This window comes from Citrobacter sp. RHBSTW-01044, from assembly GCF_013781945.1.
Lineage (GTDB): Bacteria > Pseudomonadota > Gammaproteobacteria > Enterobacterales > Enterobacteriaceae > Citrobacter > Citrobacter braakii.
Genome location: NZ_CP056180.1, coordinates 4825118 through 4940460 on the forward strand (window position 1 = coordinate 4825118; position 115343 = coordinate 4940460).

Below are 115343 nucleotides of genomic sequence, written 5' to 3' on the forward strand. Positions count from 1 at the left end.
TCGGCTCGCACACGGTACGAATGGCAAATTCAAACTCTTCTACGTTAGTATCCGGCGGAACCCAGCCAGAATCCACATGCAGTTCAGCAACTTTGCGGTAGTCGCGGTTAAAAAACGCGATGAAGTTTTCAGCAAGATAACGCTTATCTTCTTTGTTTAAAGAACCCACAATCCCACAATCAATACCAATGTATTTCGGGTTTTCGGGATGCTCATAACTCACGAAAATGTTCCCAGGGTGCATATCCGCATGGAAAAAGCTGTCGCGGAATACCTGAGTAAAGAAGACCTGAACACCGCGTTCAGCCAGCAGCTTCATATTGGTGCCGTTCTTCTCAAGCGAGGTGACATCTGAAACGGGAATACCGTAAATGCGCTCCATCACCATCATGTTCTGACTGCAATAGTCAGAGTACACTTCCGGGATGTACAGCATTGGGCTGTCTTCAAAATTACGTCGCAGCTGAATCGCGTTCGCCGACTCGCGCAGCAGATTCAGCTCATCAATCAACGTTTTTTCATATTCACGGACCACTTCTGTCGGTCGCAGGCGGCGGCCGTCTGGCATCAGGCGAGGTACCCAGCGAGCAAGGCGGTAGATCAGTTTCAAATCCGCTTTAATTACCGGCAGTATGTCCGGGCGGATAACTTTGATCACCACCTCTTTCCCATTCGATTTCAGTCGCGCGGTGTGAACCTGAGCAATAGACGCGGATGCCAGCGGTGTGATCTCAAAATCATCAAACCATTCCTCGACGGGCAGCCCACCCATCGCCTCTTCGATTTGTTCTTTCGCTCTTTGCCCATCGAATGGGGCTACCCGATCCTGCAATAACGCTAGCTGATCGGCGATGTGTGGCGGGAAAAGATCACGGCGGGTAGAGAGCATTTGCCCGAACTTAATCCACACCGGGCCGAGCTCCTGTAAAGCCAGTCTCAGCCGTTCTCCCAGCGGTTTGTCTTTATGTCGGTTGGGCATCCAGAACAGCGTGTAACGCCACAACCGGAGCGGCAGCGTGATACGCATTTTGGGGATGAGTTCATCAAGACCGTAGCTTAAAAAAGTGCGAATGATGAAATAAAGGCGCCGTACTTCACCTGGCGTCATTTGGCCTCCAGTTTTTCCAGCCGTTTGGCCAGAGATTCGACCGCACGCTCAACGGCTGCCGTTTCTTCTGCAAACCATGCAACCTCAAGCGGACCAGGAGCCATACGCCACTCTTCGGTGATCGCTTCGGCAACATAGCGCTGCTGGCGTTGAATGTTTTGGCACAGGAACTTCGCTCCACCACGCAAAACTTTGCTGACCCCTTCAGCGACGATATCGCCGGTATAGGGTGCTAACAGTTCTGCGGGATCAAACTCCGCCAGATCGGCCAACGCGACAAAATTCTGTACCACCTGGATATCGCCCTGAACCTCCAGCTCACCACTGCGGATAAGCGTGGTGAGTTGCTGCCGGTCGCGTAATTTCGGTAACACGCTGGCATGTGTGATTACGGTGCAATCGGCTTCGCCTTCCCATGCCCCCAGCACATCGACCTGGCGCTCACTAAACACCAGCACTAACGGTGTTGAAAATCCTTTTAGCTCAACACGCAGCACTTTGCCCTGTAAACGCGTTCTGGCTGACTTGAGCGCAGGAGAACGATACAGAAAGGTGTTAAGCAAATTTTCAACGCCGGCGGTCACTAAGGGTTTTAAAGGCATCCCCAATCTCCTGTCAGAACTTGTAACCACGATGCAGCGCCACGACACCTGCCGTCAGGTTGTAGTAATCAACGCTTTCGAACCCGGCATCTTGCATCATTGCTTTTAAGGTGTCCTGATCGGGATGCATGCGGATGGACTCCGCCAAATAGCGATAACTGTCTGCATCGCTTGCCACCATAGAACCAATGCGCGGCAAAACGTGGAAAGAGTATGCGTCGTAGGCTTTGCTCAGCGGTTCGATAATCGGCTTGGAGAACTCCAGCACCAGTAGACGTCCGCCCGGCTTCAACACGCGATACATAGATCGTAATGCTTTATCTTTATCCGTTACGTTGCGCAGACCGAAAGAGATGGTGATGCAGTCAAACGTGTTGTCTGGGAAAGGTAATGCTTCCGCATTCGCCTGAACGTACTCAACGTTACCCACGACGCCGATATTACGCAGCTTTTCGCGACCCATTTTGAGCATTGAGTCGTTGATATCCGCCAGCACAACTTTGCCAGTTTCGCCTACCATGCGAGAGAATTTCGCCGTTAGATCGCCCGTACCGCCCGCCAAATCGAGAACGGTTTGCCCGCGACGCACGCCACTGCAGTCAATGGTGAAGCGCTTCCACAAACGATGAATGCCAAATGACATTAAGTCATTCATAACGTCATATTTAGACGCCACAGAATGAAAAACGTGGGCCACCATGTCAGCTTTCTGCTCTTTAGCGACGGTCTGAAAGCCAAAGTGCGTCGTTTCTTGTGAATTATCCACCATCTCAGTGCCTGCTCATCCAAAAAATGTTCAAGAAGTGTAACAGATTGGGCCAATTTGCCCTACCCTTCTGCCCGGTTCAACTACCCCAAACGGACTAGTTTGATTGCTGGTTTACTGCTTCATCATCAGGGTAAGGTTCATCCTGCTGCGTTTCAGGGACCGAACGCAAGCGGTACTCTTCATCCTGCGTAGTGGCTTGTTCAGCCAGTTCAGGATTAATCTCGCGCTTAATTTCCACGCCTAAACTGCGAAACGCTTCTGCCTGCGACAGGACGTTTCCACGACCTGAAGAGAGTTTTTTCATCGCCTGTCGGTAGTTATCCTGGGCTTTATCCAGGCTTTGGCCAATTGCCGACATATCATCCACAAACAACCGCATCTTGTCATAAAGTTTGCTGGCCCGATCGGCAATCTGTTGCGCATTACGACTCTGATGCTCGTAGCGCCACAAGTTGGCAATCGTGCGCAATGCCACCAACAACGTGGTAGGGCTAACCAGCATAATGTTATTTTTAAGTGCTTCGGTAATCAGTTCAGGCTGTCTATCGAGCGCCAGTAAAAAAGCAGGCTCAACGGGGATAAACATCAGCACATAGTCAAGTGTGCGTAGCCCAGGAAGCTGCTGATAGTCTTTGCGCCCCAGCAGACGGATATGGTTTCGTACCGAGGCGATGTGCTCCTGCAACGCGCTCTCGCGGGTGTATTCATCTTCAGCATTAAAATAGCGTTCATAGGCGACCAGCGTCATTTTCGCGTCGATCACCACATCTTTGCCCTGCGGTAACCGGACGATGACATCTGGCTGCATCCGCGAACGGGCATCGTTCTCAATGCTGACCTGGGTTTCGTATTCATAGCCTTCGCGCAGACCGGAAGCCTCAAGCACCCGCGTGAGTACGACCTCGCCCCAGTTGCCCTGCGTTTTGTTATCGCCTTTTAATGCCCGCGTCAGGTTTACCGCTTCCTGCGCCATCTGCGCGTTCAGTTGCTGCAGATTACGAATTTCGTGCGCCAGAGTATGGCGTTCTTGCGCCTCTTTACCAAAGCTATCCTGAACCTGGCGTCGAAAACCGTCCAGTTGTTCGCGAAGCGGTGTAAGCAGACTGTTCAGGCTTTGGCGATTTTGCTCATCTACACGACGGTTGCTGTGCTCGAAAATACGGTTCGCCAGATTTTCAAACTGTTCGCTCAGACGCTGTTCGCTGTTGATCATCTGGCGGATTTTATCTTCCGCATGCTGCTGCGTCGCTTCCAGTCGGGTAGTGACTTCACGAAGATCGGCTTCCAGAGAGGTGTTGATGCTGTGCAGACTGCGCAATTCGTTATTGAGTAGTTCGCACTCATCGCGCCAGTGGGCTTCCTGTGAGAGCTGCTGGCGGGCGGCGCTTAGCGCAATATCCAGTTCGCGTCGTTCTTCGATGAGGTCGGCACGGATCCGATCGGCATGCGCTTTTGTTGCCAGCCATCCCACCAGCAGCCCTGCGGCTAACGCCAGCACGGCACTCATCATAATTGAAATATCCACAACGCCCCCTTACAGCAACGACTTACCCGCACAAAATAGGATTGTGCTGTATAAACGTCCAGTTTAAAAGGAATTTCCTGCGAGGCACTACGCAAAATAAAAAGGCCGAACGCGTCGGCCTTTTTGAATAGACGGGAGAATTACAGTAAACGACGCGCAGCTTCCACCACGATTTTCACCGCGTGGCTTTCTGTTTGTTTCATCGTTTCCGCATTAGGGATCTCTTGCTGAGTACGGTTCACGATAACACCCGCGACCATACCGGCACGCAGACCCTGGCTTGCGCACATGGTGAGCAGCGTAGCAGATTCCATTTCGTAGTTCATGACGCCCATAGACTGCCACTCTTCCATTGAGCCTTTGAAACGGCTCACTACGCGACCAGAGAAGGTGTCATAACGCTCCTGGCCCGGATAGAAGGTATCAGAAGACGCGGTAACGCCTACGTGGGTGGTGGCGCCGATAGATTTCGCCGCTTCCACCAGCGCGGTGGTGCACTCGAAGTCCGCGACAGCCGGGAATTCCATTGGCGCGAAGTGCAGGCTTGCACCGTCCAGACGGACAGATGCTGTGGTGACCAGTACATCACCTACGTTGATATGTGGCTGGATGGCGCCAGTCGTACCGATACGCAGGAAGGTACGAATGCCCAGCTGTGCCAGTTCTTCTACGGCAATAGAGGTTGACGGACCGCCGATACCGGTAGAGCACACGATCACGGCTTTACCATCCAGCTCAGCACGCCAGGTAGTGAACTCGCGATGAGATGCCAGCTTAACCGGCTTATCCATCAGCGCGGCGATCTTTTCCACACGCTCCGGGTCGCCAGGGACGATAGCGAGCTGAGCCCCTTGTAAATCGTTCTTAGTGAGGCCGAGATGAAAAACATCAGACTTAGACATAAAAACTCCTCTGTGAATCGGTTTTGTCAGAAGAAGCAAAAACACACTTTACCGAAGGCATGAACATATTTTCGTGACAGTCATCACTATGATGTAAATCAATTGCATTCCATTACCATAAAATAGTGACTTGAATCACATAAATGATGCGATGTAAGGAAGCCCTGCACAAAAGATAGACCGTTTAAGGCAATGTGGTTCGTTGCATGTGTCTATAGTTAACAATGCGCTTTTTGGCTGAATATTTAAGGGTACGGAGAATACCATGACAACACGACAATCTGGCTTTGCACCTGCTGTATCTCCACCGACGTCTACCACGGTTCACACTCCGGATAACGCCATTATCGCCGGTGTAACGTCCATACCTTCACAAGGCGATGATATGCCAGCGTATCACGCACGACCAAAACAGTCCGATGGCCCGCTGCCTGTGGTCATTGTCGTGCAGGAGATTTTTGGCATTCATGAACACATTCGTGACGTTTGCCGCCGTCTGGCTCTGGAAGGGTATCTGGCTATCGCACCAGAGCTCTATTTTCGTGAAGGCGATCCCAATGACTTTGCCGATATCCCTACGTTGCTCAGCAGCCTTGTCGCCAAAGTGCCTGACTCTCAGGTATTGGCCGATCTGGATCATGTCGCCAGTTGGGCTTCTCGTAACGGAGGAGATGCCCACCAGTTGATGATCACCGGATTTTGCTGGGGTGGACGCATCACCTGGCTGTATGCAGCTCATAATCCGCAGTTAAAAGCGGCGGTAGCGTGGTATGGCAAACTGGTGGGCGATAAAACCCTCAACTCGCCGAAACATCCTGTTGATATCGCGACCGATCTTAACGCCCCCGTTCTGGGACTTTATGGCGGCCAGGACACCAGTATTCCGCAAGATACCGTTGAAACAATGCGTCAGGCGCTGCGTGCCGCCAATGCAAAAGCGGAAATCGTGGTCTATCCCGATGCCGGACATGCGTTTAACGCCGATTATCGTCCGAGCTATCACGAAGAGTCCGCAAAAGATGGCTGGCTGAGAATGCTGGAGTGGTTCACACAATACGGCGGGAAGAAATAAACGGTAATTGCCCGGCGGCGACTACACCTTACCGGGCCTACAACTCTTGCTATTTCCTGTAAGCCGGGTAAGCGCTTGCGCTTCCCGGCCACCGGCACTGAATTACGCCTGACGCAGGTTCTGCGCGGCTTTGACCATGTTCGCCAGCGCGGCGCGGGTTTCCGGCCAGCCGCGCGTTTTCAGGCCGCAGTCCGGGTTCACCCACAGACGCTCGGCCGGAATACGCTGCTCGGCTTTCTTCAGCAGGGCTTCAATCCACTCCACGCTCGGGACGTTCGGCGAGTGAATATCGTATACGCCCGGCCCGATTTCGTTCGGATAGTCGAACTCTTCAAACGATTCCAGCAGCTCCATATCAGAGCGTGAAGTCTCAATGGTGATCACGTCCGCGTCCAGCGCCGCAATGGAGTCCATGATGTCGTTGAACTCGCAGTAACACATGTGGGTGTGGATCTGGGTTTCATCCTTCGCCACCGCCGCGTTAATGCGGAAGGCTTCCACGCCCCACTCCAGATACGCCGCCCAGTCGCTGCGGCGCAGTGGCAGACCTTCGCGCAGTGCCGGTTCGTCAATCTGGATGATGCCAATACCCGCCGCTTCCAGATCCGCTACCTCATCACGCAGCGCCAGCGCAATCTGCTTAGCGATGGTTTCACGCGTCACGTCTTCACGCGGGAATGACCAGCAGAGAATGGTCACCGGACCGGTCAACATGCCTTTTACCGGTTTGTCGGTCAGCGACTGGGCATACTTCGCCCACTCCACGGTGATCGCTTCCGGGCGGCTGACATCGCCAATAACCACCGGCGGCTTCACGCAGCGAGAGCCGTAGCTCTGCACCCAACCATTCTGGGTAAAGACGAATCCGTCCAGGTGCTCGCCAAAATATTCCACCATGTCGTTACGTTCGGCTTCACCGTGCACCAGCACGTCGAGCCCCAGACGTTCCTGTTCAACAATCGCCTGTTTGATATGTTCCGCGATACCGGTGCGGTAGTTACTTGCATCCAGGTTGCCCTTTTTGAAGTCCAGACGCAGGCCGCGAATTTCCGTGGTTTGCGGGAATGAACCGATAGTGGTAGTCGGCCATGCCGGCAGATTAAAGCGGGCACGCTGCGCTTCGGCGCGAACCGGGTAAGCGTTGGCACGTTGGCTGTCCTGGGCGGTGATCGCCGCCAGACGTTTTTCCACTGCGGCGTTGTGTACGCGGGTAGAGTGACGACGAGCCTGGATCGGTGCGCTCCACGCCACAATTGCCGCCGTATCACCGCTGTTCAACGCATCACGCAGCAGCGCCAGCTCGCCGCATTTTTGTAGGGCGAAGGCAAACCAGCTCTTCACTTCTGCATCAAGGCGGGTTTCCACGCTGAGATCGATTGGGCTGTGCAGCAAGGAGCAGGAAGAAGCTACCCACAGGTCACGTTTACCGACGATATCTTTAATTTGCGCGTATTTTTCGCTGAGATCGGCACGCCAGACGTTGCGACCGTTCACCAGCCCCGCTGACAGCAACCAGTCGGCAGGCAGACGCTTGTGCAGCTCGGCCACATCATCTTTACCGTGCACGAAGTCAACGTGCAGCCCCTGCACCGGCAGCGCGGTAATGGTATCCAGGTTTGGCGTTACGCCTTCGAAGTAGGTGGTCAGCAGCAGCTTCACCTGACCAGTCAGCGCGTCATAAGCCGGTTTGAAGGCGTTCAGCCAAACCTGAGGCAGCTCCAGCACCAGAGCCGGTTCATCAATCTGCACCCACTCAATACCGCGTTTCGCCAGCTCAGCCAGCACCTGCTGGTAAACCGGCAGAATATCGTTCAACAGGCTCAGGCGGTCAAACTGTTCGCCCTTCACTTTCCCCAGCCACAGGTAAGTTACCGGTCCCAGCAGCACAGGTTTCACCTTGTGACCGAGCGCCAACGCTTCATCCACTTCATCCAACAGTTGGGTCCAGGTCAGTTTGAACTGCTGACCTTTGGTGAACTCTGGCACCATGTAGTGATAGTTGGTGTTAAACCATTTGGTCATTTCTGCCGCCGCCGCGGGCTCTCCGGTTGGTGCGCGGCCACGGCCAATGCGGAATAAGGTATCGATATCGACCGAGCCGTCTTTATTTTGATGACGAGCCGGAACGTTGCCGAGCAGCAGGCTGGTGGTCAGCACGTGATCGTACCAGGCAAAATCGCCCACCGGCAGCAGGTCAACGCCCGCCTGCTTCTGCTGATCCCAGTGACGGGCACGCAGCTCGCGGCCAACGGTTAGCAAATCTTCACAGGAAGAATTTCCCGCCCAGTAGCTTTCTTGCGCTTTTTTCAGCTCGCGACGCAGGCCAACGCGAGGGAAACCGAGGGTGTGATTAAGTATTGTCATTTTTCTTCCTCTAATTATATGTAAATCCTATTGATTTTTAATTTAGGGAGGGTGGCAAGTTTATTCATCCCAGGAGCTTACTGAAGTAAGTGACCGGGGTGGAAAAACACAGCCAACGCACCATAAATTTAAAAGACGAAGGATTTTAGCCATCCAGATGTTTACACATCCATAATTGACAGTTACTGTATATTCCTCAAGCGCAATTTGTTCATGCCGAAGTGAAGGACTTTCATGATCGAGATTAAACACCTGAAAACGCTCCAGGCGTTGCGGAATAGTGGTTCGCTGGCGGCCGCAGCGGCGACGTTGCATCAGACCCAATCCGCCCTCTCTCACCAGTTCAGCGATCTGGAACAGCGCCTTGGCTTTCGACTTTTTATCCGTAAAAGCCAGCCTCTGCGCTTTACGCCGCAAGGCGAAATTTTGCTGCAGTTAGCAAATCAGGTGTTGCCGCAAATTGGTCGTGCGCTGCAGGCCTGCAACGAACCGCAGCAAACCCGGCTGCGGATCGCTATTGAATGCCATAGCTGTATTCAATGGCTGACGCCCGCGCTGGAGAATTTTCGTGCCAACTGGCCGCAGGTGGAGATGGACTTTAAATCCGGCGTGACGTTCGATCCGCAACCAGCGCTACAACAGGATGAGCTGGATCTGGTGCTGACATCCGACATTCTGCCGCGTAGCGGACTGCACTACTCGCCGATGTTCGATTTTGAAGTCCGCCTGGTACTGGCGCCGGACCATCCGCTGGCCAGCAAGACGCAGATCACGCCGGAGGATTTAGCCAGTGAGACGCTGCTTATTTACCCGGTGCAACGGAGTCGACTGGATGTCTGGCGGCATTTCTTGCAGCCTGCGGGCGTTAGTCCGTCGCTGAAGAGCGTGGATAACACCCTGCTGCTGATTCAGATGGTTGCAGCCAGAATGGGTATTGCAGCTTTACCGCACTGGGTGGTGGAGAGTTTTGAACGCCAGGGCCTGGTGGTGACCAAAACCCTGGGTGATGGATTGTGGAGCCGGCTGTACGCCGCCGTGCGCGATGGCGAGCAGCGACAGCCGGTCACGGAAGCGTTTATTCGCTCAGCGCGGAATCACGCCTGCGATCACCTGCCGTTTGTACGGAGTGCGGAACGACCCACTTTCGATGTACCCACAGTGAAGCCACTATCACAGCCGCACCAATGATGAAGCTTGGCCAGTGAGGCTGTTGATGCCAGATAGCCAGGTTAACCAGCAGCCCGGCCGGCACATGCATATTGTTCATGATGCCCAGCGTCCCCGCATCCACCTGGGTCGCGCCGTAGTTCCACATAAAGTAACCAATGCCAGACGCTGCCACGCCAAGAAAGACCAGAATTCCCCACTGTAGCGTGGTTGCAGGCATTTTCTGCGCATTCCCCAGCATGAACCAGGCCACGACCGCCACCATAAAGGCCCCCATGTAAAACCAGGCAAAGGCGTTGTGCTGCGGCATTGGCCGCGTTTCCATCAGACGCTTGTAGCCCACCATGCCAATAGCAAAGCTGATATTGGACAACTGCACCAGCAGCAGGCCGGTCCAGAAGTGGCTGGTCACCTGATCGTAACGAATGATCCCCGCACCAATCACCGCCAGCAACGCACTGAAGGCGTAGCTCCAGCGCAGACGACGTCCGCTCATCAGGTCATAAATCAGCGTAATGTAGAGCGGCGTCAGCACGGTAAAGAGCAGCAGTTCTGAAACCGTCAGGTACAGATAGGCGTGAAAACTCAGCATATACATAATGCCAAGCTGCATGGCGCCCACCAGCATATACAGCGCGATGGTTTTTACGCTATGCCCACGGGTACGTAAAAACGGCAGGAACACCAGCGCCGCCAGCCCAACGCGCACCAGCACCGCAAAATAGCTATCGACATGACCGGCAAGGTACTCGCCAAACAGGCTAAAGGAAAAGGCCCACAGAATTGTGGTAATGATGAGTAACGCCACAATGGATGTCTCTTAACAAAAGGTACGCCCATTGTAGCGAAGTTTTAAGTTGACATCTGGTCAACTAACGAACAAAAACATTACTGCAAAAACAGCTCACGCAGATAATGCGGCACGGCATCGTCGGCATTAAGACCAATGACTTCCAGTTCCGGATGCAGATCCTTCAGGCGCTGGTGAGCGTTGCCCATAATGCAGCCTTTACCTGCCATGGAGAGCATTTCCGCATCGTTCATTCCGTCGCCAAAAGCGATGCAATCTTTCAGGCTGTAGCCCATCGCTTTCGCCACCGCTTCAAGCGCATGACCTTTCGATACGCCGCCAGCCATGACTTCCAGGCAGGTAAGCGTAGAGAAACTGACGTTGACGCGGTCGCCCCAGCGGGCGTTAATCGCCTGTTCCAGCGGCAGCAGCCTTTCGTGAGAATCGGTGGTGAAAAACACCTTACTCACGCCTTCCGGCTCCAGTAGCGCAGGTTCAAACAGTGAATAGTTAAACACTGCTTCTTTGAAGAAGCGCATTTCGTCCGGGCGATGGCGGTTCATAAACCACTCATCATCACGATAAACGTTGGTCACGATGTCCGGGTTTGCATTCACTACGCCAAACAGGTCGCTGGCAATGTCGCGATCCAGGTTATGCGAAAACACCAGATTTCCGTCAGAATCATGCACCCGCGCACCGTTGGACGTGATCATGTAGGTTTTAATGCCGAGGTTATCGCGAATTTGCCCCACATCAACATGATGACGGCCAGTCGCAAACACGAAGTTAACGCCACGAGCGGTCAATAACTTCAGCGTCTCTTTGGCATAAGGGGACAGAGTATGGTCGGGAGAAAGCAGCGTACCGTCTAAATCAGACGCAACAACCTGATACATAAGAAAATTCAACCTCTAGGCAAAGCGGGTTCCGCTGGATGAGTTATGCTTGTCGAAAAATTCGACAATAGCGTTAAGCGCGACTGAGCGCATTGCGTCCTTTTCAAAAAGGATCTCATGGTACGCGCCTTTGATGACCAGCGGCTGCCCCCCTTCTACGGGATGGCCCGCTGCGGCGCGGAGTTCACAAAAACGATCGTGCATGCGGTTATCTACCACACGCTCTTCTTCGGCCTGAATCAGCAGCGTCGGCGTCGCGTCGTCTCCTGCTCCAGCCAGAACCTGTTCGCCTGCCAGAATACCTTCACGTACCCAGTGGTAGGTGGGGCCGCCAACGCGCAGCCGTGGCTCATCCGCATAGAAGCGTAGATTGCGCCGATAGCGCTGTCGACTATGGGTTAACGCATTCATACCGAATGGCAGCGCCCGCCAGCGCCCTGTACCCATCGCATAACCTTCGCGGATCCGCGGATGCCCTTCAGCCCAGTCCAGAATGTGGCGTACCATCCAGTCGGGAAAGCGCATCACAATACCAAACATCGGCGCGCAAAGCGCGATGGCATCACACTGATTCGGGTGGCGCTGCAAGAATAACGTGGCTATCGCTCCGCCCATTGAATGCGCCAGTATATAGCGCTTTCTCCACGGACCGGGTAGCACTTCCTGCTGCCAGAAGGCGGTTAAATCGTCGACATAGTCATTAAAGTTATCGACATGACCGCGATGCGGGTCCGAAAGCATACGCCCGGAACGCCCCTGGCCACGGTGATCGATAATGAGGACGTCAAAACCAGAATGAAACAGGTCATACGCCAGTTCAGCGTATTTCACATAGCTTTCAATGCGTCCAGGACAGACGACGATGACGCGATCGTTTTTTTCTGCGTGAAAACGCACAAAATGGACGGGGATATCATCCACGCCCGTAAATTCCGCTTCTTCCCGCTGACGCCAGAAATCTGTCAGTGGCCCCATGGAAAAAGCAGCAAACGCGTTTTCTCTTGTTTCCCAGTCTTTTTGCTGCTGAAACATCGGGTATCCAGCCTCGCTGACCAAGTAAAATCGTTTTTTTCGCCGTCGCTGACACAACCTAACGGCAGTAGCGTATTGTGGCATAAAAATAGACAATCCGGGAGTTTCTCATGACCTTTGAATGGTGGTTCGCCTACCTGTTGACCTCTATTATTTTGAGCTTGTCTCCAGGCTCTGGCGCAATCAACACCATGACCACCGCCATCAGTCACGGTTATCGCGGCGCCAGCGCGTCGATTGCTGGTTTACAGACCGGACTTGGCATTCATATCGTTCTGGTTGGCGTAGGACTGGGAACGCTATTTTCACGTTCGGTGATCGCATTTGAGGTGCTGAAGTGGGCGGGGGCGGCCTATCTGATTTGGCTGGGTATTCAGCAATGGCGGGCAGCGGGTGCTATCGATCTGAACACCATGGCGAATACGCAATCGCGCAGCCACCTGTTCAAACGCGCAGTCTTTGTTAATCTGACCAACCCCAAGAGCATCGTTTTCCTTGCAGCCCTGTTCCCGCAGTTTATCCTGCCGCAGGAACCGCAGTTAATGCAGTACGTGGTGCTTGGCGTCACGACCATCGTGGTCGATATCATTGTGATGATCGGTTACGCGACGCTGGCCACGCGCATTGCTGGCTGGATTAAAGGGCCAAAGCAAATGAAAGCGTTAAACAAAGTGTTTGGCTCGCTGTTTATGCTGATAGGCGCCTTGTTAGCCTCGGCACGGCATGCCTGATGAAGGTGCCGGAGGCGCTTGCGCTTATCCGGCCCGGAAGAAACTTAACGCGAAATAATCAGGTGGATACCGAAGCCCGCAAACAGCGCACCGGCAAAACCATCAATCCACTTCGCCAGACGCTGATAGCCACGACGCATTTTCGGCAGTGCAAATAGGCTGGCGACTACGGTAAACCACGCCAACGTTTCCACGATGATCAGGGCAAAGATCCCCCAGCGTGCGCCCGTTCCCACGTTATCGCCAACGAACAATGAGAACACGGAGCCAAAATAGATAATGGCTTTAGGGTTCGCCAGGTTGGTCAGCAGCCCCTTCAAAAAGCTGCGTCCGCTCTGCGCCAGCTCAACCTGCGGAGTGGGAGTCGCAACATCCTGTTTTTTAAACGCGCCGCGTAGCATCTGATAACCCATCCAGCACAGATACAGCCCCCCGCCCACCATAATAATGGTGTGCAGCCAGGCCATTTTTTCGATAATCAGATGTAGGCCGAGCAGCGCTACGCCAGCCCAGACCATGACGCCACAGGTAATACCCAGCACGCCCATCATGGCTTCTTTGCGCGAACGGCTAACCGCTGTTTGAGAAACAAAGAAAAAGTCGGGACCAGGGCTCATCAGCGCAACGATATGCACCAACGCAACGGTGAAAAATAGCGTTAACATAAAAATGACTCGCGGGGGAAATAGTTCAGTGAGTCACCATCCTGGCACTTTTTTGCCTGGCTGACTACTCTTCGTCGTCACCATCAACGTGCGCGCGAATAAGCGCCATAAACTCTTTGCCAAAACGCTCAAGTTTACGCATCCCCACGCCATTAACGCTCAGCATTTCGCTCGGTGAAACTGGCATCTGCTCAGCCATTTCAATCAGCGTGGCATCGTTGAACACTACATACGGCGGGATATTTTCTTCATCAGCAATGGCTTTACGCAGCTTCCGCAATTTGGCGAACAGTTTGCGATCGTAGTTGCCACCGAAGGATTTCTGCATCGCTCGCGGTTTCAGCGCCACAATACGCGGTACCGCAAGCTGTAGCGCAACATCACCACGCAGTACCGGACGCGCGGCTTCGGTTAGCTGTAACGCGGAGTGATGAGCAATATTCTGCGTCACCAGCCCAAGATGAATAAGCTGGCGGATAACGCTTACCCAATGTTCGTGGCTTTGCTCACGACCAATGCCATAGACAGGCAGCTTGTCATGGGCCAGCTCGCGAATTCGCTGGTTATTCGCTCCGCGCAGAACCTCCACGACATAACCCATACCAAAGCGTTGATTAACACGGTAGATAGTCGACAGCGCTTTGCGCGCATCCATGAGTCCGTCGTACTGTTTTGGCGGGTCGAGACAGATGTCGCAGTTACCACACGGCTCCTGACGCCCCTCGCCAAAATAGTTCAACAGCACCAGACGACGACAGGTTTGCGCCTCGGCAAACGCCCCCATCGCATTGAGCTTATGCCGTTCGATATCCAGCAGTTGCCCGGCGGGTTTCTCTTCGAGGCAACGGCGCAGCCATGCCATATCAGCCGGATCGTAAAACAGCATTGCTTCCGCAGGCAGGCCGTCACGCCCGGCGCGGCCGGTTTCCTGGTAATAGGACTCGATGTTGCGCGGAATATCGAAATGCACCACGAAGCGTACGTTAGGTTTGTTGATTCCCATGCCAAACGCCACGGTCGCCACAACGATTTGCAGGTCATCACGCTGGAATTTCTCCTGCACTTCCGCACGTACGGCGTTTTCCAGCCCGGCATGATAAGCCCCGGCGCTAATGCCTCGGCTTTGCAGACGCGCGGCGGTGTCTTCTACTTTAGCGCGACTGTTACAGTAGATAATACCGGACTTACCGCGCTGCTCTTGCACGTAGCGCATCAGTTGATCGAGCGGCTTAAACTTCTCCATCAACATGTAGCGAATATTCGGGCGATCAAAGCTGCTGATCTGAATTAACGGGTCGTTGAGCCCCAGCAGACGCACAATATCCAGCCGGGTTGTCTCGTCCGCGGTCGCGGTCAGCGCGACAAACGGCAGAGTTGGGAAACGCTGACGCAACTGCCCCAGCGCGGCGTATTCCGGGCGGAAATCATGCCCCCACTGCGAAATACAGTGCGCTTCATCAACCGCCAGCAGCACCGGGTTCCAGTGCGCCAGATTTTCAAGGAAGTTATCCAGCATCAGGCGTTCGGGCGCAATGTACAGTAAGCGAATCTGCCCGCTACGACAGCCTGCCATCACCTCAAGCTGCTGCTCACGACTTTGGGTGGAGTTCAGACACGCGGCCGCCACGCCGTTGGCAAGCAGTTGATCGACCTGATCTTTCATCAGAGAAATCAGCGGAGAAACAACAACGGTGAGGCCGTTAAGCAATAATGCGGGAATTTGATAGCACAGGGATTTTCCGCCACCGGTCGGCATAACGACCAGGCAGTCGCGACCAGCGATCACGGTATCAATGATTTCTTCCTGACCAGGGCGAAACTGTTGGTAGCCAAAGGTTTCCTGCAAAACCTGTTTAGCGCCCATTTCCAGATTCAACACTTCCGCCTGCGCCACATTAACCCCATTAGCCTGAAATAAAAACAGGCGCTATTTTCAGCGCCTGAGAGAGAAACTGCAATGATTAAAATACTCTCAATACCTGTCAGAAGATATCGTTAAGCATTACACCCACGCCAACACGGGTCTGATTGAAGTTGTAGTCAATCAGTGATTCGCCGTAGCCGCTGTAGACCTGGGTATAAAGACGCACATGCTTGGTAATGGGATAACTGGCCCCCAGCTCTGCGCCGCCGTAGCCGGTATTCCAGTTGTACTGACCTTTCACACTGATCACCGCGTCACCCAGGTGATAACCCATTTTCAACTGATAGTAACCCATATATTTGGTGATATCAGGGTTATCGTCAGTGCTGCCGATAACGTACCACGGCTTAACTTCCACCAGCCAGTTACCGTTTTCAGCCATCAGCCGGGTGTAAAGGCGGTTCCAGCTACGTGAGGTGGGGTCGGATCGACCATTGGAGTCATGGTTATAGCCCATTTCGACATCGCGGAGCGTCCAACCGGCAAAGCGATAGTCGGTGGCGAAACCGAGGAACAATTGCGGTTCATAGTTGGTTTCGCGAAACGGCGCAGACTCTTCACTGTTCGAAAGCTGCCACCAGGACTTCTGGGTATAGGAACCGCCGAGTACCGAGTTCGGGCCTAATATTCCGCGCCAGAGCGGAAACGCCAGGCTTAGCTGAAACTTAACCTCATCTTTGCGCGCATTTTCGGACCAGCTATAGCTGCTGATCGCCTCTTTGTTCATGTCGCTGGTATTGGTGTAGATGAGATAGTTGGTCTCATAAGGATAAAGCGTGAAAGGGTTGTCATGCTCCTGCAGCATGTTGGCGATGATACTGCCGCGAACCGCCGGTGCATCATGAATCTCTTTCACTGTCGCTTCCTGCGCATACGCGGTCAACGGCAGCATGACTGCTGGTAGTAACCATCCCAGAATCGCCCGCATCGGTAATGTTCTCCTGAACCAAAATATTGATGAATTGTATAATTATCTGGCAAGTATTCTACATACTTAGCGAGTTCCTCGTTAGTTATCCCGTCCTAAAGTAGAAAACAACAAATAATAAGCATAATATCAACATTTCATTAACCATTGAGATGTAGGGATCGTATGTCTGCCGTACTTACTGCTGAGGAAGCGCTGAAGTTAGTGGGTGAAATGTTTGTCTATCATATGCCGTTTAACCGGGCGCTGGGTCTGGAGCTTGAACGCTATGAGAAAGAATTTGCTCAATTAGCCTTTAATAATCAACCGATGATGGTCGGCAACTGGGCGCAAAGCATTCTGCATGGCGGCGTGATCGCGTCGGCGCTGGACGTTGCCGCCGGGCTGGTGTGCGTTGGCAGTACGCTGACCCGCCATGAGACGATCAGCGAGGACGAACTGCGTCAGCGAATGTCACGTATGGGGACAATAGATTTGCGCGTTGATTACCTGCGCCCGGGGAGAGGAAATCGCTTTACCGCCACCAGTAGCCTGCTGCGGGCGGGGAATAAAGTCGCCGTTGCGCGCGTGGAACTGCATAACGAAGAACAGCTTTATATTGCCAGCGCAACCGCCACTTATATGGTGGGGTAAGTGCCCAAAAAAAGGTAAACTGCTGTTACATTTCTGAAATGAGTTTTCCCGATGGATGCTAAACAAACGCGGCAGGGCGTGTTACTCGCTCTTGCTGCTTATTTTATTTGGGGTATCGCTCCTGCCTACTTCAAGCTGATTTACTATGTCCCGGCGGATGAGATCCTGACGCACCGCGTCATCTGGTCATTTTTCTTTATGGTGGTACTGATGAGCATCAGTCGCCAGTGGTCGGGCATCAAAACGCTGCTACAAACGCCAAAGAAGATCTTCCTGCTGGCGCTCTCTGCAGTGCTCATCGGTGGAAACTGGCTGCTGTTCATTTGGGCGGTCAATAATCATCATATGCTGGAAGCCAGCCTGGGCTATTTTATTAACCCGCTGGTGAATATTGTGCTGGGAATGCTTTTCCTCGGCGAGCGCTTTCGTCGCATGCAGTGGCTGGCGGTACTGTTAGCCGCCTGCGGCGTACTGGTACAGCTGTGGACCTTCGGATCGCTGCCAATCATCGCGTTGGGCCTGGCGTTCAGCTTTGCTTTCTATGGTCTGGTACGCAAGAAGATTGCCGTCGAAGCACAAACCGGCATGCTGATCGAAACCCTGTGGCTTTTACCCGTTGCGGCTATCTATCTGTTTGGCATCGCGGACAGCCCAACCAGCCATATGGGTCAAAACCCCATGTCACTCAATCTGCTGCTGATTGCTGCAGGTGTCGTGACCACCATTCCGCTGCTGTGCTTTACCGGCGCGGCGACCCGCCTGCGTCTGTCCACGCTGGGTTTCTTCCAGTATATCGGACCCACGCTAATGTTCCTGCTGGCCGTCACTTTCTACGGTGAAGTTCCGGGAGCGGATAAAATGGTCACGTTTGCGTTTATCTGGGTGGCGCTGGCAGTTTTCGTGATGGATGCGATTTATACGCAACGACGGGTACGTCGGAGCTGAAGAAGTGCCGGATAAGGCGTAACCGCCATCCGGCACAGCCATTACAGCCAGTTCTTGCGCTTAAAGTACAGATACGGTGCCAGACCCGCGAGCATCATAAAGACAATCGCCCCTGGGTAACCGAAGCTCCAGTGCAATTCCGGCATGAACTCAAAGTTCATCCCGTAGCTGGAAGCCACCAGCGTCGGCGGCAGGAACACCACAGAGACCACCGAGAAGATCTTGATGATGCGGTTCTGCTCGATATTGATAAAGCCCATCGCCGCCTGCATCAGGAAGTTAACCTTCTGGAACAGTGATTCGTTGTGCGGCAGCAGGGATTCGATATCGCGCAGAATCTCGCGCGCCTGTTCCAGCTGACTCCCCGGCAAACGCGCTTTACGCACCAGGAAGTTCAGTGCGCGCTGGGTATCCATCAGACACAGGCGGACCTTCCAGCCAATATCTTCCAGTTCCGCCAGCGTCGAAAGCGCTTCGTCATATTCATCGCCCTGACGCCCTTCCATGATCACACGGCTGAGTTTTTCCAGGTCGCTGTAGATGTTTTCGATCTCATCCGCCAACTGTTCAATTTTAGTTTCAAACAGGTCGAGCAGCAGCTCGTAAGCGTTGCCATCCACCATCGCCTGATTACGCGCACGCATGCGGTACAGGCGAAATGCCGGCAGCTCGCGCTCGCGCAGAGTAAACAGGCGACCTTCGCGAATGGTAAATGCGACGGTTGAGTTACCCGCGTGATCGTCGGCATCTTCATAGAAGAAGAAGGAGTGAATGTGCAGACCGTCTTCGTCTTCAAAAAAACGCGCAGATGCTTCGATGTCTTCCAGTTCAGGGCGCGTAGCCAGATTCTGGCCCAAGTCCTTTTGCACACGGTTTCGTTCTTCGTCATCCGGCTCGACTAAATCGACCCAAACCGAACTGGCCAGGTGCTCGATCTCGTCTGCCTCAAGGCGAGTTAAACGATTGTTTTCCAGTTGAAATGCGCTCAGCATGACCGGGACTCCCAATGCAAAAAATTATCGGACAGTTCGGAGGGCACACAGAAACAAATTGGGTTTCAGACCATTAAACAGCCTGACTCAGCGCGACGGGAAAAAACAGAAGGTCGCTGACAACCGCGAAGGCTATCAGCAAAAAGGGATAGCCTTAGGAGTTGATCCTGGATGACAGGATAATGAGCCAGTATCTACTGGGTGTGTCCAAGGCGAATGTCCTCTTAGCGTAATCGTGCGCGCATGTTACGCCAGCAAAATTTTGACGTCAACACGCAACAGATGGCGAAAAAGTAATAATTTCCCCTTATACAAAAAGGTTAGCAGAGGGGAATTATTTATCTATGATTTCAGAATATTAACCGACAGATAGCGGGATGGCGGCTTCGCCTTGTCCGGCCTGGAAATCAAAATGTTACCCGGTCTGTAGGCCGGATAAGACGCGCCAGCGTCGCCATCCGGCAAAGCCAAACCGATCAAACCGTTTCCAGTCTGGCGTAGGCCGCCACCAGCCATTTGATCCCTTGCCCCTGGAACGCGACCTGCAAACGACTGTGCTCGCCGCTTCCTTCCAGATTAACGATGGTGCCCTCACCAAACTTAGCGTGGCGCACGCGCTGGCCGAGCTTGTAGCCGGTATCATTTTCCGCCATTGGCGTGCCCATCCGCTGATGGCTCACCGGGCGGCTAACCGTGGCGCGCAGGCGAACCTCTTCAACGCACGCTTCCGGCAGTTCGCCGATAAAGCGCGACGGACGGTGGTAAACCTCTTTGCCGTACAGACGACGCGTTTCGGCGTAGGTCAGCGTCAGCTTTTGCATCGCGCGAGTCACGCCTACGTAAGCCAGGCGGCGCTCTTCTTCGAGGCGCCCACCTTCGTCCAGCGACATCTGGCTGGGGAACATGCCTTCTTCCATACCCACGATAAATACCTGGGGGAATTCCAGACCTTTCGCCGAGTGCAGCGTCATCAGTTGTACCGCATCCTGCCAGGTATCCGCCTGCCCTTCGCCTGCTTCCAGCGCGGCGTGTGACAGGAACGCCTGTAGCGGCATTAAGTCTTCGTCTTCTTCGTTGTAGCTGAACTGGCGCGTTGCCGTCACCAGTTCGTCTAAGTTTTCGATACGCGTCTGACCCTTCTCGCCTTTTTCCTGCTCGTACATCATGCGCAGGCCGGAGTCTTTAATCACCCGGTCAGTCTGCACGTGCAGCGGCATATCGGCGGTCTCCTGCGCCAGCGCATCGATCAGCTCCATAAAACGCTGTAAGGCGCTGGCGGCGCGACCCGCGAGGGCTTTTTCCTGCAACAGCTCACGACAGGCCTGCCACAACGTAAGCTGGCGGTCACGGGAGGTCTGACGCACGACATCTAATGTACGATCGCCAATCCCGCGGGTTGGCGTATTCACCACGCGTTCAAATGCGGCGTCGTCATTACGGTTAGCGATCAGGCGCAGGTAGGAGAGCGCATCTTTGATTTCCTGGCGTTCAAAGAAGCGCATCCCACCATAGATACGGTACGGCATGCTGGCTTGTAACAACGCCTCTTCCAGCACGCGCGACTGGGCGTTGCTGCGATACAGAATGGCGCACTGTTCCAGCGCACCGCCGTTGTCCTGCCAGGTTTTGATACGATTGACCACAAAACGCGCTTCATCGAGTTCGTTGAACGCGCAGTACAGTGAGATTGGTTCGCCGTCGATGCCATCGGTCCACAGCTTTTTACCCAAACGCCCGTTGTTGTTTTCAATCAGGGCGTTGGCCGCGCTGAGGATGTTGTTGGTAGAGCGGTAGTTCTGCTCCAGGCGAATAGTTTCTGCGCCCGGGAAATCCGTGAGGAAGCGCTGGATGTTTTCCACCTGCGCCCCGCGCCAGCCGTAGATCGACTGGTCATCATCGCCAACGATCATCACTTTGCCGGTATCGCCCGCCAACAGGCGGATCCAGGCGTACTGAATGTTGTTGGTATCCTGGAATTCGTCTACCAGGATATTGGTAAAGCGTTCGCGGTAGTGCTGCAGGATATGCGGCTTGTTGAGCCACAGTTCATGGGCGCGCAGCAACAGCTCGGCGAAATCCACCAGCCCCGCGCGGTCACACGCTTCCTGATAGGCCTGATACACCTTTTGCCAGGTTTGCTCAACCGGGTTACCATAGCTCTGCAGATGGTGCGGGCGCAGCCCTTCGTCTTTCTGGCTATTGATAAACCACATCGCCTGACGCGGCGGCCACTGCTTCTCATCAAGATTCATCGCCTTGATCAAACGCTTGAGCAAACGCAATTGGTCTTCGCTGTCGAGGATCTGGAAATCCTGCGGCAGGTTCGCATCCATATGGTGCGCGCGCAGCAGACGGTGCGCCAGACCGTGGAATGTACCCACCCACATACCGCCCTGGCTGGTTCCCATGATCTGGCCAATACGGTGGCGCATTTCCGCCGCCGCTTTGTTGGTAAAGGTCACCGCCATAATGGAGTATGGCGAGTTGTTCTCTACCGTCAGTAACCAGGCGATACGGTGCACCAGCACGCGAGTTTTACCACTCCCCGCGCCGGCCAAAACCAGCATGTTGCTGCGTGGCGCGGCCACCGCTTCACGCTGTTTATCATTAAGGCTGTCGAGCAGGTAAGAAACGTCCATTGGCACCGCCGCGTAAAAGTAGGTAAGGCGGATAAGCGTAGCGCCATCCGCCAAAAAGCTGGGTATATATACAGAGTTCTGCTGGTGATTATATCAGCGAGGTCAGAGATGCCAACTGTGAAATTTCGATATGCGGCAGCAAACGGCTGTCTGCGGTTTGCATCAGGTCGGCATTTTCCGGTTTGATCCAGCAGGCCTGCATACCGCAACGGATGGCCCCCGCCACGTCTGTCGTCAGGTCATCGCCCACATGCAGAATCTCAGCCACGGGCATTTTCAGTTTATCCGCCGCCAGCGCATACATGTCGCTGAACGGTTTTGATCGCCCGTCGGGACCGGCGCGCAGCACAAACTCAAAGTAATCTCCCAGGCCGAACAGTTCTGGCTGTGCGTTACCGTTGGTGATCGCCACCAGCGGCCATTTGCGGGCCAGCGCCTTCAGCGTGTCATGCGTCGCCTGCGGGACGTCAATGCGGCTACGCCATTTGGCGAAATTCATCATCGCCGCATTCGCCCCCATTCTGGCTTCTGCTTCTGACAATCCCGCCTCCAGCATAGCGCGCTCTACGGCGCGGTGACGCCATTGGGTAACGTCGTGGTAGATTTCCGGCTCGGCGTCGCGAACGGCCTGACGTAAGCGCTGTAGGTCGCTATTTTGCAGCGAATTCAGCGCCGGATGGTAATTCTGTACAAACGCGAGCGCTTCCTGCTCGGTGCGTGTGATAACGGGACGGTTATCGTAAAGGGTGTCATCAAGGTCAAAGGTGAGCGCAGAAATGCGCCCCAAAGGCCGGTAAAAACGCATTATTTCCCCCGTTTGGCGCGTGGATGCGCCGCATCGTACACTGAAGCCAGGTGTTGAAAATCAAGATGGGTATAGATTTGGGTAGTGGAGAGATTAGCATGCCCCAATAACTCCTGTACCCCGCGCAGATCGCCGCTCGACTCCAGCATATGCGTCGCAAAAGAGTGGCGCAATTTGTGGGGATGTACGTGGCTGTTCAGCCCCTGTTTGATCCCCCATTCCGCAAAGCGTTTTTGTACATTACGCGCAGAAATGCGTTTGCCCAGTTTTGACAGGAATAACGCATCGTCATCGCAGCCAAATAGCCCCCGCAGGTCCAGCCAGTGCTCAATCCACGCCACTGCATTGCGGCCAATTGGCAGGCGACGTTCTTTACTGCCCTTCCCCATCACCCATACTTCGCCGGTGTCGAGATCGAGATGTTTAATATCCAGCCCAACCAGTTCAGACAAACGCAGCCCTGCGCCGTACATCACTTCTAACATTGCCCGGTCGCGCACGGCGAGGGGATCGTTGAGGTCGATATCCAGCAGACGATTAACGTCGTCGACATCGATATTTTTAGGTAGATGACGCGGTGCTTTCGGCGCGGAAACACTTTTTGCGGGATTGGCTTTCAGCTCGCCCTGATTAACCAGCCAGTCAAAGAAACTGCGCAATGCGGAGAGACGCAGCGCCAGGCTCGCCGGCCCTAGCCCTTTACGACGGCTGCGCACGGCAAAACTGCGTACCATCGAAGCGTCACATTGTTGCCAGCTTTGCAGACCGGTCTCTCCGGCTAACGCAATGATGGCATCAAGCTGACGCTGATAATTCAGCAATGTGATCGGGCTAAGCTGCCGCTCAACGCCCAGATAGCGTAAAAAGCGTGCCACATCCTGAGAAAGGGGTGAGTCGGTCATACGCGTTCAATCCAGCGCTCCAGCAGTTCCGGCATCATCAGCGAGATTTCCTGTAGTAATTGCGTACCTTGCCCCTGCTGGTAATGATTAACGTCGCGACTGCTGAACAGCATCACGCCCAGGGATCCATCTTGCCCCAACATCGACATCGCCACCGAGCCTATTGCTTTCGCTTCGGGCATCATGACCAGAAGTTCCGGGCCATTGAGCGGTCCAAGATAGTGCAGTGACTGGCCCAGACGCTGAATACGCAGCGGTTCAAAAGCCTGACGGCTTAATGCCAGATGAGTGAATTTTGATGGCGCACCAAGTCGCCAGCGATCCGGGAACAGACGAACCGTCGCCCCAGCCAGCCCTAACTCACGCGCCCAGCGATGAAATCGCATCAGCATGTCGTCAAGACTGCTGGCCGATACCAGCCGGGCTTGCAGATTTAACAGACGATAGAACAGGCTTTCATTGGCGTTGGCTTGTTCCATCAACAACGCCATATTCTCTTCCAGCACGTTAATATGATTACGTGCCCGCGCCATATGCCATTCCACTAAAGAGACCGTGCCCCGCACCGGGTGTGGAACACGCATCGCTTCAACTACCTGGGCATTACGGATAAAAAACTCAGGATTACGTTGCAGGTAATCGACGACCGCCCGGTCGTCCAGCTCCATGAGCGTTTCCTGTAGTTCTTCCCCTGGTTGCTTCATAAGTGAATAAATCCGTCGTAGACATGTGCCGCCGGGCCAGTCATATACAGCGGATGACCCGGACCTTTCCAGGCGATATCAAGTCGACCGCCCGGTAATTCCACCCTCACTTCTTCTGCCAGCAGGCCCTGCTGGATACCAACCGCAACAGCGGCGCACGCACCGCTGCCGCAGGCCTGCGTTTCACCCGCGCCGCGCTCATAGACGCGCAGCCGGATGTGCTCGCGCTTTACCACCTGCATAAATCCGATATTGGCGCGTTCAGGAAAGCGTTCGTGACTTTCCAGAACCGGCCCCAACGTTTCTACCGTGGCCGTATCAACATCATCAACCTGAATTACGCAGTGCGGGTTCCCCATTGAAACCACGCCGCACAATACTGTCTGTTCAGCCACGCGCATAATATAGGTCTTCTCTGCTTTGTTGGCGCGAAACGGAACCTGCGCGGGTTCAAAATTGGGTTCACCCATATTCACCCGTACCAGCTCGTCGTCGGTTACGGTTAATACCATACGACCATTAGCGGTACTGACGCGAATATCACGCTTATTGGTCAGCCCTTTCAGGCGAACAAAGCGGGCAAAACAGCGGGCGCCATTGCCACACTGTGACACTTCACTACCGTCGGCATTAAAAATACGGTAGTGGAAATCCAGCTCCGGATCATACGGAGGTTCAACCACCAGCAGTTGATCAAATCCAACGCCGAGATGCCTGTCGGACAAGCGGCGGATCAGCTCTGGTGAGAAAAAGACATTCTGCGTTACCGCGTCGACGACCATAAAATCGTTGCCAAGGCCATGCATTTTAGAGAATTGCATCATTCACTCCGTTCACGCGGGTACAGAAATATACATCTATTCCTGCCGTCAGTAATTCACCTGAGAAGGCCCGTCACTAATCCCACGATCGTTTTTCTCTGGCGTGGTGGATTGCGATTGCGGCTGAACGCTCTTGGTCGGAGGCGGCGCGGTTTTATCTGCTGGCGGGAAATAGAGCGGGCCTTTTAGCCCACAGCCCGTCAGGCTGAACAGAGTAAAAATGACAGCGAGTGGCTTTAACACGTTTTTCATTATCGATTGCCTGTAAAGTTCATGCTTTCTGTTTTCTATCATCGCAGGAGAAGGCGTAAAAGCAAGAGTTAGCCTGTAATCTGCAACGCGTTTTGTTTCAGGTTATACTGCCGTCATCACGAAAAACAGGATAAGAAAATGAACGACAGTGAATTTCATCGCCTTGCTGACACCCTGTGGATGACCATTGAAGAGCGTCTGGACGACTGGGACGGCGACAGCGATATCGATTGTGAGATCAACGGCGGCGTGCTGACCATCAGCTTCGAAAATGGCAGCAAAATTATTATTAACCGTCAGGAGCCGCTGCATCAGGTGTGGCTGGCAACCAAACAGGGCGGCTACCACTTTGACCTGAAAGGCGACGAGTGGATCTGCGATCGTAGCGGCGAAACGTTCTGGGATCTGCTAGAACAGGCGGCAACACAGCAGGCGGGTGAAGAGGTGAGCTTCCGTTAAGTTTTATTGCCGGATACGCTTCGCTTATCCGGCATCATGCTCACGAGAAATACTGCTGCAACAGCGGTGTGTCGTTTTCCTGACTGACAGGCGGCACGGCGCTAATCGGCTGGGTACGGAACGGGATCACCTGCGCGCGCCCGTCGGTTTTCACAATCTGATAGAACTGCGGCAGGTTAAAGTTGATGAAGCTGGAGCCGTAGGTAAAGCGATCGTGCGACGACGAGTAGAAACGGCTGACATCGCGTACCAGCTCCTCTTTGCTACCTTCGCAGTGGTGATACACCTCAGCCCGATTACTCTCATCCAGAATGTAGATATTAAAGCCCTGCTCATCACCCGTTTCTTCGAAAAAGAACTGAATGATCCCTTCGCTGGCAAAACCGTCAACCACTGACGGAAGTTTCACATGATTGGTCTCAACCTGAACGGAAAGCCCGTGCAGTTTGTTATGTGAAATCGCGCCATAAAATTCAATCGCGTTTTCCAGCTTCTGTACCGAGACGTTCAGGCGCTCGAAGAACAGACCCCACGTCTGACCAGAAACGCGCAGCGCTTTGAAGCGTCCGGTTTCCTGACGGGTGCTGGAGAGGCGCAACTCGATGCACTCAGACACCAGTTGCTGCACGCGGGTGCGAATTAAACCGCGCAGATGCTGGCTATAGCAGAAGACCTCGACGCTATCCGGCGGCGCGGCATCCTGGTGCATTTTGCCCAGAATCGTTTTTAACGCTTCAATCATCGCCTGCTCACCATTGAAGTGCAGCGTACGCACTTCATTCCACGAGTTGCGGTACAACAGGTCGACGCTACCCACCAGGCAATTTTGTTCTTCACCAAAGCTGAAGACGTCCAGCTTACGGAAATCAAAATGTACCACCTGATTGCGAAATGCTGCCGTCGGGTCATATTCAAGGTTAACGATAATCGCCAGGTGGCGAATCTCGCACGGGCTATAGAGCGCTTTCGGCGTTGGCGCTGGCAGTCGCAGCGGGAAGTGATGCGACACGTCGGCGACCATTTCTTGCAGCTTCGGCAAATCAACAATGCCGTTGCCCTTAATAAATAAATGCGTACGCGAGGTCAGCAGGCCGTTGAACCAGGCCCACGCCACCAGTTTATTGAGGTAGCGGTTATATTCCAGCGGCTGATGGCTGATGATCGAGTCCATGTTAGGCGCGCGGTTATAGAGATACCAACCCGAACGGTTGGCACGGCCCGGCGGCACATGGATAAAGGTCAGATTCGGTTCCGAGAGATCCGGAGATATCTGCGGGTTCACCAGCGTTACTTTACCTGGCAATGCTTCAAACGCGGCATACAGCTTACGGGTCAGCACGCCGATATCCTGCGGGCTGGCGCTCACGCTGAGGTTATTTCGGCGGGCAAAACGGATCAGGTTACGATAGCTCTGCATCATCGCATCGAGCAGTTCGTTATGCGCTTCGCGTACCTGGTCAATCTTCCAGTTAGCGCGGTTATCCAGCATGGTCAGACGGGCGTCATCCCAGCCCCACTCTTTCACTAACTGACTTAATACTTCACGACGCCAGCCCACACAGGCGCGCTCGCGGCTCAGTTTCTCACACACTTTTAAGTAGAAACATCGACGCACTAAATCCAGACGAGTCGGGTCTTCGATCGCCGTGAGGTACTCGGTAACGCGCTCCAGCATCATGCAGTAAGGGTCGAGACCAAAAGAGACGATCTCGCCATCGTGCAGGCGCTGTTTAATATCTTTCGCCAACAGGCGTGGATTGGGGTATTCCCAGGAATAAGCTTCCAGCAGCAGCGTTTTCAATACCGCTTTGTACGGGGAGTCGATACTCTTGTACAGCTGCCAGAGGCTGGCGCCAAAGTACTCTTCGGCGGAGAGCGAACTGAGTCCGCCGAGATCCAGCCATTCGTTTGGCGTTAACACCCCCTGTGCGTAAAGCGTCATGACGTAATCGTCGTAATGCTCTTCTTCGTCGCCCGGCACCATATTCCACAGAATACGTTTACCCGCGAGACGCACAGCGGTGCGATAGAATTCATCAAGCAACAGGATATGCTGCGTCGAGCCACAGTCTTCACCACCCAAACTGCCGCTTTCATTGTGGCGGAAACGGTTTTCATCAATCAGGAAGAAGCTGACTTCCACGCCCAGCGAGGCGGCCCAGCTTTCCAGCAGGCTACATTTACGCTGCAGCAGCTGGCGCTCTTCGCTATCCAGCCAGGATTGATGGCAGACCCAAATATCAAGGTCAGAGGAACAGCTTTGCCCTACCGAAGAGGTGCTGCCCATTGAGTAAACGCCGGTGATAGGCAGTTCGCCCTTGGGAGGATCCTGCGGTGACATACCGCGGTACAGTTCCAGTTCGTTCAGGTAGTGGCGTTGGGTTTCATCAGGCGTGTAAAGGCATATGCCTTTGGGAACGTTACCATCAAGGTAACCCGGCATCAGCGGATGGTGGTAGTGCAATAATGTCGGCAGCAGACTGTATACCTGCTGGAAGGCAGGTCCCATGGCAGCAAGCGCGCGATCCACACGCAGTTGATTTATGGCATCCAGTCTCTGTTTCAGAGTCTCAATATAGAGGTACAAGACGTATCGCCTGATGTTGCTATCCGTCATGTTGTCGATTGCTGCGGCACAAGCGCTCACAATAATCGTCATCAATTCGGATAAACCGTATGTCAAAAATAACCGTTACCTGTTTTTTCGCCCATATTTTTTTATGCTGTACAGCCGAAAAAATGGTCTAAAACGTGATCAATTTAACACCTTGCTCATTGACCGTAAAGAAAGATGCGCTACATACAAGTGTAGCACCGTTCGTTACGTGTAAATTCCTTCATACGGTCGGGAGGTTTCTCGTCATTATTCACTGCCAGTGATGATGCAGCGCCTTTTCCTCTCACTCACGTTTGAGCGTAACGCTGACATCCCTTTGATAAGGATGTTAGGATGGTCAATGATTGATAATGACGGTAACAAGCATGTTAGACAATGTTTTGAGAATTGCCACACGCCAAAGCCCCCTTGCGCTCTGGCAGGCACATTATGTCAAAGACGCCTTAATGGCAAACCACCCCGGTCTGATCGTGGAACTGGTTCCGATGGTAACCCGTGGCGATGTGATCCTTGATACCCCGCTGGCGAAAGTCGGGGGGAAAGGGTTGTTTGTTAAAGAGCTGGAAGTCGCGCTGCTGGAAAAACGCGCCGATATCGCCGTGCATTCCATGAAGGATGTGCCGGTTGAGTTCCCTGACGGTCTTGGACTGGTCACCATTTGCGAGCGAGAGGATCCGCGTGATGCTTTCGTCTCAAATAAGTACAACACGCTGGATGAACTCCCGGCAGGCAGTATCGTCGGGACATCCAGTTTGCGTCGCCAGTGCCAGTTGGCAAAGCGTCGCCCGGATCTCGTCATCCGTTCACTGCGCGGTAACGTAGGTACGCGTCTGAGCAAACTGGATAACGGCGATTATGACGCCATTATTCTGGCGGTCGCCGGATTAAAACGTTTAGGCCTTGAGTCGCGAGTCCGCACCGCTCTGCCGCCGGAAGTCTCCCTACCCGCTGTCGGGCAAGGCGCAGTTGGCATAGAATGTCGACTGGATGATATGCGCACTCAGGCGCTGTTAGCGCCGCTCAACCATGAAGAGACGGCGCTGCGCGTCAAAGCCGAACGCGCCATGAATACCCGCCTGGAAGGGGGATGTCAGGTCCCTATCGGCAGTTATGCAGAACTCATTAACGGTGAGATTTGGCTGCGGGCGCTGGTCGGCGCGCCTGACGGTTCGCAGATGGTATGCGGAGAACGTCGCGGCGCCGCGCAGGAAGCTGAACAGATGGGCATCTCTCTGGCTGAAGAGCTGCTGGAGAACGGTGCGCGCACCATTCTGGCTGAAGTTTACAACGGAGAAGCCCCCGCATGAGTATTCTGGTCACCCGCCCGTCTCCCGCAGGGGAAGAGTTAGTGAGCCGTCTGCGCACACTGGGGCAGGTGGCCTGGAGCTTTCCGCTCATCGAGTTTTCGCCCGGTCGGGAACTGGCAACGCTTGCTTCCCGACTGTCGGCGCTGACGGAAAACGATCTGGTCTTCGCCCTCTCGCAGCACGCCGTCACCTTTGCAGATGCCGAGCTTCAGCAACAAGGGAAAAGCTGGCCCTCCCTTCCGCGTTATTTTGCCATTGGTCGCACAACGGCGCTGGCGCTGCATACCGTTAGCGGTTTCAATATTCACTACCCTCTGGATCGGGAAATTAGCGAAGTCTTGCTACAATTACCTGAATTACAAAATATTGCGGGAAAACGCGCGCTTATATTACGCGGCAATGGTGGCCGTGAGCTGATAGGTGAAACCCTGACAGCACGCGGAGCTGATGTCGATTTTTGTGAATGTTATCAACGCAGTGCAAAATATTACGATGGTGCAGAAGAAGCGATGCGCTGGCAATCTCGTGGTGTGACCACGGTGGTTGTCACCAGCGGAGAGATGCTACAACAGCTCTGGTCGCTCATTCCGCAGTGGTATCGTGAGCACTGGTTACTACGCTGTCGGCTGCTGGTCGTCAGTGAGCGTCTGGCGCACCTCGCCCGGGAACTGGGCTGGCAAGATATTAAGGTCGCTGATAACGCCGACAACGATGCGCTACTACGCGCATTACAATAACTCTCATAATGGGATGCCATAATGACGGAACAAGAAAAATCCTCCGCCGTGGTTGAAGAGACCAGGGAGGCCGTGGAAACCACGTCACAGCCAGTCAATACTGAAAAAAAGAGTAAGAACAGCACTGCGCTGATTCTGAGCGCTGTGGCGATTGCTATTGCGCTGGCTGCAGGCGTTGGGCTGTACGGTTGGGGGAAACAGCAGGCAACAACGCAGACAGCAACCAGCGATGCGCTGGCGAACCAGCTTACAGCGTTGCAAAAAGCGCAAGAAAGCCAAAAAGCTGAGCTGGAAGACATTATTAAACAGCAGGCAACGCAGCTGGATGAAGCCGCTCGCCAGCAAGCCGCGCTGGTCAAACAGCTTGACGAAGTCCAGCAAAAAGTCGCCACTATCTCCGGCAGCGATGCCGGGACGTGGCTGCTGGCGCAGGCTGATTTCTTGGTGAAACTGGCCGGTCGCAAATTATGGAGCGATCAGGACGTTACTACCGCCGCGGCGCTGCTGAAAAGCGCTGACGCCAGTCTGGCGGATATGAATGACCCAAGCCTGATTACCGCCCGTCGCGCGATTACCGACGATATCGCGAGCCTCTCTGCGGTGACTCAGGTCGACTATGACGGCATTATCCTGAAAGTGAATCAGCTCTCTAACCAGATTGATAACCTGCGTCTGGCCGACAACGATACCGACGATTCGCCGATGGATTCCGACAGCAGCGAGCTTTCCAGCTCGATCAGCGAATGGCGCGTCAATCTGCAAAAAAGCTGGCAGAACTTTATGGACAGCTTTATCACCGTTCGCCGTCGTGATGAAACCGCCGTCCCGCTGCTGGCACCGAACCAGGACGTTTACTTACGTGAAAATATCCGTTCTCGCCTGTTAGTGGCCGCCCAGGCCGTGCCGCGTCATCAGGAGGAAACATATCGCCAGGCGCTGGAAAACGTCTCCACCTGGGTGCGCGCCTACTACGACACCGACGATGCAGCCACCAAAGCTTTCCTTGAAGAGGTAGACCAACTGAGCCAACAAAGCATCAGCATGGACGTACCGGAAACGCTGCAGAGCCAGGCGCTTCTCGACAAGCTCATGCAGACCCGCGTACGTAATTTACTGGCACAGCCTGCCACAGCGCCGGTTGCAGCAGCTCCTGCGCCTTCAGCTGAAACTCCGGCAACTGCGCCGCAAGGAGAATAATGATGCTAAAAGTATTATTGCTCTTTGTGCTATTGATCGCCGGGATCGTTGTCGGTCCAATGATTGCCGGTCATCAGGGCTACGTACTGATCCAGACGGATAATTACAATATCGAAACCAGCGTGACGGGGCTGGTGATCATTCTGATCGTCGCAATGGTCGTCCTGTTTGCGATTGAATGGCTGCTGCGCCGAATTTTCCGCACTGGCGCGCATACCCGCGGATGGTTTGTCGGTCGGAAGCGTCGTCGCGCCCGTAAGCAGACGGAGCAGGCGCTGCTCAAGCTGGCAGAAGGCGATTATCAGCAGGTTGAAAAGCTGATGTCGAAAAACGCCGATCATGCAGAACAGCCGGTAGTGAATTACCTGCTGGCGGCAGAAGCTGCTCAACAGCGCGGTGACGAAGCACGTGCCAACCAACACCTTGAGCGTGCTACCGAACTGGCCGGAAATGATACGATCCCGGTAGAAATCACTCGTGTTCGCCTGCAGCTGGCACGTAATGAAAATCACGCCGCACGCCACAGCGTAGATAAACTGCTGGAAGTGACGCCACGTCATCCGGAAGTGCTGCGTCTGGCTGAACAGGCCTACATTCGTACCGGTGCATGGAGTTCGTTACTGGATATCATTCCATCCATGGCAAAAGCGCACGTGGGTGATGACGAGCACCGCGCGATGCTGGAACAGCAGGCATGGGTTGGTCTGATGGATCAGGTTCGCGCCGATCAGGGCAGCGAGGGGCTACGTGCATGGTGGAAAAACCAGAACCGTAAAACCCGTCACCAGGTTGCCCTGCAGGTGGCAATGGCTGAACATCTGATTGAGTGTGACGATCACGATACGGCGCAGCAGGTCATCATTGATGGTCTTAAACGCCAGTATGACGACCGCCTGGTGCTGCCGATCCCGCGTCTGAAAACCAACAACCCGGAACAGATAGAAAAAGTGTTGCGCCAGCAGATTAAAGCCGTCGGCGATCGCCCATTACTGTGGAGCACGCTGGGCCAATCGCTAATGAAGCACGGCGAATGGCAGGAAGCCACGTTCGCCTTCCGTGCCGCTCTCAAACAGCGTCCAGATGCCTATGACTACGCCTGGCTTGCTGACGCGCTGGACAGACTGCATCAGCCGGAAGAAGCCGCCACCATGCGTCGTGATGGCCTGATGTTGACGCTGCAGAACAACAATCCCCCACAGTAATTCCTTCTTGCCCGGTGACGCTTCGCTTACCGGGCCTACCGTTATTTCATATACACCAAATCATTCGAGATGCTTCGAGGCGACTTGAAGGATGAGGTGTATATGCATAAAAAAACGCCCGCTCTTTTGGAGCAGGCGTTAAACAGGTCTGTATGACAACATAAATGGGTGCTTCACTCAACGTTATGTCCATGGTGTTTGATGAGGCCAGAGCGACATCTGTCTGTGGACGATAAGCACCGTAAACGGCTCTGCATCATTCCTGAGTTTATGAGGCCAGATGGCGAACATAAGAGATGGAATGAGCATCTACCCGTATATTATTGCACAAGGCATGCCACGATTGCACTGCAAAAACAATGGAACCGGACTTTTTAAGACATCAGGAAATTCGGGGAAATAAAGGCTGAGAAGGGAAAATCAGAAAACAAAAAACCCCGCCGAAGCGGGGTTCAAAATTGGTCGGCGAGAGAGGATTCGAACCTCCGACCCACTGGTCCCAAACCAGTTGCGCTACCAAGCTGCGCTACTCGCCGTTTTACTGCTTTTTGAATTTTTAGTTCAATTCTTTAAGTCGTGGTGCGAGGGGGGGGACTCGAACCCCCACATCCTAAGGACACTAACACCTGAAGCTAGCGCGTCTACCAATTCCGCCACCTTCGCATTTCACAACTTTAAATTAATGGGGTGGCTAATGGGATTCGAACCCACGACAACTGGAATCACAATCCAGGGCTCTACCAACTGAGCTATAGCCACCACTGCAAATCTTTTACGCGGTATTAAAACCACCGCAGCTCCGGCACCTTACTAAATGGTGCGCCCGACAGGATTCGAACCTGAGACCTCTGCCTCCGGAGGGCAGCGCTCTATCCAGCTGAGCTACGGGCGCTTAGCGCCGTTGCGGGGCTGGATATTACGGAGGTCTCGGTCTGCTGTCTAGTGCTTTTTTAAAATAAATTATCGTTTGGTCATGGTTTGTGCGTTTTGTCGCTTATTCCTGCAATTTTTGGGCTGTGCCATGACGATTCAGGCCAAAAACCTTATAAATGAGCGTCACGGCCAGTAAGAAGAGAATGCCAACAAACAGCGACATTCGGGTATCTTCATTAAAGTACATGCCGATTAATACGCAAATCAGGAACGCCATCGTCAAATAGTTCGCCCACGGGAACAGAATCGAGCGGAAGGGATGACTGGCGATCGCCGCTTTATGCGCCTGACGGAAACGTATCTGGCTTATCAGGATCACAAACCACGGCACCATCCCCGGCAGCACGCTGGCGCTATAGACATAAACGAACACACGCTGCGGGTTGGGAATGATGTAGTTCAGGCACGAACCAACCAGCAGGATCGCGATAGAAATAGCCACGCCGGCAACCGGCACGCCCTGGCGCGAAACTTTTCCAACAGCGGCAGGTAGCTGGCGATTCTTTGCCAGCGCGTAAAGCATACGCCCACAGCTGTACATCCCACTGTTACAGCCCGACAGCGCCGCCGTCAGGACCACAAAGTTAATAATCCCTGCCGCTGCGGTAATACCAATCTTGGCAAAGGTGAGAACAAACGGGCTACCGTTACTGCCAATCTCATTCCACGGGAAAATAGTGACGATAACAAAAATCGCACCGACGTAGAAAATCAGAATACGCCACAGCACTTTCCCTACTGCACTACGCAGCGTGACCTGCGGATTCTTCGCTTCACCCGCAGTAATGCCGATCAGCTCCACGCCCTGGTAAGAAGCCACGACAATACACAATGCCGTCAGGAAGCCCTTCCAACCACCAGCAAAGAAGCCGCCGTGCTCAGTCAGGTTGCCAAAGCCGATCGCCTGACCGCCATTGCCAAAACCGAAGAAAATCACCCCTAATCCAATGACGATCATCACAATGATGGTGGTCACTTTAATCATGGCAAACCAGAACTCAATTTCACCATACAGGCGAACCGCGGCGAGATTTGCCAACGCAACCAGTCCGACAGCTATCAGTGCGGGTATCCATTGTGCCATTTCCGGGAACCAGAACTGGACGTACACCCCGATGGCGGTAATCTCTGATATCCCCACCGCCATCCACATAAACCAGTATGACCAGGCGGTGAGATAACCAAAGAAGGGGCTCATATAACGATGGGCGTAAACAGCAAATGAACCGGCAACCGGCTCGAGGAATAACATCTCCCCCATAGAACGCATAATGAAAAAGACGAACAGCCCGGCGACAATGTATGCCAGCAGAACCGAAGGTCCCGCCCATTTCAGGGTACTGGCGGCCCCCATAAATAGCCCGACGCCAATAGTCCCCCCAAGGGCAATTAATTCGATGTGACGAGCCTCCAGCCCACGCTGTAGCTCAGGTTTGTTCTCGGCCATAAATCCTCTTGTTGTGTTTGCATACTGTCCGGTATTACCGGTTCTCGTTATGGGTACATCTTGTTATGCCATAACAGGCCATACGGCACCGACCGCTTAACGGTTGGCGTCAAAAACACCACGGCACTGCAATGATTGTTGCGAATGGTTTCCTAAAATCGCTTAAATGGCAATTAAAGCATTCAAAAAATAAATAGATTGTGTGAGAAAGCAGCGATTATGTTGTGAATAAGTAGCGTAATTAGCAGATCACGCTACTTATCAAAGGAGGGAGGGCGTCAGAGGTTGCCGGTATAGTGCCAGCGGAGATAGCGTAATAAGCGAAGTTGACGAGTGATACGGCTTGGCTGCGACAATAAGCGATACAGCCACTCCAGCCCCAGACTCTGCCAGATTCGCGGCGCACGCTTAACGTGACCGGTAAAGACGTCGTAGGTACCACCCACGCCCATATAAAGCGCTTCAGGGTGAGTCTTCCGGCAGTCACGCATAAAGATCTCTTGTTTCGGCGAGCCCATCGCCACCGTCACAATCTGCGCACCGCTGGCGTGGATACGTTCAAACAATGCCTGCCGCTGGTCCGGGGTAAAATAACCGTCCTGACTGCCTACAATGTTCACGCGCCACTGGGCACGCAGTTTGGCTTCCGTTTGCGCAAGAACTTCAGGCTTGCCACCAATCAGGAAGACAGGCGTTCCTTCCTGCCCGGCTCGCGCCATAAGCGCTTCCCAAAGATCAGCCCCTGCCACGCGTGAAACCTGCGCCTGCGGGAATTTTTTGCGCACTGAGCGCACCACGCTAATCCCATCCGCATATTTGAAGTCAGCGGCGTTGATCAGATCCCGCACTTCAGGGTTATCTTCTGCCGTCAGCATCTTCTCAGCGTTGATTGCCACCAGCGTTCCTGACCTGAGATGTCCCTCGGCAAACAGGTAATTTAGCGCATGCTGCATATCGCGCCAGCCAATCAATTGTAGCCCGCGCAGCGAGTAGAGTGGCGCAGTTGTGTTATCTGTCATTACGATCCTTCAATCTGTGTCCGGGGCAGCGATTTGATTCGTTTATGGATGAGTCCCGCACTATCGAATAGCCAAAACAGCAGTTTTGCCACCAGCAGACACACGCCGAAAATCACGAGGAAAAAGACCACTCGCGAGACAAACGAATCCAGCCCTTCACGTGCCAACACGATCATATTGAAAATAGCGCCAAAACAGAAACTGTGCAGAATCGCCGCCTTGTAGCGATTGGTTTCGCGGTTGCCTAACTCATACAGCCAGTCAAACCATTTGATGATAAGTCCAACGACAATCGCGCCTAACGGGATAAACAGCGCCCCGCCCATCACCACCAGTGAACCAATTAACGTCGGCGAAATCGCCAGACCTGAGTGGTTGTTCAACACTTCCCAGGTAAAGTAGTTCGCTGAGTTGAGGACAATACTCGGCCGCCCAGGCCACAGCCAGGAAGGGATAAAGACGTAGAAGTCACGGACAATCGGCGCCAGCCCCTGAAACTCAATATTGTGGTAATTTTGCAGCAACAGCGCCAGATTCTCCCACGGCGAGAAGGTGTCCCGCGTGAGGTACAGGAAAGTATAAAACGCCTCGTCGCCGCTAACGTTCATCCCATAACGCTTCAGCGCCAGCCAGAACATCCCGACGATACCCAGCACGCCCGCGGCGGCCAGCATCCACAGCGAAATCCAGCCGCGAATGATGCCGATAAACAAGAAGATGGCAAACGCAATGATGATATTGGCGCGCGTCCCGCCAACAATCATATAGGTCAGCAAACCAAACGCGACGGTACTCACCAGGAAGAATAACCACGCTTTGCTGTCCTGACGCAGGAAATAGACCACCAGCATTGCCGGAATGAAGAAGTAGAAGAAACGCTTCAGAGCGACGCCAGAGACTTCACTGGAAAAAATTTGGCTGTAGGATTGCAGTCTGAACAGCAGGAATCCGTTGTGCATAAAGAAGACGCCCACGCTCACCAATGCAATCGCCATCAGGATAACCCAGGTCAAATGCGCTTCAACGCGATTGATGGTAAATAGCGGCCTGCGTGGCTTATCCTCGACTCGCTTGCGAAGGCGGGTTTTATACGTCACGTAGTAGACGGCATAGAAACAGGCTGCTGACAGCAAGGCCTGCAGTAGGATCTCCGGCGGAGCCACTGCCACATCAAAACGGAACACCAGTATGCTGGTCAACGGGAACCCGAAGAAGAACGTCAGCAAAAACAGCAGTGAGAAGAAAACATTGAAGTTAAAACGCACGCGGCGGAATTCAAACCAGGTCAGCGTGGCGATAAACAAGGTGGAGAGCAGCCATACCACCAGCAGACCGCTAAATTGCATCAGGCTCATATGGTTTCTCCTGAAGCAATGCGCAGCGCGTTGTGCCACGGCTGCAGATAATTCGGGCTAAAGAAGGTGATTGAATTTTTATCTACCGATGCCAACTGGCGCTGCGCTTCGCGTACGACGCCTTCATTGAGCTCATCAGTGGTAAATAACACCGGGAGATTCTGTTCCACCATATCCTGCCAGAAGGGATTTTCACGGTTGAGCACGCACGGGATACCGGCCTGAATCAGTAAACACAGGGTACCGATCCCCTGCTGACGGGCAAAAATAAAGTAACCCAAATCACACTGACGTAATAATGTCAGATAGGCATCAAATTCCAGCTTTTCACTTAAAATTTGCAGATTCTCAGCGCTAAACAATGCCAGGCCGGCCTGACGAACCTCGTCGATATAAGCCACATTATTGGCGGGGTACCCCATCGGTACAATCACATTCACCGTGTCGCCGAACTGCTGATGGACGGCGCGGAGCGCGGCAATATGCTCATTGCTGCGATCGCCAGAGTTGCCAACCAGCACCGTCATCTTGCCGCTGCGCTGACACGCGTTGCTCATATTATTGAGCGAGGGATCCATCCGCGTTGGGAAATAGAGCAACTCGCCACGCACGCGCGGATGCTGTTCGGCGAAATAGCTCAAATCACCCCGCGTGGCAAATACGCAGCCCACGCGATTCTGCGCCATACGGCGAATGGGGTAAAACAGGCGAAATTTCAGTCCACTAGAGACTTCATATAAATCCGCGCCCCAGATATGCCAATAAAACTGCTCCGGTTTAATTCCCCCGCTCAGCAGCGCTAACCACAGGCTGGTGTTGAACTGACCGTGGAAGAAAAAACGCTGTTGGCGATCCGCTTTTGCTTTCGCGATAACCGCTTCAGCCAGCGCCTTTTTCCCACCATAGAAGCTTAGCGATAACGCCGGGCAGTTCTCTCTGAATCCGGCATCCTGACCTGCAACCATAAACGTGCGCGCGTGCTCGCTCATCGCGGCCAGCGAGTCGTTGAAAAACCGCAGCACGGTTTGGTTATGGTGAGGGATATCCGATCCCAGAACGTGAATCAGTACAGTCATACCCGCCTACGCCAGAGTAAAAACACGCCACAACAAAGAGAGAAATAGACAATGTACGTTGCCATGTAAGCCTGTGCCGCGCCCAGCGCACCATGTGCAGGGATCAGCCAATGTGCAAACGCCGTCAATAACATGAACTGGCTAATTTCTGCCAAGATATAAAACCGCAGCGACGCTTTCGCGATCACCAGATAACCGAAAACATAGGCGCCGACTTTCAGCACATCACCGACCAGTTGCCAGGCGAACAGGTCGCGCATGGCGGTGAATTTAGCGGAGAAAAGCAGCCAGATAGCAAAATCGCGCAGTAGCCAGACGGTAAAGCTTGCGGCAGCAACCGCCGGCAGCACGAATTTCAACGACTTGATCACTTCGCGTGTAATGTCGCGCTTTTCAGTCAAACGCGACAACGTCGGCAGCAAGTAAACGCTGAATGAGGCGGTGATAAATTGCAGATAAGCATCGGAGATACTGCTCACCCCCTGCCAGATCCCCACATCATCCCAGCTGTACTGCGCCGCCAACAGGTTTCGCATCATCACGTATGCCACTGGCAGCGTTACGGAGGTAATCAGCGCCATCAGCGTAAACTTGCTTAACTGCCCTGCCAGACCGTTATCCCACGAGGGTTTCAGGTAATGCAGGGGGATAGTCCCACGCTTAATCAGCATTATAGCGGCAGGGATTACGACCAGCGCAGGTACCAGCGCCAGGCCCAGCAAGGCGCCTTCATACCCTCCCAGGCGATAACAGCCATAATAAGCCGCTACGCCCACCAGGCTCCCCACAATCAACGACAGCGCGTTACCCGCCGCATCGCGGAAGCCCTTCATCAGCGCCAGCAGCAGGTTCGCCCAGGCAATGCCCATCTGCACCAGCGCAACCAGTCGAACCAGCCCCTGATAATGAGTATGACCAAATAATCCCTGACTGATAGGTGCGGCCGCCAGCAAAAAAATCACCGCCATCAGCGTAGAGAATCCCAGCACCATCGCGGAAGAGGTACCGACCACCTTACGGAGCCGGGCCGGATCGTCATGATGCTGCGCAACGTATTTCGTGACGCCATTGAAAATGCCGGCCCCCGCCAACACGCCAAGCACGGTGACCATCTGGCGGAAGTTACCCGCCTGCCCCACGCCTGCCGGTCCAAACGACACCGCCAGCAACTTCACAACCAGCAAACCTGCACCAATTTTTACCAGCGTACTGGCCGCCGTCCATAAGGACGCTTTTGCAAGCGACATATCAGGCGAAGTAGTTGAGTAAGGTCGTAATGACTGTTCGCTGGTTCACCGGCGACAGATTGTAGAACAGCGGTAAACGCAGCAGGCGTTCGCTCTCTTTGGTGGTGTAACGATCAACACCGGCAAACACGCCGAATTTATCGCCAGCCGGGCAATCATGCAGCGGGATATAGTGGAACACCGCCATAATTTCAGCTTCTTTCAGGAAGTTAATCAACGCCGTGCGATCGTCGATATCACGCAGTTTGATGTAAAACATATGGGCATTCTGTACGCAACCCTCCGGTATCGAAGGCAGCTCAATACGCCCGGCACGCGCCAGCGGTTCCAGGGCATCGTAATACTTTTGCCACAGCGCCAGACGCTGCTGGTTAATACGATCAGCCGCTTCCAACTGCGCCCACAGATAAGCCGCCTGCAGATCGGACATCAAATAACTGGAACCGATATCACGCCAGGTATACTTATCTACCTGGCCGCGGAAAAACTGACTACGGTTAGTCCCTTTTTCACGGATGATTTCTGCACGCTCGACTAATTTTTTATCATTAATCAGCGTCGCTCCACCTTCCCCGCCTGCGGTATAGTTTTTGGTCTCATGGAAGCTAAAGCAGCCGATGTGACCAATCGTACCCAGTGCACTCCCCTTGTAGGTCGACATGACGCCCTGGGCGGCATCTTCCACCACATACAGGTTATGTTTAGTGGCCAGCCCCATGATGGTATCCATTTCGCAGGCCACGCCCGCGTAATGTACCGGCACAATAGCGCGGGTTTTATCGGTGATCGCCGCTTCAATCAGCGTTTCGTCAATGTTCATGGTATCCGGGCGAATATCAACAAAGACGATTTTCGCGCCGCGCAACACGAAGGCATTGGCCGTAGAGACAAACGTGTAGCTCGGCATAATGACTTCATCGCCAGGCTGGATGTCCAGCAGCAATGCCGCCATCTCAAGCGATGCGGTGCAGGAGGGCGTCAGCAGCACTTTCTCACTGCCAAAATGCTGCTCCAGCCACTGCTGACAGCGACGGGTAAAGCCACCGTCACCACACAGTTTGCCGCTATTCATCGCAGACTGCATGTAATCGAGTTCAGTTCCCACCACCGGCGGTGCATTAAATGGAATCATCGTGTCACCTGTATAACCAATACGCGGTGCTTTCCACATTCGCACCACTGTGTATATAACGTTTAAGCGCGGCGGTGTTGCCCATTTGGGTCGCCACGCGCAATGTTGTTTTACCGCGGGCCTGTGCCCAACAAAGCGCGGCCTGCATCAGTTCTGCACCCGCACCACGCCCGGCCAGCAGGCCAATTCTCGCTTCGGTCGCATTCAGTTCACGCAGCGAGACATAGCCACGAATCTCACCAGTCGGTTTACGAAAAACGAGGCACTGATGATCAAACGTCCCCAGCACCGCGTTTTCAATCCACTGTGCGTAGAAACGCGCGCTGGCATCTTCGGCATACCACGGGGCGCGAAAACGACTTTGCGCAAATGCCTTTCCTGCCAGATGGCGTAATACCGGGATATCCGTAGGTTGCGCGACCTGCGCACCGGGGTCGCCGCTGGCACACGTCACCGGCAGTACAAAATCGACTTCACCTTCTACCAGTGAGAAACCCAAATGCTGCAGAGCATCTAATTCATGGCTATTTGCGGCAAGTATTTTTGCTTGTACACGCGACCAGGGCAGCAACGCATCCGCAGTTAGAACCGGCGCGCGTTGGTCAAAACGGACAATGGCGCTATTCACGCCAAAGAACGTATTTTCCCAGCTAAGCGGCTCAATACTGGCGCGGACGAGCACGGAGCAGCTCCAGCAGGTATTGACCATAACCCGTTTTGGCCAGTGAACTGGCGGCACGCTTCACGCCTTCGTCATCCAGCCAACCGTTACGCCAGGCGATTTCTTCCAGACAGGCTATTTTAAAGCCCTGGCGTTTCTCCACCGTCTGCACAAAAGTGCTCGCTTCGATCAAACTGTCATGCGTACCGGTATCCAGCCAGGCAAAGCCACGCCCAAGCAATTCAACCGTCAGATGTCCGTCATCAAGATACATCTGGTTGATAGACGTAATCTCCAGCTCCCCACGCTCAGAAGGTTTCACGCGTTTCGCGTATTCCACCACTTTGCTGTCATAAAAATAGAGCCCTGTCACCGCCCAATTAGATTTCGGCGCTTTCGGCTTCTCTTCCAGAGAGACTGCGCGAAAATTGTCATCAAACTCAACAACACCAAAACGTTCAGGGTCCATGACCTGATAGCCAAACACCGTCGCGCCTTGCGTTCTGGCGGCCACATGACGCAGTTTTGGACTGAATCCTTGACCAAAGAAGATGTTGTCCCCTAACACCAGGCACGATGGTTCACCGTTAAGAAACGTTTCACCGATAATAAAAGCCTGCGCTAATCCATCCGGGCTCGGTTGCTCAGCATAGTGCAGTTCAATGCCGAACTCAGATCCATCGCCCAGCAAACGCTGGAAATAGCCTTTATCTTCCGGAGTGGTGATAATCAGGATTTCGCGAATTCCCGCCAGCATCAGTACCGATAGCGGGTAGTAAATCATTGGCTTATCGTAAATGGGCAATAGTTGCTTCGATACGCCCCGCGTAATGGGATACAGGCGAGTACCTGAGCCACCCGCCAGAATGATACCTTTCATGCGTTGTCTCCTCCGCAAAACCAGGCTGTTAGCCCTTCAGACCTAAACGTTCGCCCTGGTAACTGCCGTCCTGTACGGGTTTCCACCATGCCTGATTATCCAGATACCACTGCACGGTTTTGCGCATTCCACTTTCAAACGTTTCCTGCGGCATCCACCCGAGTTCACGCGCAATTTTTGAAGCGTCAATGGCGTAACGCAAATCATGGCCTGGGCGATCGTCCACAAAAGCGATCAAGTCGCGGTACTGCGCGATGCCCTGCGGTTTATGCGGAGCCAGCTCTTCCAACAGGCTGCAAACCGTTTCGACAACATCCAGGTTTTTACGCTCGTTATGGCCACCAATATTATAGGTTTCCCCAACCGCGCCCGTCGTCGCCACGCAATAGAGCGCCCTGGCGTGATCTTCTACATACAACCAGTCACGGATCTGTTGACCATTGCCATATACCGGCAACGGTTTGCCCGCCAGTGCGTTGAGGATCATCAGCGGAATCAGTTTTTCCGGGAAATGGTACGGACCATAGTTATTCGAACAGTTGGTAATCAGCGTTGGCAGACCGTAGGTACGCAGCCAGGCGCGAACCAGATGATCGCTGCTGGCTTTAGACGCGGAATAAGGGCTGCTCGGCGCATACGGCGTGGTTTCGGTGAAGAAATCATCTGTGGAATGGAGATCGCCATACACCTCGTCAGTCGAGATATGGTGGAAACGAAACGCCAATTTTTCCTCGCTGGCTAATGTACTCCAGTAAGCGCGCGCTGCTTCCAACAGCGTGTAGGTTCCCACAATGTTGGTTTCGATAAAGGCGGCCGGACCATCAATTGAACGATCGACATGGCTTTCTGCAGCCAGATGCATCACGCAGTCCGGCTGATATTGTTCAAACACCTTGTCGAGCGATGCCCGATCGCAAATATCCACTTTCTCAAAGGCAAAACGGGAATTCTGCGCAACCGGCTCCAGCGACATCAGGTTTCCTGCGTAGGTCAGCTTATCGACCACAACCACCGCATCCTCGGTATCATGAATGATATGTCGCACAACCGCCGAGCCGATAAATCCCGCTCCACCGGTAACCAGAATTCGTTTCATTAGCGCCAGACCCCTTTGGTATCAACGATGTACTGCTGTTGAACCGCATCGCCTTTGATGGCTTTAAATTCATTATGGTCAACCAGCATGACCAACACATCAGCACGTGCCAGAGCATCGTCCAGCGTCGCCAGTTGGCAAAGACCATCCAGTTTTTTCGGCAGTTGATGGATGTTCGGTTCCACCACCAGCACTTCGCCTTTGTGCCATTGCGCAATATTCTGCGCAATTCCCATCGCCGGGCTTTCACGCAAATCGTCAATATTGGGTTTGAATGCCAGACCAAAACAGGCAATTTTTACTTCGCTAGCCCGTTTGTTGGTATCCGCCAGACAGTCGGCTACGGCAGCCTTCACCCGATCGACCACCCAATGCGGTTTACCATCGTTTACCTCACGTGCAGTACGGAGCAATTTCGCCTGCTGTGGGTTCTGCGCCACGATAAACCACGGATCGACCGCGATACAGTGTCCACCTACGCCAGGGCCGGGCTGCAAAATATTCACGCGTGGATGGCGGTTTGCCAGCCGAATCAGTTCCCAGACGTTGATCCCCTGATCGGCGCAAATCAGCGACAGTTCGTTGGCGAAGGCGATATTGACATCGCGAAAGCTATTTTCCGTCAGCTTACACATTTCTGCGGTGCGGGCGTTGGTTACCACACATTCGCCTTCGAGAAAGATGTTGTACAGCTCGCTGGCGCGCGCGGAACAGACGGAGGTCATTCCTCCAATCACCCGATCGTTTTTAATCAGTTCGACCATTACCTGACCCGGCAGTACGCGCTCTGGGCAATAAGCAATGTTAACGTCCGCCTGTTCACCGACCTGCTGCGGGAAAGTCAGGTCAGCCCGCATTTCTGCAAGCCATGCGGCCATCTGTTCAGTTGCCCCGACAGGTGAGGTGGATTCCAGAATCACCAATGCGCCTTTTTTCAAAACTGGCGCAATAGATTTCGCCGCGGCTTCTACGTAGACCATATCGGGTTCATGATCTCCCTTGAATGGGGTAGGCACCGCAATCAGATACGCATCAGCATCTACGGGTGTCGCGCTCGCACGTAAAAACCCATTTTCGACCGCCGTTTTCACCACCGCCCCCAGATCGGGCTCAACGATGTGAATTTCACCGCGATTAATGGTATCCACCGCATGTTGATTTATATCTACGCCAATTACGTGTTTTTGACGGGAAGCAAAGGCAGCCGCCGTTGGCAGTCCGATATAACCCAGCCCAATGACAGAAATGGTCGTAAAACTCATAGCGATATCCGATTATTTTTTAATGCATCTAAAATGCGGTCACATGCCAGCCCGTCTCCATACGGATTATGGGCGCGGCTCATGATCTGATATTCATTGTCGTCATGCAGTAAACGCGTGACTTCTTCAACAATCCGCTGTGGGTCTGTACCTACCAGACGTACAGTCCCTGCGGTAATAGCTTCCGGGCGCTCCGTTGTTTCACGCATCACCAGCACAGGTTTCCCCAGAGACGGCGCTTCTTCCTGAATCCCGCCGGAATCAGTAAGGATCAGCCAGGCGTGATTCATCAGCCATACGAATGGCAGGTAGTCCTGCGGTTCAATCAACACCACGTTTTCAACGTGACCCAGGATGCGATTGACCGGCTCACTGACGTTAGGGTTCAGGTGTACCGGATAGACAATCTGCACATTTTGGTTAGACGCGGCTATTTCCGCCAGGGCATGACAGATTTGCTCAAAACCGCGACCGAAGCTTTCCCGACGATGACCGGTCACCAGGATCATCTTTTTATCAGCATCCAGGAAAGGATAACGTTCGGCTAGATCCGCACGCAGCGTCTCATTTCCCAGTACGCGATCCCGAACCCAGATCAACGCGTCAATAACCGTATTACCCGTGACGAAAATACGATCATCAGGGATAGCTTCTCGTAACAGATTTTGCCGCGAGTTTTCTGTTGGGGCAAAATGATACATTGCCAGACGCCCGGTCAGCGTACGATTAGCCTCTTCCGGCCATGGTGAATAGAGATCGCCTGTACGTAAACCAGCCTCTACATGCCCCACCGGGATGCGCTGATAGAATGCGGCCAGACTGGTAGCAATCGTGGTTGTGGTATCACCATGAACCAACACCACATCAGGCTTGAATTCAGCCAAAATAGGCTTTAACCCTTCCAGGATGCGGCAGGTTATTTCTGTTAGTCCCTGACCTGGCTGCATAATATTGAGATCGTAGTCAGGTACAATGGAAAAAAGATTCAACACCTGATCGAGCATCTCCCGATGCTGCGCCGTAACGCAAACTTTCGCCTCAAAATCAGGATCTTTTTCCAGCGCATGAACCAGAGGAGCCATCTTAATGGCCTCCGGTCGCGTACCAAATACAGTCAGTACTTTCACATCGATTCTCTTCGGATTGGCAGTGAGAGCCCAGCCCCTCACTGCAACGGCATTGCTAAATCGTACGGCGACGGGTTAACGCGACACCAGCACCGATCAGAGCCCCAACGATACCCCACATAATCATCAGGAAGGCGCGACGAGGGCTGTCACGTTTTACCGGCTCTTCCGGCGTTCTCAAATAACGATAGGTCTGAAAACGCGGATCTAAAGTTGGTCCAACGTTCAGGGTGTTCAGCATTGCCCTGTTCTGGAAATAGTCCAGATCGAAATCCGGACCAATTGACTGCAGATTCTCGAGTCGCGCCTGCAACATAGGACGTCCGAGTAAGAACAATTCTGAATCCGGTAATTCATCAGCTGGAACATCTGTGGAAGTACGCGAAATATTATGCTGCTCAGCAATTTTAAGCGCTTGTTCAATGCTGTGGACGCGGCGAGAGAAAATGGATTTTGCCACTTCTTCCTGACGTTTGACCTGCGCTTTCATCTGCACAGTGCGTGCGGCCCATGCGCCTTTTAACTCATCATTCAGATGACGTGCCGCGCGTTGGCTGGCAAACGCGACGTACTGGCGCAGCAAATTGTTGGCATCAGGAGCCGTCTCGGCAATCAGCTTCACGCTGTCATTGGTATTACGTAGCGCATCGCCAGGTAAAAACTGAATGTTATTGATCAGTTCATCCAGCATCGCCGCATCGGCTTTACTATTACCGACCATACGCTGCTTATAGTAATCAGTCTGCTGCCAGAATTCTCGGCGTGTATCCCAGGAGGCAAGCTGCATAATGAATTCTTTATAGGCCTCATCCATTACTGACGGTTGGTCCGTGGACGCAAGACTGGCCTTAATATCCAGGTTGCGTAAAAACTGTTGTTGAGAGTAAAAGCCACCCAACATATTGACCGTTGGCCTGTCAGTAATCGCCGTGGCGCTCCACTCCTGACGCGCAAAAAACGTATAGGCGAGGGCCGCTATCGCGAAGGCGAGAGCCATACCGACGATCCACACCTTCCCTGCCCACAAGGTACGAAACAACCCACGGATATCCAGTTCATTTTCAGCGCTCACGGCGTCTTCCCCCGGTAATGGTTGTCTCATCGCATCCTCAATTTACTTGGTTAAGTTTGGTTTGCCTTCACGAATTCTTCGCAATCTGCGCTTCACTCGCTTGATAAATCTCGCTACCTTCCAGGCACGCTTGATACAGTAACCGTAGAGGCCAAAGGCCAGTAAAAAAAGCAACAACATGGCCCATTCAGGGACTAAGCGAAAATATTCAGCCAACACGCCGATAGACGCCAGTACCGCCGCAGCCAGCGTAATCAGAACAAATGCTTGTCGGGAAGTAAACCCTGCCCGCATCACCAAATGATGTATGTGTTGACGATCCGCGGAGAAAGGGCTCATGCCTTTTCGCAAACGTCGGTACATGATTGCCACCATATCCATCAATGGAATGGCAATAATCCACAGTGCAGTTACCGGGCTAATGGGGTGAGTTTTGCCCTGCGTAGTCTCCAGCAGGATCCAAATAATGGTGAAGCCAATCAGTGTACTGCCCGCGTCACCCATAAAAACTTTATAGCGACGTCCAAGGATGCCCAGATTTAGCAGGATATAAGGCAGAATGGCGGCGATCATGGCAAAACACCAGATAGCCAGACTCGTCTGACCATCAAACCACAAAATGAATCCCATCGCCGCAAATGAAACGCTGGACAACCCACCTAGCAGACCATCAATCCCATCCACCATATTGAAGGCGTTTATTGCCGCCCAGACGGCAAACAGTGTGAGTAAATAGCCGAACGGACCGAGCACCATCTCCCAGGGGCCAAAAATATACCCAAGGCTAAGAAGATAGAGTTTGCCAACCGACATCATAATAATGCCGATCGCGGCCTGGATAATCGCACGGATTTTTACACTGATATCAAAGCGATCGTCTAACGCGCCGACCAAAACTAATACACCAGCACAGGCCAGAAAGAGAGAAGCATGCGGGATGTAGTAGTCAGCAATGGCAAACGTAAAACATACACCTGCGTAAGCCGAAATCCCTCCAACCAACGGAATCAATCCCTGATGCCGTTTACGGAAGTTGGGTTTATCCACTAAACCAATCTTTTTTGCGACCTTGCGGGCAAAGAAAAGAAACAGTGTTGTGAATAAGAAAATACTGATGAGATCAGTGCTTACTGTCAGTAAATTCACAATGCATGCTCTCAGAGAATATTAATAGCAGAAGTATAACCACGAAGACCTATATTCAGAAGGGAAACCCGACTTCATACCCAATGGTTTTGTATAATTATCAACCACAAGAAACAGATTACGAATCTTTTTCTACTTGTTGGTACTTCATACCGTATTATCGTTATTGTGTCGTTAAGATTACAGCCACAAAAGCAAAACGCCACGTAAAAACGTGGCGTTTTCGGATGAGACCTGAATTACGAACGCTTCATCATGTCGAAGAAGTCGTCATTAGTCTTGGTCATCGCCAGCTTGTTAATGAGGAATTCCATGGCATCAATTTCACCCATCGGATGGATGATTTTGCGCAGGATCCACATTTTCTGCAGCTCTTCCTGGGTGGTGAGCAGCTCTTCTTTACGGGTACCGGAACGGTTGTAGTCGATAGCCGGGAAGACGCGTTTTTCAGCAATCTTACGAGAGAGATGCAGTTCCATGTTGCCGGTACCTTTAAACTCTTCGTAGATAACTTCATCCATTTTAGAGCCAGTATCGATCAGCGCAGTCGCGATGATGGTCAGGCTACCGCCCTCTTCCACGTTACGCGCCGCACCGAAGAAACGCTTCGGACGATGCAAGGCGTTGGCATCAACACCACCGGTCAAAACTTTACCGGAAGCCGGAACCACGGTGTTGTAAGCACGCGCCAGACGGGTGATGGAATCGAGCAGAATGATAACGTCTTTCTTGTGTTCAACCAGACGTTTCGCCTTCTCGATAACCATTTCCGCAACCTGAACGTGGCGGGAGGCTGGTTCGTCAAAGGTAGACGCAACCACTTCACCTTTCACCAGACGCTGCATCTCGGTAACTTCTTCCGGACGTTCGTCAATCAGCAGCACCATCAGCACGCAGTCCGGATGGTTATAAGCAATGCTCTGCGCGATGTTCTGCAGCAGCATGGTTTTACCTGCTTTCGGCGGAGCAACAATCAGACCACGTTGGCCACGACCGATCGGTGATGCCAGATCCAGTACACGCGCCGTTAAGTCTTCAGTAGAACCGTTACCACGTTCCATACGCAGACGAGAGTTTGCGTGCAGCGGTGTTAAGTTCTCAAAGAGGATTTTGTTACGGGCGTTTTCTGGTTTGTCGTAGTTAACTTCGTTAACTTTCAACAGCGCAAAGTAGCGTTCACCTTCTTTCGGCGGGCGAATCTTACCAGAGATGGTATCACCAGTGCGGAGGTTGAAACGGCGGATTTGGCTGGGAGAAACGTAGATGTCATCAGGACCGGCGAGGTAGGAGCTGTCTGCAGAGCGGAGGAAACCAAATCCATCCTGCAATATCTCCAGCACACCGTCACCAAAGATATCTTCGCCACTCTTTGCGTGCTGCTTCAGGATGGCAAAAATAATGTCCTGCTTGCGCATACGAGCCAGGTTTTCAAGGCCCATATTTTCGCCGAGAGTGATCAGCTCAGAAACCGGCGTATTCTTTAATTCGGTAAGATTCATAATGGTGTGAGTTCTTAAACTTGGGGTAAATCTCGAACTTAATGTTGTGAATGGTATGGCAGGGTCATCCATGCCTGTTTACGGCCATCAACTCATGTCTGTTCGCTGTCTGGTCACAGGAAAGTACGCAGAACTGAAACGACAAGACGGATTGAGTGACAAGCCAGGAATCTGTCCACTTCTCGCGCGAGAAACAACGGGAAGTATTGGATATAACTAGATTCAAACTTAATAAGGTATGTTTAATACGAAGTCAACACTAACTTAGCACGACTCAAGTCGGGCGTCCAGTCATCCGAATCATTTCGAAGTATGGTCGCCCGATCATGAGACTTCCTTACGCTAAATTAGCGTCGAGGAATTCTTTCAACTGACCTTTGGATAGTGCGCCGACTTTAGTCGCCGCAACTTCGCCGTTTTTAAACAGCAGCAGGGTCGGGATGCCACGGATACCATACTTCGGCGCGGTGCCTGGGTTTTGGTCAATGTTCAGTTTAGCAACCGTCAATTTGCCCTGATATTCGTCAGCGATTTCATCCAGAATTGGAGCGATCATTTTGCACGGACCGCACCACTCTGCCCAGAAATCAACGAGGATAGCTCCGTCCGCTTTGAGTACATCCGTGTCAAAACTGTCGTCAGTCAGGTGAATAATTTTATCGCTCATATTAACTCCACAGGAATAAGCCTGGTGCGTTGGTGTACTCTTAATCAACGACGTGTTGATGTAGCATTAACCAACTAAAGGTTGACTTTATTTCACCGGATACGCTTTCGTAAAGCAATAGTAAGCTGATATTCTACCACACTATGAGCAAAACACATTTAACAGAACAGAAGTTTTCCGACTTCGCCCTGCACCCAAAGGTGATAGAAGCCCTTGAAAATAAAGGCTTTCATAACTGCACGCCCATTCAGGCCCTCGCGCTGCCGCTAACGCTGGCAGGTCGTGATGTTGCAGGGCAGGCGCAAACCGGTACCGGAAAAACGATGGCGTTCCTGACGTCAACGTTTCATTATCTTCTCTCTCATCCCGCGATTGCCGATCGCAAGGTGAACCAACCGCGTGCGTTAATTATGGCGCCAACGCGTGAGTTAGCCGTGCAGATCCACGCTGACGCCGAGCCGCTGGCACAGACCACCGGTTTGAAATTAGGCCTGGCTTATGGCGGCGACGGTTATGACAAACAGCTGAAAGTGCTGGAAAGCGGCGTCGATATTCTTATCGGCACGACCGGTCGTCTCATCGACTATGCAAAACAGAACCACATTAACCTGGGCGCGATTCAGGTCGTGGTGCTGGATGAAGCCGATCGTATGTACGATCTGGGCTTTATCAAAGATATCCGTTGGCTGTTCCGTCGTATGCCGCCAACCACCCAACGTCTGAACATGCTGTTTTCTGCAACCCTCTCTTACCGCGTTCGCGAACTGGCGTTCGAACAGATGAATAACGCCGAGTACGTTGAAGTCGAACCGGAACAGAAGACAGGTCACCGTATTAAAGAAGAGCTCTTCTATCCTTCCAACGAAGAGAAAATGCGTTTACTGCAAACGCTGATTGAAGAAGAGTGGCCAGATCGCGCCATCGTCTTTGCTAACACTAAGCATCGTTGTGAAGATATCTGGGGTAGCCTTGCCGCTGACGGTCATCGCGTCGGTCTGCTGACCGGTGACGTGGCGCAGAAAAAACGTCTGCGTATCCTTGATGAGTTCACCCGTGGCGATCTCGACATTCTCGTTGCGACGGATGTCGCCGCGCGTGGTCTGCATATCCCAGCCGTAACGCACGTATTTAACTATGACCTGCCGGATGACTGTGAAGATTACGTTCACCGTATCGGTCGTACCGGTCGCGCCGGTGCAAGCGGTCACTCTATCAGCCTGGCCTGTGAAGAATATGCGCTGAATTTACCAGCAATCGAGACCTATATCGGTCACTCGATCCCGGTCAGCAAGTACAACCCGGATGCGCTGATGACCGATCTGCCGAAGCCATTACGCTTAACGCGTCCGCGCACAGGCAATGGCCCACGCCGTACCGGTGGTGCTCCGCGTAATCGTCGTCGTTCAGGTTAACGTTAGATATGCTCACAACCACTTCGCTGTACGCCGCAATTGATTTAGGCTCGAATAGTTTTCATATGCTGGTTGTACGCGAGGTGGCGGGAAGCATTCAGACGCTCACGCGTATTAAACGCAAGGTGCGTCTGGCCGCTGGCCTCAACAGCGACAACGTTCTTTCCGCTGAAGCTATGGAGCGCGGCTGGCAATGCCTGCGCCTGTTTGCTGAACGTCTGCAGGATATCCCTCAGCCGCAAATCCGCGTGGTCGCCACGGCAACATTACGCATCGCGGTAAACGCCGATGAGTTTATCGCCAAAGCGCAAGAGATCCTCGGCTGCCCTGTCCAGGTCATCAGCGGTGAAGAAGAAGCGCGGCTGATTTATCAAGGTGTTGCCCACACCACCGGCGGCGCCGATCAGCGTCTGGTCGTTGATATTGGCGGAGCCAGCACTGAACTGGTTACCGGCTCCGGCGCGCAAACCACCTCTCTGTTCAGCCTGTCAATGGGCTGCGTCACCTGGCTCGAAAGGTATTTCACCAATCGTAATCTGGCACAGGAAAACTTTGACGAAGCAGAGAAAGCGGCTCGTGAAGTTCTGCGCCCGGTCGCCGACAAACTGCGTTTTCATGGCTGGAAAGTTTGCGTTGGCGCCTCTGGCACCGTCCAGGCGTTACAGGAAATCATGATGGCGCAGGGCATGGATGAGCGCATTACGTTGGCCAAGCTTCAGCAGCTTAAACAGCGCGCCATTCATTGTGGTCGTCTGGAAGAACTGGAAATAGAAGGGTTAACGCTCGAGCGCGCACTGGTTTTTCCCAGCGGACTGGCCATTCTGATCGCCATTTTCACCGAACTGAATATTCAATGCATGACACTGGCCGGCGGCGCACTACGCGAAGGTCTGGTCTACGGCATGCTGCACTTACCGGTTGATCAGGACATTCGCAGCCGTACGCTGCGTAATATTCAGCGTCGATTTATGGTCGACACCGATCAGGCGAATCGTGTCACGCAATTGGCTGTACATTTACTCGAACAGGTGAAAGATGAGTGGCATCTTGAAGCCATTAGTCGTGAACTGCTGCAAAGTGCCTGTCAGTTGCATGAAATAGGACTGAGCGTAGAGTATAAGCAGGCGCCACTGCATGCCGCCTGGCTGGTACGTAATCTCGATCTCCCGGGCTTTACTCCCGCGCAGAAGAAACTGTTAGCCACGCTGTTGCTCAACCAAACTAATCCGGTCGATCTCTCTTCACTCCACCAGCAAAACGCTGTGCCACCACGCATCGCAGAGCACCTTTGCCGTTTGCTACGCCTGGCGATCATCTTCGCCGCTCGCCGTCGCGACGATTTAGTGCCACATATCACCCTGCAAGCTCAGGATGAGAATCTGACGTTAACGCTACCGGAAGGCTGGCTGGAACATCATCCATTAGGTACAGAGTTAATCGATCAGGAAATACAGTGGCAAAGCTATGTCCACTGGCCGCTGGAAGTGCATTAGATGCTGGCTGCCGGATAGCGCTTACGCTTATCCGGCCTACAAAATACCTATTTCTCTTTGGCTTTCGCCATCATTGCCCGAATGTTAGCAATGCTGGCCTGCCCTTTTTGCATCCGCTCCTCGGCACTCACCACTTTACGCTCCTGTTCCCAGATAACGTCATCTTGTGGTAGTTCCAACAGGAAACGGCTCGGTTCAGGTCGTACCAGTTCACCGTACTGACGGCGCTCTTTACACAACGTGAAGATAAGTTCTTTCTGCGCACGTGTAATTCCGACGTAAGCCAGACGACGCTCTTCGTCGATGTTATCTTCATCGATGCTGCTCTGGTGCGGCAAAAATCCTTCTTCCATTCCCACCATAAATACGTACGGGAACTCCAGTCCTTTTGAAGCATGCAGCGTCATCAACTGCACCTGATCCAACTCTTCTTCGCTCTCTCCGCGCTCCATCATGTCGCGCAGGGTAAAGCGGGTAACGACCTGAGTCAGGGTCATTGGCTCTTCCAGCTCACTACCTTCCAGCATCTCCGTCATCCAGCTGAACAGCGTGTTGACGTTTTTCATGCGCATTTCGGCCGCTTTCGGGCTCGGCGAGGTTTCATACAGCCAGGATTCGTAATCAATGCCGTGGATCAGATCGCGTACGGCGGCAACCGGCTCGCGCTCCGCCAGACGTTGAATTTCACCCAGCCAGTGCGTAAAGCGGGTCAGAGAATCATATCCACGCCCGGTTAGCGTCTGGCTAAGTCCCATATCAAAGCTGGCGGTAAACAGGCTTTTATTACGCGTCATCGCCCATTCCCCCAACTTTTGCAGCGTGGCCGGACCGATTTCACGCTTTGGCGTATTTACGATGCGCAAAAATGCACTGTCATCATCCGGGTTGCTGAGCACGCGCAGATAGGCCAGCAAATCTTTAATCTCCGGACGCGAGAAGAACGACGTCCCGCCGGAAATTTTGTACGGGATGCGGTTTTGCATCAGAAACTTTTCGAACACTCGCGACTGATGATTACCGCGATACAGGATGGCGTAGTCTTTATACTGCGTCTTGTTCACAAAGTGATGGGCAATCAGTTCCCCGGTCACGCGTTCTGCTTCGTGCTCTTCATTATTCGCACTCAAAACCTTCAGCTCAGCGCCGTAGCCCAGCTCAGAAAAGAGCCGTTTTTCAAAGACGTGTGGGTTGTTAGCAATAAGGATGTTCGCCGCCTTCAGGATACGCCCTGATGAGCGATAGTTTTGCTCCAGCTTCACCACCTGCAGCGCCGGAAAATCTTTGCTTAACAGTACCAGGTTCTGCGGACGTGCACCGCGCCAGGAGTAGATCGACTGATCGTCATCACCCACGACGGTAAAGCGCGCGCGTTTCCCCACCAGCAACTTCACCAACTCGTACTGGCTGGTGTTGGTATCCTGATATTCATCCACCAGCAGGTAGCGGATTCGATTTTGCCAACGCTCACGTACTTCTTCATTGCGCTGCAACAGCAGCGTGGGGAGCAGGATCAGATCGTCAAAATCAAGGACGTTACACGCCTTCATATGCGCGTCATACAGACCATAGCAGTGGGCAAAAATACGATCGCGTTCACCCTTTGCACTGGCTGCCGCCTGCGCTGGGGTCATCAGATCGTTTTTCCAGTTGGAGATCGTTGAAATCAATTGTTGAAGGATAAGCTTATCGTCTTCAATTAGCCCTTCTGTCAATTCCTTAAGCAGGGCCACCTGGTCAGTATCATCAAACAACGAGAAGTTCGACTTCATCCCCAGCGCGGCGTATTCACGCTTAATGACATCCAGTCCCAGAGTGTGGAAAGTAGAGATCATCAACCCGCGCGCTTCTTTACGACCCAACGTTTGCGCCACACGCTCTTTCATCTCGCGCGCAGCCTTATTGGTAAAGGTTACTGCCGCAATATGTCGTGCCTGATAGCCACATTCACGGATCAGATGTGCGATTTTGTTAGTGATAACACGCGTCTTACCGGAACCCGCTCCCGCCAGCACCAGGCAAGGTCCGGTGACGAATTCGACGGCTTGTTGTTGTCCGGGGTTCAAACGCATAGAGGATTGCTCAATCTGTAAACACGGGGATGTGGATTGTAGCAGAAAGTGACGCCAGGGGGATCGGTCATAGCCCATCGCCGAAGACCACGGATTACATGCTACTATTGCGCCCTGATTTATCACTCAACTCAGAGCACAAACCATGGCAAAAACAGCATCAGCAGTGCATATCCTTGTTAAAGAAGAGAAACTGGCTCTCGATCTTCTGGAACAAATCAAAAATGGCGCCGATTTTGGTAAACTGGCGAAGAAACACTCTATCTGCCCGTCGGGCAAACGCGGCGGCGATTTAGGCGAATTCCGTCAGGGCCAGATGGTTCCGGCGTTTGATAAAGTGGTGTTCTCCTGCCCGGTGCTGGAGCCAACCGGCCCACTGCACACTCAGTTCGGTTATCACATCATTAAAGTGCTGTACCGTAACTAATAAAAAGCCCGGTGTGTTCAACCACCGGGCTTTTTTTGCCGAATTGCAGCCTCTTAGCCAGCTACAGCAATACGTTTCATATCAGTCATATAGCCACGCAGTTTCTGGCCCACTTTCTCGATAGCATGGCTGCGAATAGCATCGTTTACGTCGCGCAGCTGCGCGTTGTCTACCGCACCTTCGGCAATCGCTTTGCCCAGATCCCCGGTTTGCAGGGTAGTCATGAACTCTTTCAGCAGCGGTACGCACGCGTAAGAGAACAGGTAGTTACCGTATTCTGCGGTATCGGAAATGACAACGTTCATTTCGTACAGGCGCTTACGGGCGATGGTGTTCGCGATCAGCGGCAGTTCGTGCAGTGATTCGTAGTAAGCAGACTCTTCGATGATGCCGGAATCCACCATGGTTTCAAACGCCAGCTCAACGCCAGCCTTCACCATCGCGATCATCAGCACGCCTTTATCGAAGTACTCCTGCTCGCCAATTTTACCTTCAAACTGCGGCGCGGTTTCGAACGCGGTTTTGCCGGTCTCTTCACGCCAGGTCAGCAGTTTCTTATCGTCGTTGGCCCAGTCAGCCATCATGCCTGAAGAGAATTCGCCGGAGATGATGTCATCCATGTGTTTCTGGAACAGCGGCGCCATGATCTCTTTCAGCTGTTCGGACAGCGCATAAGCACGCAGTTTCGCTGGGTTAGACAGACGATCCATCATCAGGGTGATACCGCCCTGCTTCAGCGCTTCGGTGATGGTTTCCCAGCCGAACTGAATCAGTTTTTCGGCGTAAGCCGGGTCAGTACCCTCTTCCACCAGCTTGTCGAAGCACAGCAGAGAGCCAGCCTGCAGCATACCGCACAGGATTGTCTGCTCGCCCATCAGGTCAGATTTCACTTCCGCAACGAAGGACGATTCCAGCACGCCTGCACGGTGACCGCCAGTGGCCGCAGCCCATGCTTTGGCAATCGCCATTCCTTCGCCTTTCGGATCGTTTTCCGGGTGAACGGCGATCAGGGTTGGAACACCAAAACCACGTTTGTACTCTTCACGCACTTCGGTACCCGGACACTTCGGCGCAACCATCACCACAGTGATATCTTTACGGATCTGCTCGCCCACTTCGACGATGTTGAAACCGTGGGAGTAGCCCAGCGCCGCGCCATCTTTCATCAGCGGCTGTACGGAACGTACAACGTCGGAGTGCTGTTTGTCCGGGGTCAGGTTAACCACCAGATCTGCCTGCGGGATCAGCTCTTCATAGGTACCTACTTTGAAGCCATTTTCGGTCGCTTTGCGCCACGAAGCGCGCTTCTCAGCAATCGCTTCTTTACGCAGGGCGTAGGAGATATCCAAACCGGAGTCGCGCATGTTCAGGCCTTGGTTAAGCCCCTGAGCACCGCACCCGACGATGACCACTTTTTTACCCTGAAGGTAGCTTGCGCCATCGGCGAATTCGTCGCGCCCCATAAAGCGACATTTGCCCAGCTGCGCCAGCTGCTGACGAAGGTTCAGTGTATTAAAGTAGTTAGCCATGGTGATACCTCGTGATGTTGTACTGTCTTATTGTTCGGTTCGCGTTTCAGCGAGAATGAACCCACATTACAACAGGAAATTTATTGCGGAAATTGATATATTCACAACATCACATTGCAATATCTGCAACGTAGAAAATCGGAGGCTCGTCCGTGGATTTACGCGATCTGAAAATGTTCCTGCATCTGGCGGAAAGCCGCCACTTTGGCCGCAGTGCGCGGGCGATGCACGTCAGCCCCTCCACACTCTCACGCCAGATCCAACGGCTGGAAGAAGATCTCGGCCAGGCGCTGTTTGTGCGCGATAACCGTACGGTCACGCTGACCGAAGCAGGCGAAGAGCTGCGAGTGTTTGCCCAGCAGACGCTGTTGCAGTATCAACAATTGCGCCACACCCTCGATCAGCAGGGACCGTCGTTGTCGGGCGAGCTGCATATCTTCTGCTCGGTTACCGCCGCCTACAGCCACCTGCCACCAATTCTCGACCGCTTTCGCGCCGAGCACCCCTCGGTTGAAATTAAGCTCACCACCGGCGATGCCGCTGATGCGATGGACAAAGTGGTCACCGGAGAGGCCGATCTGGCAATAGCGGGTAAGCCAGAGACGCTGCCCGGTGCTGTGGCATTCTCGATGCTGGAGAATTTAACGGTAGTGTTGATCGCACCAGCATTGCCTTGCCCGGTACGGAATCAGGTTTCGGTCGATAAGCCGGACTGGTCGACGGTGCCGTTTATCATGGCCGACCAGGGGCCGGTACGCCGCCGCATCGAACTGTGGTTCCGCCGTCACAAAATCAGCAACCCATCGATTTACGCCACGGTCGGGGGGCACGAAGCGATGGTCTCGATGGTGGCGCTGGGCTGCGGCGTGGCTCTGCTGCCGGAAGTGGTGCTGGAAAACAGCCCGGAGCCGGTACGGAATCGCGTGATGATTTTAGAACGCAGCGACGAAAAAACACCGTTCGAGCTGGGCGTCTGCGCGCCGAAAAAACGGCTGCATGAGCCGCTCATAGACGCGTTCTGGAAGATTGTTCTGGAGCGCAAATCCGCCGAGTAGCACCAGCGTCAGGCCTAAAATCAGTGGTAGATTCAGTATTGGCACTCCTTTTCTGTATAATGTCCCGTGCCATAATAGATGTGGGGGGCTTGTTAACCATCACGTTTAGCAAGCCAGAACAGACGGTGTCATTGCGCACTTGACAGCGAAAATACAAACTTAATTAGCCATCATTATGATAATCAAACCAAAAATTCGTGGATTCATCTGTACAACGACCCATCCGACTGGCTGCAAAGTCAATGTGGAAAAACAGATCGATTATGTGAAGAAAAACGGGAAAATCGCTAACGGTCCTTCCCGCGTGCTGGTCATCGGTGCTTCCACCGGTTACGGCCTTGCTTCCAGAATTTCCGCCGCGTTTGGCAGCGGAGCCGCCACTATCGGCGTATTTTTCGAAAAACCGGGCACGGAAACCAAGCCAGGTTCCGCGGGCTGGTATAACTCTGCAGCCTTCGATGAGGCCGCAAAACGTGAAGGTCTGTATTCCAAAAGCATCAACGGCGACGCGTTCTCCGACGAGTGTCGCGACGAAGTTATCAAACTGATCAAAGAAGACCTGGGTCAGATTGACCTGGTGGTTTACTCACTGGCATCTCCGGTACGTAAAATGCCGAAAACCGGTGAAATCGTCCGTTCTGCGCTGAAGCCAATCGGTGAGGTTTATACCTCTAAAGCGATCGATACCAACAAAGATCAGATCATAACCGCCAGCATTGAGCCGGCAACCGAAGAAGAAGTTCAGAACACCGTCACCGTTATGGGCGGCGAAGACTGGGAACTGTGGATGGGCGCGCTGAGCGAAGCAGGCGTGCTGGCTGACGGCGTGAAAACCGTTGCCTACTCCTACATCGGTACCGACCTGACCTGGCCAATCTACTGGCACGGCGCGCTGGGCAAAGCAAAAGAAGATCTCGACCGCGCGGCAGGCGCGCTGCGTAATCAACTGGCTCCGCTGAACGGTTCCGCTAACGTTGCTGTACTGAAATCCGTTATCACGCAGGCTTCTTCTGCTATTCCGGTGATGCCGCTGTACATCTCCATGGTCTTCAAGCTGATGAAAGAACAAGGCATTCATGAAGGCTGCATCGAGCAGATCAACCGTCTGATGACCACCAGCCTGTACGGCGATAAAGTGGTGCTTGATGACAACCAGCGTATCCGTATGGATGACTGGGAACTGCGTGAAGACATTCAGCAGGCATGCCGCGATCTGTGGCCGCTGATCACCACCGAAAACCTGGCGCAAAAAACGGACTATGCAGGATATAAGCAGGAATTCCTGAATCTGTTCGGTTTTGGTCTCGACGAAGTGGATTACGATGCGGATGTAAACACCGAAGTCGAATTCGAAGTCATCACGCTGTAATCTGCTGATACAGTTGCAAAAAGGGTTCATGTTTTTACATGAACCCTTTTTTAATGGCTACCGCTAACCCGCCAGGAAGAACCTGAACGCCGGGTTATGCGTTTCATCATGACAGTCATAACCCAGTTCGTTCAGTCGCGTTTCGAAATCAGGTTCGTGCTCACCCAACTCAAACGCCGCCAGTACGCGACCATAATCGGTTCCGTGACTACGATAGTGGAACAACGAAATATTCCAGTGCGTCCCCAGGGTATGCAGGAATTTGAGCAACGCCCCCGGAGATTCCGGGAATTCGAAGCTGTACAGCCGCTCCTGCAAGGGTTTCGACGGGCGCCCACCGACCATGTAGCGCACGTGCAGCTTCGCCATTTCGTCGTCGGACAAATCCACTACGCTGTAGCCGCCCTCGTTAAGCAACTGGAGGATTTCCTTACGCTCTTCCAGCCCACGGCTCAGACGGACGCCAACAAAAATACAGGCGTCTTTCGCATCAGCAAATCGGTAGTTAAACTCGGTAACCGAGCGTCCTCCCAATAGCTGGCAAAACTTCAGGAAGCTGCCCTTTTCTTCCGGAATAGTTACTGCCAGCAACGCTTCGCGCTGTTCGCCCAGCTCGCAACGTTCGGAAACATAACGTAGGCCATGGAAGTTAACGTTAGCGCCGGAAAGGATATGCGCCAGACGTTCGCCACGAATGTTGTGCTGGGCAATGTACTTTTTCATCCCCGCCAGCGCCAGCGCACCGGATGGTTCCGCCACCGCGCGCACATCCTCGAACAGATCTTTCATTGCCGCACAGATAGCGTCGCTATCGACAGTGATGATGTCGTCGAGATACTCCTGGCACAAACGGAAGGTTTCGTCGCCGATACGTTTCACCGCCACGCCTTCAGCAAAGAGGCCAACACGCGGAAGATCGACCGGTTGACCGGCATCCAGCGCCGCTTTCAGGCAAGCAGAGTCTTCAGCTTCAACGGCAATCACTTTGATCTGCGGCATCAACTGCTTGATCAGCACCGCCACGCCTGCCGCTAATCCGCCACCGCCCACCGGCACGAATACACGATCAAGGTGGGCATCCTGCTGCAATAACTCCAGTGCCAGCGTGCCCTGCCCGGCAATCACCATCGGATGGTCGAACGGAGGAACCCAGGTAAAACCCTGCTGCTGCGACAGCTCAATCGCTTTGGCTTTGGCTTCATCAAAATTCGCGCCGTGTAGCAGTACTTCACCACCGAAACCGCGAACGGCATCGACTTTGATATCGGCGGTAGCCGTAGGCATGACAATCAGCGCCTTCACGCCTAATCGCGCAGAAGAGAAAGCTACACCCTGAGCATGATTACCCGCCGATGCGGTGATTACGCCATGCGCTTTTTGCTCTTCGGTCAGACCGGCCATCATGGCATAGGCACCGCGCAGCTTGAAGCTGTGAACGGGTTGACGGTCTTCGCGCTTCACCAGAATCACGTTATCGAGGCGCGAAGAGAGTTTTTCCATTTTTTGTAGCGGTGTGACCTGCGCCGCTTCGTATACCGGCGCACGCAGCACTGCTCTGAGATACTCGGCGCCTTCTGGAGCGCCGGAGAGGGGTTGAGAATCCGCCATGGTCATTATCCCCCTAGTTTCGACTTATCGCGCACCGCACCTTTGTCGGCGCTGGTTGCCAGGCTGGCGTAAGCGCGCAGCGCAAAGGAGACCTGACGCTGACGATCTTTTGGCGTCCAGGCTTTGTCACCACGAGCTTCTTGCGCTTCACGGCGCGCAGCGATTTCCGCATCGCTCAGTTGCAGTTGAATGCCTCGATTCGGGATATCGATAGCAATCATGTCGCCATCTTCGATAATTGCGATATTACCGCCGCTGGCCGCTTCAGGAGAAACGTGACCAATGGAAAGCCCCGAAGTACCGCCAGAGAAACGACCGTCGGTAATCAGCGCGCAGGCCTTACCGAGACCCATCGATTTCAGGAAGGTGGTTGGGTAGAGCATTTCCTGCATGCCTGGCCCGCCCTTCGGCCCTTCGTAGCGAATCACCACCACGTCGCCGGCAACCACTTTACCGCCGAGGATAGCTTCAACCGCATCGTCCTGGCTTTCATACACTTTTGCCGGGCCGGTGAATTTCAGGATGCTGTCATCCACACCAGCGGTTTTTACGATACAGCCGTTTTCCGCGAAGTTACCGTACAGGACTGCCAGGCCGCCGTCTTTGCTGTAAGCATGTTCCAACGAGCGAATGCAACCTTCTGCGCGGTCATCATCCAGGGTGTCCCAACGACAATCCTGCGAGAACGCCTGGGTGGTACGGATGCCAGCCGGACCTGCGCGGAACATTTTTTTCACCGCGTCGTCTTTGGTCAGCATAACGTCATAACTATCGAGCGTTTGAGGCAGAGTCAGCCCCAGCACGTTTTTCACGTCGCGGTTCAGAAGCCCGGCGCGATCCAGCTCGCCTAAAATGCCCAGTACGCCGCCCGCTCGGTGCACGTCTTCCATATGGTATTTCTGCGTACTCGGCGCAACTTTACACAGCTGCGGGACTTTGCGGGACAACTTATCAATATCACTCATGGTGAAGTCGATTTCCGCTTCCTGCGCGGCCGCCAGCAGGTGCAGAACGGTGTTGGTGGAGCCGCCCATCGCGATATCCAGCGTCATGGCGTTCTCAAACGCCGCCTTGCTGGCAATGTTGCGCGGCAGGGCTGAAGCGTCATCCTGCTCGTAGTAGCGTTTGGTCAGCTCAACGATGCGTTTACCTGCGTTGAGGAACAGCTCTTTACGGTCGGCATGAGTCGCCAACAGCGAACCGTTACCCGGCTGCGACAGACCCAGCGCTTCGGTCAGACAGTTCATCGAGTTGGCGGTGAACATCCCGGAGCACGAGCCGCAGGTCGGACAGGCCGAACGTTCAACCTGCTCGCTCTGCGAGTCGGAGACTTTCGGGTCTGCACCCTGAATCATCGCATCAACCAGATCAAGCTTGATGATTTGGTCAGAGAGCTTGGTTTTCCCGGCTTCCATTGGGCCGCCGGAAACAAAGATCACCGGAATATTCAGCCGCAGAGAGGCCATTAACATCCCGGGGGTGATTTTATCGCAGTTAGAGATGCAGACCATCGCATCGGCGCAGTGGGCGTTAACCATATATTCCACTGAATCGGCGATCAGCTCACGCGACGGCAGTGAATAAAGCATGCCGCCATGACCCATGGCGATACCATCATCCACGGCGATGGTGTTGAACTCTTTCGCCACGCCGCCTGAGGCTTCGATTTGTTCGGCAACCAGCTTACCGAGATCGCGCAGGTGGACGTGGCCCGGCACAAACTGGGTAAAGGAGTTCACCACAGCGATAATCGGTTTACCGAAGTCATCATCGGTCATCCCGGTGGCGCGCCACAGTGCGCGGGCACCCGCCATATTGCGGCCGTGGGTGGTGGTAGCAGAACGATACTTAGGCATGCTTGATTAACTCCCGTCTGTCTTTCCCCTGCATATTTCACGCCGCAGCTGAGGGCTGCCTCGCTCCCCCCAGTCACCTACTAAAGTAAGCTCCTGGGGCTCGCTGCGTTGCCGTCTTCCTGCAACGTGAACTATTTTGGGGAAATATTAATTTTGTTATTGGTTTACTGAATCCAACCAGCCGTATTTATCTTCCGTTTCACCGGTGAAGAGGCCAAAGAAGGCCTGCTGGATGCGTTTGGTGACCGGACCGCAGCGGCCTTCGCCCACCTGAATACCATCGACGCTGCGTACTGGGGTGATTTCGGCCGCGGTACCGGACATGAACACTTCGTCGGCCAGGTACAGCGATTCACGAGACAGCACCTGCTCACGCACTTCGATATCGAGATCTTTCGCCAACTTAATGATCGCGTCACGGGTGATACCCGGCAGCGCGGAAGAGGTAAACGGCGGGGTAAACAGAATGCCGTCTTTTACTTCAAACAGGTTTTCGCCCGCGCCTTCGGAGATGTAGCCATTCACATCCAGCGCAATGCCTTCCTGGTAGCCATGACGACGCGCTTCACTACCCACCAGCAGCGAAGACAGATAGTTACCACCTGCTTTAGCAGCGGTAGGAATCGTGTTCGGCGCAACGCGGTTCCAGGAAGAAACCATCGCGTCGATCCCCTGCTCCAGCGCTTCAGCACCGAGGTAAGCCCCCCATGGGAACGCGGCGATTATCACATCAGTGGTGTATCCCGCAGGCGGGTTAACGCCCATCCCTACGTCGCCAACAAACACCAGCGGACGGATATAGGCGCTGGTCAGGTTGTTTTTACGAATCACCTCACGGCAAGCTTCCATCAGCTCATCAACGCTCTGAGAAACGGGAAAACGATAGATCTTGGCTGAATCACGCAGACGCTGCATATGTTCGCGATGACGGAACACTACCGGCCCTTTGTGAGAATCGTAGCAACGGATCCCTTCAAATACAGAAGTACCGTAGTGCAGCGCGTGGGACATCACGTGGACCTTCGCGTCTTCCCAACGAATCATCTCGCCATTAGACCAAATGTAATCAGCTTTTTTCGTCGTCATTTTTCTTCCTTTTGCGCTCAGGCGCGGATTTGTTGTGATGTGGTTGTGCTCTGGCAGATAGCAACATGTGCAACATCTACCAGTTTACTTAACTGACTAAACAGTAAGTCGACCGACCGGGGGCTGGCAACGGTCAATTCGATATTTATATTCTGCGCATCGCTGGCGGCTTCCATATTCATGGAGCACACCTGAAAACCACGATGGCGTACCACGCGTAAAACACGTTCTAACGTTTCCGGATTGAAACGAGCCTCAACGGCGACCTGATGTTGCATCATGATAATTTCTCCAGCATTTCTGAGTTACTGGCGCCAGGTGGCACCAGAGGCCAGACATTCTCAAGTTCGTCGATTGAGACATGAAGCAAGTATGGCCCCTCGCTGTTCAGCATGGTGTCGAGTGCCGCTTCAACCTGGTCTTTACGGGTGATGTGTTGACCAGGAATGCCGAAGGCTCTGGCCAACATGAGGAAATCGGGGTTATCGGTAAGGGTGGTTTCGCTATAACGTTCCTGGAAAAACAGCTGCTGCCATTGTCGCACCATGCCTAACCGCTGGTTGTCGAGTAAAACTATCTTCAGCGGCAACTGCTTGCGTTTTACGGTGCCCAATTCCTGTACATTCATCATGAAGGAACCGTCACCGGAGATACAGATTACCGTATCATTCGGGCGAGCAACCTGCGCGCCAACCGCTGCTGGCAGGCCAAAGCCCATCGTCCCCAGACCGCTCGACGTGATGAAGTTTTCAGGGCGAGTGTAGGTCATATGCTGTGCCGACCACATCTGATGCTGGCCAACATCCGTTGTCACTACGCTATCCGCAGGTTTGCGATCGGATAACTGCTTTAACAACAGTGGCGCATAGATAGCTTCCCCCGGATGGTCGTAGCGCCAGGTATGTTCTGCGCGCAGTTCAGCGCTGTGCTGACGCCATTCGTCAATCTTCATCAATTGCTGTAATGCTGGCAGAAGAGAATTTAAATCCCCCTGCAGCGCCACGTGTGCCTGGCGCAGTTTGTTCATTTCCGCTGGGTCGATATCCATGTGGATTACGCTGGCGTTCGGTGCAAAGGTATTCAGCTTGCCAGTCACCCGGTCATCAAAACGTGCGCCAACCGCAATCAGTAAATCGCACTCTTGCACCGCGAAATTCGCGGCTTTAGTACCGTGCATTCCCAACATGCCCAAATAGTACGGGTAGTCAGCATCTACTGCGCCCAGACCTTTCAGCGTGCAGGCGACCGGCATTTGGGTTACCGCGATAAATTCACGCAGGGCCGGGACCGCCTGCGCCATACCTACGCCACCACCTACGTACAGGATGGGTTTTTGTGCCTGCGCCAGCATATTACGTGCCTGCTCAACGTCAGCGTGCGGAAACGTCTCTACGTTTTCGACGGTCGTAAAATATGGCTCCAGCGTACCGCTGGCTAATTGAATGTCTTTCGGGATATCAACCAGAACTGGACCCGGACGACCGGAATTCGCCACGGCGAAAGCCTCAGCCATGATACGCGGCAGTTCTTCGAGTGACTGTACCAGGAAGCTGTGTTTGGTGCAGGACAGAGACATCCCCAGCACGTCCACTTCCTGGAACGCATCCGTTCCGATGAAAGGTGATGCCACCTGACCGGTGATCGCCACCACTGGAACAGAATCTAACAGCGCATCGGCAAGGCCCGTGATCAGGTTGGTTGCGCCAGGGCCGGAGGTAGCGATACAAACGCCGGTTTTACCGGTCGCACGGGCATAGCCAATCGCCGCCATTGCCGCACCCTGCTCGTGTCGGCACAACAGGTGCTCTACGCCGCCGTCATACAACGCATCGTAAACCGGCATAATTGCGCCACCAGGATAACCAAAGACGGTTTGAACCCCTTGTGCACGCAACGCATGTACCACCCACTGTGCCCCATTCATAGTTACATCCCCGCCGTAAATCTTGAGAAACAGAATTTTATGCTACCGTTCACTTTCTGCTCCTCGTGTATGTTTTTAAGGTCAAAAAAAACCCCCGGACCTTTCGGTGCGGGGGTCTTAGTTCGTTAAGGCTTGTTTTCTAAGCCTTTCCTCGTCCAAGTGCAGCCCCGCACGGTGGGATAATAATCACCACCACGCTAATCACGACCAGGCTAATCACTCGTAGAAGGGCTGTCATTTTTGTATTTTCTTGCATCTTGTTCGAAGGAATACCTAAAGAGTTACCATAGAATTTGCAAATGACACAAGATATTTTTTTATTCGTTTTTCTGACGTCGTTAACGGTTTAGATAAATACCGTTGTTTTTTATACAAAAAAATCAAAAATGAAAATATTTCACGCTTCAGGCGATCATCGGTAACCCGATCCCCAATACAAACACCATTCAAAAGCATTTGCGGGCGTCATTCCAGGCTTAATGCAAGCAATTATACGTTGCGCAAAAATACGAGAATCAGCATCTAAAAACCGTAATTATGTGAAATCTTGCCGCGATGTATTACGACATAATACTTTTATCAGGAGGAATTATGTCACTATCGATTGTTCACACACGCGCCGCGCTAGGCGTGAATGCGCCAGCCATTACCATCGAGGTACATATCAGCAACGGCCTGCCTGGTTTAACCATGGTGGGGCTGCCCGAAACGACGGTGAAAGAGGCTCGCGATCGGGTACGCAGTGCGATTATTAATAGCGGTTATGAATTCCCGGCAAAGAAGATAACTATAAACCTCGCTCCGGCCGATCTCCCGAAAGAAGGGGGGCGATATGATTTACCTATCGCTGTTGCGCTTCTGGCCGCTTCTGAGCAGCTTACACCCCACAATCTCGACACCTACGAGCTGGTTGGTGAATTAGCGCTTACAGGCGCGCTACGCGGCGTTCCCGGCGCGATATCAAGCGCAACCGAGGCCATTCGTGCAGGCAGGCGAATTATTGTCGCAAAAGAGAATGCCGCTGAAGTTGGACTGATACACGGCGAAGGGTGCCTGATCGCCGATCACCTGCAGACCGTATGCGCATTTCTCGAAGGTAAGCATGATTTAGACAGGCCATCATCCGCAGATTTTACGCCTAACGCATTAGCTGATGATCTGAGTGATGTTATCGGCCAGGAACAGGGTAAACGCGGGCTGGAGCTTACCGCAGCAGGCGGCCACAACCTCTTGCTCATCGGCCCGCCGGGTACGGGAAAGACTATGCTAGCCAGTCGACTCAGAGGGCTACTCCCTCCACTTAGCAACGATGAAGCGCTGGAAAGTGCCGCGATACTCAGTCTGATCCATTCCGACACGATACAAAAACAGTGGAAGCAGCGCCCTTTTCGCTCGCCACATCACAGTGCTTCATTAACCGCCATGGTCGGTGGAGGCTCTATTCCTGCGCCAGGAGAGATCTCTTTAGCGCACAACGGCATACTGTTTCTGGATGAACTACCCGAGTTTGAGCGGCGCACGCTGGATGCACTGCGCGAACCCATCGAGTCCGGGCAGATCCATCTATCCCGCACCAGAGCAAAAATAACCTATCCCGCACGCTTTCAACTCATAGCTGCGATGAATCCAAGCCCGACGGGCCATTATCAGGGGAACCATAACCGCTGTACCCCAGAACAGACGCTGCGCTACCTAAATCGATTGTCAGGTCCATTTCTTGACCGCTTCGACCTCTCCCTCGAAATTCCCTTACCGCCGCCCGGTATACTCAGCCAGAACGCGATGAAAGGGGAAAATAGCGCAACGGTGAAGCAACGTGTTATGGCAGCGCGAGAGCGTCAGTATCAGCGGCAAAATAAGTTAAACGCACATCTGGACAGTCAGGATATCCATAAATACTGCCTACTGCGTAGCGACGATGCACAGTGGCTTGAAGAAACGCTCGCGCATCTCGGATTGTCTATCCGCGCCTGGCTACGCCTGATTAAGGTCGCTCGAACGATTGCGGATATCGAACAATGTGATCACATCTCTCGCCAGCATTTACAGGAGGCCGTTGGGTACCGAGCGATAGACAGGTTACTCATTCATCTGCAGAAATTACTGACATAAAAAAAGGGCTTTCGCCCTTTTTTTATTAATCATCAGATTCGGTGTAGTCTTCTGCGCCTTCCACCTGAGGTTTCCCACCCGATAAGGTGTGGAAACGTTTTGGACGCTTAATACGCGTCATGTATTTAGACCACACACGTTCAGCTTCGGTAACCGGCTCACGTTCACCACGGCATACCGCAACAAACAGTTTTTCTTCTTCAGTTACCGGCTCACGCTTGCCCAGATCCAGCTCGTTGAAAGCATAACCGTGACGCTCAAGCAGTTGTGCTTCTTTAATGGTGAAATCACCATGACGGGAGAATCCGCGGGGATAATATTTATTATCGAAATATCGATTAGTCGTCGTAAAGCTTTCCGCCATCCTGCACGCTCCTAATTCTTTGGCCGAGCTATTTATGGCGCGGAGTATTAGTTACGCTTGACAGAGCGTCAAACAAAAGATTTAAATCATAACGACAAATAATTTTATGGAGCGAGTTGTGGATACGGAATTGTTAAAAACTTTCCTGGAAGTTAGCCGGACACGCCACTTTGGCAGGGCTGCTGAAGCGCTCTACCTGACCCAATCAGCGGTTAGTTTCCGGATCAGACAACTGGAAAATCAATTGGGTGTAAACCTGTTCACCCGACACAGAAACAATATCCGTTTAACCGCTGCAGGTGAAAAATTATTGCCTTACGCCGAAACGTTGATGAATACGTGGCAGGCAGCACGTAAGGAAGTCGCGAATACCTCGCGGCATAACGAGTTTTCTATCGGTGCCAGCGCATCTCTCTGGGAGTGCATGCTTAATGACTGGTTGAAGCGTTTGTATCAATCTCAGGAGCCACAATCCAGCCTGCAGTTTGAAGCGAGGATCGCTCAACGCCAATCGTTAGTAAAACAGCTTCATGAACGACAGCTTGATCTACTGATTACTACCGAAACACCCAAAATGGACGAATTTAGCAGCCAACTGTTGGGATATTTCACGCTGGCGCTCTATTGCAGCTCTCCTTCGCAAACCAAAGATGAGCTGAATTATTTACGCCTGGAATGGGGACCCGATTTTCAACAACACGAAGCGGGACTAATAGCGGGAGATGAAGTGCCGGTACTCACCACCAGTTCGGCAGAATTGGCCAGGCAGCAACTTTCAGTGATTAAGGGCTTTAGCTGGCTTCCCGTCAACTGGGCCAAAACCAAAAGCGATCTCCATACTGTTACCGACAGTACAACGCTTTCACGTCCTTTATATGCAGTTTGGCTGCAAAACAGCGATAAAAATGGACTAATTTGCGATCTGCTGAGAACAGATATTCTGGAAAATTAAAGAAAATATAGGCAAGGATGCCGGGAGTAAAACAGCAGGAAGGCATAATTCAAATTGCAGGTAAAAAAAAATCCTTAGCAAAAATGCTAAGGATTATTTCTGGCAGGGGCGGAGAGACTCGAACTCGCGACACCCGGTTTTGGAGACCGGTGCTCTACCAACTGAGCTACGCCCCTAAATTTTCTTATCATTAAGCCTGCTTGGTAGCAGGCTTAATTTTCTAATAAGTGGCGGAACGGACGGGACTCGAACCCGCGACCCCCTGCGTGACAGGCAGGTATTCTAACCAACTGAACTACCGCTCCACCGAATTTCTTTGTCACTACCCGGATTATTCATCCCGGTTTACTGCAATTTGATGCCTGGCAGTTCCCTACTCTCGCATGGGGAGACCCCACACTACCATCGGCGCTACGGCGTTTCACTTCTGAGTTCGGCATGGGGTCAGGTGGGACCACCGCGCTACAGCCGCCAGGCAAATTCTGTCTATCAACACACCTCTCGGGCCTGTCGATGTAATCTGTCATCAAGCTGAATTTCGATGTCTCATCCGCCAAAACATCTTCGGCGTTGTAAGGTTAAGCCTCACGGTTCATTAGTATCGGTTAGCTCAACGTATCGCTACGCTTACACACCCGACCTATCAACGTCGTCGTCTTCAACGTTCCTTCAGGACCCTTAAAGGGTCAGGGAGAACTCATCTCGGGGCAAGTTTCGTGCTTAGATGCTTTCAGCACTTATCTCTTCCGCATTTAGCTACCGGGCAATGCCATTGGCATGACAACCCGAACACCAGTGATGCGTCCACTCCGGTCCTCTCGTACTAGGAGCAGCCCCCCTCAATTCTCCAGCGCCCACGGCAGATAGGGACCGAACTGTCTCACGACGTTCTAAACCCAGCTCGCGTACCACTTTAAATGGCGAACAGCCATACCCTTGGGACCTACTTCAGCCCCAGGATGTGATGAGCCGACATCGAGGTGCCAAACACCGCCGTCGATATGAACTCTTGGGCGGTATCAGCCTGTTATCCCCGGAGTACCTTTTATCCGTTGAGCGATGGCCCTTCCATTCAGAACCACCGGATCACTAAGACCTGCTTTCGCACCTGCTCGAGCCGTCACTCTCGCAGTCAAGCTAGCTTATGCCTTTGCACTAACCTCCTGATGTCCGACCAGGATTAGCTAACCTTCGTGCTCCTCCGTTACTCTTTAGGAGGAGACCGCCCCAGTCAAACTACCCACCAGACACTGTCCGCAACCCGGATCACGGGTCTACGTTAGAACACCAGCCATTAAAGGGTGGTATTTCAAGGTTGGCTCCATGCAGACTGGCGTCCACACTTCAAAGCCTCCCACCTATCCTACACATCAAGGACCAGTGTTCAGTGTCAAGCTATAGTAAAGGTTCACGGGGTCTTTCCGTCTTGCCGCGGGTACACTGCATCTTCACAGCGAGTTCAATTTCACTGAGTCTCGGGTGGAGACAGCCTGGCCATCATTACGCCATTCGTGCAGGTCGGAACTTACCCGACAAGGAATTTCGCTACCTTAGGACCGTTATAGTTACGGCCGCCGTTTACCGGGGCTTCGATCAAGAGCTTCTCCTTACGGATAACCCCATCAATTAACCTTCCGGCACCGGGCAGGCGTCACACCGTATACGTCCACTTTCGTGTTTGCACAGTGCTGTGTTTTTAATAAACAGTTGCAGCCAGCTGGTATCTTCGACTGATTTCAGCTCCATGAGTAAATCACTTCACCTACATATCAGCGTGCCTTCTCCCGAAGTTACGGCACCATTTTGCCTAGTTCCTTCACCCGAGTTCTCTCAAGCGCCTTGGTATTCTCTACCTGACCACCTGTGTCGGTTTGGGGTACGATTTCGTGTTACCTGATGCTTAGAGGCTTTTCCTGGAAGCAGGGCATTTGTTACTTCAGCACCGTAGTGCCTCGTCATCACACCTCAGCGTTAACAAGACTCCGGATTTACCTGGAATCTCCGCCTACATGCTTAAACCGGGACAACCGTCGCCCGGCTAACATAGCCTTCTCCGTCCCCCCTTCGCAGTAACACCAAGTACAGGAATATTAACCTGTTTCCCATCGACTACGCCTTTCGGCCTCGCCTTAGGGGTCGACTCACCCTGCCCCGATTAACGTTGGACAGGAACCCTTGGTCTTCCGGCGTGCGGGTTTTTCACCCGCATTATCGTTACTTATGTCAGCATTCGCACTTCTGATACCTCCAGCATGCCTCACAGCACACCTTCAACGGCTTACAGAACGCTCCCCTACCCAACAACACATAGTGTCGCTGCCGCAGCTTCGGTGCATGGTTTAGCCCCGTTACATCTTCCGCGCAGGCCGACTCGACCAGTGAGCTATTACGCTTTCTTTAAATGATGGCTGCTTCTAAGCCAACATCCTGGCTGTCTGTGCCTTCCCACATCGTTTCCCACTTAACCATGACTTTGGGACCTTAGCTGGCGGTCTGGGTTGTTTCCCTCTTCACGACGGACGTTAGCACCCGCCGTGTGTCTCCCGTGATAACATTCTTCGGTATTCGCAGTTTGCATCGGGTTGGTAAGTCGGGATGACCCCCTAGCCGAAACAGTGCTCTACCCCCGAAGATGAATTCACGAGGCGCTACCTAAATAGCTTTCGGGGAGAACCAGCTATCTCCCGGTTTGATTGGCCTTTCACCCCCAGCCACAAGTCATCCGCTAATTTTTCAACATTAGTCGGTTCGGTCCTCCAGTTAGTGTTACCCAACCTTCAACCTGCCCATGGCTAGATCACCGGGTTTCGGGTCTATACCCTGCAACTTAACGCCCAGTTAAGACTCGGTTTCCCTTCGGCTCCCCTATTCGGTTAACCTTGCTACAGAATATAAGTCGCTGACCCATTATACAAAAGGTACGCAGTCACCCCATAAAGAGGCTCCCACTGCTTGTACGTACACGGTTTCAGGTTCTTTTTCACTCCCCTCGCCGGGGTTCTTTTCGCCTTTCCCTCACGGTACTGGTTCACTATCGGTCAGTCAGGAGTATTTAGCCTTGGAGGATGGTCCCCCCATATTCAGACAGGATACCACGTGTCCCGCCCTACTCTTCGAGTTCACAACACATGCACTTTTGTGTACGGGACTATCACCCTGTACCGTCGGACTTTCCAGACCGTTCCACTACCACACATGCTGATTCAGACTCTGGGCTGCTCCCCGTTCGCTCGCCGCTACTGGGGGAATCTCGGTTGATTTCTTTTCCTCGGGGTACTTAGATGTTTCAGTTCCCCCGGTTCGCTTCATTACGCTATGTATTCACGTAATGATAGTGTGACGAATCACACTGGGTTTCCCCATTCGGAAATCGCCGGTTATAACGGTTCATATCACCTTACCGACGCTTATCGCAGATTAGCACGTCCTTCATCGCCTCTGACTGCCAGGGCATCCACCGTGTACGCTTAGTCGCTTAACCTCACAACCCGAAGATGTTTCGTAAAACACTTCAGTGTTGCGAAAATTTGAGAGACTCGAACACACCGCTTTTCATTTCTTGTTTACGGAGAAATGAAACAGTGTGTCGTTTCAATTTTCAGCTTGATCCAGATTTTTAAAGAGCAAATATCTCAAACAAGACTCGAAAGTCTGTTTTGAGATACTTCGGTCGGCGACTTTCACTCACACATACCAGCAAGTGGCGTCCCCTAGGGGATTCGAACCCCTGTTACCGCCGTGAAAGGGCGGTGTCCTGGGCCTCTAGACGAAGGGGACACTGAAGTCTCAATCGCAAGACGCCTTGCTATTTACTTTTCATCAGACAATCTGTGTGAGCACTACAAAGGTCGGTTCTTTAAGGTAAGGAGGTGATCCAACCGCAGGTTCCCCTACGGTTACCTTGTTACGACTTCACCCCAGTCATGAATCACAAAGTGGTAAGCGCCCTCCCGAAGGTTAAGCTACCTACTTCTTTTGCAACCCACTCCCATGGTGTGACGGGCGGTGTGTACAAGGCCCGGGAACGTATTCACCGTGGCATTCTGATCCACGATTACTAGCGATTCCGACTTCATGGAGTCGAGTTGCAGACTCCAATCCGGACTACGACATACTTTATGAGGTCCGCTTGCTCTCGCGAGGTCGCTTCTCTTTGTATATGCCATTGTAGCACGTGTGTAGCCCTACTCGTAAGGGCCATGATGACTTGACGTCATCCCCACCTTCCTCCAGTTTATCACTGGCAGTCTCCTTTGAGTTCCCGGCCGAACCGCTGGCAACAAAGGATAAGGGTTGCGCTCGTTGCGGGACTTAACCCAACATTTCACAACACGAGCTGACGACAGCCATGCAGCACCTGTCTCAGAGTTCCCGAAGGCACCAAAGCATCTCTGCTAAGTTCTCTGGATGTCAAGAGTAGGTAAGGTTCTTCGCGTTGCATCGAATTAAACCACATGCTCCACCGCTTGTGCGGGCCCCCGTCAATTCATTTGAGTTTTAACCTTGCGGCCGTACTCCCCAGGCGGTCGACTTAACGCGTTAGCTCCGGAAGCCACGCCTCAAGGGCACAACCTCCAAGTCGACATCGTTTACGGCGTGGACTACCAGGGTATCTAATCCTGTTTGCTCCCCACGCTTTCGCACCTGAGCGTCAGTCTTTGTCCAGGGGGCCGCCTTCGCCACCGGTATTCCTCCAGATCTCTACGCATTTCACCGCTACACCTGGAATTCTACCCCCCTCTACAAGACTCTAGCCTGCCAGTTTCGGATGCAGTTCCCAGGTTGAGCCCGGGGATTTCACATCCGACTTGACAGACCGCCTGCGTGCGCTTTACGCCCAGTAATTCCGATTAACGCTTGCACCCTCCGTATTACCGCGGCTGCTGGCACGGAGTTAGCCGGTGCTTCTTCTGCGAGTAACGTCAATTGCTGCGGTTATTAACCACAACACCTTCCTCCTCGCTGAAAGTACTTTACAACCCGAAGGCCTTCTTCATACACGCGGCATGGCTGCATCAGGCTTGCGCCCATTGTGCAATATTCCCCACTGCTGCCTCCCGTAGGAGTCTGGACCGTGTCTCAGTTCCAGTGTGGCTGGTCATCCTCTCAGACCAGCTAGGGATCGTCGCCTAGGTGAGCCGTTACCCCACCTACTAGCTAATCCCATCTGGGCACATCCGATGGCAAGAGGCCCGAAGGTCCCCCTCTTTGGTCTTGCGACGTTATGCGGTATTAGCTACCGTTTCCAGTAGTTATCCCCCTCCATCGGGCAGTTTCCCAGACATTACTCACCCGTCCGCCACTCGTCACCCAAGGAGCAAGCTCCTCTGTGCTACCGTTCGACTTGCATGTGTTAGGCCTGCCGCCAGCGTTCAATCTGAGCCATGATCAAACTCTTCAATTTAAGTTTGATGCTCGTGAATTAAACTTCGTAATGAATTACGTGTTCACTCAGAGACTTGGTATTCATTTTTCGTCTTGCGACGTTAAGAATCCGTATCTTCGAGTGCCCACACAGATTGTCTGATAAATTGTTAAAGAGCAGTGCCGCTTCGCTTTTTCTCAGCGGCGCGGGGTGTGCATATTACGCCATCCCGCTGGAGAGTCAAGCGTTTATTTTCGCTTTTCTCCGCTGACCCGGCGGTTTGTAATCCGTTGTTCCGTGTCAGTGGAGGCGCATTATAGGGAGTTATTTCAGGCTGACAAGGGGAAATTTAAAATAACTTTCCGAGTGCGTGTTTTTTCAGCAAAACCACCATTAACATGCCATAAAATAAGCAAATTGCCGCTTTTGCAGCCGCAATAACGCTTCCAGGTGGCATACTAATGAATAGGAAATAAAGTAAGGAAAACCATTCATGCCGTTAAATGCCCAACAGCTAGCCGCACAGAAAAACCTGTCCTACGTTCTGGCCGAAAAGCTGGCTCAGCGAATATTAAAAGGTGAATACGCACCGGGCGCTATATTGCCTGGCGAAATAGAGCTGGGCGATCAGTTTGGCGTAAGTCGTACCGCGGTAAGAGAAGCGGTAAAGACGTTAACGGCAAAAGGTATGGTATTACCGCGCCCGCGTATTGGTACACGCGTCATGCCGCAGGCAAACTGGAACTTCCTCGACCAGGAGCTGCTCACCTGGTGGATGACAGAAGATAATTTCTCTCAGGTCATTAAACATTTTCTGGTGATGCGTATCAGCCTGGAGCCTCAGGCGTGTTTACTGGCGGCGACTATAGGTACGGCAGAACAGAAAGCGCATCTCAACACGCTGATGGAAGAAATGGTCGAGCTGAAAAGAAACTTCAGACGCGAGCGTTGGATTGAGGTTGATATCGCCTGGCATGAACACATCTATGAAATGAGTGCGAACCCGTTCCTTATCTCCTTCGCGTCACTCTTCCATTCCGTTTACCAGACCTACTTTACCTCTATTACCTATAACGACGTGGTCAAGCTGGATTTACACCAGGCCATTGTCGACGCAATAGATGAGAGCGATGGCGATCGCGCCTTCGCTGCCTGTCAGGCATTGCTGATAGCACCGAACGTGCTACCGGATAAATAATATGTCAGAAAAGAAATCACGCAGTATGGCCGGGCTACCGTGGATAGCAGCCATGGCCTTTTTTATGCAGGCACTAGACGCCACGATCCTCAATACCGCCTTACCCGCAATAGCACACAGCCTTAACCGCTCTCCGCTCGCCATGCAGTCAGCCATTATCAGTTACACCCTGACGGTCGCGATGCTGATCCCGGTGAGTGGATGGCTGGCAGACAGGTTTGGTACCCGGCGCGTCTTTATGATAGCTGTTAGCCTGTTTACGCTGGGTTCGCTGGCCTGTGCGCTGTCCAGCTCCCTAAGCGAACTGGTGATTTTCCGCATCATTCAGGGCATTGGCGGCGCTATGATGATGCCCGTTGCCCGTCTGGCATTATTGCGTGCTTACCCCCGCAGCGAACTGCTTCCCGTGCTTAACTTCGTAACCATGCCTGGACTTGTGGGGCCGATTTTAGGTCCGGTATTGGGCGGTGTACTGGTCACGTGGGCCAGTTGGCACTGGATCTTCCTGATTAATATTCCAATTGGGGTTGCCGGTATCTTCTATGCCCGCAAATATATGCCGAACTTCACCACGCCGCGCCGCGGTTTTGATATGACCGGTTTCTTTCTGTTTGGTTTGAGCCTGGTGTTGTTTTCCAGCGGGGTAGAGCTGTTCGGTGAGAAGCTTGTCGAGACCTGGATAGCGCTCAGCATTATTCTTGCCAGCATTCTGTTACTGCTCGCCTACATTCGCCACGCGCGTCGTCACCCAACGCCGCTAATATCGCTTCCTATATTTAAGACCCGAACTTTTTCCGTCGGGATCGCCGGAAACCTTGCCACTCGTCTGGGTACAGGGTGCGTGCCCTTCTTAATGCCGCTGATGTTGCAGGTAGGCTTTGGATACCCGGCGCTGATAGCCGGTTGCATGATGGCGCCAACGGCGCTGGGATCAATACTGGCGAAATCAATGGTGACGCAGGTGCTGCGCCGGCTCGGCTACAGAACCACACTGGTGGGTGTTACGGTATTTATCGGCCTGATGATTGCGCAGTTCGCATTGCAATCTCCCGCCATGCCGGTCTGGATGTTGATCCTGCCGTTGTTCATTTTGGGTATGGCGATGTCCACCCAGTTTACCTCCATGAATACCATCACTCTGGCGGACCTGACCGATGAAAACGCCAGCAGCGGCAACAGTGTGCTGGCCGTTACTCAGCAGTTATCAATCAGTTTAGGGGTCGCCATCAGCGCTGCCGTTCTGCGTATCTATGAAGGTATGGAAGGAACCAATACGGTCGAGCAGTTCCACTACACCTTTATGACGATGGGCGCTATCACGGTAGTGTCTGCGCTGATGTTCATGCTGCTAAAAGCAAAAGATGGACGTAATCTGATTAAAGAGCGACATAATCCTAAACCGACCCCCGCTCCATCAAAACAGGAGTAAGTTGCAGGCGCTGTTGCTGTAATGCGGGCTCCGCCATCCGGTGGATTAATACATCGATGGCCAGTTCGCCCAGTTCATCTTTTGGTTGATGGATGGTCGTCAGCGGCGGCGTCATATAGCGCGCCAGCTCGATATCATCATAACCCACCACCGCCATATCCTGCGGAATGCGCAATCCCGATTGGTACAGAGCCTGATACGCGCCAACCGCCATGGCATCATTGCCGGTAAAAACGGCCTGCGGTCGCTGTTTATGCGACAGCAACGTTTGCATAGCTTCAAAGCCGCCGCCGAACTCAAAGTCACCGGTAATCTCGTAACCTTCCGGGACCGGCAACCCCGCCCGCTTCATTGCCGCCCGATATCCTTCCAGACGTAAACGCGCCGGAGTTTTATCCAGCGGCCCGGTGATGCAGGCAATGCGCGTAAAACCTTTTTCGATAAGATGTTGAGTGGCTAAATCCCCGCCCAACAGGGAGTTATCCTGGATCAGATCGCTTTCACCATCAAAAGGCGACCAGTCCATCATGACGGTCGGTATAGAAGGATAGCGTTGCATGATCTCCCTGGAAGGTTGATGTGTTTCCGTGCAGAGCAGCAGCAAGCCGTCCACCCGTTTTTGCATTAACGTTTCCAGATTACGGTTCATGCGCTGTTCATCACCTTCAGTGTTGCACAGCACCAGGCTGTAGCCGCGTTCAAAACAACTACGTTCAACGCCGCGCACCAGCTCAGAATAAAAGGGGTTGGTACTGGCAGTGATTAACATGCCAATAGTGTGGGTCTGGTTTAACTTGAGACTACGCGCCAGCGCTGAGGGCGCGTAGTTAAGCTCTTTAATCGCCGCTTCAACTTTGTCAGTGACAGACTCACTGACAAAGCGATCTTTATTAATGACGTGAGAAACCGTCGACGTGGAAACCCCCGCCAGGCGGGCGACGTCCTTCATTGTAGCCAAGCGTTACCTCTGTTGACTTAAAAACGCTTCTATTTCTTCGCGCCATGGAACGGAAGGCTGTGCGCCCTTACGGGTGACCGCAATCGCCGCAGCGGCATGTGCAAATCGGATCGCTTCAGGCAGCGGAGTCTCTTCCAGTAACGCTGTAATTAACGCGCCGTTAAAGGTATCCCCAGCGGCGATGGTATCAACAGCGTCCACTTTAAACCCAGGCACACGCTGACCTTCACCATTTACGCTGGCCCACACCCCGCGACTGCCTAAGGTAATCAGTACAGTATGGATCCCCTTCGCGTGCAATGCCTGCGCAGCTTTGGCTGCGTCTTCATCGTTTTCAACCCGGATCCCCGTTAGCTTTTCAGCCTCGGTTTCATTCGGGGTAATAATATCCACCAGCGCCAGCAGTTCGTCAGAAAGTTCACGTGCCGGGGCCGGGTTAAGGGCTACCGTGGTCTTATTTTGATGTGCAATCTTTGCCGCAGCCAGTACGCTTTCGATCGGCGACTCTAACTGCATCAGTAAGGCGGACGCCTGGGCAATACGCTCATGCTGAGCTTCCACCAGCGCAGGCGAAAGTGCCGCGTTCGCACCCGCATGAATGCCGATGACGTTCTCACCTTCACCATTCACAAAAATCAACGCCACACCGGTCGATTCCCCCGAAATTACGCTAATCGGCGCAATATCGATATTATCTTTAGCTAACTGTTTACGAACACTTTCGCCAATATCATCATCACCCGTACAGGCAATAAATGCGATATTCGCGCCACTACGCCCCGCAGCAACAGCCTGATTCGCGCCTTTACCACCAAATGCGACCTGATAATGGTTACCGGTTACGGTTTCACCAGGTGTCGGGAAAGAGTTAAGGTTGAGGATGTGATCGGCATTGATACTGCCAAGAACAACGAGGTTGCCTGCGGTTTTCATATTTGGTGTTCCAAGTCAAAGTGCGCCACCGGATTAGGGTGGCGCGTGCCCTGCTTTTCTTTTTACGCTTTCATCCCCAAAACCCGATACGGGGATGGCGTCTTTATGTCTCCATCAGGCCGCGAGCGACCTGAATCGGTATTACTGCTTGATGACCAGCTTCAGGTCAACCGGATATTTAGCCTGAACCTTCTCGCCTTTCAGGACTTTATCCGCAGTCTCAACGCCTTTCGCGCCGATCTGATCCGGCAACTGAGCAATGGTCGCAGCCAGTTTGCCATCATTTACTGCTTTTTCGCCATCAGGAGTACCGTCAAATCCAACCACCATCACATCAGATTTACCCGCAGTTTGCAGTGCGCGCAGCGCACCCAACGCCATTTCATCGTTCTGGGCAAATACGGCCTGCACGTCAGGATGCGCGGTCAGCAGGTTCTGCATGACGTTCAGACCTTTGGTGCGGTCGAAGTCGGCAGGCTGACTGGCCAGTACGTTAAATTTGTGTGCCGCAACAGCCTGCTGGAAACCTTCGCCACGCTCACGCGACGCTGAAGTACCGGCAATACCCTGCAGTTCGATAACTTTCGCGCCTTCACCCGCTTTCTTCGCGATGTAATCGCCCGCAATCTTACCGCCAAGCACGTTATCAGATGCAATATGGCTTACTACTTCGCCTTTGGACGCAACGCGGTCAAGGGTGATAACCGGAATTTTCGCCTGGTTAGCCATCTTCACAGCGTTACCAACAGCATCGGAGTCCGTCGGGTTAATCAGCAGAATTTTAGTTCCACGAACCGTTAAATCCTGAACGTTAGCCAGCTCTTTCGCCGGGTTGTTCTGTGAGTCCAGAATCACCAGGTTGTAGCCCAGCTTATCGGCCTCTTTTTGCGCCCCATCCTTCAAAGAAACAAAGAACGGGTTGTTGAGGGTGGAGACCACCAGCGCAATGGTATCTTTCGCCATCGCATTCGCGCTCACGGTGGCGCTCAGCGCAACAGCAGAAACCAGGGTAGCCAGTTTTTTCATGTTCATATTTAAGATGTCCTGTAATCGTTGTTACTGCTTTTTGTTGTCTACCAGTACCGCCAGCAAAATCACCACCGCTTTGACGATCATCTGGTAATAGGAGGATACACCTAACAAATTCAAACCATTATTGAGGAAACCAAGAATCAATGCGCCGATCAGCGTCCCAACAATACGTCCTTTACCGCCCGCCAGGCTGGTACCACCTAACACCACCGCGGCGATAGCATCCAGCTCATAGCCAGTACCTGCCGTCGGTTGCGCAGAGGAGAGGCGCGCTACTTCAATGATGCCCGCCAGCGATGCCAGCAGACCACACAGGGAGTAAACGATAATTTTGATTTTACTTACGCTGATACCGGACAGGCGCGTTGCCGCTTCGTTACCGCCCAGCGCATAGATATAACGACCCAGACGAGTGTGGTGCAGCATGTACCACGCCGCGAGGAAGACAATCCCCATAATCCACACAGGCGTAGGGACGCCTAACGGACGACCAATACCAAACCAGCCAAACAGATCGGCATTGTCAGTAAACCCGGTATTAACCGGACTGCCGTTGGTGTATACCATGGTCACACCACGCAGCAGCAGCATCATCACCAGGGTCGCGATAAACGCCTGTACCCGGCCTTTCGCGACAATAACCCCGGTTACCGCGCCAATAGCAGCACCGAGCGCCAGGGCCGCAGCGACAGCCACCAGCGCATTGACTTCAATCCCTACAATGGAAGCCGCAACCGCACCGGTAAGCGCCAGCAAAGAACCGACAGACAGATCGATCCCCGACGTCAGGATAACCAGCGTCATGCCAACGGCCATGATGGCGTTCACTGACGTTTGCTGGAGAATGTTGAACAGGTTATTAACGGTAAAAAAGTTAGGGCTCATGGTGGAAACAATCGCGATCAGCACTAACAGAGCGATGAGCGACTTTTGCTCCAGAAGCCATGCTTTAGTGAAATAACGGCGACCAGAAACAGCCTGGGTAGTCATCTTTTTTACTCCTGATTCACGCGATTAAGCTTGCCCACAGCGGCAGCCATTAATACTTCCTGAGTGGCCTGCTCGCGAGTGAACTCACCGCCGAGATGCCCTTCATGCATAACGATAATTCGATCGCTCATGCCCAATACTTCTGGCATCTCAGAGGAGACCAGAATGATGCTCAGCCCATCGGCCTTAAACTGGTTGATAAGCTGATAGATTTCTTTCTTAGCCCCAACGTCAACGCCGCGCGTTGGTTCATCGAGGATCAGGACTTTTGGTCGGGTCATCAGACCGCGCGCAATCGCCACTTTCTGCTGATTACCGCCAGAAAGCAGGCCGATAGCCTGTTCCATCGATGGCGTTTTAACATTGAACAGACGAATAAAATCACCTACCGCCTGCTGCTCGTCTTTATGTTTAAGGCTTCCACCAGCGCGACTGAAATAACGCAGCGCGGTTAGTGACATGTTCTCTTTCACCGACATGCCCAGCACTAAACCATCGCGTTTACGGTCTTCAGAAATATAGACGATGCCGTTAGCCAACCCATCCTGCGGCGAACGGGTGACCACTTCATGGCCATCAAGCGTGACGTAACCGCTGGTGCGCGGCAATGCGCCGTACAACACTTTCATCAGCTCGGTACGTCCGGCACCCATCAGCCCCGATACGCCAAGGATCTCGCCTTTACGTAGCGTGAATGAAACATCGTTTACGCCAGGGCCGCACAGGTTATCGACCTTCAGGCGAATATCACCCGGCGCTTTTTCCAGGCGCGGGTATTGATCTTCCAGCTTACGTCCCACCATCATTTCAATCAGCGAGTCTTCGGTCAGCGAGGCGACTTCACGCTCGGCAATAAACTGCCCGTCGCGAAAAACGGTCACGTCGTCACAAATCTCGAAGATCTCTTTCATGCGGTGAGAAATATAGACAATGCCGCGTCCCTGGGATTTCAGTTCGCGAATGACGCGGAACAGGGATTCGGTTTCGGTATCGGTGAGCGCATCCGTCGGTTCATCCATAATGATGACCTTCGATTCAAAGCTCAGCACTTTGGCAATTTCAACCATCTGCTGATCGCCAATCGACAGTTCACCGACCAGTCTGTCGCTTTTAAAGCGCAGATTCAGTTTGGCAAGCAGCAGATCGGCTTCGGCGTACATCTTCTTCCAGTCAATTTTGCCAAAGCGATTAACGAACTCACGGCCAAGAAAAATGTTCTCGGCGATAGTGAGTTGCGGGATCAAATTCAGCTCCTGGTGGATGATACCGATTCCGGCTTCCTGGGAGGATTTAGGGCCGTTAAAGGTGGTCTCTTTTCCCAACCACAATAAAGAACCGGCATCACGGGTATAGATCCCGGTCAGCACTTTCATCATGGTGGATTTGCCCGCGCCGTTTTCGCCCACCAGCGCCATTACGCGGCCTGGGTAGACATTCAGCGCGGCGCCGGATAGCGCTTTTACGCCCGGGAACGCTTTATCGATCCCTTTGAGTTGCAGTAATGCGTTCATGATGGCCTCAGAACGTGACGCCAGCACAGAGAATGATATTCGCATACGGAGAACACTCTCCGCTGCGAATTACCGCCTGACTGTCTGCGGTTTGTTTTTTGAATTGTTCATGCGTGGTGTAACGAATTTCTATGGTGTTTCCCTGGTGTTGTTGCAGTTGCTCAATGTGGCTGAGCAACGTTTCGTGGAGTTGCGGATTATGTTGTTTAATTTCCGTCGCGAGAATGGCCGCCTCGACCTGCATTTCACGTGTCACCACATCCAGTACCTGCATAAAAGAAGGTACGCCCTGGGTTAATGCCATATCGATACGCGTTGTGCTATTCGGGATGGGTAAACCTGCATCACACACCACCAGCGTATCGGTATGCCCCAGACGGGAGATCACCGATGAAATTTCAGAGTTGAGTACCGTGCCTTTCTTCATTTTCTTTCCCCACTAGCGAAACGTTTCGCTGAAGATAAGTGTAGAGCGAAGAGTGGAGATAAAACCACCGCAAAGTTACGAAAATGTGATCGCCATCGAAACGTTTCGCAAGGATTATCATTCGATGAAATGAAAACTGGGAGGGACAAAACAAAACGCCCCCTTTCGCGATGAAAGAGGGCGTCGATGAGATTAAATCTCGACCTGAGTACCGAGCTCAATAACCCGGTTAGGTGGGATTTCAAACTGGTCCGGGGCGCGCAGCGCATTGCGTTGTAGTAGCAGATACAGCTTGCCGCGCAGACGCAGATACCATGGTCGTTTGCCAACAATCAACGACTCATGCGACATGAAGAACGAGGTTTCCATCATCCGACAGCTTAAGCCTTCCAGACCGCAGCGATGGAATACTTCTTCAACGTTCGGCGTTTCGCGCCAACCGTAGCTGGCCACCACACGCCAGAAGGTGGGCGATAACTGCTCAATCTGCACCCTACGCACATTGTGAACATATGGCGCATCTTCCGTGCGTAGCGTCAGCAGAATAACGCGTTCATGCAGGACCTTGTTATGTTTGAGGTTATGCAGTAGCGCAAACGGGATGACGTTCAATGCACGAGACATGTACACCGCCGTTCCCGGCACGCGTACCGGTGGTGATTTCTCCAGAGAGGCAATCATCGCCTCCAGAGAGTTGCCGTGCTCATGCATGCGACGCAGCAGACGGAAACGCTCGCTTTTCCAGGTGGTCATGATGGTGAACATCACCAGACCCAGCGTCAGAGGCAGCCAACCGCCGGAAATCAGTTTATCGAGGTTCGCGGAGAACAGCGGAACATCGACGCACAAGAACGCCACCAGGATCAGGAAGACGAAGTATTTATTCCAGTGCCAGTTTTTGCGCGCCACGGTGGTCGACAGAATTGAGGTCAGCACCATCGTCCCTGTCACCGCAATCCCGTACGCCGCAGCCAGATTGCTGGAGTGTTCAAAGCTCACAATCACAATAACCACTGCAAAATAGAGCATCCAGTTAACGAAAGGAATGTAGATCTGGCCCGATTCCATTTCCGAGGTATGGATGATACGCATCGGCGATAAATACCCCAGACGCACAGCCTGACGCGTCAGTGAGAAGACGCCGGAGATAACCGCCTGTGAAGCGATAACCGTTGCCAGCGCGGCGAGGATCAGGAGCGGTATCAGCGCCCAGTCCGGCGCCAGCAGGAAGAACGGGTTTTTAATCGCTTCAGGATGCTTTAACAGCAACGCCCCCTGACCAAAATAGTTCAGTACCAGCGAAGGCAATACCACGGAGAACCATGCCAGGCGAATCGGCAACTTACCAAAGTGGCCCATATCCGCATACAGCGCTTCAACACCGGTAATCGACAACACCACCGCACCCAGCGCAATAAAGGACAACGTTTTGAATTCGAGGAAGAAATGCACCGCCCAATACGGATTGAGCGCCTGCAGCACTTCCGGATTGCCAATAATACTGCGCACGCCTAACACTGCCAGCGTCAGGAACCACAACAGCATAATCGGCGCAAACAGCTTACCGACCATGCCGGTACCGTGTTTTTGAATCAAAAACAGCAGGGTCAGTACGATTATCGAGAGCGGAACAATCCAGGTATCCAGTTGCGGGGCAATGATCTCCAGACCTTCAATCGCCGACATCACCGAGATAGCAGGCGTTATCACCACTTCTCCATAGAAGAAGCTGCCGCCAATCAACCCCATAATCACCAGCATGGAGGTTGTTCGTGCTGAAGTATTACGCCCGGCCAATGACATCAGCGTCAGGATCCCGCCTTCTCCGGCGTTATCCGCGCGCATGACAAACGTCAGGTATTTAATGGAGACAACAAAGATCAGCAGCCAGAAAATCAGCGAGAGAAAGCCAAATACGGCGTCACGTTCAACGCCAAAACCAAACTGGCCGGACAAACATTCACGAAGCGTATAAAGTGGGCTGGTACCAATATCACCGTAGACAACCCCAATGGCCGCAAGGGTAATCGCAGACAATGATTGTTTATTATCAGTGCTCATAGACTCGTCTTTCGTTTATACACATCATCTTTCAAGCCACCTCCGCGTGGGCTGCATTCGTTATTCCCCCCATCCCAGAAGAAAACTCCATTGCCGCCTTGGTGCAGCTTGATTGATTTGGTGTATATATAAGAAATGTGTGCGTCGTCCCTTGGCCCACAAAAAGGCGCACAGTATGCACGATTAATCGCAAAATCGTACCCCTAAATGAGACCAGATTAATCTGGCTCAAAGAAAAATAAGCGCACCTTCAGTCTATTACTGCACTGGTGTGAAGCATCTATACTCGCTGTTTATGCAGTACATTTGGCGAAAGGACGCCACTTCATTATGGCTCACCCACATTTATTAGCGGAAAGAATTTCCCGTCTGAGCAATGCGCTGGAAAAGGGACTTTATGAACGTAGCCACGCCATTCGTCTGTGTCTGCTGGCTGCACTTAGCGGCGAGAGCGTTTTCTTATTAGGTCCTCCCGGGATCGCGAAAAGCTTAATTGCCCGCAGACTGAAATTTGCCTTTCAAAATGCTCGCGCCTTCGAATATCTGATGACGCGCTTCTCTACGCCGGAAGAGGTTTTCGGCCCGCTGTCCATTCAGGCGTTAAAAGACGAAGGTCGCTATGAACGCTTAACGGCAGGCTATCTCCCTGAAGCTGAAATCGTCTTTCTCGATGAAATCTGGAAGGCGGGACCGGCGATTCTTAACACCCTGCTGACCGCCATCAACGAACGCCACTTCCGCAACGGCGCGCATGAAGAGAAAATCCCGATGCGCCTGCTGGTGGCAGCCTCCAACGAACTGCCTGAAGCAGACAGCAGCCTGGAAGCGCTGTACGACCGTATGCTGATTCGTCTGTGGCTGGATAAAGTCCAGGACAAGGCCAACTTCCGCTCGATGCTGTTAAGTCAGCAGGATGAAAGCGACAATCCGGTCCCGGCATCGTTACAGGTGACGGATGAAGAGTATTACCAGTGGCAAAAGGACATTGGCGCCATCACGCTTCCCGATCGCGTGTTTGAGCTTATTTTCATGCTGCGCCAGCAGTTGGACACGCTACCGAATGCCCCCTACGTGTCCGATCGTCGCTGGAAAAAAGCCATTCGCTTGCTCCAGGCCAGCGCCTTCTTTAGCGGACGTGATGCGGTAGTTCCCATCGACCTGATCCTGCTGAAAGACTGCCTGTGGTACGACGCACAAAGCCTGAATCTGATGCAGCAGCAGCTGGAAATATTGATGACCGGACACGCATGGCAACAGCAAGCCATGCTGACCCGTCTGGGCAGTATTGTGCAGCGCCGCATTCAGCTCCAGCAGCAGCAAAGCGATAAAACAGCATTCACCGTGATCCGTCAGGGCGGCATGTTCAGCCGTCGTCCTCATTATGATTTACCGCCGGAGGCCACGTCTTCCGTCGTGACATTACTACTGCAAAAGCCCTTAAAGCTGCATGATATGGAAGTAATCCATATTGCTTTCGAACGTAGCGCGCTGGAACTGTGGTTAACCAAAGGCGGTGAGATCCGCGGAAAATTAAACGGCATCGGTTTTGCCCAGACGCTGAACATGGAAGTGGATAGCGCGCAGCACCTGGTTGTACGCGACGTCAGCTTACAAGGCTCTCGCCTGGCATTGCCCGGAACATCACAAGAGAGTATGCCCGCTGAAATAAAACAGGAGCTTGAAGCGCTCGATAACGAGTGGCATCAGCAGCACAGCGCATTTAGCGAGCAGCAAAAATGTCTGTTTATTCATAGCGACTGGTTAGGCCGCATTGAGGCCAGTCTGCAGGATGTCGGGGCACAAATCCGCCAGGCGCAACAATGCTGACCCTTGATACGCTCAACATCATGCTGGCAGTCAGTGAAGAAGCGATGATCGAAGAGATGATCGTCGCCCTGCTGGCTTCTCCAAAGATGGTGGTATTTTTTAACAAATTCCCTCGCCTTAAAAAAGCGATCACTGACGATATTCCCCGCTGGCGTGAATCTTTGCGTAGCCGCCTCAAAGATACCCATGTACCGCCGGAGTTAGCGGAAGAGGTTATATGCTATCAACAAAGCCAGCTCCTCTCTCATGCGCAGTTTATCGTCCAGCTACCGCAAATATTGTCGCTATTGCACCACCTCCATTCGCCATGGGCCGGACAAGCGCAGCAACTGGTCAATGACAACAGCGCGTTTACGCCTGCCCTACATACGCTTTTTCTCCAGCGCTGGCGCCTGAGCCTGGTGGTGCAAACCACAACGCTGAATCAGCAACTGCTGGAAGAAGAGCGCGAGCATTTGCTCAGTGAAGTACAGGAACGGATGACCCTCAGCGGGCAACTGGAACCCGTACTGGCAGAAAATGACAACGCCGCAGGCCGGTTGTGGGATATGAGCGCAGGTCAAATCAAGCGCGGTGATTATCAGTTGATGGTGAAATATGGCGAATTCCTGACGCAACAACCTGAACTCCAGCGTCTGGCTGAGCAGTTAGGCCGTTCCAGAGAAGCGAAATCCGTACCGCGTAAAGATGCGCCAATGGAAACCTTCCGCACCCTGGTGCGCGAACCGGCAACCGTCCCGGAGCAAGTAGATGGCATCCAGCAAAGCGACGATATCCTGCGCCTGCTGCCGCCGGAACTGGCCACGCTGGGCATTACCGAACTGGAATACGAGTTCTACCGACGACTGGTGGAAAAGCAGTTGTTGACCTATCGCCTGCACGGCGAAGCATGGCGTGAGAAAGTCACGGAACGCCCCGTGGTGCATCAGGATTTTGACGAGCAACCGCGCGGACCTTTTATCGTCTGCGTTGATACTTCGGGATCGATGGGCGGCTTTAATGAGCAGTGTGCGAAAGCCTTTTGCCTGGCGCTAATGCGCGTCGCCCTTGCCGATAACCGACGCTGTTTCATCATGCTGTTTTCAACAGAAGTAGTGCGCTATGAGCTATCCGGCCCGGAGGGCATCGAACAGGCGATCCGTTTTTTAAGTCAGCGCTTTCGCGGCGGTACCGATATTGCCAGCTGTTTTCGCGCCATTACTGAGCGCATGCAGGGTCGGGAATGGTTTGATGCTGATGCGGTGGTGATCTCAGATTTTATCGCACAGCGATTGCCCGATGAGGTTGTCAGCAAAGTGGAGGAATTACAGCGGGTGCACCAGCACCGTTTTCACGCGGTGGCGATGTCAGCACATGGTAAACCCGGCATCATGCGCATTTTCGATCATATCTGGCGCTTTGATACCGGGATGCGAAGCCGCCTGCTCAGACGCTGGCGGCGTTAATTCTTACAACAGAGAGGCGACGCTTTCACGTACCTGTGCCGGCCATACGCCACACTGAACCTGACCAATGTGTGGTAATTGCAGCAACAGCATGGTCAGACGCGACTGCCCAATTCCTCCACCAATCGTCTGTGGCATTTCACCGCGCAGCAGCGCCTGGTGCCATTCCAGACTCAGACGATCTTCATCTCCGGTCAGAGACAGCTGATGTTTCAGAGCGTCAGCATCCACACGGATCCCCATAGAAGACAGCTCAAACGCATCTTCCAGTACCGGGTTCCAGACCAGAATATCACCGTTCAGACCGGCGTGACCCAGCTCGGACGCTGAACTCCAGTCATCATAATCCGGCGCACGTACATCATGGCGGTGACCGTCGCTGAGCTTGCCGCCGATCCCCACCAGGAATACCGCGCCCAGCTCCTTAGCGATCGCACGTTCACGACCTTTTGCGTCAAGACCAGGATAACGAGATAACAGTTCCTGGCTATGAACAAAGTGGATCTGCTCTGGCAGGAACGGTGCTAGACCAAACTCTTTGCTCACCGCAGCTTCGGTAGCCTTAATTCCCGCCCAGATAGCCTCTACCGTGCTTTTCAGAGTGGAGAATTGACGCTCGCCGTCGCCCATCACGCGCTCCCAGTCCCACTGGTCAACATACACTGAGTGCAGCGGGGAAAGGCGGTCTTCATCAGGACGCAGGGCCTTCATATGCGTGTACAGCCCTTCGCCTGCGCTAAAGTCGTGTTGTCCTAATGTTTGACGCTTCCACTTCGCCAGTGAATGAACCACTTCGAATTGAGCGTCTGGCAATGCTTTAACCTTCACCTGCACCGCTTTTTCACAGCCCGACAAGTTATCTTGCGTGCCATCTCCTACGCGGCTGAGGATCGGAGCCTGAACTTCGATCAGACCTAAACGCTCTTCCAACTGACGAGAAAAATGAGATTTTACGAAGCTAATTTGACGTTGTTTGGCAATGTAAGCGGTTTTCATTATGTGTACTCCTGTGTCCTGTTGCCTATGATTAAGCAACAGAATGTAGGTAATATTCAATAATCAACAAACAAAAAGCCGTCTTCGATTTTGATTCGTTAAAATTAACGTCTAAAATAGAGGGAATCATTAATCTACATAAGAAAAACCTATGGAAAATTATCAGATCGACAATCTGGACCGCGGCATTCTTGACGCCCTGATGGAAAATGCCCGAACGGCCTATGCCGAATTGGCCAAACAGTTCGGCGTTAGCCCGGGGACAATTCACGTTCGCGTAGAGAAGATGAAGCAGGCCGGGATTATTACCGGCGCACGGATTGATGTTAGTCCCAAACAGTTGGGCTATGACGTCGGCTGCTTTATCGGCATCATCCTGAAAAGTGCGAAAGACTATCCGTCAGCGTTGGCCAGACTGGAAAGCCTCGATGAGGTGACCGAAGCGTATTACACCACCGGGCACTACAGCATCTTTATAAAGGTGATGTGCAAGTCGATCGACGCGTTACAGCAGGTACTTATCAACAAGATCCAAACAATTGATGAAATTCAGTCCACGGAGACCCTGATCGTCCTGCAAAACCCGATCATGCGTACCATCAAGCCATGATCGCTTTTTTTAATCCCCTATTTTTCCACAGGTAGATCCCAGCTCGCTCACAGCGTACAATACGCCCTCTTTATAAAGGTGGGCGATCATGGCAGAAATCACTCTTATCAGCGGCAGCACGCTTGGCAGTGCGGAATATGTAGCAGAGCATCTGGCTGAAAAACTGGACGACGCGGGTTTTTCCAGCGAAATACTGCATGGGCCAATGCTTGAAGAGGTCCCGACTGATGGGATCTGGCTGATTATTAGCTCCACGCACGGTGCGGGAGACATTCCTGACAACCTGCAGCCTTTATATGATGCCTTATGCGAGCAAAAACCGGACCTTTCACAAGTGCACTTTGGTGCAATCGGGATCGGCAGTCGTGAATATGACACCTTTTGCGGCGCAATCGACAAGCTGGAAGCCGAACTGAAAGCCTGCGGGGCAAAACAGATCGGCGAAACGCTCAGGATCAACGTACTGGAACATGAAATTCCGGAAGATCCGGCTGAAATTTGGCTGGGATCCTGGCATCCATTGCTCAGAGATTTGTAAAGATCGTACTTTTTTATGTGGATAACTCTGGTTAAAAGCTTGGATCAACCGGTAGTTATCCCAAGAACAACCGTTGTTCAGTTTTTGAGTTGTGTATAACCCTTCATTCTGCTCCCAGCTTATACGGGCCAGGATCACCGATCATTCACAGCTAATGATCCTCAACAACCTGTTGATCTTATTCAAAGGATCGCCCTTATCCACAGAAAGTTGCGATCCTAATAAGAGATCACAATAAAACAGATCTCTAAATAAAAAGATCTTCTTTTTAATACCCAGGATCCCAGGGCTTTCTCGATCGACTAAAGTTGAGTAGAATCCACGGCCCGGGCTTCAATCCACTTTCACACCGCGTTATGCGAGGCAATTACCATGTTTTATCAGGATCCTTTTGACGTCATCATCATTGGCGGGGGTCATGCAGGCACCGAGGCCGCAATGGCCGCGGCGCGAATGGGTCAACAGACTCTGCTTTTGACACACAATATCGACACTCTGGGACAGATGAGCTGCAACCCGGCGATCGGCGGTATTGGGAAGGGACACCTGGTAAAAGAAGTGGATGCGCTTGGTGGGTTGATGGCAAAAGCGATCGACCATGCAGGTATCCAGTTTAGGATACTAAACGCCAGCAAAGGGCCAGCCGTTCGTGCTACCCGAGCTCAGGCCGACCGTGTGCTCTATCGCCAGGCTGTACGCACCGCACTCGAGAATCAACCCAATCTGATGATCTTCCAACAGGCAGTTGAAGATCTGATTGTTGAAAACGATCGTGTTGTGGGTGCAGTGACCCAAATGGGACTGAAGTTCCGTGCCAAAGCGGTTGTGTTAACCGTAGGGACTTTTCTTGACGGCAAAATTCATATTGGTCTGGACAACTACAGCGGCGGCCGTGCTGGCGATCCGCCGTCTATCCCGCTGTCACGCCGTCTGCGTGAACTGCCGTTGCGCGTCAGCCGCCTGAAAACCGGTACGCCGCCGCGTATCGATGCACGCACTATTGATTTCAGCGTGCTCGGCCAGCAAAACAGCGATAACCCGATGCCGGTCTTCTCATTCTTGGGCGATGCTTCTCAACATCCGCGTCAGATGCCGTGTTACATCACGCATACCAATGAGAGAACCCATGACGTGATCCGCAATAACCTCGATCGTAGCCCGATGTACGCAGGCGTGATCGAAGGTATCGGTCCGCGCTACTGCCCGTCGATCGAAGACAAAGTGATGCGCTTTGCCGATCGTAATCAGCATCAGATCTTCCTCGAGCCGGAAGGACTGACGTCTAACGAAATTTATCCGAATGGTATCTCCACCAGCTTGCCGTTCGATGTGCAGATGCAAATTGTCCGCTCCATGCAGGGAATGGAAAATGCCAGAATCGTCCGTCCTGGCTACGCGATTGAGTATGATTTCTTCGATCCGCGCGACCTGAAACCCACTCTGGAAAGCAAATTCATCCAGGGTCTGTTCTTTGCGGGCCAGATTAACGGTACTACCGGTTACGAAGAAGCTGCTGCGCAAGGGATGTTGGCGGGTCTGAACGCCGCACGCTTGTCTGCTGAGAAAGACGGTTGGGCACCGCGTCGCGATCAGGCTTATCTTGGTGTACTGGTGGACGATCTGTGTACGCTTGGCACCAAAGAACCGTACCGTATGTTCACCTCACGCGCAGAATACCGTTTGATGCTGCGCGAAGATAACGCCGACCTGCGTCTGACCGAAATTGGTCGTGAACTGGGTCTGGTGGACGACGAGCGCTGGGCTCGTTTCAACGAGAAGCTGGAGCGTATCGAACAGGAACGTCAGCGTCTCAAATCAACCTGGGTAAATCCGTTAGCGGAATCTGCAGCAGAAGTGAATGCTCACCTGGCTACGCCTTTGTCACGTGAAGCCAGCGGTGAAGATCTCCTGCGCCGCCCGGATATGACCTATGCTCAGTTGACCTCTTTATCTGCGTTTGCACCAGCGCTCGACGATGCTCAGGCCGCGGAACAGGTTGAGATTCAGGTGAAATACGAAGGGTATATCGCCCGTCAGCAGGAAGAAATCGAAAGACAACAGCGTAATGAGAACACCCTGTTGCCTGCAACGCTGGATTATCGTCAGGTCTCAGGCTTGTCGAATGAAGTTATCGCCAAGCTGAACGATCACAAACCGGTATCGATCGGCCAGGCATCGCGTATTTCTGGCGTAACGCCTGCCGCCATTTCCATTCTGCTGGTATGGTTGAAGAAACAAGGTATGCTGCGCCGCAGCGCTTGATAACACTATTTTGGCGGCGGGCGCTTCGCCTGCCCGCCCTACAAATTTGTAGTCCCGATAAGCTATAGCGCATCGGGAAATTGATTATGAACAGGTAACGACCGTGCTCAACAAACTCTCTCGTCTGCTGGCTGATGCTGGTATTTCTCTTACCGATCACCAGAAAAATCAGCTGATTGCGTATGTCGATATGCTGCACAAATGGAACAAAGCGTACAACTTGACGTCGGTACGGGATCCCAACGAAATGCTGGTGCGCCATATTCTGGACAGTATTGTCGTCGCGCCGTATCTGAAGGGGGAGCGTTTTATTGACGTGGGTACGGGACCGGGCCTGCCGGGTATTCCTCTCTCTATCGTGCGCCCAGAAGCGCATTTCACACTGCTGGATAGTCTGGGAAAACGCGTCCGTTTCTTGCGTCAGGTGCAGCATGAGCTTGCGCTTACTAACATCACGCCTGTGCAAAGTCGCGTTGAAGAATTCCCTTCAGAGCCGCCGTTCGATGGGGTCATTAGCCGTGCGTTCGCGTCACTTACTGATATGGTGAGTTGGTGCCATCATTTGCCTGGCCTGGATGGGCGTTTTTATGCGCTAAAAGGGCAGTTGCCAGAAGACGAAATTGCTTCGTTGCCTGCAGAATTCAGCGTCGAGTCGGTCGAAAAATTACGCGTTCCGCAACTGGATGGTGAACGTCATCTGGTGGTTATTAAGCCAAACAAAATTTAATTTTTATCAAAAAAAATAGAAAAAAAACGGCTATTCAGGTGTTAAAAGTCATAGGGAATAGTGTGGTTAAATGTCGTTACAATTCACTAGCGCCTTACGGTTTTGCATCATAACTATAACGTACCGTTTTTTGTTAAAAGCGAAACAAGTCAGCTGTGAAAATATCAGTCTGCTAAAAATAGAACGTAAGAACCACCCGTTGTGTTAATTTTTTATTATAAATGTCAATGCGTGGTTTTTTTGTTGTTAGCTGTTGTTTTTGAAATAGTGGCTATTTTTACGCTTAAATATCAAAAAGATGAAAAGGCATCATTTGCCACGTAAATAAATTATGCGAAGGTGAATATGTTCAATATGTGATCTGGTGCACGCTTTGCCGCCAGTATTTACGCGGCATTTGCAGTTTTGCATGATCGTTCACAGTTTGCTTAAAAGTGATAAATGTGGGGTAGCGAAAAATATTTAAACATTTATTCACTTTTTAGCTACTTATTGTTTGAAATCACGAAGGCGCACCGTATAATTTGACCGCTTTTTGATGCTTGACTCTAAGCCATAAAGAACGTTTTATACGACACGCGGCATACCTCGAAGGGAGCAGGAGTAAAAACGTGATGTCTATGTCGCTCTTGAGTCGAAACGTTGCTCGTAAGCTTTTGCTCACACAGTTTCTGGCGGTAATAGCAAGTGGATTGCTGTTTAGCCTCAAAGACCCTTTCTGGGGCATCTCCGCATTGTGCGGTGGATTGGCAGTGTTACTGCCTAATGTGTTGTTTATGATATTTGCCTGGCGTCACCAGGCGCATACACCAGCTAAAGGCCGAGTAGCCTGGACGTTCGCCTTCGGCGAAGCCTTCAAGGTGTTAGCTATGCTGGTTTTGCTGGTGGTGGCGTTGGCTGTTTTGAAAGCGGTATTCATGCCGCTGATCGTTACGTGGGTTTTGGTGCTGGTGGTTCAGATACTGGCGCCGGCTGTAATTAACAACAAAGGGTAAAGGCATCATGGCTTCAGAAAATATGACGCCGCAGGATTACATAGGACACCATCTGAATAACCTTCAGTTGGACCTACGTACATTCTCGCTGGTGGATCCGCACAACCCCCCAGCCACCTTCTGGACGCTCAATATTGACTCCATTTTCTTCTCGGTGGTTCTGGGTCTGTTGTTCCTGCTTATGTTCCGTAGCGTAGCTAAAAAGGCGACCAGCGGCGTACCAGGTAAATTTCAGACCGCGATTGAGCTGGTAATCGGCTTTGTGCATGGTAGCGTGAAAGACATGTACCATGGCAAAAGCAAGCTGATTGCTCCGCTGGCCCTGACGATTTTCGTCTGGGTATTCCTGATGAACTTGATGGATTTACTGCCTATCGACCTGCTGCCGTACATCGGTGAGCATATCTTTGGCCTGCCGGCTCTGCGTGTGGTTCCGTCTGCTGACGTGAACATCACCCTGTCGATGGCGCTGGGCGTATTTATCCTCATTCTGTTCTACAGCATCAAAATGAAAGGCATCGGCGGCTTCGCGAAAGAGTTGACGCTGCAGCCGTTCAATCACTGGGCGTTCATCCCTGTCAACTTAATCCTTGAAGGGGTAAGCCTGCTGTCCAAACCAATTTCTCTTGGTCTGCGACTGTTCGGCAACATGTATGCCGGTGAGCTGATTTTCATTCTGATTGCTGGTCTGTTGCCGTGGTGGTCACAGTGGATCCTGAATGTGCCATGGGCCATTTTCCACATACTGATTATCACGCTGCAAGCCTTCATATTTATGGTTCTGACGATTGTCTATCTGTCGATGGCATCTGAAGAGCATTAATTTACCAACACTACTACGTTTTAACTGAAACAAACTGGAGACTGTCATGGAAAACCTGAATATGGATCTGCTGTACATTGCTGCCGCTGTGATGATGGGTCTGGCGGCAATCGGTGCTGCGATCGGTATCGGCATCCTCGGGGGTAAATTCCTGGAAGGCGCAGCGCGTCAACCGGATCTGATTCCTCTGCTGCGTACTCAGTTCTTTATCGTTATGGGTCTGGTGGATGCAATCCCAATGATCGCTGTAGGTCTGGGTCTGTACGTGATGTTTGCTGTCGCGTAGTAAGCGTTGCTTGAATTAAGAGCAATATCAGAACGTTAACTAGATAGAGGCATTGTGCTGTGAATCTTAACGCAACAATCCTCGGCCAGGCCATCGCGTTTGTCCTGTTCGTTCTGTTCTGCATGAAGTACGTATGGCCGCCTTTAATGGCTGCCATCGAAAAACGTCAAAAAGAAATTGCTGACGGCCTTGCTTCTGCAGAACGAGCACATAAGGATCTTGACCTTGCAAAGGCCAGCGCGACCGACCAGCTGAAAAAAGCGAAGGCGGAAGCTCAGGTAATCATCGAGCAGGCGAACAAACGCCGTGCTCAGATCCTGGACGAAGCTAAAACTGAAGCAGAGCAGGAACGTACTAAAATCGTGGCACAGGCGCAGGCGGAAATTGACGCCGAGCGTAAACGTGCTCGCGAAGAACTGCGTAAGCAAGTTGCTATCCTGGCTGTTGCTGGCGCCGAGAAGATCATCGAACGTTCCGTGGATGAAGCTGCTAATAGCGACATCGTGGACAAACTTGTCGCTGAACTGTAAGGAGGGAGGGGCTGATGTCTGAATTTATTACGGTAGCTCGCCCCTACGCCAAAGCAGCTTTTGACTTTGCCGTTGAGCACCAAAGCGTTGACCGTTGGCAGGATATGCTGACGTTTGCCGCTGAGGTGACGAAAAACGAACAAATGGCAGAGCTTCTCTCTGGCGCGCTGGCGCCGGAAACGCTCGCTGAGTCGTTTATCGCCGTGTGCGGTGAGCAGCTGGACGAAAGCGGCCAAAACCTGATTAGGGTAATGGCTGAAAATAACCGTCTGAATGCGCTCCCGGATGTTCTTGAGCAGTTTATTCATCTGCGTGCAGCCAGTGAGGCTATCTCTGAGGTAGAAGTCACTTCTGCCAATGCACTGAGTGATGAACAGCTTACGAAGATTAGTGCAGCGATGGAAAAACGTCTGTCACGCAAAGTTAAGCTGAATTGCAAAATCGATAAGTCTGTAATGGCTGGCGTAATCATCCGAGCGGGTGATATGGTCATTGATGGCAGCGTACGCGGCCGTCTTGAGCGCCTTGCAGACGTCTTGCAGTCTTAAGGGGACTGGAGCATGCAACTGAATTCCACCGAAATCAGCGAACTGATCAAGCAGCGCATTGCTCAGTTCAATGTTGTGAGCGAAGCTCACAACGAAGGTACTATTGTTTCTGTAAGTGACGGTGTTATCCGCATTCACGGCCTGGCCGATTGTATGCAGGGTGAGATGATTTCCCTGCCGGGTAACCGTTACGCTATCGCACTGAACCTGGAGCGCGACTCCGTAGGTGCCGTTGTGATGGGTCCATACGCTGACCTCGCCGAAGGCATGAAGGTTAAGTGTACGGGTCGTATTCTGGAAGTTCCGGTTGGCCGTGGCCTGCTGGGTCGTGTGGTGAACACTCTGGGTTCTCCAATTGACGGTAAAGGTCCGGTTGATAACGATGGCTTCTCGCCAATCGAAGTTATCGCACCAGGCGTAATCGAACGTCAGTCCGTCGACCAGCCAGTACAGACAGGTTATAAATCTGTTGATGCCATGATCCCAATCGGTCGTGGCCAGCGTGAGCTGATCATCGGTGACCGTCAGACAGGTAAAACCGCGATGGCAATCGACGCCATCATCAACCAGCGTGATTCCGGTATCAAATGTGTGTACGTGGCTATCGGCCAGAAAGCGTCCACCATTTCTAACGTGGTTCGTAAACTGGAAGAACACGGCGCACTGTCCAACACCATCGTTGTTGTGGCGACCGCGTCTGAATCTGCTGCTCTGCAATACCTGGCGCCATATGCCGGTTGCGCAATGGGCGAATACTTCCGTGACCGCGGTGAAGACGCGCTGATCGTTTACGATGACCTGTCTAAACAGGCTGTTGCTTACCGTCAGGTTTCCCTGCTGCTCCGTCGTCCACCAGGACGTGAAGCATTCCCGGGCGACGTATTTTACCTCCACTCCCGTCTGCTGGAGCGCGCATCCCGCGTAAACGCGGAATACGTTGAGAAGTTCACCAATGGTGAAGTTAAAGGTAAAACCGGCTCCCTGACCGCTCTGCCGATTATCGAAACCCAGGCGGGTGACGTTTCTGCGTTCGTTCCGACCAACGTAATTTCCATTACAGATGGTCAGATCTTCCTGGAAACCAACCTGTTCAACTCCGGTATTCGTCCGGCAGTTAACCCGGGTATCTCCGTATCTCGTGTAGGTGGTGCAGCGCAGACCAAGATCATCAAGAAACTGTCCGGTGGTATTCGTACCGCACTGGCGCAGTATCGTGAACTGGCAGCGTTTTCTCAGTTCGCTTCCGACCTGGATGAAGCTACTCGTAAGCAGCTGAGCCACGGTCAGAAAGTAACTGAACTGCTGAAGCAGAAACAGTACGCCCCAATGTCTGTAGCACAGCAGGGTGTGGTGCTGTTTGCGGCTGAACGCGGTTACCTCGAAGATGTGGAACTGGCGAAAATCGGTAGCTTTGAAGCCGCTCTGCTGGCTTACGTTGACCGTGACCACGCTCCGCTGATGCAAGAGATCAACCAGTCCGGTGGCTATAACGATGAAATCGAAGGCAAGCTGAAAGCTATCCTCGATTCCTTCAAGGCAACCCAGTCCTGGTAACGTCTGGCGGTCTGCTTTAGGGCGGACCGCAAGGCATTGAGGAGAAGCTCATGGCCGGCGCAAAAGAGATACGTAGTAAGATCGCAAGCGTCCAGAACACGCAGAAGATCACTAAAGCGATGGAGATGGTCGCCGCTTCCAAAATGCGTAAATCGCAGGATCGCATGGCGGCCAGCCGTCCTTATGCAGAGACCATGCGCAAAGTGATTGGTCACCTTGCGAATGGTAATCTGGAATATAAGCACCCTTACCTGGAAGAACGCGACGTTAAGCGCGTGGGCTACCTGGTGGTGTCGACCGACCGTGGTCTGTGCGGTGGCTTGAACATTAACCTGTTCAAAAAGCTGCTGGCGGATATGAAAGCATGGTCCGATAAAGGCGTTCAGTGCGATATCGCAATGATCGGCTCTAAGGGCGTGTCTTTCTTTAACTCCGTTGGCGGTAATGTGATTGCTCAGGTAACCGGCATGGGGGATAACCCTTCCCTGTCCGAACTGATCGGTCCGGTTAAAGTGATGCTGCAGGCCTACGATGAAGGTCGTCTGGACAGACTGTACGTTGTCAGCAACAAATTTATTAACACCATGTCTCAGACGCCAACCATCACCCAACTGCTGCCTCTGCCGGCATCAGATGATGATGAATTGAAGCGTAAATCCTGGGATTACCTGTATGAGCCAGACCCGAAAGCGCTGCTGGATACCCTGCTGCGTCGTTATGTCGAGTCTCAGGTTTATCAGGGCGTGGTAGAAAACCTGGCCAGCGAGCAGGCCGCACGTATGGTGGCGATGAAAGCCGCGACCGACAATGGCGGCAGCCTGATTAAAGAGCTGCAGTTGGTATACAACAAAGCTCGTCAGGCCAGCATTACTCAGGAACTCACCGAAATCGTCGGTGGTGCATCCGCGGTATAACCAGGTTAATTCGTAGAGGATTCAAGATGGCTACTGGAAAAATTGTCCAGGTAATCGGCGCCGTGGTTGACGTCGAATTCCCTCAGGATGCCGTACCGCGCGTGTACGATGCTCTTGAGGTTATGAATGGTAAAGAGAGCCTGGTGCTGGAAGTTCAGCAGCAGCTCGGCGGCGGTATCGTACGTACCATCGCCATGGGTTCTTCCGACGGTCTGCGTCGTGGTCTGGAAGTCAAAGATCTCGAGCACCCGATCGAAGTCCCGGTAGGTAAAGCAACTCTGGGTCGTATCATGAACGTCCTGGGTCACCCGATCGACATGAAAGGCGATATCGGTGAAGAAGAGCGTTGGGCTATCCACCGCGCGGCACCTTCCTATGAAGAGCTGTCCAGCTCCCAGGAACTGCTGGAAACCGGCATCAAAGTTATCGACCTGATGTGTCCGTTCGCTAAGGGCGGTAAAGTTGGTCTGTTCGGTGGTGCGGGTGTAGGTAAAACCGTAAACATGATGGAGCTGATCCGTAACATCGCGATCGAACACTCCGGTTACTCCGTGTTTGCGGGCGTGGGTGAACGTACTCGTGAGGGTAACGACTTCTACCACGAAATGACCGACTCCAACGTTCTGGACAAAGTATCCCTGGTATATGGCCAGATGAACGAGCCGCCGGGAAACCGTCTGCGCGTTGCTCTGACCGGTCTGACCATGGCAGAGAAGTTCCGTGACGAAGGTCGTGACGTTCTGCTGTTCGTTGATAACATCTATCGTTACACCCTGGCCGGTACAGAAGTATCCGCACTGCTGGGTCGTATGCCATCAGCGGTAGGCTACCAGCCGACCCTGGCGGAAGAGATGGGTGTTCTTCAGGAACGTATCACCTCTACCAAAACCGGTTCTATCACCTCCGTTCAGGCGGTATATGTACCTGCGGATGACTTGACTGACCCATCCCCAGCAACCACCTTTGCTCACTTAGATGCAACCGTGGTACTGAGCCGTCAGATCGCATCTCTGGGTATCTACCCGGCAGTTGACCCGCTGGACTCCACCAGCCGTCAGTTGGATCCGCTGGTTGTTGGTCAGGAACACTACGACACCGCGCGTGGCGTACAGTCTCTGCTGCAGCGTTATCAGGAACTGAAAGACATCATCGCCATCCTGGGTATGGATGAACTGTCTGAAGAAGACAAACTGGTGGTAGCACGCGCACGTAAAATTCAGCGCTTCCTGTCCCAGCCGTTCTTCGTTGCGGAAGTATTCACCGGTTCTCCGGGTAAATACGTATCCCTGAAAGACACCATCCGTGGCTTTAAAGGCATCATGGAAGGCGAATACGACCACCTGCCAGAGCAGGCGTTCTACATGGTTGGTTCTATCGACGAAGCCGTGGAAAAAGCCAAAAAACTTTAACGCCTTAATCGGAGGGTGATATGGCAATGACTTACCACCTGGACGTCGTCAGCGCAGAGCAGCAAATGTTCTCTGGTCTGGTCGAAAAAATCCAGGTAACGGGTAGTGAAGGTGAACTGGGTATTTTCCCGGGTCACGCACCGCTGCTCACCGCCATTAAGCCTGGTATGATCCGCATCGTTAAACAGTTCGGTCATGAAGAGTTTATCTATCTGTCCGGCGGCATTCTCGAAGTGCAGCCTGGCAGCGTGACCGTTCTGGCTGATACCGCGATTCGCGGACAGGATCTCGATGAAGCGAGAGCCCTGGAAGCGAAGCGTAAGGCTGAAGAGCACATTAAGAGCTCTCATGGTGACGTGGATTACGCTCAGGCATCTGCGGAACTGGCCAAAGCGATCGCGAAACTGCGCGTTATCGAGTTGACCAAAAAAGCGATGTAACACCGGCTTGAAAAGCACAAAAGCCAGTCTGGTTGCCAGGCTGGCTTTTTTTATGGTTTTGTTTCAGTGAAAGTGGAACTAAAAAGCTGTTTTATATTTTTGTGATTTGTGTCACAAAAATATTGATCGGTTAAAAAATGAGGCGTAGACTCTTTTTTGTGTGATGTGTGTCACATAATTAACTCAGATAAAAACAGGATACCAACATGAAACTGATTAACAAAATCATCGCCCTTTTCAGCAGTATGGAAGTTTAGTCTTCCCGACCTGCTCTGTGGCGCGATGCTTCATACGGTTATCAGCACGCGCCAGCTGTTATTAAATCCCCCTCCTCCGCTTGATCGTTTGTCCTCTTCCCTTTTAAAACTCTATTTTCCCTGTCTGTTTTTTTTGCTTCTCGCTGAATCACATTAATAAAATTGTATTTTTCTTTTGTAACTCTTTATTCATGCAGTAAAAAAATAGCAAAAACATTAACCTAAGGCTTTAATAAGAGCTGCCTCCTGGTTTTTGGGAGACAAAAGACGCCGAAATAGACGAAAATAGAGTGTTATCAGAGGGGAAATTTCCCCGATTGAACGTTTTATCTTCGGTCCATTTCACGATGAAAAAAATGTAGTATTTTCAATGTGAAACGGTATAAATTCGTTCTCAAATTACAGTCAGGACGTGTATGTTGAATAATGCTATGAGCGTCGTGATCCTTGCCGCAGGCAAAGGCACGCGTATGTATTCCGATCTCCCTAAAGTGCTGCATACCCTCGCAGGAAAGCCGATGGTTCAGCATGTCATTGATGCCGCTAATGAATTAGGTGCCACTCACGTACATCTGGTCTACGGGCACGGTGGTGATTTGCTTAAGCAGACGCTGAAAGATGGCAATCTAAACTGGATTCTGCAGGCAGAGCAGTTGGGGACCGGCCATGCAATGCAGCAGGCAGCGCCATTCTTTGGTGATGACGAAGACATTTTAATGCTCTATGGCGATGTGCCGCTGATCTCTACCGATACCTTACGTAGCCTGCGTGATGCTAAACCGCAGGGCGGCATCGGCCTGTTAACGGTAAAACTGGATGATCCATCCGGCTATGGGCGTATTACGCGTGAGAACGGTAACGTCACCGGTATCGTCGAGCATAAAGATGCAACTGACGAGCAGCGCCAAATCCAGGAAATCAACACTGGTATTCTGATTGCCAATGGCGCTGATATGAAGCGCTGGCTGTCCAAACTCACCAATAACAATGCGCAGGGTGAATACTACATCACCGATATCATTGCGATGGCGTATCAGGAAGGACGCGAAATTGCTGCGGTACATCCGGCACGTATTAGCGAAACGGAAGGGGTGAATAACCGTCTTCAGTTATCCCGTCTGGAGCGTGTTTATCAGTCTGAGCAAGCAGAGAAACTGTTGTTGGCGGGCGTGATGCTGCGCGATCCTGCACGTTTTGATCTTCGCGGTACGCTTATTCACGGGCGCGATGTTGAAATTGATACTAACGTTATCATTGAAGGTAACGTAACCGTTGGGGATCGCGTCAAGATTGGTGCTGGCTGTATCATCAAAAACAGCGTGATTGGTGAAGGTTGTGAGCTTAGCCCATACAGTGTGGTGGAAGATGCCCATCTGGAAGCCGCTTGCACCATCGGTCCATTCGCGCGTCTGCGCCCGGGTGCTGAGCTGCAGGAAGGCGCGCACGTGGGTAACTTCGTCGAAATGAAAAAAGCGCGTCTGGGTAAAGGTTCTAAAGCCGGTCATCTGACCTATCTGGGCGATGCGGAAATCGGCGATAACGTGAATATCGGCGCAGGTACGATTACCTGCAACTACGATGGTGCCAATAAGTTTAAAACCATTATTGGTGATGATGTGTTTGTGGGTTCTGATACTCAGTTGGTGGCGCCTGTCACCGTGGGTAAAGGTGCCACCATCGCTGCTGGCACTACCGTAACGCGTAATGTCGCCGATAACGAACTGGTATTAAGTCGTGTACCTCAGGTCCATAAACAGGGCTGGCAGCGTCCGGTGAAGAAGAAGTAAGTGATTTTTGCCGGATGGCGGCCTACGTGCGGTGACGTTTTGTAGGCCTGATAAGCGTAAGCGCCATCAGGCAGACAAGAGATGAGGGGATAACATAATCCTCCGCTCAACAAGCAGTACCATAAAAATAACCCCACTCTCTACAAGGCTCGGGGCGCCCGGAAAGGGCAAATACAGGTCAGCGACAACGACAGGCAAATGCCTAAATTCGGAATCAAAAAATATGTGTGGAATTGTTGGCGCTATCGCGCAGCGTGATGTAGCTGAAATCCTTCTCGAAGGTTTACGTCGTCTGGAATATCGTGGTTATGACTCTGCTGGTCTGGCCGTTGTCGATGCTGAAGGCAACATGACCCGTCTGCGTCGTCTGGGTAAAGTGCAGATGCTGACTGCTGCTGCGGAAGAACATCCGCTGCATGGTGGTACAGGTATCGCTCATACCCGTTGGGCGACACACGGTGAACCTTCAGAAGCGAACGCGCATCCCCATGTTTCTGAACACATTGTTGTGGTGCATAACGGCATCATTGAAAACCATGAACCTCTGCGTGAACTACTGAAAACCCGTGGTTACACCTTTGTTTCTGAAACCGACACCGAAGTGATTGCTCACCTGGTGCATTGGGAACTGGAACAGGGTGGTACGCTGCGTGAAGCTGTACTGCGTACTATTCCACAGTTGCGCGGTGCCTATGGCACGGTGATCATGGATACGCGTAACCCAGAAACGCTGCTGGCGGCCCGTTCAGGTAGCCCGCTGGTGATTGGTCTGGGGATGGGGGAAAACTTTATCGCTTCCGATCAGCTGGCGCTGCTGCCGGTAACCCGTCGCTTTATCTTCCTGGAAGAAGGTGACATCGCAGAAGTGACCCGTCGTTCTGTCTCTATTTTTGACAAGTCTGGCGCACAAGTGAAGCGTCAGGATATCGAATCGAATCTGCAGTATGACGCGGGCGAAAAAGGTATTTATCGCCACTACATGCAGAAAGAGATCTACGAACAGCCTAACGCAATTAAAAATACGCTGACCGGTCGCATTAGTCACGGTGAAGTGGATTTAAGCGAGCTGGGTTCACGTGCCAACGAGTTGCTGTCTCAGGTTGAGCATATCCAGATTATCGCCTGCGGTACGTCCTACAACTCCGGTATGGTGTCCCGCTACTGGTTTGAATCGCTGGCTGGTATTCCTTGTGATGTCGAAATCGCTTCCGAGTTCCGCTATCGCAAATCCGCCGTGCGTCGTAACAGCCTGATGATTACCCTTTCCCAGTCCGGTGAAACGGCGGATACCCTGGCGGGTCTGCGCTTATCTAAAGAGCTGGGCTATCTGGGCTCGCTGGCTATTTGTAACGTACCGGGATCTTCTCTGGTGCGCGAATCCGACCTGGCGATGATGACCAATGCCGGTACCGAAATCGGTGTGGCCTCGACGAAAGCATTTACCACCCAACTGACCGTTCTGCTGATGCTGGTGGCGAAACTGTCTCGTCTGAAAGGTCTGGATGCGTCTATCGAGCAGGAGATCGTTCATGGTCTGCAGGCACTGCCGAGCCGTATTGAGCAGATGCTGTCTCAGGACAAACGCATTGCCGCTCTGGCGGAAGGTTTCTCAGACAAACACCATGCGCTGTTCCTGGGCCGTGGCGATCAGTACCCGATTGCGCTGGAAGGCGCGCTGAAGCTGAAAGAGATCTCTTATATTCACGCTGAAGCTTATGCTGCAGGCGAACTGAAACACGGTCCGCTGGCGCTGATTGATGCCGATATGCCGGTTATCGTAGTTGCACCGAACAACGAACTGTTGGAAAAACTGAAATCCAACATTGAAGAAGTTCGCGCTCGTGGCGGTCAGTTGTACGTCTTTGCGGACCAGGATGCTGGCTTTACCAGCAGCGAAAACATGCACATCATTGAGATGCCGCATGTGGAAGAGGTGATTGCACCGATCTTCTACACCGTTCCGCTGCAGTTGCTGGCGTATCACGTGGCGCTGATTAAAGGCACCGACGTGGACCAGCCGCGTAACCTGGCAAAGTCGGTTACCGTAGAGTAATCCGCACTTAACTGAACTGAAAATGCCCTGCTGCAAGCGGGGCATTTTTTTAGCTTGTTCTGTTTTTAATCAATTATCCCGCCTGTTTTATGTGACAAACCGTTATCTTCAACTACTGTTTTCAGTGTCATAAAAAGAAAATTTCAGCGAAATGTTATTGTCATGATGGTGATTAACATTCTGTTTTAAATGTATTTTTAGATAAAAAACTTCCCAAGTTTTTCATTGTCATAAAACTGTCATATTTCGTACATTTAACTGTCACCTGTTTGTCCTATTTTGCTCACAGTAGCAACTCAAACAACGATTTACGAAAACCGTGCAGGAGACATTATGAAAGTTATGCGTACCACTGTCGCAACTGTTGTCGCCGCGACCTTATCCATGAGCGCGTTTTCTGCGTTTGCAGCAGCGAGCCTGACAGGTGCAGGTGCAACATTCCCTGCGCCAGTGTATGCCAAATGGGCAGATACCTATCAGAAAGAGACCGGTAGCAAAGTAAACTACCAGGGTATCGGCTCCTCCGGTGGTGTAAAACAAATTACGGCCAATACCGTTGATTTCGGCGCCTCTGACGCACCGTTGTCTGACGAGAAACTGGCGCAAGAAGGCCTGTTCCAGTTCCCGACTGTTATCGGTGGTGTGGTGCTGGCGGTGAACATCCCTGGCCTGAAATCCGGCGAACTGGTGCTGGACGGTAAAACGCTGGGCGACATCTACCTCGGTAAAATTAAGAAGTGGGATGATGAAGCCATCACCAAACTGAACCCGGGTCTGAAGCTGCCTTCTCAGAATATCGCCGTTGTGCGTCGTGCTGACGGTTCCGGTACTTCATTCGTTTTCACCAGCTACCTGGCGAAAGTGAACGAAGAGTGGAAATCTAAAATTGGTTCCGGCTCTACCGTTAACTGGCCGACCGGTCTGGGTGGTAAAGGTAACGACGGTATCGCTGCGTTCGTACAGCGTCTGCCGGGTTCTATCGGCTACGTTGAGTACGCTTACGCTAAGCAGAACAACCTGGCGTACACCAAGCTGGTCTCTGCTGATGGCAAACCGGTAAGTCCGACCGAAGAAAACTTTGCCAACGCTGCAAAAGGCGCTGACTGGAGCAAAACCTTCGCTCAGGATCTGACTAACCAGAAAGGTGATGATGCGTGGCCGATCACTTCCACCACCTTCATCCTGGTGCATAAAGAGCAGAAGAAACCTGAGCAGGGCGCTGAAGTGCTGAAGTTCTTCGATTGGGCGTACAAAAATGGCGGCAAACAGGCTAATGACCTGGATTACGCCAGCCTGCCGGACAGCGTGGTTGAGCAGATTCGTGCTGCATGGAAGACCAACGTGAAGGACAGCAGCGGTAAAGCGCTGTACTAAATACCCGTCATACTTCGAGCCGCAGCTGTGTTGGCTGTGCTTGTTCACCCCAGTCACATAGTGAATCTATGCTCCTGGGTATTCACAAGCTTGCCGCCTTGCTGCAACTCGAATTATTTAGGGTATGGCATTACGTTAGCCGGGAAGCACGATAAAATGCGTGCTTCCTGGCCCAAACTTAAAGAGTGATTTATGGCTGCAACCAAGCCTGCTTTGAACCCACCGGGTAAAAAAGGTGACATGATATTCAGCGCGCTGGTAAAACTGGCTGCGCTGATTGTGCTATTGATGTTGGGTGGCATTATTGTCTCTCTGGTTATCTCCTCCTGGCCAAGCATTCAGAAATTTGGCTTCTCCTTTCTGTGGACTAAAGAATGGGATGCGCCAAACGATATCTACGGTGCATTAGTACCGATTTACGGTACGCTGGTCACCTCGCTTATCGCACTGCTGATCGCCGTTCCGGTGAGTTTTGGCATTGCCTTATTCCTGACTGAACTTGCTCCTGGCTGGCTGCGTCGCCCGCTGGGTATCGCTATTGAATTGCTGGCGGCAATTCCGAGTATCGTGTACGGCATGTGGGGCCTGTTTATCTTTGCCCCGCTGTTTGCGACTTACTTCCAGGAGCCGGTCGGGAACATCCTTTCCAACATTCCGTTTGTTGGCGCGCTGTTTGCGGGTCCGGCATTTGGTATCGGTATTCTGGCCGCTGGCGTGATCCTCGCCATCATGATCATCCCGTACATTGCGGCGGTTATGCGCGATGTGTTCGAACAAACGCCGGTGCTGATGAAAGAGTCAGCCTACGGCATCGGTTGTACTACCTGGGAAGTTATCTGGCGCATCGTCCTGCCGTTCACCAAAAACGGTGTGATCGGCGGCGTGATGCTCGGTCTGGGCCGCGCGCTGGGTGAAACCATGGCGGTGACGTTCATCATCGGTAACACTTACCAGCTCGATAGTGCCTCGCTGTACATGCCGGGCAACAGTATTACTTCTGCGCTGGCGAATGAATTTGCCGAAGCGGAATCAGGACTGCACGTTGCCGCGTTGATGGAACTGGGCCTGATTCTGTTTGTGATTACCTTCATCGTGCTGGCGGCGTCTAAGTTCATGATCATGCGCCTTGCGAAGAACGAGGGGGCACGCTAATGGCTACGCTTGAAATGCAAAACACCGCTGCGCTTGCGGAATCCCGCCGTAAAATGCAGGCGCGTCGTCGTCTGAAGAACCGCATCGCGCTGACGCTCTCTATGGCGACCATGGCATTCGGTCTGTTCTGGCTTATCTGGATCCTGATGTCCACGATCACCCGCGGTATTGACGGTATGTCACTGGCGCTGTTCACCGAAATGACACCTCCGCCGAATACGGCTGGTGGTGGTCTGGCGAATGCCCTGGCCGGTAGCGGACTGTTAATTCTGTGGGCGACCGTGTTTGGTACACCGCTTGGTATTATGGCGGGCATCTACCTGGCAGAGTACGGACGTAAGTCCTGGCTGGCTGAGGTGATCCGCTTTATCAACGACATCCTGCTTTCTGCGCCATCAATCGTGGTCGGTCTGTTCGTTTACACCATCGTGGTAGCAAAAATGGAGCACTTCTCCGGCTGGGCGGGCGTTATCGCGCTGGCGCTGCTGCAGGTGCCCATTGTTATTCGTACCACGGAGAACATGCTCAAGCTGGTACCGGATAGCCTGCGTGAAGCCGCCTATGCGCTGGGTACGCCGAAATGGAAGATGATTTCTGCGATCACCCTGAAGGCCTCTGTCTCAGGCATCATTACAGGCGTTTTACTGGCTATTGCACGTATCGCAGGTGAAACGGCTCCGCTGCTGTTTACGTCGCTCTCCAATCAGTTCTGGAGCACCGACATGATGCAGCCTATCGCCAACCTGCCGGTCACTATCTTTAAGTTTGCGATGAGCCCGTTTGCTGAGTGGCAGCAACTGGCCTGGGCCGGGGTACTGATTATTACCCTGTGCGTACTGCTGCTGAACATTCTGGCGCGCGTCATTTTCGCGAAGAAGAAACACGGTTAAGACGAAGTGCCGGATGGCGGCGTAAACGCCTTATCCGGCCTACGATTGAAGACATTTGTAGGCCTGAAAGCTGCGCGCCATCAGGCATGATGAGGAAAAGATAGAAATGAGTATGGTTGATACTGCCCCGGGTAAGATTCAGGTTCGTGATTTGAACTTCTACTATGGCAAGTTCCATGCCCTGAAGAACATCAACCTGGATATTGCCAAAAACCAGGTAACGGCGTTTATCGGGCCGTCAGGCTGTGGTAAATCGACGTTGCTGCGTACGTTCAATAAAATGTTTGAACTGTACCCGGAACAGCGTGCGGAAGGCGAAATCCTGCTGGATGGCGACAATATTCTCACCAACACTCAGGATATCGCTCTGCTGCGTGCCAAAGTGGGCATGGTATTCCAGAAGCCGACGCCGTTCCCGATGTCCATCTACGACAACATCGCTTTTGGCGTGCGTCTGTTTGAGAAACTCTCTCGTGCGGATATGGACGAGCGTGTGCAGTGGGCATTGACCAAGGCCGCGCTGTGGAACGAAACCAAAGATAAATTACACCAGAGCGGGTACTCTCTCTCCGGTGGTCAGCAGCAGCGTCTGTGTATTGCGCGTGGGATCGCCATTCGCCCGGAAGTGCTTCTGCTTGATGAGCCGTGTTCAGCGCTCGACCCTATTTCTACCGGGCGTATCGAAGAGCTGATCACTGAGCTGAAAGAGGATTACACCGTCGTTATCGTTACCCACAACATGCAGCAGGCTGCGCGTTGTTCCGATCACACGGCATTTATGTACCTGGGCGAGTTGATTGAGTTCAGTAACACGGACGATCTGTTCACCAAGCCCGCGAAGAAACAAACTGAAGACTACATCACCGGTCGTTACGGCTGATTCAGGAGCTTGTTGTGGATAATCTTAACCTTAATAAACATATTTCCGGCCAGTTCAATGCAGAGCTGGAAAGCATCCGTACCCAGGTGATGACCATGGGCGGCATGGTCGAGCAGCAGCTTTCTGATGCGATTACCGCCATGCACAATCAGGACAGTGAGCTGGCGAAGCGCGTCATTGAGGGCGATAAGAACGTCAATATGATGGAAGTGGCGATCGACGAGGCCTGCGTGCGTATCATTGCCAAGCGTCAGCCGACCGCCAGTGACTTGCGTCTGGTGATGGCGATTATCAAAACGATCGCTGAGCTGGAACGTATTGGCGACGTTGCGGATAAAATTTGCCGCACCGCGCTGGAGAAATTTTCTCAACAGCATCAGCCGCTGCTGGTAAGCCTGGAATCACTGGGTCGCCACACCGTACAAATGCTGCATGACGTGCTGGATGCGTTTGCGCGTATGGATCTTGACGAAGCGGTACGTATTTATCGCGAAGATAAGAAAGTCGACCAGGAGTATGAAGGTATCGTGCGTCAGCTGATGACCTACATGATGGAAGACCCGCGTACCATTCCAAGCGTGCTGACCGCGCTGTTCTGCGCGCGCTCCATCGAGCGTATCGGTGACCGTTGCCAGAATATCTGCGAATACATCTTCTACTTCGTGAAGGGACAAGACTTCCGTCACGTGGGTGGTGATGAGCTGGATAAGCTGCTGGCGGGCAAAGATCCGAAAGAGTGATATTTGTGGCGGGTGGCGCTAACGCTTACCCGCTCTACGAGACATGCAGGCCGGATCAGCGTTAGCGCCATCCGGCCTTTCAGTTATCGCGTAATATTCCAACCCCGCGCCTTCCACAACGCTGGCAACTGCGCCAGATCGGTAAACGTCGTCACTTTTGGATGATCGATTGGTTTGTTATGCGGATCGGCGCAGAAGTAAAACACTTCCATCCCTGCAGCAATCCCCGCCTGCGCGCCTGCGCTGGAGTCATCAACCAGAATGCAGTTCTCAACGTTAACGTCCATCGCTTTCGCCGCATGGAACATCAGGGCCGGATCGGGTTTCCAGCGTTGAATATCGTAGCCGCTGAACAGCAAATCAGGGAAATGGTGCAACATACCCAGCTTACCCAGCGAGTGCTGCATTTTGCTGACCGGACCGTTAGATACCACGCACATAGGGACGGTCATGCTGTCCAGCAGCGCATTGGCTCCGGCAATCACCTCCAGTTCCGTATCGAACAGACGTGCGACCTCTGCGCGGTAAACAGGTTCTAATTCGGCTTTTGCCAGTTCGACACCGTGCTCTTCGTTGATAATGTCGATGATCTCGTACAGCTTTACCCCCTTGAAGCGTTTAAAAGTTTCTTCAAGATCGAGCGTAATGCCGAACGCCTGGAACATGCTGACATACGCGCGAGAACAAATCACTTCACTGTCGACAAGTGTACCGTCACAGTCAAAAAATACGGCTTCTATCTGGGACATGTCATTTCCGTTTTAACAAGTTTAACGTTTTCGTAATGCATTATTGGGCGACGCAATCGTTGCCGTATAAGCAAAATCAATGAAAAAAGTTGCTCATAACCCAACCCTATTGTCGCATTTTGGTATAGGATAGCGACGAATTTTCCCTCCTTGTTCGGAAATTGATAATGAGTCAACAACACACAACCCAGGCTTCTGGCCAGGGGATGCTGGAACGCGTGTTCAAACTGCGCGAACATGGCACGACGGCACGGACCGAAGTGATCGCCGGTTTAACCACCTTCCTGACGATGGTGTATATCGTTTTTGTTAACCCGCAAATTCTTGGCGTGGCTGGCATGGATACCAGCGCCGTCTTTGTGACCACCTGCCTGATTGCTGCATTTGGTAGCATCCTGATGGGCCTGTTTGCCAACCTGCCGGTCGCACTTGCGCCTGCTATGGGTCTGAATGCGTTCTTCGCCTTCGTGGTCGTTGGCGCGATGGGCCTGTCATGGCAGATCGGTATGGGCGCAATCTTCTGGGGCGCGGTAGGTCTGCTGCTACTGACGATTTTCCGCGTACGTTACTGGATGATTGCCAACATCCCGGTTAGTTTGCGCGTGGGGATCACCAGCGGTATTGGTCTGTTCATCGGCATGATGGGGCTGAAAAACGCTGGTGTTATCGTCGCCAACCAAGACACCCTGGTGTCTATTGGCAACCTGACGTCCCACAGCGTACTGCTCGGTATTCTGGGCTTCTTTATCATCGCGATTCTGGCTTCACGTAACATCCATGCGGCGGTACTGATCTCTATCATTGTGACCACGCTGCTGGGTTGGATGCTGGGCGATGTCCATTACAACGGGATCGTCTCCGCGCCGCCGAGCGTAATGTCCGTTATCGGGCATGTTGATCTGGCTGGTTCGTTTAACATTGGTCTTGCGGGCGTAATTTTCTCGTTCATGCTGGTCAACCTGTTCGACTCCTCCGGTACGCTGATTGGCGTCACGGATAAAGCCGGTCTGGCGGATGCGAAGGGTAAGTTTCCGCGCATGAAGCAGGCGCTGTATGTGGATAGCGTGTCATCGGTTGCTGGTGCGTTTATCGGTACTTCTTCCGTTACCGCGTATATCGAGTCTTCTTCCGGGGTTTCTGTCGGTGGACGCACTGGCCTGACCGCGGTAGTTGTCGGCCTGCTATTCCTGTTGGTTATCTTCCTGTCGCCGCTGGCGGGAATGGTACCGGGATATGCGGCCGCTGGTGCGCTGATTTACGTTGGCGTCCTGATGACATCAAGCCTGTCACGCGTGAAGTGGGATGACCTGACTGAAGCCGTTCCGGCGTTTATTACCGCCGTGATGATGCCGTTTAGCTTCTCGATTACCGAAGGTATCGCGCTGGGCTTTATTTCCTACTGTGTGATGAAAATCGGTACCGGACGTTTCCGCGATCTCAGCCCGTGCGTCATCGTTGTCGCACTGCTGTTTGTGTTGAAGATTGTGTTTATCGACGCGCATTAATTGCCGCTGAGACGGTGCTGCGCGAGGCGTGTAGACCTGATAAGCGCAGCGCCATCAGGCAAATTTGATAACCGGATACGGCCCGCCAGGCATTGCAGCCAGCGGGCTTTTTCTTTTAGGCTTTCACACGCTGGATGTAGTCGCCAAATGCGGTCAGCTGGCCGGTTAGATGGTCCAGCGTACTTTGGTCGATCACTTCACCTGTCTGCGGGTCCACTTTGTTCTGAATCACGCCGCCCATAAATTCCGGCTTGTTCATTACCATGGCGTCGAGGAACACCAGGATCTGACGCAGATGATACTGGCAGCGCGCGCCGCCAATGGCGCCCATGGAGCTGGTCTGGATCAGCACCGGCTTACCCGATAATGGCTGATCCGGCAGGCGGGACAGCCAGTCGATGGCGTTCTTCAGTCCGCCAGGCACGGAATAGTTATATTCCGGTGTCACGATGACGACACCGTCAGCCTTCCTGATTTGCTCTGCCAGCGCTTCTACGCTTGCCGGAAAACCTTCTTCCTGCTGGAGGTCGGCATCGTACAGTGGGATATCACCAATTGATGGCAACGCGTTGACTTCCATTCCTGCTGGAGCAATCTTGGGCAGCGTACGGGCAACCATTCCATTAAACGAACCTTTGCGCAGACTTCCCAGTAACGTAACAACATTCAATGTTTCTGACATGGTGACTCCTGTTTCATCATAAAGGTTAAATCAAAGCGTATGGCTCTTCGCTGCGCATAATTGAGAGAACCGGATCAGACGACCCGTAGGCTCATTGGCGCGGGTCTGGATATCAGGCAAACTTTTCCAGTCCTGTTTACCATCAAACTCCCAAACCTTGAGTTTTTCAATGGTTGGCGTAACCGCAACCGACCACACCAGAACATCTTCCGCATCGCAAATGGCTTCAACCTGCGCAACATGGGCACATTTCAGACGTCCTGCGCCGGGTAAAAGCTGGAGTTCGTGCGGATCATCATTGCTTACATCGCCGGTGAGTTTGAGTACGCTCTGGCGCAACGTAATGAGCTGCGCGCGTGCTTCGTTGGGGTCGTTTTGGTTATTGATCCACAGATTTTCGTTGCTGGAGAAGCGCCATGTTTCCGTTGAATGCGGATGGTGAAAGCTGCGGGTAGCTCGCTGCAGTTCCATATCCAGCCCGCACGTTCCTTCAGTTGTTAGCGCAACGCCAACGATATTCCCGGCATAAGAAATCGAAAATCCCGGCAGGTTCTTATCGCGAAAAATGGGCTTACCTTTGGCCTGAGTAACAATCTCGGGCAGCGTACTGGTGCCGTAAAGCATAAACATCAGTTCAGCGAGTAAACTTCGGGAAGCCAGGAAACGTGTTCGGCGATGAGCGGGGAGATCTCTTGCTTCGATATGACATGGAGAAGGGAGGCGAGCTGAAACCAGGTGTCCCTCCGTAAGAATCCCTCTGGCAAAATGTGTCGCCATTTTTCGCTCCGTGATTAATGGTCCGTGATAATTACCAGAGTAACATTTACGCGGCATCCAGGCAGGCTTTGCTGCCCAAAAAGTAAGCTGAAATAGAATACATTACGCGATATTTACATTTCTGTTGCCAGAATAGTCGATTTAGCAACAAAGTGGCGGTGCAACGTCAGGACATATCGCGATAAAGCGCCTTGATGGTGTCTTTCAACCAGACGATCTTAGGATTATGACTGTTACGTTTGTGCCAAAGAAGGGTGAACGGTACGCGCATTTTTTCCAGCTGCGCGGCATCAAAAGGCATAGGACGCGCCACGAGCGGAAGCTGGTGGAGTTGGTTATAACGCTGGCAATAAACCGGAGCTGTGGCTATTAGCGCGTGATCCGGCTGGGCGGCCATAAACAGCGACTGCTCAAAACCGGGCAGACATAACGCAATATTGCGCGCGCGCCCCATCTCTTGCAGGACTTCATCCAGCGCCCAGGTATCGCTTTGCTCCCAGCTAATGCTGATGTGCGGATAGCGCAGAAATGTGTCCAGATTCCACTCTTCCTGCAATGCCGGATGATCTTCACGTAGCCAGACACAGGGGAGATCGGAAAACAGCACTTCATGGTCGATCGACAACGGCAGCAAACTCAACAGTTCACGCGAACGCGGATGGCTTTCCCGGCCAGTAAAGCCGATATCCACTTCGCCGCGAATAATTGCATCCAGCGAATCATAGTCCCAGTTGCGTATTTTGATCGTCGCCTGGGGATAACGCTGATAGATCTGTCGGGAGAGCGCGTTAAACATGATCATCACCAGCGGCGTTTCGGCCACCAGATCAAACTTCAGCCCGCGCGGCGCTTCATGGTGTGGCTTATCCAGCAACTGGTTGCTCATCTGCATCCACTCTGCCAGATTCTGTTCCATGCTGACCATCAGCGGTGTGGGCGTTAGCCCCAGCGGGGTGTTTACAAACAGTGGATCGTCAAACCAGGCCCGCAGTTTCGACAGCGACTTGCTGACTGCCGACGGCGTGACGTTCATCCGTTTGGCTGTTTTGGTAACACTGCGTTCCTGCATCAACAGCTGCAGGCAGAGCAATAAATTAAGATCGAGACTGCTGAGGGATTTCTTC

Annotated in this window: 101 protein-coding genes, 7 tRNA genes and 3 rRNA genes (3 of these 111 only partly in view); 42 read left to right on the plus strand and 69 right to left on the minus strand. The window is 52.7% G+C overall.

Annotation, left to right across the window (positions count from 1 at the left end; all coding sequences use genetic code 11):
* From ubiB to udp, 5 genes are all read right to left on the minus strand, one after another.
* Positions 1 to 1108: the 5' portion of a ubiquinone biosynthesis regulatory protein kinase UbiB gene (gene ubiB / locus HV352_RS23000; RefSeq protein WP_016155140.1), read on the minus strand. 533 nt of this gene lie to the left of the window's left edge; only the first 1108 of its 1641 coding nucleotides appear in the window; it begins with the start codon at positions 1106 to 1108; its stop codon lies beyond the left edge, outside the window.
* Positions 1105 to 1710, minus strand: a complete 606-nt coding sequence (gene ubiJ / locus HV352_RS23005; protein WP_049042348.1) for a ubiquinone biosynthesis protein UbiJ — start codon at positions 1708 to 1710, stop codon at positions 1105 to 1107. Before ubiJ ends, ubiB begins: the two co-directional genes overlap by 4 nt.
* A 13-nt stretch (positions 1711 to 1723) precedes the next feature.
* Positions 1724 to 2479, minus strand: a complete 756-nt coding sequence (ubiE, locus tag HV352_RS23010) for a bifunctional demethylmenaquinone methyltransferase/2-methoxy-6-polyprenyl-1,4-benzoquinol methylase UbiE (RefSeq protein WP_003017897.1) — start codon at positions 2477 to 2479, stop codon at positions 1724 to 1726.
* A gap of 94 nt (positions 2480 to 2573) precedes the next feature.
* On the minus strand, positions 2574 to 4004 hold the full coding sequence (gene rmuC / locus HV352_RS23015; protein WP_019078423.1) for a DNA recombination protein RmuC: 1431 nt from the start codon (positions 4002 to 4004) through the stop codon (positions 2574 to 2576).
* A 140-nt stretch (positions 4005 to 4144) separates the two neighbouring features.
* Complete coding sequence (gene udp, locus HV352_RS23020) at positions 4145 to 4906, minus strand: uridine phosphorylase (RefSeq protein WP_006686084.1); 762 nt, start codon at positions 4904 to 4906, stop codon at positions 4145 to 4147.
* Positions 4907 to 5171: 265 nt separating this feature from the next.
* On the opposite strand from udp, the gene HV352_RS23025 reads away from it, so the two are divergent.
* The gene (locus HV352_RS23025; protein ID WP_016155137.1) at positions 5172 to 5978 is read left to right on the plus strand and encodes a dienelactone hydrolase family protein; all 807 of its coding nucleotides are present in this window, start codon (positions 5172 to 5174) and stop codon (positions 5976 to 5978) included.
* A gap of 102 nt (positions 5979 to 6080) precedes the next feature.
* Here the strand turns inward: HV352_RS23025 and metE are convergent, their stop codons facing one another.
* Positions 6081 to 8342 carry a 5-methyltetrahydropteroyltriglutamate--homocysteine S-methyltransferase gene (metE, locus tag HV352_RS23030; RefSeq protein WP_049042346.1) on the minus strand — a complete coding sequence of 754 codons (2262 nt, stop codon included), beginning with the start codon at positions 8340 to 8342 and terminating at the stop codon, positions 6081 to 6083.
* Between the two features lie 234 nt (positions 8343 to 8576).
* Between metE and metR the strand changes: the two genes are divergently transcribed.
* Positions 8577 to 9530, plus strand: a complete 954-nt coding sequence (gene metR / locus HV352_RS23035; protein ID WP_003017908.1) for an HTH-type transcriptional regulator MetR — start codon at positions 8577 to 8579, stop codon at positions 9528 to 9530.
* On the opposite strand, the gene HV352_RS23040 is transcribed toward metR, so the two are convergent.
* The 3 genes from HV352_RS23040 to pldB all read right to left on the minus strand — a co-directional run bounded on the left by HV352_RS23040 (position 9418) and on the right by pldB (position 12230).
* On the minus strand, positions 9418 to 10317 hold the full coding sequence (locus HV352_RS23040; RefSeq protein WP_016157852.1) for a carboxylate/amino acid/amine transporter: 900 nt from the start codon (positions 10315 to 10317) through the stop codon (positions 9418 to 9420). The two genes, metR and HV352_RS23040, sit on opposite strands and share 113 nt — an antisense overlap.
* 80 nt (positions 10318 to 10397) lie before the next feature.
* The gene (gene yigL / locus HV352_RS23045; RefSeq protein ID WP_008787091.1) at positions 10398 to 11198 is read right to left on the minus strand and encodes a sugar/pyridoxal phosphate phosphatase YigL; all 801 of its coding nucleotides are present in this window, start codon (positions 11196 to 11198) and stop codon (positions 10398 to 10400) included.
* A gap of 15 nt (positions 11199 to 11213) precedes the next feature.
* Positions 11214 to 12230 carry a lysophospholipase L2 gene (pldB, locus tag HV352_RS23050; protein ID WP_003017911.1) on the minus strand — a complete coding sequence of 339 codons (1017 nt, stop codon included), beginning with the start codon at positions 12228 to 12230 and terminating at the stop codon, positions 11214 to 11216.
* Positions 12231 to 12340: 110 nt separating this feature from the next.
* Here pldB and rhtB point away from each other — a divergent pair, with 110 nt between their 5' ends.
* The gene (gene rhtB, locus HV352_RS23055; RefSeq protein ID WP_049281624.1) at positions 12341 to 12961 is read left to right on the plus strand and encodes a homoserine/homoserine lactone efflux protein; all 621 of its coding nucleotides are present in this window, start codon (positions 12341 to 12343) and stop codon (positions 12959 to 12961) included.
* 44 nt (positions 12962 to 13005) lie between these two features.
* Here rhtB and rhtC read toward each other — a convergent pair whose 3' ends face one another.
* The 3 genes from rhtC to pldA all read right to left on the minus strand — a co-directional run bounded on the left by rhtC (position 13006) and on the right by pldA (position 16478).
* Positions 13006 to 13626, minus strand: coding sequence for a threonine export protein RhtC (gene rhtC, locus HV352_RS23060; RefSeq protein ID WP_016155134.1), 621 nt, complete (start codon positions 13624 to 13626; stop codon positions 13006 to 13008).
* Positions 13627 to 13690: 64 nt separating this feature from the next.
* A complete protein-coding gene (recQ, locus tag HV352_RS23065; RefSeq protein WP_019078429.1) occupies positions 13691 to 15520 on the minus strand; it encodes an ATP-dependent DNA helicase RecQ in 1830 nt (609 codons plus the stop codon).
* An 88-nt stretch (positions 15521 to 15608) separates the two neighbouring features.
* Positions 15609 to 16478 carry a phospholipase A gene (gene pldA / locus HV352_RS23070; protein WP_016157849.1) on the minus strand — a complete coding sequence of 290 codons (870 nt, stop codon included), beginning with the start codon at positions 16476 to 16478 and terminating at the stop codon, positions 15609 to 15611.
* A gap of 165 nt (positions 16479 to 16643) precedes the next feature.
* On the opposite strand from pldA, the gene yigI reads away from it, so the two are divergent.
* The gene (gene yigI / locus HV352_RS23075; RefSeq protein ID WP_003017917.1) at positions 16644 to 17111 is read left to right on the plus strand and encodes an acyl-CoA thioesterase YigI; all 468 of its coding nucleotides are present in this window, start codon (positions 16644 to 16646) and stop codon (positions 17109 to 17111) included.
* Between the two features lie 51 nt (positions 17112 to 17162).
* Positions 17163 to 18056, plus strand: coding sequence for an EamA family transporter RarD (gene rarD, locus HV352_RS23080; RefSeq protein ID WP_016155131.1), 894 nt, complete (start codon positions 17163 to 17165; stop codon positions 18054 to 18056).
* Positions 18057 to 18097: 41 nt separating this feature from the next.
* On the opposite strand, the gene corA is transcribed toward rarD, so the two are convergent.
* The 8 genes from corA to HV352_RS23115 all read right to left on the minus strand — a co-directional run bounded on the left by corA (position 18098) and on the right by HV352_RS23115 (position 25171).
* Positions 18098 to 19048, minus strand: a complete 951-nt coding sequence (corA, locus tag HV352_RS23085; RefSeq protein ID WP_003017920.1) for a magnesium/cobalt transporter CorA — start codon at positions 19046 to 19048, stop codon at positions 18098 to 18100.
* 154 nt (positions 19049 to 19202) lie between these two features.
* Positions 19203 to 19259: a YsgD/CorL family protein gene (ysgD, locus tag HV352_RS23620; RefSeq protein WP_212723238.1), complete on the minus strand. Its 57-nt coding sequence runs from the start codon at positions 19257 to 19259 to the stop codon at positions 19203 to 19205.
* Positions 19260 to 19524: 265 nt separating this feature from the next.
* Positions 19525 to 21687: a DNA helicase II gene (gene uvrD / locus HV352_RS23090; RefSeq protein ID WP_016155130.1), complete on the minus strand. Its 2163-nt coding sequence runs from the start codon at positions 21685 to 21687 to the stop codon at positions 19525 to 19527.
* Positions 21688 to 21775: 88 nt separating this feature from the next.
* Entirely contained in the window at positions 21776 to 22492 is a 717-nt protein-coding gene (gene yigB / locus HV352_RS23095) for a 5-amino-6-(5-phospho-D-ribitylamino)uracil phosphatase YigB (protein WP_016155129.1), read from the minus strand.
* Positions 22492 to 23394: a tyrosine recombinase XerC gene (gene xerC, locus HV352_RS23100; RefSeq protein ID WP_049040600.1), complete on the minus strand. Its 903-nt coding sequence runs from the start codon at positions 23392 to 23394 to the stop codon at positions 22492 to 22494. The genes yigB and xerC overlap by 1 nt, the downstream gene beginning before the upstream one ends.
* Positions 23391 to 24098 (minus strand): DUF484 domain-containing protein, encoded by a 708-nt coding sequence (locus HV352_RS23105; RefSeq protein ID WP_181635106.1) that lies wholly within the window; start codon positions 24096 to 24098, stop codon positions 23391 to 23393. The genes xerC and HV352_RS23105 overlap by 4 nt, the downstream gene beginning before the upstream one ends.
* Positions 24095 to 24919 (minus strand): diaminopimelate epimerase, encoded by an 825-nt coding sequence (dapF, locus tag HV352_RS23110; RefSeq protein ID WP_016155126.1) that lies wholly within the window; start codon positions 24917 to 24919, stop codon positions 24095 to 24097. The genes HV352_RS23105 and dapF overlap by 4 nt, the downstream gene beginning before the upstream one ends.
* Before the next feature lie 48 nt (positions 24920 to 24967).
* A complete protein-coding gene (locus tag HV352_RS23115; protein WP_003017937.1) occupies positions 24968 to 25171 on the minus strand; it encodes a lipoprotein in 204 nt (67 codons plus the stop codon).
* Positions 25172 to 25309: 138 nt separating this feature from the next.
* On the opposite strand from HV352_RS23115, the gene cyaY reads away from it, so the two are divergent.
* A complete protein-coding gene (gene cyaY / locus HV352_RS23120) occupies positions 25310 to 25630 on the plus strand; it encodes an iron donor protein CyaY (RefSeq protein WP_003828967.1) in 321 nt (106 codons plus the stop codon).
* Positions 25631 to 25670: 40 nt separating this feature from the next.
* Here cyaY and cyaA read toward each other — a convergent pair whose 3' ends face one another.
* Positions 25671 to 28217 carry a class I adenylate cyclase gene (gene cyaA / locus HV352_RS23125; protein ID WP_019078435.1) on the minus strand — a complete coding sequence of 849 codons (2547 nt, stop codon included), beginning with the start codon at positions 28215 to 28217 and terminating at the stop codon, positions 25671 to 25673.
* Positions 28218 to 28612: 395 nt separating this feature from the next.
* Between cyaA and hemC the strand changes: the two genes are divergently transcribed.
* The 4 genes from hemC to hemY are packed head-to-tail and all read left to right on the plus strand — an operon-like array spanning position 28613 to position 32690.
* Positions 28613 to 29554, plus strand: a complete 942-nt coding sequence (gene hemC / locus HV352_RS23130) for a hydroxymethylbilane synthase (RefSeq protein ID WP_016157846.1) — start codon at positions 28613 to 28615, stop codon at positions 29552 to 29554.
* On the plus strand, positions 29551 to 30291 hold the full coding sequence (gene hemD / locus HV352_RS23135; RefSeq protein ID WP_016155122.1) for a uroporphyrinogen-III synthase: 741 nt from the start codon (positions 29551 to 29553) through the stop codon (positions 30289 to 30291). The genes hemC and hemD overlap by 4 nt, the downstream gene beginning before the upstream one ends.
* Before the next feature lie 21 nt (positions 30292 to 30312).
* On the plus strand, positions 30313 to 31488 hold the full coding sequence (hemX, locus tag HV352_RS23140; protein ID WP_181635107.1) for a uroporphyrinogen-III C-methyltransferase: 1176 nt from the start codon (positions 30313 to 30315) through the stop codon (positions 31486 to 31488).
* Positions 31489 to 31490: 2 nt separating this feature from the next.
* On the plus strand, positions 31491 to 32690 hold the full coding sequence (hemY, locus tag HV352_RS23145) for a protoheme IX biogenesis protein HemY (protein WP_047499566.1): 1200 nt from the start codon (positions 31491 to 31493) through the stop codon (positions 32688 to 32690).
* A 459-nt stretch (positions 32691 to 33149) separates the two neighbouring features.
* Here the strand turns inward: hemY and HV352_RS23150 are convergent.
* From HV352_RS23150 to trxA, 20 genes are all read right to left on the minus strand, one after another.
* Positions 33150 to 33226: transfer RNA gene (locus HV352_RS23150), tRNA-Pro, on the minus strand.
* Positions 33227 to 33267: 41 nt separating this feature from the next.
* Positions 33268 to 33353 (minus strand) — tRNA-Leu (locus tag HV352_RS23155).
* Positions 33354 to 33373: 20 nt separating this feature from the next.
* A tRNA-His gene (locus tag HV352_RS23160) sits at positions 33374 to 33449 on the minus strand.
* A gap of 56 nt (positions 33450 to 33505) precedes the next feature.
* Positions 33506 to 33582: transfer RNA gene (locus HV352_RS23165), tRNA-Arg, on the minus strand.
* A 102-nt stretch (positions 33583 to 33684) separates the two neighbouring features.
* Positions 33685 to 35070: an amino acid permease gene (locus HV352_RS23170; protein WP_016157844.1), complete on the minus strand. Its 1386-nt coding sequence runs from the start codon at positions 35068 to 35070 to the stop codon at positions 33685 to 33687.
* Positions 35071 to 35348: 278 nt separating this feature from the next.
* Positions 35349 to 36089, minus strand: a complete 741-nt coding sequence (gene wecG / locus HV352_RS23175) for a lipopolysaccharide N-acetylmannosaminouronosyltransferase (protein WP_047416501.1) — start codon at positions 36087 to 36089, stop codon at positions 35349 to 35351.
* A complete protein-coding gene (wzyE, locus tag HV352_RS23180; protein ID WP_016155117.1) occupies positions 36089 to 37444 on the minus strand; it encodes an ECA oligosaccharide polymerase in 1356 nt (451 codons plus the stop codon). The genes wecG and wzyE overlap by 1 nt, the downstream gene beginning before the upstream one ends.
* A complete protein-coding gene (locus HV352_RS23185) occupies positions 37441 to 38520 on the minus strand; it encodes a TDP-N-acetylfucosamine:lipid II N-acetylfucosaminyltransferase (protein ID WP_016157842.1) in 1080 nt (359 codons plus the stop codon). Before HV352_RS23185 ends, wzyE begins: the two co-directional genes overlap by 4 nt.
* The gene (gene wzxE / locus HV352_RS23190; protein WP_019078442.1) at positions 38517 to 39767 is read right to left on the minus strand and encodes a lipid III flippase WzxE; all 1251 of its coding nucleotides are present in this window, start codon (positions 39765 to 39767) and stop codon (positions 38517 to 38519) included. The genes HV352_RS23185 and wzxE overlap by 4 nt, the downstream gene beginning before the upstream one ends.
* Position 39768: 1 nt before the next feature.
* Positions 39769 to 40899, minus strand: coding sequence for a dTDP-4-amino-4,6-dideoxygalactose transaminase (gene rffA / locus HV352_RS23195; RefSeq protein ID WP_019078443.1), 1131 nt, complete (start codon positions 40897 to 40899; stop codon positions 39769 to 39771).
* Positions 40900 to 40903: 4 nt separating this feature from the next.
* Positions 40904 to 41581: a dTDP-4-amino-4,6-dideoxy-D-galactose acyltransferase gene (gene rffC, locus HV352_RS23200; protein WP_019078444.1), complete on the minus strand. Its 678-nt coding sequence runs from the start codon at positions 41579 to 41581 to the stop codon at positions 40904 to 40906.
* A complete protein-coding gene (gene rfbA / locus HV352_RS23205; RefSeq protein WP_016155112.1) occupies positions 41559 to 42440 on the minus strand; it encodes a glucose-1-phosphate thymidylyltransferase RfbA in 882 nt (293 codons plus the stop codon). The genes rffC and rfbA overlap by 23 nt, the downstream gene beginning before the upstream one ends.
* 28 nt (positions 42441 to 42468) lie before the next feature.
* Entirely contained in the window at positions 42469 to 43536 is a 1068-nt protein-coding gene (rffG, locus tag HV352_RS23210) for a dTDP-glucose 4,6-dehydratase (protein WP_019078445.1), read from the minus strand.
* Entirely contained in the window at positions 43536 to 44798 is a 1263-nt protein-coding gene (gene wecC / locus HV352_RS23215) for a UDP-N-acetyl-D-mannosamine dehydrogenase (RefSeq protein WP_019078446.1), read from the minus strand. Before wecC ends, rffG begins: the two co-directional genes overlap by 1 nt.
* Entirely contained in the window at positions 44795 to 45925 is a 1131-nt protein-coding gene (wecB, locus tag HV352_RS23220; RefSeq protein WP_029139774.1) for a UDP-N-acetylglucosamine 2-epimerase (non-hydrolyzing), read from the minus strand. Before wecB ends, wecC begins: the two co-directional genes overlap by 4 nt.
* A gap of 55 nt (positions 45926 to 45980) precedes the next feature.
* Entirely contained in the window at positions 45981 to 47027 is a 1047-nt protein-coding gene (wzzE, locus tag HV352_RS23225) for an ECA polysaccharide chain length modulation protein (protein WP_104651950.1), read from the minus strand.
* A 12-nt stretch (positions 47028 to 47039) separates the two neighbouring features.
* A complete protein-coding gene (gene wecA / locus HV352_RS23230) occupies positions 47040 to 48143 on the minus strand; it encodes a UDP-N-acetylglucosamine--undecaprenyl-phosphate N-acetylglucosaminephosphotransferase (RefSeq protein ID WP_016155107.1) in 1104 nt (367 codons plus the stop codon).
* A gap of 239 nt (positions 48144 to 48382) precedes the next feature.
* A complete protein-coding gene (rho, locus tag HV352_RS23235) occupies positions 48383 to 49642 on the minus strand; it encodes a transcription termination factor Rho (protein WP_002437993.1) in 1260 nt (419 codons plus the stop codon).
* An 87-nt stretch (positions 49643 to 49729) separates the two neighbouring features.
* Positions 49730 to 49849 (minus strand): rho operon leader peptide, encoded by a 120-nt coding sequence (locus HV352_RS23240; protein ID WP_049259789.1) that lies wholly within the window; start codon positions 49847 to 49849, stop codon positions 49730 to 49732.
* A gap of 130 nt (positions 49850 to 49979) precedes the next feature.
* Complete coding sequence (gene trxA / locus HV352_RS23245; protein ID WP_001280776.1) at positions 49980 to 50309, minus strand: thioredoxin TrxA; 330 nt, start codon at positions 50307 to 50309, stop codon at positions 49980 to 49982.
* 143 nt (positions 50310 to 50452) lie between these two features.
* Here trxA and rhlB point away from each other — a divergent pair, with 143 nt between their 5' ends.
* Together rhlB and gppA are read left to right on the plus strand one after the other, a co-directional pair.
* On the plus strand, positions 50453 to 51721 hold the full coding sequence (gene rhlB, locus HV352_RS23250) for an ATP-dependent RNA helicase RhlB (RefSeq protein ID WP_003829013.1): 1269 nt from the start codon (positions 50453 to 50455) through the stop codon (positions 51719 to 51721).
* An 8-nt stretch (positions 51722 to 51729) separates the two neighbouring features.
* A complete protein-coding gene (gppA, locus tag HV352_RS23255) occupies positions 51730 to 53214 on the plus strand; it encodes a guanosine-5'-triphosphate,3'-diphosphate diphosphatase (protein ID WP_016157837.1) in 1485 nt (494 codons plus the stop codon).
* A gap of 47 nt (positions 53215 to 53261) precedes the next feature.
* Here gppA and rep read toward each other — a convergent pair whose 3' ends face one another.
* Positions 53262 to 55283, minus strand: a complete 2022-nt coding sequence (rep, locus tag HV352_RS23260; RefSeq protein WP_016157836.1) for a DNA helicase Rep — start codon at positions 55281 to 55283, stop codon at positions 53262 to 53264.
* Between the two features lie 145 nt (positions 55284 to 55428).
* Here rep and ppiC point away from each other — a divergent pair, with 145 nt between their 5' ends.
* On the plus strand, positions 55429 to 55710 hold the full coding sequence (gene ppiC / locus HV352_RS23265) for a peptidylprolyl isomerase PpiC (RefSeq protein ID WP_016155104.1): 282 nt from the start codon (positions 55429 to 55431) through the stop codon (positions 55708 to 55710).
* Between the two features lie 53 nt (positions 55711 to 55763).
* Here ppiC and ilvC read toward each other — a convergent pair whose 3' ends face one another.
* On the minus strand, positions 55764 to 57239 hold the full coding sequence (gene ilvC, locus HV352_RS23270; RefSeq protein WP_003844614.1) for a ketol-acid reductoisomerase: 1476 nt from the start codon (positions 57237 to 57239) through the stop codon (positions 55764 to 55766).
* Between the two features lie 152 nt (positions 57240 to 57391).
* Between ilvC and ilvY the strand changes: the two genes are divergently transcribed.
* Positions 57392 to 58294 (plus strand): HTH-type transcriptional activator IlvY, encoded by a 903-nt coding sequence (gene ilvY, locus HV352_RS23275; RefSeq protein ID WP_016155102.1) that lies wholly within the window; start codon positions 57392 to 57394, stop codon positions 58292 to 58294.
* 175 nt (positions 58295 to 58469) lie between these two features.
* Positions 58470 to 59663: an enoyl-ACP reductase FabV gene (gene fabV, locus HV352_RS23280; protein WP_049270475.1), complete on the plus strand. Its 1194-nt coding sequence runs from the start codon at positions 58470 to 58472 to the stop codon at positions 59661 to 59663.
* A 63-nt stretch (positions 59664 to 59726) separates the two neighbouring features.
* Here the strand turns inward: fabV and ilvA are convergent, their stop codons facing one another.
* The 6 genes from ilvA to ilvL all read right to left on the minus strand — a co-directional run bounded on the left by ilvA (position 59727) and on the right by ilvL (position 66375).
* Entirely contained in the window at positions 59727 to 61271 is a 1545-nt protein-coding gene (gene ilvA, locus HV352_RS23285) for a threonine ammonia-lyase, biosynthetic (RefSeq protein ID WP_016157833.1), read from the minus strand.
* 5 nt (positions 61272 to 61276) lie between these two features.
* Entirely contained in the window at positions 61277 to 63127 is a 1851-nt protein-coding gene (gene ilvD, locus HV352_RS23290) for a dihydroxy-acid dehydratase (protein ID WP_016157832.1), read from the minus strand.
* A 156-nt stretch (positions 63128 to 63283) separates the two neighbouring features.
* Entirely contained in the window at positions 63284 to 64213 is a 930-nt protein-coding gene (locus HV352_RS23295; RefSeq protein WP_003829030.1) for a branched-chain amino acid transaminase, read from the minus strand.
* 17 nt (positions 64214 to 64230) lie between these two features.
* Positions 64231 to 64494, minus strand: coding sequence for an acetolactate synthase 2 small subunit (ilvM, locus tag HV352_RS23300; protein WP_003018017.1), 264 nt, complete (start codon positions 64492 to 64494; stop codon positions 64231 to 64233).
* Positions 64491 to 66137 (minus strand): acetolactate synthase 2 catalytic subunit, encoded by a 1647-nt coding sequence (gene ilvG, locus HV352_RS23305; RefSeq protein WP_047499578.1) that lies wholly within the window; start codon positions 66135 to 66137, stop codon positions 64491 to 64493. The genes ilvM and ilvG overlap by 4 nt, the downstream gene beginning before the upstream one ends.
* 139 nt (positions 66138 to 66276) lie before the next feature.
* Positions 66277 to 66375, minus strand: a complete 99-nt coding sequence (ilvL, locus tag HV352_RS23310) for an ilv operon leader peptide (RefSeq protein WP_001311244.1) — start codon at positions 66373 to 66375, stop codon at positions 66277 to 66279.
* A gap of 353 nt (positions 66376 to 66728) precedes the next feature.
* On the opposite strand from ilvL, the gene HV352_RS23315 reads away from it, so the two are divergent.
* Positions 66729 to 68249 carry a YifB family Mg chelatase-like AAA ATPase gene (locus HV352_RS23315; protein WP_019078449.1) on the plus strand — a complete coding sequence of 507 codons (1521 nt, stop codon included), beginning with the start codon at positions 66729 to 66731 and terminating at the stop codon, positions 68247 to 68249.
* Between the two features lie 25 nt (positions 68250 to 68274).
* Here the strand turns inward: HV352_RS23315 and maoP are convergent, their stop codons facing one another.
* On the minus strand, positions 68275 to 68613 hold the full coding sequence (gene maoP / locus HV352_RS23320; protein WP_003018025.1) for a macrodomain Ori organization protein MaoP: 339 nt from the start codon (positions 68611 to 68613) through the stop codon (positions 68275 to 68277).
* A gap of 106 nt (positions 68614 to 68719) precedes the next feature.
* On the opposite strand from maoP, the gene hdfR reads away from it, so the two are divergent.
* Positions 68720 to 69565, plus strand: coding sequence for an HTH-type transcriptional regulator HdfR (gene hdfR / locus HV352_RS23325; RefSeq protein ID WP_087121878.1), 846 nt, complete (start codon positions 68720 to 68722; stop codon positions 69563 to 69565).
* A gap of 100 nt (positions 69566 to 69665) precedes the next feature.
* Here the strand turns inward: hdfR and HV352_RS23330 are convergent.
* From HV352_RS23330 to HV352_RS23355, 6 genes are all read right to left on the minus strand, one after another.
* A tRNA-Trp gene (locus tag HV352_RS23330) sits at positions 69666 to 69741 on the minus strand.
* A 52-nt stretch (positions 69742 to 69793) separates the two neighbouring features.
* A tRNA-Asp gene (locus tag HV352_RS23335) sits at positions 69794 to 69870 on the minus strand.
* Positions 69871 to 69925: 55 nt separating this feature from the next.
* Positions 69926 to 70041, minus strand: a 5S ribosomal RNA gene (gene rrf / locus HV352_RS23340).
* Between the two features lie 98 nt (positions 70042 to 70139).
* Positions 70140 to 73046, minus strand: a 23S ribosomal RNA gene (locus tag HV352_RS23345).
* A 220-nt stretch (positions 73047 to 73266) separates the two neighbouring features.
* Positions 73267 to 73342 (minus strand) — tRNA-Glu (locus HV352_RS23350).
* A gap of 85 nt (positions 73343 to 73427) precedes the next feature.
* Positions 73428 to 74969 (minus strand): 16S ribosomal RNA (locus tag HV352_RS23355).
* The 16S, 23S and 5S rRNA genes sit together here with 3 tRNA genes alongside, the layout of an rRNA operon.
* Positions 74970 to 75423: 454 nt before the next feature.
* Here HV352_RS23355 and HV352_RS23360 point away from each other — a divergent pair.
* Positions 75424 to 76128 (plus strand): FadR/GntR family transcriptional regulator, encoded by a 705-nt coding sequence (locus HV352_RS23360; protein ID WP_016157828.1) that lies wholly within the window; start codon positions 75424 to 75426, stop codon positions 76126 to 76128.
* 1 nt (position 76129) lies between these two features.
* Positions 76130 to 77557: a multidrug transporter subunit MdtD gene (mdtD, locus tag HV352_RS23365; RefSeq protein ID WP_016157827.1), complete on the plus strand. Its 1428-nt coding sequence runs from the start codon at positions 76130 to 76132 to the stop codon at positions 77555 to 77557.
* On the opposite strand, the gene rbsR is transcribed toward mdtD, so the two are convergent.
* The 7 genes from rbsR to kup all read right to left on the minus strand — a co-directional run bounded on the left by rbsR (position 77523) and on the right by kup (position 85469).
* A complete protein-coding gene (rbsR, locus tag HV352_RS23370; protein ID WP_029139704.1) occupies positions 77523 to 78515 on the minus strand; it encodes a ribose operon transcriptional repressor RbsR in 993 nt (330 codons plus the stop codon). The two genes, mdtD and rbsR, sit on opposite strands and share 35 nt — an antisense overlap.
* 3 nt (positions 78516 to 78518) lie before the next feature.
* Positions 78519 to 79448, minus strand: a complete 930-nt coding sequence (rbsK, locus tag HV352_RS23375; protein WP_016157826.1) for a ribokinase — start codon at positions 79446 to 79448, stop codon at positions 78519 to 78521.
* Positions 79449 to 79589: 141 nt separating this feature from the next.
* Positions 79590 to 80480, minus strand: a complete 891-nt coding sequence (gene rbsB / locus HV352_RS23380; protein ID WP_019077989.1) for a ribose ABC transporter substrate-binding protein RbsB — start codon at positions 80478 to 80480, stop codon at positions 79590 to 79592.
* Positions 80481 to 80504: 24 nt separating this feature from the next.
* On the minus strand, positions 80505 to 81470 hold the full coding sequence (gene rbsC, locus HV352_RS23385) for a ribose ABC transporter permease (RefSeq protein WP_003023762.1): 966 nt from the start codon (positions 81468 to 81470) through the stop codon (positions 80505 to 80507).
* Between the two features lie 5 nt (positions 81471 to 81475).
* Positions 81476 to 82981 (minus strand): ribose ABC transporter ATP-binding protein RbsA, encoded by a 1506-nt coding sequence (rbsA, locus tag HV352_RS23390; protein ID WP_003023764.1) that lies wholly within the window; start codon positions 82979 to 82981, stop codon positions 81476 to 81478.
* Positions 82982 to 82988: 7 nt separating this feature from the next.
* The gene (gene rbsD / locus HV352_RS23395; protein WP_016155090.1) at positions 82989 to 83408 is read right to left on the minus strand and encodes a D-ribose pyranase; all 420 of its coding nucleotides are present in this window, start codon (positions 83406 to 83408) and stop codon (positions 82989 to 82991) included.
* Between the two features lie 192 nt (positions 83409 to 83600).
* Positions 83601 to 85469 carry a low affinity potassium transporter Kup gene (gene kup, locus HV352_RS23400; RefSeq protein ID WP_003023768.1) on the minus strand — a complete coding sequence of 623 codons (1869 nt, stop codon included), beginning with the start codon at positions 85467 to 85469 and terminating at the stop codon, positions 83601 to 83603.
* A 330-nt stretch (positions 85470 to 85799) separates the two neighbouring features.
* Between kup and ravA the strand changes: the two genes are divergently transcribed.
* Together ravA and viaA are read left to right on the plus strand one after the other, a co-directional pair.
* Positions 85800 to 87296 (plus strand): ATPase RavA, encoded by a 1497-nt coding sequence (gene ravA / locus HV352_RS23405; RefSeq protein WP_047358450.1) that lies wholly within the window; start codon positions 85800 to 85802, stop codon positions 87294 to 87296.
* The gene (gene viaA, locus HV352_RS23410) at positions 87290 to 88741 is read left to right on the plus strand and encodes an ATPase RavA stimulator ViaA (RefSeq protein WP_131351619.1); all 1452 of its coding nucleotides are present in this window, start codon (positions 87290 to 87292) and stop codon (positions 88739 to 88741) included. Before ravA ends, viaA begins: the two co-directional genes overlap by 7 nt.
* A 3-nt stretch (positions 88742 to 88744) precedes the next feature.
* On the opposite strand, the gene asnA is transcribed toward viaA, so the two are convergent.
* Positions 88745 to 89737, minus strand: coding sequence for an aspartate--ammonia ligase (asnA, locus tag HV352_RS23415; RefSeq protein ID WP_016155087.1), 993 nt, complete (start codon positions 89735 to 89737; stop codon positions 88745 to 88747).
* A gap of 151 nt (positions 89738 to 89888) precedes the next feature.
* Here asnA and asnC point away from each other — a divergent pair, with 151 nt between their 5' ends.
* The 20 genes from asnC to phoU all read left to right on the plus strand — a co-directional run bounded on the left by asnC (position 89889) and on the right by phoU (position 110506).
* Positions 89889 to 90347 (plus strand): transcriptional regulator AsnC, encoded by a 459-nt coding sequence (asnC, locus tag HV352_RS23420; protein ID WP_003023780.1) that lies wholly within the window; start codon positions 89889 to 89891, stop codon positions 90345 to 90347.
* An 88-nt stretch (positions 90348 to 90435) separates the two neighbouring features.
* A complete protein-coding gene (gene mioC / locus HV352_RS23425) occupies positions 90436 to 90885 on the plus strand; it encodes an FMN-binding protein MioC (protein ID WP_016155086.1) in 450 nt (149 codons plus the stop codon).
* A gap of 372 nt (positions 90886 to 91257) precedes the next feature.
* A complete protein-coding gene (gene mnmG / locus HV352_RS23430; protein ID WP_016155085.1) occupies positions 91258 to 93147 on the plus strand; it encodes a tRNA uridine-5-carboxymethylaminomethyl(34) synthesis enzyme MnmG in 1890 nt (629 codons plus the stop codon).
* A gap of 103 nt (positions 93148 to 93250) precedes the next feature.
* Positions 93251 to 93874 (plus strand): 16S rRNA (guanine(527)-N(7))-methyltransferase RsmG, encoded by a 624-nt coding sequence (gene rsmG / locus HV352_RS23435; RefSeq protein ID WP_016155084.1) that lies wholly within the window; start codon positions 93251 to 93253, stop codon positions 93872 to 93874.
* 614 nt (positions 93875 to 94488) lie between these two features.
* A complete protein-coding gene (gene atpI / locus HV352_RS23440; RefSeq protein WP_003023790.1) occupies positions 94489 to 94869 on the plus strand; it encodes a F0F1 ATP synthase subunit I in 381 nt (126 codons plus the stop codon).
* A 7-nt stretch (positions 94870 to 94876) separates the two neighbouring features.
* Positions 94877 to 95692, plus strand: coding sequence for a F0F1 ATP synthase subunit A (gene atpB, locus HV352_RS23445; protein ID WP_003023792.1), 816 nt, complete (start codon positions 94877 to 94879; stop codon positions 95690 to 95692).
* 46 nt (positions 95693 to 95738) lie between these two features.
* Positions 95739 to 95978, plus strand: coding sequence for a F0F1 ATP synthase subunit C (gene atpE, locus HV352_RS23450; RefSeq protein WP_003023794.1), 240 nt, complete (start codon positions 95739 to 95741; stop codon positions 95976 to 95978).
* A gap of 59 nt (positions 95979 to 96037) precedes the next feature.
* Positions 96038 to 96508: a F0F1 ATP synthase subunit B gene (gene atpF / locus HV352_RS23455; protein WP_003827022.1), complete on the plus strand. Its 471-nt coding sequence runs from the start codon at positions 96038 to 96040 to the stop codon at positions 96506 to 96508.
* 14 nt (positions 96509 to 96522) lie between these two features.
* Complete coding sequence (gene atpH / locus HV352_RS23460) at positions 96523 to 97056, plus strand: F0F1 ATP synthase subunit delta (protein WP_006687767.1); 534 nt, start codon at positions 96523 to 96525, stop codon at positions 97054 to 97056.
* A gap of 12 nt (positions 97057 to 97068) precedes the next feature.
* Positions 97069 to 98610, plus strand: coding sequence for a F0F1 ATP synthase subunit alpha (gene atpA, locus HV352_RS23465; protein ID WP_003023802.1), 1542 nt, complete (start codon positions 97069 to 97071; stop codon positions 98608 to 98610).
* A gap of 50 nt (positions 98611 to 98660) precedes the next feature.
* Positions 98661 to 99524 (plus strand): F0F1 ATP synthase subunit gamma, encoded by an 864-nt coding sequence (gene atpG / locus HV352_RS23470; RefSeq protein ID WP_016155083.1) that lies wholly within the window; start codon positions 98661 to 98663, stop codon positions 99522 to 99524.
* A gap of 26 nt (positions 99525 to 99550) precedes the next feature.
* Entirely contained in the window at positions 99551 to 100933 is a 1383-nt protein-coding gene (gene atpD, locus HV352_RS23475; RefSeq protein ID WP_003023806.1) for a F0F1 ATP synthase subunit beta, read from the plus strand.
* Between the two features lie 20 nt (positions 100934 to 100953).
* Positions 100954 to 101373 carry a F0F1 ATP synthase subunit epsilon gene (locus tag HV352_RS23480; RefSeq protein ID WP_003023809.1) on the plus strand — a complete coding sequence of 140 codons (420 nt, stop codon included), beginning with the start codon at positions 100954 to 100956 and terminating at the stop codon, positions 101371 to 101373.
* 673 nt (positions 101374 to 102046) lie between these two features.
* Entirely contained in the window at positions 102047 to 103417 is a 1371-nt protein-coding gene (glmU, locus tag HV352_RS23485) for a bifunctional UDP-N-acetylglucosamine diphosphorylase/glucosamine-1-phosphate N-acetyltransferase GlmU (RefSeq protein WP_019077996.1), read from the plus strand.
* 223 nt (positions 103418 to 103640) lie between these two features.
* Entirely contained in the window at positions 103641 to 105470 is a 1830-nt protein-coding gene (gene glmS, locus HV352_RS23490; protein WP_016155081.1) for a glutamine--fructose-6-phosphate transaminase (isomerizing), read from the plus strand.
* A gap of 333 nt (positions 105471 to 105803) precedes the next feature.
* A complete protein-coding gene (gene pstS / locus HV352_RS23495; protein WP_016155079.1) occupies positions 105804 to 106844 on the plus strand; it encodes a phosphate ABC transporter substrate-binding protein PstS in 1041 nt (346 codons plus the stop codon).
* Positions 106845 to 107036: 192 nt separating this feature from the next.
* On the plus strand, positions 107037 to 107996 hold the full coding sequence (pstC, locus tag HV352_RS23500; RefSeq protein ID WP_016155078.1) for a phosphate ABC transporter permease PstC: 960 nt from the start codon (positions 107037 to 107039) through the stop codon (positions 107994 to 107996).
* Positions 107996 to 108886 carry a phosphate ABC transporter permease PstA gene (gene pstA / locus HV352_RS23505; RefSeq protein WP_016155077.1) on the plus strand — a complete coding sequence of 297 codons (891 nt, stop codon included), beginning with the start codon at positions 107996 to 107998 and terminating at the stop codon, positions 108884 to 108886. The genes pstC and pstA overlap by 1 nt, the downstream gene beginning before the upstream one ends.
* A 106-nt stretch (positions 108887 to 108992) precedes the next feature.
* The gene (gene pstB / locus HV352_RS23510; protein ID WP_003023821.1) at positions 108993 to 109766 is read left to right on the plus strand and encodes a phosphate ABC transporter ATP-binding protein PstB; all 774 of its coding nucleotides are present in this window, start codon (positions 108993 to 108995) and stop codon (positions 109764 to 109766) included.
* 14 nt (positions 109767 to 109780) lie between these two features.
* Complete coding sequence (gene phoU, locus HV352_RS23515; protein ID WP_003023824.1) at positions 109781 to 110506, plus strand: phosphate signaling complex protein PhoU; 726 nt, start codon at positions 109781 to 109783, stop codon at positions 110504 to 110506.
* 83 nt (positions 110507 to 110589) lie between these two features.
* On the opposite strand, the gene yieH is transcribed toward phoU, so the two are convergent.
* Complete coding sequence (gene yieH / locus HV352_RS23520) at positions 110590 to 111255, minus strand: 6-phosphogluconate phosphatase (protein ID WP_047358455.1); 666 nt, start codon at positions 111253 to 111255, stop codon at positions 110590 to 110592.
* Between the two features lie 167 nt (positions 111256 to 111422).
* Between yieH and adeP the strand changes: the two genes are divergently transcribed.
* A complete protein-coding gene (gene adeP, locus HV352_RS23525; protein WP_016155075.1) occupies positions 111423 to 112760 on the plus strand; it encodes an adenine permease AdeP in 1338 nt (445 codons plus the stop codon).
* A 115-nt stretch (positions 112761 to 112875) separates the two neighbouring features.
* Here the strand turns inward: adeP and HV352_RS23530 are convergent, their stop codons facing one another.
* Complete coding sequence (locus HV352_RS23530; protein ID WP_003827046.1) at positions 112876 to 113442, minus strand: NADPH-dependent FMN reductase; 567 nt, start codon at positions 113440 to 113442, stop codon at positions 112876 to 112878.
* Between the two features lie 30 nt (positions 113443 to 113472).
* The gene (locus tag HV352_RS23535) at positions 113473 to 114219 is read right to left on the minus strand and encodes a 4'-phosphopantetheinyl transferase superfamily protein (protein ID WP_016155074.1); all 747 of its coding nucleotides are present in this window, start codon (positions 114217 to 114219) and stop codon (positions 113473 to 113475) included.
* A 166-nt stretch (positions 114220 to 114385) separates the two neighbouring features.
* A protein-coding gene (yidZ, locus tag HV352_RS23540; RefSeq protein WP_016155073.1) for an HTH-type transcriptional regulator YidZ crosses the window boundary here: on the minus strand, positions 114386 to 115343 show its 3' portion. 2 nt of this gene lie beyond the right edge of the window; only the last 958 of its 960 coding nucleotides appear in the window; the start codon is cut by the window's right edge — 1 of its three bases falls inside, at position 115343; it ends in the stop codon at positions 114386 to 114388.
* On the minus strand, positions 115314 to 115343 hold the final stretch of the coding sequence (locus HV352_RS23545; RefSeq protein ID WP_019078000.1) for an MFS transporter. It continues 1152 nt past the right edge of the window; the window shows 30 of its 1182 coding nt (coding positions 1153–1182); the start codon falls outside the window, past its right edge — the gene reads right to left on this strand; the stop codon is at positions 115314 to 115316. The genes yidZ and HV352_RS23545 overlap by 32 nt, the downstream gene beginning before the upstream one ends.

Coding starts and splice junctions, on each gene's coding strand:
- pstA (WP_016155077.1), top strand. CDS start 107,996: ATGGCTACGCTTGAAATGCAAAACACCGCTGCGCTTGCGGAATCCCGC.
- yigB (WP_016155129.1), bottom strand. CDS start 22,492: ATGCGTTTTTACCGGCCTTTGGGGCGCATTTCTGCGCTCACCTTTGAC.
- yieH (WP_047358455.1), bottom strand. CDS start 111,255: ATGTCCCAGATAGAAGCCGTATTTTTTGACTGTGACGGTACACTTGTC.
- pstB (WP_003023821.1), top strand. CDS start 108,993: ATGAGTATGGTTGATACTGCCCCGGGTAAGATTCAGGTTCGTGATTTG.
- asnA (WP_016155087.1), bottom strand. CDS start 89,737: ATGAAAACCGCTTACATTGCCAAACAACGTCAAATTAGCTTCGTAAAA.
- HV352_RS23025 (WP_016155137.1), top strand. CDS start 5,172: ATGACAACACGACAATCTGGCTTTGCACCTGCTGTATCTCCACCGACG.
- metE (WP_049042346.1), bottom strand. CDS start 8,342: ATGACAATACTTAATCACACCCTCGGTTTCCCTCGCGTTGGCCTGCGT.
- rep (WP_016157836.1), bottom strand. CDS start 55,283: ATGCGTTTGAACCCCGGACAACAACAAGCCGTCGAATTCGTCACCGGA.
- adeP (WP_016155075.1), top strand. CDS start 111,423: ATGAGTCAACAACACACAACCCAGGCTTCTGGCCAGGGGATGCTGGAA.
- atpB (WP_003023792.1), top strand. CDS start 94,877: ATGGCTTCAGAAAATATGACGCCGCAGGATTACATAGGACACCATCTG.
- ilvC (WP_003844614.1), bottom strand. CDS start 57,239: ATGGCTAACTACTTTAATACACTGAACCTTCGTCAGCAGCTGGCGCAG.
- uvrD (WP_016155130.1), bottom strand. CDS start 21,687: ATGGACGTTTCTTACCTGCTCGACAGCCTTAATGATAAACAGCGTGAA.
- asnC (WP_003023780.1), top strand. CDS start 89,889: ATGGAAAATTATCAGATCGACAATCTGGACCGCGGCATTCTTGACGCC.
- HV352_RS23535 (WP_016155074.1), bottom strand. CDS start 114,219: ATGGCGACACATTTTGCCAGAGGGATTCTTACGGAGGGACACCTGGTT.
- atpI (WP_003023790.1), top strand. CDS start 94,489: ATGTCTATGTCGCTCTTGAGTCGAAACGTTGCTCGTAAGCTTTTGCTC.
- HV352_RS23295 (WP_003829030.1), bottom strand. CDS start 64,213: ATGACGACGAAAAAAGCTGATTACATTTGGTCTAATGGCGAGATGATT.
- atpG (WP_016155083.1), top strand. CDS start 98,661: ATGGCCGGCGCAAAAGAGATACGTAGTAAGATCGCAAGCGTCCAGAAC.
- rhlB (WP_003829013.1), top strand. CDS start 50,453: ATGAGCAAAACACATTTAACAGAACAGAAGTTTTCCGACTTCGCCCTG.
- corA (WP_003017920.1), bottom strand. CDS start 19,048: ATGCTGAGCGCATTTCAACTGGAAAACAATCGTTTAACTCGCCTTGAG.
- atpH (WP_006687767.1), top strand. CDS start 96,523: ATGTCTGAATTTATTACGGTAGCTCGCCCCTACGCCAAAGCAGCTTTT.
- mioC (WP_016155086.1), top strand. CDS start 90,436: ATGGCAGAAATCACTCTTATCAGCGGCAGCACGCTTGGCAGTGCGGAA.
- glmS (WP_016155081.1), top strand. CDS start 103,641: ATGTGTGGAATTGTTGGCGCTATCGCGCAGCGTGATGTAGCTGAAATC.
- pldB (WP_003017911.1), bottom strand. CDS start 12,230: ATGTTTCAGCAGCAAAAAGACTGGGAAACAAGAGAAAACGCGTTTGCT.
- HV352_RS23105 (WP_181635106.1), bottom strand. CDS start 24,098: ATGAAGCAACCAGGGGAAGAACTACAGGAAACGCTCATGGAGCTGGAC.
- xerC (WP_049040600.1), bottom strand. CDS start 23,394: ATGACCGACTCACCCCTTTCTCAGGATGTGGCACGCTTTTTACGCTAT.
- rbsC (WP_003023762.1), bottom strand. CDS start 81,470: ATGACTACCCAGGCTGTTTCTGGTCGCCGTTATTTCACTAAAGCATGG.
- atpA (WP_003023802.1), top strand. CDS start 97,069: ATGCAACTGAATTCCACCGAAATCAGCGAACTGATCAAGCAGCGCATT.
- rfbA (WP_016155112.1), bottom strand. CDS start 42,440: ATGAAAGGTATCATTCTGGCGGGTGGCTCAGGTACTCGCCTGTATCCC.
- yigL (WP_008787091.1), bottom strand. CDS start 11,198: ATGTATCAGGTTGTTGCGTCTGATTTAGACGGTACGCTGCTTTCTCCC.
- hemD (WP_016155122.1), top strand. CDS start 29,551: ATGAGTATTCTGGTCACCCGCCCGTCTCCCGCAGGGGAAGAGTTAGTG.
- fabV (WP_049270475.1), top strand. CDS start 58,470: ATGATAATCAAACCAAAAATTCGTGGATTCATCTGTACAACGACCCAT.
- hemY (WP_047499566.1), top strand. CDS start 31,491: ATGCTAAAAGTATTATTGCTCTTTGTGCTATTGATCGCCGGGATCGTT.
- HV352_RS23185 (WP_016157842.1), bottom strand. CDS start 38,520: ATGACTGTACTGATTCACGTTCTGGGATCGGATATCCCTCACCATAAC.
- mnmG (WP_016155085.1), top strand. CDS start 91,258: ATGTTTTATCAGGATCCTTTTGACGTCATCATCATTGGCGGGGGTCAT.
- rhtB (WP_049281624.1), top strand. CDS start 12,341: ATGACCTTTGAATGGTGGTTCGCCTACCTGTTGACCTCTATTATTTTG.
- rho (WP_002437993.1), bottom strand. CDS start 49,642: ATGAATCTTACCGAATTAAAGAATACGCCGGTTTCTGAGCTGATCACT.
- dapF (WP_016155126.1), bottom strand. CDS start 24,919: ATGCAATTCTCTAAAATGCATGGCCTTGGCAACGATTTTATGGTCGTC.
- wzzE (WP_104651950.1), bottom strand. CDS start 47,027: ATGAGACAACCATTACCGGGGGAAGACGCCGTGAGCGCTGAAAATGAA.
- pstS (WP_016155079.1), top strand. CDS start 105,804: ATGAAAGTTATGCGTACCACTGTCGCAACTGTTGTCGCCGCGACCTTA.
- ilvG (WP_047499578.1), bottom strand. CDS start 66,137: ATGAATGGGGCACAGTGGGTGGTACATGCGTTGCGTGCACAAGGGGTT.
- rffA (WP_019078443.1), bottom strand. CDS start 40,899: ATGATTCCATTTAATGCACCGCCGGTGGTGGGAACTGAACTCGATTAC.
- ilvD (WP_016157832.1), bottom strand. CDS start 63,127: ATGCCTAAGTATCGTTCTGCTACCACCACCCACGGCCGCAATATGGCG.
- rffG (WP_019078445.1), bottom strand. CDS start 43,536: ATGAAACGAATTCTGGTTACCGGTGGAGCGGGATTTATCGGCTCGGCG.
- rhtC (WP_016155134.1), bottom strand. CDS start 13,626: ATGTTAACGCTATTTTTCACCGTTGCGTTGGTGCATATCGTTGCGCTG.
- wzxE (WP_019078442.1), bottom strand. CDS start 39,767: ATGTCGCTTGCAAAAGCGTCCTTATGGACGGCGGCCAGTACGCTGGTA.
- rbsA (WP_003023764.1), bottom strand. CDS start 82,981: ATGAACGCATTACTGCAACTCAAAGGGATCGATAAAGCGTTCCCGGGC.
- pstC (WP_016155078.1), top strand. CDS start 107,037: ATGGCTGCAACCAAGCCTGCTTTGAACCCACCGGGTAAAAAAGGTGAC.
- wecC (WP_019078446.1), bottom strand. CDS start 44,798: ATGAGTTTTACGACCATTTCTGTCATTGGGCTGGGTTATATCGGACTG.
- metR (WP_003017908.1), top strand. CDS start 8,577: ATGATCGAGATTAAACACCTGAAAACGCTCCAGGCGTTGCGGAATAGT.
- HV352_RS23315 (WP_019078449.1), top strand. CDS start 66,729: ATGTCACTATCGATTGTTCACACACGCGCCGCGCTAGGCGTGAATGCG.
- ravA (WP_047358450.1), top strand. CDS start 85,800: ATGGCTCACCCACATTTATTAGCGGAAAGAATTTCCCGTCTGAGCAAT.
- pldA (WP_016157849.1), bottom strand. CDS start 16,478: ATGCGGGCGATTCTGGGATGGTTACTACCAGCAGTCATGCTGCCGTTG.
- hemC (WP_016157846.1), top strand. CDS start 28,613: ATGTTAGACAATGTTTTGAGAATTGCCACACGCCAAAGCCCCCTTGCG.
- ilvA (WP_016157833.1), bottom strand. CDS start 61,271: ATGGCGGATTCTCAACCCCTCTCCGGCGCTCCAGAAGGCGCCGAGTAT.
- rbsB (WP_019077989.1), bottom strand. CDS start 80,480: ATGAACATGAAAAAACTGGCTACCCTGGTTTCTGCTGTTGCGCTGAGC.
- ilvL (WP_001311244.1), bottom strand. CDS start 66,375: ATGACAGCCCTTCTACGAGTGATTAGCCTGGTCGTGATTAGCGTGGTG.
- rarD (WP_016155131.1), top strand. CDS start 17,163: ATGGATGCTAAACAAACGCGGCAGGGCGTGTTACTCGCTCTTGCTGCT.
- hdfR (WP_087121878.1), top strand. CDS start 68,720: ATGGAGCGAGTTGTGGATACGGAATTGTTAAAAACTTTCCTGGAAGTT.
- HV352_RS23360 (WP_016157828.1), top strand. CDS start 75,424: ATGCCGTTAAATGCCCAACAGCTAGCCGCACAGAAAAACCTGTCCTAC.
- gppA (WP_016157837.1), top strand. CDS start 51,730: ATGCTCACAACCACTTCGCTGTACGCCGCAATTGATTTAGGCTCGAAT.
- yigI (WP_003017917.1), top strand. CDS start 16,644: ATGTCTGCCGTACTTACTGCTGAGGAAGCGCTGAAGTTAGTGGGTGAA.
- mdtD (WP_016157827.1), top strand. CDS start 76,130: ATGTCAGAAAAGAAATCACGCAGTATGGCCGGGCTACCGTGGATAGCA.
- udp (WP_006686084.1), bottom strand. CDS start 4,906: ATGTCTAAGTCTGATGTTTTTCATCTCGGCCTCACTAAGAACGATTTA.
- hemX (WP_181635107.1), top strand. CDS start 30,313: ATGACGGAACAAGAAAAATCCTCCGCCGTGGTTGAAGAGACCAGGGAG.
- HV352_RS23480 (WP_003023809.1), top strand. CDS start 100,954: ATGGCAATGACTTACCACCTGGACGTCGTCAGCGCAGAGCAGCAAATG.
- wecG (WP_047416501.1), bottom strand. CDS start 36,089: ATGACAGATAACACAACTGCGCCACTCTACTCGCTGCGCGGGCTACAA.
- ilvM (WP_003018017.1), bottom strand. CDS start 64,494: ATGATGCAACATCAGGTCGCCGTTGAGGCTCGTTTCAATCCGGAAACG.
- rbsD (WP_016155090.1), bottom strand. CDS start 83,408: ATGAAGAAAGGCACGGTACTCAACTCTGAAATTTCATCGGTGATCTCC.
- viaA (WP_131351619.1), top strand. CDS start 87,290: ATGCTGACCCTTGATACGCTCAACATCATGCTGGCAGTCAGTGAAGAA.
- cyaY (WP_003828967.1), top strand. CDS start 25,310: ATGAACGACAGTGAATTTCATCGCCTTGCTGACACCCTGTGGATGACC.
- ppiC (WP_016155104.1), top strand. CDS start 55,429: ATGGCAAAAACAGCATCAGCAGTGCATATCCTTGTTAAAGAAGAGAAA.
- trxA (WP_001280776.1), bottom strand. CDS start 50,309: ATGAGCGATAAAATTATTCACCTGACTGACGACAGTTTTGACACGGAT.
- HV352_RS23530 (WP_003827046.1), bottom strand. CDS start 113,442: ATGTCAGAAACATTGAATGTTGTTACGTTACTGGGAAGTCTGCGCAAA.
- ubiE (WP_003017897.1), bottom strand. CDS start 2,479: ATGGTGGATAATTCACAAGAAACGACGCACTTTGGCTTTCAGACCGTC.
- HV352_RS23115 (WP_003017937.1), bottom strand. CDS start 25,171: ATGAAAAACGTGTTAAAGCCACTCGCTGTCATTTTTACTCTGTTCAGC.
- atpE (WP_003023794.1), top strand. CDS start 95,739: ATGGAAAACCTGAATATGGATCTGCTGTACATTGCTGCCGCTGTGATG.
- ubiJ (WP_049042348.1), bottom strand. CDS start 1,710: ATGCCTTTAAAACCCTTAGTGACCGCCGGCGTTGAAAATTTGCTTAAC.
- rbsK (WP_016157826.1), bottom strand. CDS start 79,448: ATGAAAACCGCAGGCAACCTCGTTGTTCTTGGCAGTATCAATGCCGAT.
- wzyE (WP_016155117.1), bottom strand. CDS start 37,444: ATGAGCCTGATGCAATTTAGCGGTCTGCTGGTGGTATGGCTGCTCTCC.
- glmU (WP_019077996.1), top strand. CDS start 102,047: ATGTTGAATAATGCTATGAGCGTCGTGATCCTTGCCGCAGGCAAAGGC.
- atpD (WP_003023806.1), top strand. CDS start 99,551: ATGGCTACTGGAAAAATTGTCCAGGTAATCGGCGCCGTGGTTGACGTC.
- kup (WP_003023768.1), bottom strand. CDS start 85,469: ATGAGCACTGATAATAAACAATCATTGTCTGCGATTACCCTTGCGGCC.
- HV352_RS23170 (WP_016157844.1), bottom strand. CDS start 35,070: ATGGCCGAGAACAAACCTGAGCTACAGCGTGGGCTGGAGGCTCGTCAC.
- maoP (WP_003018025.1), bottom strand. CDS start 68,613: ATGGCGGAAAGCTTTACGACGACTAATCGATATTTCGATAATAAATAT.